The organism is Microbispora sp. NPDC004025 (assembly GCF_053604425.1).
This window is the reverse complement of sequence record NZ_JBSGHN010000016.1, coordinates 1-115,343: the sequence shown is the minus strand read 5'-3', so window position 1 is coordinate 115,343 and position 115,343 is coordinate 1. Positions and strand designations below refer to the sequence as shown.

Here is a 115,343-nt window from a genome sequence, read left to right as displayed (position 1 = left end):
TACGTGCGCAACGACGGCCGGCCGATCCCCGAGGCGGACCGCGAGCGAATCTTCGAGCGGTTCTACCGCACCGACGCGGCGCGCAGCCGCGCCCGGGGCGGCACGGGCCTGGGCCTGGCCATCGCCCGCGAGGTCGTGGAGGCCCACGGCGGGTCCATCCGCGTCGAGGACGTCACGGACGGCGAGCCCGGCGTGCGGTTCGTGATCACGCTGCCGCTGGCCCCGGCCGGGCCCGCCGCGGCGTGCGGCGACACCCAAAGTTAAGAACGGCGCCCCTGGTCGTTCAGCCGAGTAACCCCGAACGAAAGGACCTGCTGGCTAGTTTTCGGGACACCCCGGCCCCCTTGGGTCACACGGGTTCCCGATGTCGCAGGTAGAGGAGTCACTCGTGCGAGTGCTGGCCGTCGTCCCCGCCCGTGGAGGCTCGGTGGGCGTCCCACTGAAGAACCTGGAGAAGGTGGGCGGGGTCCCGCTCGTCGCCCGCGCCGTGGACGCCTGTCTGCGCGCCGAACTGGTGGACGAGGTGATCGTCAGCACCGACCACGACCGGATCGCCGAGGCGGCCTCGGCCGCCGGCGCCCGCGTCGTACGCCGGCCCGCGGAGCTCAGCGGCCCGACCGCCTCCAGCGAGAGCGCCGTGCTCCACGCCCTGTCCGAGCTGTCCGGGCCGTCCGGATTGTCCGGCGAGGAGCCGGAGATCGTCGTGCTCGTCCAGTGCACCAGCGCGTTCCTCGACCCCCGCGACCTCGACGCCGCCGTCGCCAAGGTGCTGGACGGCGAGGCCGACTCGGTCTTCGCCGCCACCGAGACCTACGAGTTCGTCTGGACCGGCGCCGGCGACGGGGTGAACCACGACCCGGCCGTGCGCCCGCGCCGCCAGGACCGCGAGCCCCACTACCGCGAGACCGGCGCCTTCTACGTCATGCGCACCGAGGGCCTGCGCGAGCGCGGCCACCGTTTCTCCGGCAGGGTCGCGGTCCAGCCGGTGCCCGCCCGGCACGCGGTCGAGATCGACACCCCCGAGGACCTGGAGATCGCCCGGGCGCTCGCGCCGTTCGTGGACGAGCCGCTGCCGATCGACGTGGACGCGGTCGTCACCGACTTCGACGGCGTGCACACCGACGACCGCGCGTTCGTCGACTCCGACGGCCGGGAGATGGTCGCGGTCAGCCGCTCCGACGGAATGGGGATCGCGCTGCTGCGCCGGGCGGGCGTGCGGGTGCTCGTGCTGTCGACCGAGCGCAACCCCGTCGTCGCCGCCCGCGCCGCCAAGCTCGGCGTCCCGGTGGTGCAGGGCCTCGCCGCCAAGGACGCCGCGCTGCGCGAATGGCTGGCCGCCGAGGGCGTTGCCCCCGAGCGCGTCGCGTACGTGGGCAACGACGTCAACGACCTGTCCTGCATGGCGATCGTCGGCTGGCCGGTCGCGGTGCCCGACGCCCACCCCCGGGTGCGTGCCGCGGCCCGCGTCGTGCTGTCGGCCCCCGGAGGCGCCGGGGCCGTGCGCGAGCTGTCCGACCGGGTGCTCGCGGCCCGCCCGGCCACCGCGCTGGAGACGGTGCCGGCCCCCGCGCCCGTCACCGTCGCCCGCCACCCCGGGCAGCCGCGGCCGGTGCGGATCGGCAGGTCGCTGGTCGGTCCCGGGCAGCCCGTCTACGTCATCGGCGAGATCGGCATCAACCACAACGGCGACGTCGACATCGCCCGCAGGCTGATCGACGTGGCCGCCGACGCCGGCTGCCAGGCGGTCAAGTTCCAGAAGCGCACCCCGGAGATCTGCGTGCCGCCGGAGCAGCGCGACCAGATCCGGCAGACGCCGTGGGGCGAGATGACCTACATGGAGTACAAGATCCGGACTGAGTTCGGCGCGGACGAGTACGCCCACATCGCCAAGTACTGCGAGGAGCGCGGCATCGACTGGTTCGCCTCGCCCTGGGACGTGCCGTCGGTGGAGTTCCTGGAGGACATGGACGTCGTCGCGCACAAGGTGGCCTCGGCCTCGGTGACCGACCACGAGCTGCTGCGGGCGCTGGCCGCCACCCGCAAGCCGGTCATCCTGTCCACCGGCATGTCGACGATCGAGGAGATCGACGCGGCGGTGGAGATCCTCGGCACCGAGCGCCTGGTGATGATGCACGCCACCTCCACCTATCCGCTCCCGCCCGAGGAGGCCAACCTCCGCATGATCACCACCCTCCGGCAGCGGTACGGCGTGCCGGTCGGCTACTCGGGGCACGAGCGCGGGCTGCAGATCTCGCTGGCCGCCGTGACGCTGGGCGCGGTGACCGTCGAGCGGCACATCACCCTCGACCGGGCGATGTGGGGCTCCGACCACGCCGCCTCGCTGGAGCCCACCGGTCTGGATCACCTGGTCCGCGACATCCGCACCATCGAGACCGCCCTGGGCGACGGCGTGAAGCGCGTCTACCCCGGCGAGGAGGCCCCGCGGGCCCGCCTGCGCCGCGTCACGGCATGATCACACTATCGGTGGTCGTGCCGGTCCGGGACGGCGAGGAGTACCTCGGCGACGCCCTCACCTCGCTCGTGCGCAACCGGACGCGCGCGTTCGAGACCGAGGTCGTCGTCGTGGACGACGGGTCCGCGGACGCCACGCCGGAGGTCGTCGAGGACTTCCGGCGCGACCTGCCGGGGCTCACCGTCGTCCGCAACCCGGTGCCGCTGGGGCTGGCCGGCGCCCGCAACGCCGGGCTGAAACTCGCCGCGGGCCGCTACGTCACCTTCCTCGACGCCGACGACTGGCTCGCACCCGGTTACCTGCCCCGGCTCGTCGCCGCCATCGACGGGCTCGGATGTGACTTCGTGCGGGTGGACCACGTGCAGGTCGAGGGCCGCAGGCGGGAGACGCACCGGGCGCCGCAGCCACGCCGCGGCGTCGTGCTGGACCCGCGCGACGGCATCCTGCCGGCGGACTACAAGACCATGGTCGACTACCCCTACGCGTGGGCCGGGATCTACCGGCGCGAGCTGGACGACCTGCTGACCTTCCCCACCGGGCTGCACACCGCCGAGGACCGCCCGTGGATCTGGCGGCTGCACCGCCTGGCCCGGTCGTACGCCGTGGTCTCCCTCGCCGGGGTGTTCTACCGGCGGGGGCTCTCGGCCTCGCTCACGCGGATCGGCGACGAGCGGCAGCTCCATTTCTTCGACGCCTACGACATCGTGCTCGACGAGACCGAGCCCCGGTATCTGCCCAAGGCCGCCCGCAACCTGTGCGCGCTGCTCGCCCACCACATCGAGCTGGCCGGCCGGTTCACCCCCGCCGTACGCGCCCGGTTCGACGAGCGGGCGCGGGCGGCGCTCGCCCGGCTGCCGCGTGAGACGCGCGCCGAGGCCGTCGGCGGCCTGGAACCCGAGCGGGCCGCCCTGCTCGGGCCCTACTTACCCGGAGGGCCGCGTGCCTGACTCCACGCTGTTCTACGCCTCCACGCTGTTCGGCGCGATGACTCTCGCGGCGGCGATCGACGAGGGGCGGTTCCGCGACGGCGGCCGGATCCTTCTCGTGTCCAACAACGCGGCGATCCCGGAGGTCACCCCGGCGCCGGACGAGGCGCCGGGGTTCGCCGCGCTGCGGGACAGGTTCGACCGCGTCCTGTCCTGGAACGAGATCATCGCGCCGCTGCACCCGTCGGACTGGAAGCCGCGCTCGATCGAGACGCCCATGCTCGGCCGCCTGCTGCGCGACCTGACCGGCGACCCGGGCGAGCTGGTGCTGGAGTCGGTCGCGGTGCCCCCGTCGCGTACGCTCGCGGGCCTGGTCAAGGACTGCCCGATCACGGTCTACTCCGACGGCCTCATGAGCTACGGGCCGACCCGCGACCCGCTCCCGCAGGAGATCGCCGGCCGGATCACCCGGCTGCTCCACCTCGACCTCGCCCCGGGCCTGGCGCCCCTGCTCCTGGCCGAGCACGGCGTGCCGGCCGAGGCCCTGGCGGACTCGTCGTTCACCTCGGTGACGGACCGGGTCGCGGAGGCGGCCGAGGCGGCGCCACGCGCCGAGGCGGTCATCCTCGGCCAGTACCTGTCCGCGCTCGGCCTGGTCACGGCGGCCGAGGAGGCCGCGCTCCACGCGCGCATGCTGCGCGGCGTGGCGGCGCGCGGCCACCGGACCGTGCTGTTCAAGCCGCACCCCGCCGCCGGGCGGCGGCACGCCCGCGAGCTGCGGCCGGTCGCCGCGGAGCTGGGCGTCGAGCTCCTCGTGGCCCCCGCGGCGACGCCCGCCGAGGCGTGTTTCGCCGCGCACCGCCCCGAACTGGTCGCCGGGTGCTTCTCCACGGCGCTGGTGACCGCGCGGCGGCTGTTCGGTCTGCCCGTCGCGGCCACCGGCACCGATCTGGTGCTCGAACGGCTCACGCCGTACGAGAACAGCAACCGGATCCCGGCGACGATCGTGGACGCGACGCTGCCCCGGCTGGAGGCCGACGGCACGATCACCGAGCCGCCCGCCGCCGACCTGCCCGCCCTGGTCGCGGCCGTGGGCTACTGCATGCAGAGCACGGCCCACCCAGGCCTGCGCGAGACCGCCGCGGCATACGTGCGCGCCCACGGGCCGGCGCGTCACTTCAAGAAGCGCAGGCTGGAGTCGCTGGGCCTGGTCGAGCCGCCCGTCCCCGCCCCGGCCGTCCCGCGGTCGCGGCTGCGCCGCCTGCTGTCCCGCTGAGCCCTCGCCCCGCGCGAGACAGAACGGGACACGATCTTTTAGGGTGTGCCCCGGGGTGATCTCGCGCGGCGATCAGCAGCACATGGCGACCACGGTCGGGCCGTCCGCCGCCGGGGGCTGCGGTGGTGACGCCGTCCGGCCACACCTCGGTACGCGGACGCCGCGGCCGGCCACGGGAGGCTCGGGGGCGATGAGCAGGCACGGAAGTGGCCGGGCTCCGGGTTCGGCGCAGGTCTGCGTCGGGCACGGCGCCCGTGGCTGCTGCCGAGGTTCGTGGGACAGGGCCGCCGGCGCCCGATGCGGGAGAGTGCTCTCGCGTGGGGTGGCCATAGGGCTTCCTCCGAGGCGTGTCGTGGGTCGTCGCGGCGCGGAACCGCTCTCTGGAGTCAGGGTGCCCGGGTCCGTCGCGGATATCTTGACGCCCTCTGCACGATTCATGGCGATTCGTGCACGCAGCGGATGCGATCACGCCGGAGCGGCAGCACGCTTCGCGCCGAGGCGGCAAGGCTGGACACCGAGCATCCCGCCCGTTTCCACGCGTCCGCGCGGGTGTTCGACCTCGGCACGGTGCAGCTTTCGCTGATGAGCCACCACACGCTGCGGGTGAACCGGACCACCAAGCTCATCCGGCAGTCGGATCCCGAGATCTTCCAGCTGCACCTCCTCCTCGGTGGCGCCGGCTGCCTGCGACAGGCCGGGCGTGACGCGACCTTCCGTGCCGGGCAGTTCCTCACCATCGATTCCTCCCGGCCGTACCAGGGATGGCGAGGGCCCGACGGCGATCCGGCCAAGTCACTGGTCGTCCAGTTCCCCCGGGCCGCGCTCGGCCTGCGGGCCGGCGTGGTCGGGCGGCTCGCCGCCGCGCCGTTTCCCATACGGCCCGGCATCACCGGCGTCCTGGCCGGACACCTCAGGCACCGGCCTGACCCCGGAGACCATCGCCGCGGCACACCAGATCTCCGTCCGGCACCTGTACACGCTCTTCGCGGAGCAGGGCCTCACGGTGGCGGCCTGGATCCGCCGATGCCGGCTGGAACAGTGCCACCGCGACCTCGCCGACCCCCGGCGGCGCTCCCTCCCCATCCAGTCCGTCGCCGCCCGCTGGGGCTTCACCGACGCCGCGACCTTCAGCCGCGCCTTCCGCGCCGCCTACGGCATGTCACCACGCGACCACCGCGATCTCGCGGCGGCCGGGCGAGCGCCGGGCTGAGGCCACCGTGCCGTCCCGGGCGGGGGCTACAGCGCCTTGAGGTAGCGGCGCATCCGGCGCTTGGCGCGGTAGCCGTACCGCAGCATCCGGGGCGGCACCTCCAGGCGCAGCCGGGCGCGGCGCCGGGCCGCCGCGTGCTCGGGGCCGTCGAGGAGCGAGCGCGCCGGCTCCAGCGTTCCCGCGCGGGCCGCGGCGACCAGCGCGGCGACCCGGCCGGTCCAGTCGCCGGCCGAGGGATCGTGGAAGTAGTTGGCCCGGCACCATTCCTCGGCCGGCACCCGGAAGTCCGCCTTCGCGAGGTCGTCCAGGGTGCCCAGGCAGCCGCTGCCCTCGAACACCAGGTTGATCATCTCCGCGCTGACCCCGAAGTCGGACAGCACGAGCAGCGGCACGTTCGCGGCGATCGCCTCCAGCGCCGCCGTGGAGCTGACCGTGACGAAGCCGGCGGCGTGGCTCAGGTGCTCGTGCATCGGGCCGGCGGCGAAGCGCACGGCGCCCGCGGGCACGCGGCCCTCGGCCTCCAGCGCGGTCCACAGCCGCTCGTAATGGTGACGTTCGTTGTGCGTCTGCCGTTCGTCGTCGCGGGCCCTCAGCTTGACCACCACGTCCAGGTCGGGCCTGGCCCGCCCGAGCTCGGCCAGGGCGAGCAGGATGCGCTCCCGCTCCTCGCGCCGGCGGGGCACCTTGGCCTGGGTGGCGAACACGACCCGGTCGCGTACGCCCCCGGTGCCGCCCGCGCCCGGTTCGCGGGACAGCAGGTCGAGGTAGGGCAGGCGGGCCAGCGCCACCTCCCCTCCCCCGCCGAGCCGCGCGCCGATCCCGGAGAACTCGGCGACCTCCCGGCCGCTGTGCACGACGAACAGGTCGCAGCCGCTGCGGAACAGCCACGCCTTCTCCGTCGCGGGCACCGAGATGCCGGGCAGGCCCGACACGAGCACCGGCCGGGGGCGCAGCCCGGCCGGCGTCTCCGCCGCCAGCGCGTCCACCACGGGACCGGTGCACGCCAGGAGCACGGCGTCCGGCCGGAACCGTTCGGCGGCCCGCCGCAACTGCCGGGCCGGCAGCACCGGGGGAAGCGCCCGCGTGCGGGTGCCGCTCACCGCGGCGGCGATCTGCGCCGCCGATGGGGCGATGGGCGTACGGACGACGGCCAGCTCCGTGACCCAGTCCCGCGGGGTCGCGTCGAGCAGGCCCGCGGCCCACTTCAGATAGGAGTCGGAGTCGGCCACGGCGAGCAGGCGGATCAAGGAGCGACCTTTCCGGGATCGTGCTGGTGAGGCAGGGGCTGGTGGGGCTGATGGGCGAACAGCTGGAGGTGGGAGCGCAGCGAGGGGGCGGCCGAGGCCGTCCACCAGTCCTCCGGCACGTCCACGGTCTCCACCGGCACGCCCCGCGCCGACAGCAGGACGCGCAGCGAGGTGACCGCGGTGGACGGCAGGCTCAGCACCCGCTGGTCCGGCCGCAGGTCGCGCAGCGTCATCTCGGCGGGCGCCCCGGCGTCGTACACGGTCAGCCCGGCGATCCGGCGCACCCGGTCGAGGTCGCGGGGGTCCTCCCGGCGGTGCGGGAAGTACGCGACGGGCTCGCCGATCCGCTCCAGCCAGCGCAGGTAGCGGTCGCGGTGGATGAGCCCGTTGCGTACGAGCGAGGTGCCGAGCACGACCGTGCCCTCCCGCGGCGGCGGGTCGGCCGGCTGGGCGCGCAGCCAGGCGAAGTCGTGCCGGACGAGCCGGACACCCGCGCCCTCCACATCCTCGGCGAGGCCGGCGGGCACCGGGAGCGCGGTGAACACCGTGGGCCCGCGGGTGCGCAGGCGGAACCCGGCGGCGGCGCCCAGGACCTTGCGGCCGGCGCCGGGCGTCCCCCGGGCGCGCAGCAGCGGGCGCCGCTCGACCAGCAGCTCCAGCAGGCGGATCGTGGCAAGTCCGTCGTCCACCAGCACCGTACGGCCGGGGACGGCCGTGAGGAGGGCGAGCTGGACGCGCCCGGAGAAGGCGTCGCCGACCGCCCACGTACGTCCCGGCCGGGGAGCCCGCGGGGACGGCTCGGCGAGCTCCAGCCCCTCGGGCGGCCCGAGCCGCTCGAGCTCGCGGCGGGTCAGCCGCAGCGCGGGCAGCCCGGCCCGCGGCACCACCCTGGTGGCGGGTCCGAGGAGCCCCGCGTGGTGCGCCTCGACGACGGACAGCAACTGCAGGGGGGACTCCACCCACGCGACGGCCTGCCCCTGCCCGGCGGCGTGGCGCCGTCCCTCGTTCTCCACGCCCCGTAATGAAACGTTCACGACGCGCTCACCCTAACCGTCCAACACGACGGCGGCGGGAACGCCCGGTGAACAGACCTGGAAGGGATCTTCGCGACGCGTTACGGCAGCATGGAAGGCATGAACGTCATCACTTTGAACAACAACGTGCGGATGCCCCAGCTCGGCTTCGGCGTGTGGCAGGTCGCCGACGACGAGGCCGAGAAGGCCGTGACGACGGCCCTGGAGTACGGGTACCGCAGCATCGACACCGCGAAGTTGTATCGCAACGAGAAGGGTGTCGGCCGCGCCCTGCGCGCCTCCGGCATCCCCCGCGAGGAGCTGTTCGTCACCACCAAGCTCTGGAACGACGATCACGGCTACGACAAGACGATGCGCGCCTTCGACGCCGGCATGCGGCGCCTCGGCCTGGAGACCCTCGACCTGTACCTGATCCACTGGCCGGCTCCCCGGCAGGGCAAGTACGTCGAGACGTGGAAGGCCCTGGAGATGCTGTACGTCGACAAGCGCGTGGCGGCGATCGGCGTGTCGAACTTCACCGTCGCCAACCTGGAGCTCCTGCTCGCCGAGACCGAGGTGATCCCGGCGGTGAACCAGATCGAGCTGCACCCGCAGCTCGCCCAGCGGGAGCTGCGCGGCTTCCACGCGCACCGCGGCATCGCCACCGAGGCGTGGAGCCCGCTCGGGCAGGGCAAGGGGCTGCTCGACCTGCCCGCCCTGGCCGAGATCGGCGCGAAGTATGACAAGACGCCCGCCCAGGTGGTGCTGCGCTGGCACATCCAGCTCGGCAACATCGCGATCCCGAAGTCGGTGACGCCGTCGCGCATCAAGGAGAACATCGAGGTCTTCGACTTCGAGCTGGGCCCCGAGGACATGGCGACGATCAACGGCCTCGACGAGGGCCGCCGCCTCGGGCCCGACCCGGTGGTCTTCGGCTGACCGGCGGCATTCGCCGCAGTTCCCCCCATAGCGGACGCCGAGCGGTCACGCGGTCACGCTGCGTACGTTTCCCCTGGCCGACGCGTGGCAATGATTGCTGCCGTGCCCCAACCACGACGATCGAGAAAGCTGTGGGCCGGGCTCGCCGCGGCACTCCTGCTGTGCCTCGGGCTCACCGGGGCCGCCCGCGTCGAGCCCGCCCCCGCGGCCCATCGGCCCAATATCGTGCTGATCCTCACCGACGACCTGGACGCCGGGGATCTGAGCCGGTTCCCCAACATCACCGACCTCCTGGTGCGCCAGGGCACCACACTGTCCCGCTTCTTCGTGACCAATCCCTGGTGCTGCCCCTCGCGCTCGTCCATCCTCCGATCGCAGTACATGCACAGCCACCAGGTGGAGAGCAACAGGTCGCCGACCGGCGGGTTCCCGAAGTTCCGGCCGCTGGAGGCGTCCACCCTCGGGACGTGGATGCACGACGCGGGCTACCGCACCGCGCTGATGGGCAAGTATCTCAACAACTATCCCGAGGGTGCGCCACGCACGTACGTGCCGCCGGGCTGGGACGAGTGGCACGTCCCCGTCACCCGCCTGTACCAGGAGTACGGCTACACGCTCAACGAGAACGGCGTGCTCCGGCGGTACGGCGACGCTCCGGAGGACTACCTGGAGGACGTGCTGAGCGCCAAGGCCGCCGCGTTCGCCACCGATTCCACCACCCGGGGGGACGCCCCGTTCTTCCTCTACCTCGCCCCGGTCGCGCCGCACCTGCCCGCGCACCACGCGCCGCGCCACTCCGGCGCCTTCGCCGACGAGCGGGCGCCGCGAACCCCCTCGTTCGACCAGGAGGACCTGTCCGCCGAGCCCCGCTGGCTCAGCGGGCGCACGCCGCTGTCGGCCGCCGACACACGCAGGATCGACCGCGTCCACCGCGACCGGCTGCGCGCGATGCTCGGGGTGGACGACATGGTCGGCGCGCTTGTCGACGCGCTGACCCGGGCCGGCGAACTGGACGACACCTACATCTTCTTCACCTCCGACAACGGCTTCCACCTCGGCCAGCACCGGTTGCGGCCGGGCAAGACGACGCCGTTCGAGGAGGACATCCGGGTGCCGATGGTGGTGCGCGGGCCGGGCGTGCCGGCCGGGGGCGTCGCCGACGCGCTCGCGTCGACGGTCGACCTCGCGCCCACGTTCGCCGAGCTGGGCGGGGCCGCGGTGCCGCCCACGGCCGAGGGCCGCTCGCTGGTACCGCTCCTGCGGGGGCACGACGTCGCCTGGCGCGACGCCGTGCTCGTGGAGTTCTACCACCCCTCCTACTCGCCGCACTCGCCTCCTACGTACGCCGTGCTGCGGACCGGACGGTACGCGTACGTGGAGTACGAGACCGGGGAGCGGCAGCTCTACGACCTGTGGGACGACCCGGCGGAGACGCGCAACCTCGCGGCCTCGGCCGGTCCCGGCCTGACCGCCGCTCTCTCGGCCCGGCTGACGCTGCTGCGCGCCTGCTCCGGACCCGGCTGCCGGCTGGCGGACAGCGCGGGCGCTGTGGGCGCCGGCGTGTCCGTTGGCGGCGGCGTGTCTCTGGGGACGGCTCCGAGCGGTGCCGGATGAGCTGACGGATGAGCTGGCGGATGAGCTGACGCAGGGCAATAGGACAGGGCACCCCGGCGGATTCGGGGTGCCCGCTAATCATTTCTGCCCATATCGGGATGGGAGCGCTCCCAAGCGTGGTATGTCCTACTATGTCCAGTTGAGCGGCTCTAACCACCCAGGGAGTAACAGTTAGGTTTCGGCATATTGACGCCCGCGTTGCTCATAGAGGACCCTTCGTGGGAGCGCTCCCAACGTGTTCACCAACACGGTGCTCACCACGAGCACAACCTCTGATCGCGGGCCGTGAGATCGGGGACCGGCCTGGGATGCACCTCCCATGAACGACTTCGGGATACCACCTGAGAGGGGTCCGGATGATTAGCAACTCGCGCCGCGGCAGGCTGCTCGCGGTCGCCGCGGTGGCGGCGCTGGCTCTCGGCGCCACCGCCTGCCAGTCCGACGACAAGGGGACGGACACCGCGTCCGGCGGCGGGGCCACGCAGGCGGCCGGCCCCGTCACCATCACGCTCCAGACGTTCGGCGGCGGCAAGAACTTCGGCTACAAGGAAGCCGTCGACAAGTGGAACGCCGAGCACAAGGACATCCAGATCAAGTACGACAACCTGACCGACCAGTTCGAGCAGGTCTACTGGCCCCAGATGATCCAGTGGCTGCAGTCCGGCGCGGGCGCCGGCGACGTCGTCGGCATCGACGAGGGCGGCATGGGTCTCGCCAAGGCGCACCCCGAGTGGTGGGCCGACCTGGGCGAGTTCGGTCTGCAGAACCGCAAGGCCGACTTCGCCGCCTGGAAGTGGGAGAACGGCGTCACCGCCGACGGCAAGCTGTTCGGCCTCGGCACCGACGTCGGCGGCATGAGCCTGTGCTACCGCCGTGACCTGTTCGAGAAGGCCGGCCTGCCCGGCGACCGCGAGGAGGTCAGCAAGCTCTGGCCCACCTGGGACGACTTCGTCGCCGTGGGCAAGAAGTTCCAGGACAAGGTCAAGGACACCAAGTTCGTCGACGGCACCAACACGCTCTACAACGTGGTCCTGGTGCAGGAGGCCGCCAAGAACGGCAACGTCTCCTACTTCGACAAGGACAACAACCTGATCGTCGACAAGAACCCGGCGGTCAAGACGGCCTACGACTTCGCCCAGAAGATCAGCCAGGAGGGCCTCACGGCCAAGCTGCGCAACTTCACGCCCGAGTGGAACACCGGCATGAAGAAGTCGCAGTTCGCCACCCTCGGCTGCCCGTCGTGGATGCTCGGCGCGGTCAGCGGCGACGGCGGCGCCGGACCGGACTTCAAGGGCAAGTGGGACGTCGCGGCGGTGCCCGGCGGCGGCGGCAACTGGGGCGGCTCCTGGCTCGCCGTGCCGAAGCAGTCGAAGCACCCCAAGGAGGCGGCGCAGGTCCTCGACTACCTGACCGGTAAGGAGGCCGAGGTCAGCGTCTTCAACTTCGCCGGCAACATGCCGAGCAACGTCCAGGCCCAGCAGGACCCGGCCGTCCAGGGCGCGAAGAACGAGTACTTCAACGACGCCCCGGTCGGTGAGATCTTCGCCAAGTCGGCCTCCGCGCTCCAGCCGGTCTTCCTCGGCGTGAAGCACGCGCAGGTCAAGAACGCGATCGAGTCGGTCGTCTCCGCCATCGACGACGGCTCCGTGCCGTACGCGAACGGCTGGAAGAAGCTCGTCGACGACGCCGTGAAGGCCGCGGGCTGACCCTGCCCGCCAGGTGAGCACCGGCCCGCCGCAGCGGCACCCCGCCGGCGGGCCGGTCGCCTGCTTTCACCCGAAAGGTAACTCATGAGCCTGCACGTCGACGCCGGGCAACCCACCCGGGCACCGATGCCGCCCAACCGGAGGCACGTCCGGCCGAGACCGGGCCGGTCCTTCCTGACCTGGCTGGACCTCAAGGCCGCGCCGTACCTCCTGGTCTCCCCGTACTACATCCTCTTCCTGATCTTCGGGCTCTTCCCGCTCGCCTTCACCCTCTACTACTCGTTCTTCGACTACGACCTCACCGGCACGGTCGAGTGGACGGGCCTCGGCAACTTCACCGCCCTGCTCGACGACGCCGCCTTCTGGAGGGCGGTCGTCAACACCCTCGCGATGTTCCTCATCGCGACGGTCCCGCAGATCCTGCTGGCGCTGCTGCTGGCCAACGCGCTGAACAAGCGGATGAAGTTCCAGCTGTTCGTCCGGCTGGGCGTCCTGCTCCCCCTCGTGACCTCGGTCGTCGCGGTGGCGGTCGTCTTCACCCAGCTGTACGGCCGCGACTGGGGCGTGGTCAACTGGGTGCTCGGCTGGTTCGGGGCCGACCCCATCGACTGGAAGGCCGAGCGTCTCCCCTCCTGGCTCGCCATCGCCACCATGGTCGACTGGCGCTGGACCGGCTACAACGCGATCATCTTCCTGGCCGGCATGCAGACGATCCCCAAGGACCTCTACGAGGCGGCCTCGATCGACGGCGCGTCCCGGCGGCGCCAGTTCTGGCAGATCACCGTTCCGATGCTCCGGCCGACGATGATCTTCGTCGTGCTCAACTCGACCATCGGCGGTCTCACGCTGTTCGCCGAGCCGACCACGTTCTACAACGGCAACGTCCACGGCGGCACGACGAGCCAGTTCCAGACCGTCTCGATGTTCATCTTCGAGCAGGGCTTCCGCGAGTTCGACTACGGCTACGCCTCCGCGGCCGCCTGGCTGCTGTTCCTGCTCATCCTCATCGGATCGGCCATCAACTTCCTGCTCATCCGCCGGATCGGGGGCAACAAGTGACCACGATCTCCGCACCCGCCGGCACGCGGCGCCGCGCCAAGGCGCCGAGTGGTGCCACCAGCCTCTGGACCGCCACGCCGATGACGAGGCTCGTCCTCGCTGTCACGATCATCATCTCGGCGTTCCCGCTGTATTACATGATCGTCATCGCCTCGCGGACCAACACCGAGGCGACCGACATGCCGCCGCCGTTCCTGCCCGGCGGCAAGCTCGGGGAGAACGTCCAGCGCGTGCTGTCCAACCCCGACGCGCACTACCTGACCGGTCTCACCAACTCGCTGATCATCGCCTGCACGGTGACGATCTCGGTGGTGCTGATCTCGACGTTCGCCGGCTTCGCGTTCGCCCGGCTGCAGTTCAAGGGCGGCAAGGTGCTGCTGCTGCTGGTGCTGCTGACGATGATGGTCCCGCTTCAGCAGATGGGCATCGTCCCCCTCTACCGCCTCATGGTCAGCCTCGAATGGGTCGGCTCGATCAAGGCCGTGATCCTGCCCTTCCTGCTCAACGGCTTCGGCGTCTTCCTCATGACGCAGTACACCCAGCAGGCGGTGCCCAACGAGCTGATCGAGGCCGCCCGCGTCGACGGCGCCTCCACCCTGCGGATCTGGTGGAACGTCGTCCTGCCCGCCGTACGGCCGGGCATGGGAGTGCTGGGCATCAACACGTTCATGCTGATCTGGAACGACTTCATGTGGCCGCTGATCGTGCTGACGCCGGACAACCCGACGGTCCAGGTCGCCATCAACTCGCTCAACGCGAAGTACGGGACGGACTACGTGCTGATCTTCAGCGGCACACTCATGTCGATCCTCCCGCTCATCGTCGTTTTCATCGCGTTCGGCCGACAGATCATCGGCGGACTCATGGAAGGTGCGGTCAAGGCGTGACAACGCAAGACACACGACCCGAGGCAGAAGCCCCCAGCCTGATGTTCCCCACCGGGTTCGTCTGGGGCGCCGCCACCTCCGCGTACCAGATCGAGGGCGCGCTCACCGCGGACGGGCGGGGCCGCTCCATCTGGGACACCTTCTGCAGCCAGGACGGGCGGATCGTGGGCGGCGACAACGCCGACACCGCGATCGACCACTTCAACCGGTACCGCGATGACGTCAAGCTCATGGCGGACCTCGGCCTCACCGCCTACCGGTTCTCCGTCTCCTGGCCGCGGATCCAGCCCGACGGCTCGGGCGCGTACAACGCCAAGGGCCTCGACTTCTACAAGAGGCTCGTGGACGAGCTGCTCAGCTACGGCATCGACCCGTGGCTGACGCTCTACCACTGGGACCTCCCCCAGGCCCTGGAAGACGCCGGCGGGTGGCCTTCGCGCGACACGTCGAAGCGCTTCGCCGACTTCGCCGCGACCGTGCACGCCGAGCTCGGCGACCGGGTCAGGCACTGGAGCACGGTGAACGAGCCCTGGTGCTCGGCGTTCCTCGGCTACGCCTCCGGCGAGCACGCCCCGGGCCGGCGCGAGCCTGCCGCCGCGCTGCGCGCCGCGCACCACCTCAACCTCGCGCACGGCCTGGCGGTCCAGGCGATGCGGGCGCAGAACGCCGACTCGCAGATCGGCGGATGCGTCAACGTCTACCCTGTCACGCCCGCCACGGGCAGCGAGGCCGACCAGGACGCCGCCCGCCGCATCGACGGGCTGCAGAACCGGTTCTTCCTGGACGCGCTGCTCAAGGGCGCCTACCCCGAGGACGTGCTGGCCGACCTCAGCCACCTGTCCGACATGGAGTTCATCCAGGACGGCGACCTGGCCACGATCTCCGCGCCGCTCGACATGCTGCTGATCAACTACTACAGCCGCTTCACCGTGTCGGGCGCGCCGGGCGGCGCCGCCTCGGCCGCCGCCGCGCCGACGGACTCCGGCTCGCCGTGGATCGGCAGCGAGCACGTCGGCTTCGTCAACGGCGGCCGCCCGGTCACCTCGATGGGCTGGGAGGTCGACGACAGCGGCCTGTACGAGATGCTGCGGCGCATCGCCGACGAGTACCCGCGCGTCCCGCTCTACATCTCGGAGAACGGCGCGGCCTACGACGACACGCTCGGCGAGGACGGCACCGTGCACGACCCCGAGCGGGTCGCCTACATCGACGCCCACCTGCGGATCTGCCACGCGGCCATCGAGTCGGGCATCCCGCTCCAGGGCTACTTCGCCTGGTCGCTCATGGACAACTTCGAGTGGGCGTGGGGGTACGGCAAGCGTTTCGGTCTCGTCTACGTCGACTACGAGACCCAGGCCCGCACCATGAAATCGAGCGCTTTGTGGTATGCCGACACCATCAGACACGGCGGACTGCTGAGTCGGGCACAATAAGCGCAGAACGCGATAAGGGGGCAGTATAAATGAACGGGGACCGCCGTTCCGGAGGCCGGCCGACTCTGGAAGCGGTCGCCGCGCGCGCCGGAGTCGGCCGCGGCACCGTGTCGCGGGTCATCAACGGCTCGCCCAAGGTGAGCGACCGGGCCCGCGACGCGGTGTTACTGGCGATCCAGGAGCTCGGTTACGTGCCCAACCGGGCGGCGCGCACCCTCGTGACCAACCGGACGGACACCATCGCGCTGGTGGTGTCGGAGTCGGAGCAGCGCGTCTTCGACGAGCCGTACTTCGCCGGGCTGATCCGCGGCATCGGCTCGGCGCTGTCGGAGACCGGCCTTCAGCTCATCCTCACGATGGCGCAGAACCGTGCCGAGCACGACCGGCTGGAGCACTACCTGACCGGACAGCACGTCGACGGCGTGCTGCTCACCTCGGTGCACGGCGCCGACCCGCTGCCGGGGCGGCTGGAGGAGATGGGCGTGCCGACCGTGCTCGGTGGCCGTCCGGTCGGACTCAACCCCTACAGCTTCGTCGACATGGACAACCGGGCCGGCGCCCGGCAGGCGGTCAAGTACCTGCTCTCCAAGGGCCGGACGAAGATCGCCACCATCGCCGGTCCGCAGGACATGGGCGTGGGTGTCGACCGTCTCGCCGGATACCGCGACGCGCTGCTCGCCACCGGCATGAGCGAGCGCGTGTCGTACGGCGACTTCTCCGAGGAGAGCGGATCGGCCGCCATGCGCGAACTGCTCGCCCGCCACCCCGATCTGGACGCCGTGTTCACGGCCTCCGATCCGATGGCGCTCGGGGCGCTGCGCGTGCTGAAGGAACAGGGCATGGTGGTGCCCGACGACGTCGCGGTGATCGGTTTCGAGGATTCCAAAGTCGCGCTGCACACCGATCCGCAGCTGACGAGCGTGCACCAGCCGACCGAGGCCATGGGCCGGCAGATGGTCCAGCTCCTGATCGCCCGGATAAACGGCGAGCCGCTGGAGCAGCCGGTCGTCATCCTCGACACCCACCTGGTGATCCGCGCCTCCGCCTGACGAGGCCACGCATACGCCGAGACCGCCGCGCACCCGAGGGTGCGCGGCGGTCTCACGGCATTCCGGCCAGGGGCGGTGTCAGTCTCCGGGCCGTGCCGGCGCCGGTGGGGCGGCCGCGGAGAGGGCGCGCAGGTCGTCGAAGGCTTCGAGGAGATGGGCGTCCAAGCTCTGTGAGGGGTCGTCGATCCAGGCCTGGACCGCCTGGTGAAAGGCGGCCCAGCCGGTCCGAGCGGCCAGGCCGGCCAGCCGGTCGCCGACACCACGCTGCCGCAGTGCCTCCGCCACGGCTTCGGTGAGCGACGCGGTCTTGGCCAGGTCGCGTTCACGCAGCGCCGGTGTCACCGCGATGACCTGTAGCCGTGGTTCGGCGAACGGGCGATTGCCCTCGAGGATGTGCTCGACCTTCCGGAAGGCGCGCAGCAGTGTTTCGAGCGGCCCGAGACCCTCGGGCGCTTCGGCCACCGCCCGCGTAAGCGCGGCGCGCAGGTCGGACTCGCCGTCGAAGAGCACCTCGCGCTTGTCCGGGAAGTGCCGGAAGAACGTGCGTTCGTTGACACCGGCGCGGGCGGCGATCTCGGCCGTGGTGGTCTGGTCGAACCCGCGATCCCGATACAGCTCCAGGGCCGCCTGCTGAAGGCGGCGGCGCGCTTCCGCTCCGCTTCGTGGCACCCGCCGAGAATACCGCGTACGCCAGTTGGTGGCGCTACTTGACGTCAGTGACTGGCACTACGTAAGGTCAGCGACTGGCATTACCTTAGTGCCAGTTACTGGCGTTATTCGGGAGAGTGTCACATGCACGTCTTTGTCACCGGTGGTTCCGGCCAGACCGGCCCCGCAGTCGTCGCCGAGCTCATCGCGGCCGGCCACACCGTCACCGGTCTCGCGCGCTCGGATGCCGCCGCCGCCCGGCTGGAGTCGCTGGGGGCCACGCCGCACCGCGGTTCCCTGGACGACCTCGACAGTCTGCGGACGGGCGCCGAAGCGGCCGACGGGGTCCTGCACATGGCCTACGGCGGCGACTTCTCCGACCTCGACGACATGATGAGACGCGACCGGACCGCGATCGAGACGCTCGGCCGGCCGCTGGAACACTCGGGCAAGCCGCTCGTCGTCACCTCCGGCACCCTGGTCATGCCCGCCGGCCGGGAGACCACCGAGAAGGACGAGCCCGACGCGGCCGGGATCGCCGCCTTCCGCATCGCGGGTGAACGAGCGTGTCTGGGTTTCGCCGCCCGGGGAGTGCGGGCGAGCGTGGTCCGTCTCGCTCCCACCGTCCACGGTCCCGACGACCACGGTTTCATCCCCATGCTCATCACCACCGCGCGGAAGACCGGCGTCTCGGCCTACGTCGGAGACGGCGCCAACCGGTGGCCCGCGGTGCACCGGCTCGACGCGGCGGTCCTGTTCCGTCTGGCACTGGAGAAGGCACCCGCCGGCAGCGTGCTGCACGGAGTGGCCGAAAGCGGCGTCACCCTGAAGAGCATCGCGGAGACGATCGCCCGCGGCCTGGATCTGCCCACGGTCTCGCTGACCCCCGAGGAGGCCGCGACGCACTTCGTGAGCCCGTTCATGGCCATCGCCTACGGCGTCGACGGGCCCGTCTCCAGCTCGTACACCCGGGAACTGCTCGGCTGGTCGCCCAGTCACCCGACACTGCTGGAGGATCTGGAGCACGGCGATTATCTGGTCACGCCGACCTCCTGACCCGCCGATGCCGCCTTGGTCGACGGCACGAGGCGGACGCCCCGGCAACACAGGGCGGACGCCCCGGCGACACAGGGCGCCCGCCTCGCGGTCAGTGGTCGGCGGACGAGAGCAGGCGCTCGGCCTCCTCCTCCGACATGTCCTCCAGCTCGGCCACCAGCAGATCCTCCAGCGCGACCGCCAGCTCGGCCACGGTGCGCCGCTCGAAGATCGTCCGCACCGGGACCTCCACCCCGGTCGCCCGGCGCAGCCTGGCCGCGATCCTCGTCGCGAGCAGCGAGTGCCCGCCCAGGGTGAAGAAGTCGTCGTGCACGCCGATGGAGGCGACGCCGAGCAGTTCCGCCCAGATCTCGGCCACCAGGAGCTCCGCGTCCGATTCCGGCGGGACGTGCCCGGCCGACGGCGCCCGGACCGGCGCGGGCAACGCCGCACGGTCCACCTTGCCGCGGCTGGTCAGCGGCAGGGAGTCGAGCACGACCCACGCGGTGGGGACGAGGTGGCGCGGCAGGGTCCGCGCGAGGTGCGCGGCGAGCTCCTCCCCCGTCGCGGTTCCGGTCACGTACGCGACCAGTTCCTCGGCGTGGACCGTCACGAACGCCTGGCCGACGCCCGGATGGTCGAGCAGCCGCGCCTCGACCTCGCCCGGCTCGATCCGGAAGCCGCGGACCTTGAGCTGCCCGTCGATCCGTCCGAGGAACTCCAGCGCGCCGTCGTGGTTCCAGCGTGCCCGGTCCCCGGTGCGGTACCTGCGCGATCCCGGCGGTCCCAGCGGGTCGGGGACGAAGGCCGCGGCCGTGAGCGCCGGGCGGCGCAGGTAGCCGCGTGCCACCCCGGCGCCGCCGATGACCAGCTCGCCGATCGCGCCCTTCGGCACCGGCGCCCCGGCGGCGTCGAGCAGGTGGACCGTCGTCGCGCCGATGGGCAGGCCGATGGGCGGCCTGCCGTACGGCGTCGCGCCGAGATCGGCCGCGGTCGCGATGACCGCGGCCTCGGTCGGGCCGTAGGTGTTCACCAGGCGGACACCGTCGCCGAACCGGCCGCGCCAGCGCGCCACCGCGCCGCCGGACGCCTGCTCGCCGCCGATGACGACCAGACGGAGCCCGGGCGGCCAGGCGATCTGGTCGATCTCCTCGACCAGGTGGTGCCAGTACGCGGTGGGCAGGTCGAGCACCGTGACCCGTTCCCCGCCAGGAGAGGCCAGCAGGTCGGGCAGCGTCGCCGCCCCGCCGGGCAGCAGCACCAGGGTCGCCCCCGCGGCGAGCGTGGGGAAGACCTCTTCGAGGTGGGTGTCGAAGCTCAGCGACGCGAACTGGACGACGTGATCGCCGGGCGCCAGGCCGTACTCCTCGCGCATCCACCGGATCCGGGACGCGATGGCGCGGTGCTCCACGGCGACGCCCTTGGGCCGCCCGGTGGAGCCGGAGGTGAAGATCACGTAGGCCACGTCGCCCGGGTGCGTCTCCTCCGGGCCGCCGGAGGCCGTCCCGTCCGCATCGGCCAGCGGGTCGACGGCGGTGAACCCGGCGGGCAGCGCCCGCTCCGTGATCACATGCGTCGCCCCGGCGTCCGCGAGCGCGAAGGTCAGCCTCTCCTCCGGCTCGTCCGGCTCGAACGGCAGATAGGCCGCGCCCGCCCGCCAGACCGCGAGCAGGGCGGTGATCGCCTCGACCGAACGGGGCAGGCAGACGCCGACCACGTCGCCGGGGCGCACGCCCCGCGCCCGCAGCGCCGCGGCGAGCCGTGCCGCACGCCGGTCCAGTTCCGCGTAGGTGACCTCGGTCTCCCCGCAGACCACCGCGACGGCGCCGGGCGTGCGCCGGACGGCCTCCGCGACCATCTCGGGGACCCCCGGTCCGGGGGTTTCGGCGCCGTCCCCGGCCATGGACCGGATGTCGGCCTCGTCGTCGGCGGTCCACACGCGCAGCTCGGAGATCCGGCGCTGCGGCTCGGCCACGACCGACTCGAGCAGGCGCAGGAAGCGGTCGGCGAGCCGGCGGACGGCCTCCGCCTCGTGCGGGGAGCCGCTGGACCCGTCGTGGCCGAACGATATGGCGATCTCGCCGTCCTCCAGCCACGCCTCGACGTACAGGCCGAGCTTGACCTGGCGATATCCGTGCGGGAAGGCGCCGACGGACAGGTCGCCGAAGGGCCGGGTGGGGCCGGAGACCTGCGTGTGCAGGATGAACATGGTCGGCATCAGCGCCTCGACGGGGTGCCCGACCCGCTCGAACGGCACCGAAGGCCGGCTCATCGCCGTCAGCGCCTCCTGCCTGGTACGCCCCAGCAGTTCGACGAACGACGGGTTCCCGTCCAGGTCGCCGCGCAGCACGACGGTCTGCGACAGGTAGCCGATCATCGCCTCCAGCTCGACCCGGTCACGTCCGGCGACGGCCGTCCCGACGAGGACGTCGGTGTGGCCGGTGTGCCGGTGCAGGAGCACCTGGTAGGCCGTCATGAGCACGGTGAACAGCGTGGTCCTGTGCTCGCGGGCGAGGCGGTCCAGCTCGTCGGCGACCTCCCGGCCGGTCCGGACGATCTGGTACGCCGCCCGATCCTCGTCGCCGGCGCCTCCGGAGCCCTCACCGCCGATGCCGCACGGCAGGTCGGGCGGCGGCGGATCGGCCAGCCGCTCCTGCCAGTACGGCACCGCGCGCTCGGCGCGGCGGCGCTGCCAGCGGGCGTAGTCGGACGGCCGCACCGGCAGCGGCGCCAGGTTCGGCGCGCGGTCCTGCAGGCGCGCGGTGTAGCACTCCGCCAGGTCGTCCAGCAGGATGCCCAGCGACCAGCCGTCGCCGATGATGTGGTGCATCGTGACGCACAGGACGTGGTCCAGCGGCCCGATCGCGATGACGGCGACGCGCAGTGGCACGCCGTGCGCGAGGTCGAACGGCGCGTTCACCCGCTCGGCGACGAGCCGCCGGGCGTGCTCCTCGTCGCCCGCCTGGATCCGTTCGACCGGCGGGAGGGTTCCCGGCGTCCCCGCCGGCTCGGCGACCGCCCAGGGGACGCCGTCCTCCTCCTCGAACCGGGTGCGCAGGCCCTCGTGCCGGGCCGCGAGGTCGGCGAACGCCCCGTCGAGGGCGTCCGGATCGAGGGGCCCGCGCAGCCGGTGGACGAGGTACATGGTGTACGAGGCGTCGCGGGGGTTCAGCCTCTGCAGGAGCCACAGCCGTTCCTGGCCGGGCGACAGGGGCGCCCTCATGATTCCGACGCCATCTCGTCGAGCACGGCCGCCAGGTCCTCGGCGCTGAGGCCGTCGAGCTCGTCGCGGAGCGCGGCGATGTCGGCGAGGTCCAGGTCGTCGTCGTCGAGCCGGTCCATCGCCGCCGCCAGGCCGGCCACCGTGGGGTTCTCGAACAGCACCACGATCGGCACGTTGATCGCGAAGCGCGCCTGGATCCTGGCGATGATCTGGGTGGCGGTCAACGAGTGCCCGCCCAGCTCGAAGAAGTCGTCGTCGACGCCCACCGGCTCCGCGATGCCCAGCACCTCGCCCCACATCGCCGCGAGGTCCTCCTCCAGCGGCGTGGCCGGAGGCCGGTACGGCCTGCTGCGGGCCCGGGTCCACTCGGGCACCGGCAGGGCCTTGCGGTCGAGCTTGCCGTTGGGGGTGAGCGGCAGGGCGTCCAGCACCACGAGATGCGCGGGCACCATGTACTCGGGCACGCTGATGCGCAGCCGGTCCCGCAGGGACGGCCACAGGTCGGCCCCTTCGGGCTCCCCGGCAGCGCTCACGACGTAGGCCACCAGGCGCGGCAGCCCGTCGGGGCCGTCGCAGACGCCGACGGCGGCGTCGGCCACCTCGGGCGCGGCGCGCAGCACGCTCTCGATCTCGCCGAGCTCGATGCGGAAGCCGCGCACCTTCACCTGCTGGTCGGCCCGGCCCAGGTAGCGGAGCCTGCCGTCCTCGATCATCGCCAGGTCGCCCGTGGCGTACAGGCGGGCCCCCGGCGTCCCGGAGAACGGGTCGGGCAGGAACCTGGCGGCCGTCTGGCCCGGCATGCCGCGGTAGCCCCTGGCCAGGCCGGCGCCGCCGATGTGCAGCTCGCCGGCCTCGCCGGCCGGCACCGGACGCCCGTCGGGGCCGAGGATGTGCACCGTCGTGTCGCCGATGGGCTCGCCCAGGTCGATCGGGGCAGGCGCCCCGTTCTCGTCCATCCGGGCCACCCGCCCGGCCGTCGACCAGACCGTCGTCTCGGTCGGGCCGTACACGTTCCAGAGCCGGGCGCCGTCGCCGAGGAGAGCGTCGGCGAGGTCGCGGGGCAGTGCCTCACCCCCGCACAGCCGGGTCGCGATGTTCTCGGGCACGCCGCCGGATTCGAGCAGGATGCGCCAGCTCGCCGGGGTCGCCTGCATGATCGTGACGGCCTCGGTCACGGCGCGCGTCCGCAGGGCGCGGCCGTCCGCGGTCTCGTGCCCGGAGGCGACCACGACCCGCGCCCCGCAGGCCGGCGGCAGGAGGAGTTCGAGCACCGAGATGTCGAACGACAGCGTGGTGACCGCCAGCCAGGCGTCGCGCGGGGTGAGCTCCAGCAGGGAGGCGAAGGACTCCAGCAGGTGGACCACCGCGCCGTGCGGCACGGCGACCCCCTTGGGCCTGCCGGTGGAGCCGGAGGTGTACATGAGGTAGGCCAGGTCCCCCACCGGGCCGTCGGCCGGCGCGTCGGCGGGCGCCCAGCCGGAGACGGGAACGCCGTCCCACGCCAGCTCGACGACGTCCTGCACACCGTCGAGCAGCCGGGACTCGACGCCCTGGCCGGCCAGGACCAGCCGGATGCCCGCGTCCTCCCGCATGTACCGGAGCCGGTCCTCCGGGAAGCCCGGGTCGAGCGGCACGTAGGCGCCGCCGGCCCGCCACACGGCGAGCAGGGCGACGACCATGCCGGGGCAGCGCTCCAGGCACAGCCCCACCGGCACCTCCGGGCCGACGCCGCGGGCGCGCAGCAGCGCCGCGAGCCGGTCGACCCTGTCGATCAGCTCCCGGTAGGTCAGCAGACCTCCGGCGCCGCTCACCGCGACCGCGTCGGGGCTCGTGTCACGCCACCGGCGGATCAGCGCGAGCGCCGTCGCGGCGTCCGTACCCGTCCCCGGCCGCCCGGCACCCGGAGGCGCCGTCGGGCCGCTCACCGCGTCACTCACTTCCATGCACCTTTCACTTCGAAAACACGCTCGCGAACGGGCCGTTCAGCGCGGACAGCCGGATGTCGGGGCCCGCCCCGGCCCTCCGTACGACCTCGGTGAAACCGCCGATGAGGCGGTGCGCGGTCGCGGGCGTGAACAGGTCGCCGCTGTAGTCGAGGACGCCGCCCAGCCCCTCCGGTCCCCGCCACAGGTCCATCGAGACCTCGGACTTCGTGTGGCTGGGCGGGACCACGTGGACCTCCCGGTCGAGGTCGGCGAACCGGGTCCCCAGCAGATCTTCCTTGGGCAGGTTGTGCAGGTTGAACATGACCTGGCACAGCGGCGGCCTGCTGATGTCGCGCGGGACGCGCAACGCGGCCAGGACGTGCTCGTACGGCACCTCCGCGTGCCGCATCCCGGCCAGCGTCGTCTCCCGCACGCGGTCCAGCAGCTCGTGGAACGACGGATCGCCGGACAGGTCGGCGCGCACCACCATCGTGTTGCCGAAGTAGCCGATCAGCGGCGCCAGTTCACTGCGGCTGCGGCCGGCCACCGGCACGCCGACGCAGAAGTCGGTCTGACCCGACGCCAGGGCGAGGGTCGCCTGGTAGGCGGCGATCAGGGCCATGAACGACGTGCAGCGCCGCTTCCTGGCCACCTTCTCCAGCGGCGTGATCACCTCCGGCGGCAGCAGCAGCTGCTCGCGTCCGCCGCGCCCGGACCACCGGGGCGGCCGGGGGTGGTCCGTCGGAAGGTCCAGCGCGGGGGCGCCGGCCAGGCGTCGCGCCCAGAACTCCACGCCCTCGGTGTGGTCCCGCTGTCTCTCCTGGACGGCGAAGCGGGGGTACTGCGTCGGCAGCTCCGGCAGGTCGGGGTCACGTCCCTCGCGTGCGGCGGCGTAGCACTCCGTGAGCTCGCGCAGGAGCACGTCGAGCGACCAGCCGTCCATCACGATGTGGTGCAGGACGATGCACACGACCGCGTCGTCCTCCCCCAGCCCGGCCAGGCCGGTTCGCAGGGGAGGCGCGTTCTCCAGGTCGAACGGGCGGTCGACGAACTCCTTCAACGCCCGTTCGAGGTCCGCCTCGCCGGAGAACGCGATCTTCTCCAGCGGCACCGGTCCCGGCGGCAGCACGACCTGCACGGGGGCGTCCCCGCGCAGCCGGAAACGGGTCCGCAGCACCTCGTGCCGCGCCACGATCCGGGTGAACGCGGCGGTCAGCGCGTCCACGTCGAGCGGCCCGCGCAGCCGCATGCACCAGGGCGTGTTGTAGGTGGTGTCGGCGGGGTCGAAGCGGCTGAGGAACCACAGGCGCTCCTGCCCGGGCGACAGCGGCCACTCCTGCCCGCCGGCGTCGCGGGGCTCGCCCCCGAGGGAGCGCAGCAGCGCCGCCCGGCGCTCGGGGGGCAGCCCGGCCAGCTTCTCGATCAGCGCGGCGCGGCGCTCGGCGGCGGTCATCTGCCCCGGTCGCGTGCGCTCGGCGTTTCCTGGTCGCGTACGCTTCGTGGCCGCATGTCGGTCCACACCGTCTCGATGTGGTCCAGGCATTCCTGGCGGGTGCCCGCGAAGCCGGTGGGCCGCCATCCGGCGGGCGGCTCGCGGTCGCTCCACCATACGGAGAACTGCTCCTCGTCGTTGACGACCACGAGCATCGGGGAATCGGTCATGTCATCTTTCCCAGGGGTTCGTTGAGGGGGACGGCTCCCGGCCCCCGCCCTCGGCCAGGCGGGGACAGCCGGGCCAGCCGGCCGGATCGGCCGGAGGCGCCGCGCACAGGACGTAGTGGTGAGGGGCGAGCACGTCGGTCCGGCCGGTCGCGGCGCGCATGAAGGCGGTGTGGACGGCCTCGGGCGTGTCCAGCCCGGGGCGCGCGAGGAGGTAGCCGGTCAGCCGGGGCGCCCCGTCGTCGCCGTCCTCCAGCGCGACCGCGGCCATGCCGGTCCCGCACGCCCGGCGCAGCAGCGCCTCGGTCTCCGGCAGGCTCACCCAGTCGTGGCCGATCGCCGTCCACCCGGCGGGGCGCGGCACCGGGTCCAGGCCCGCGATCTTCGCGACCTGGTCCAGCAGCACCTCCTCCGAGACGGCCCGGACCAGCAACTCCTCCAGGCCGGTGAGCATCCGCTCGGCGACGGCTCCGGGCAGGAACGCCGTGTCCACCAGCACGTAGAACTCGCAGGTGGACGGGGCGGGACCGGTGGCGAAGAAGATCCTCGCCTTGACCGCGGAGTAGGCGCCGACGAAGAACGTCCTGGTCCTGCCCCGGAGTGTGGCGAGCGCGGCGGCGTCGTCCGGATCGACCCGCGGCAGGCCCTGCCAGCGGCCGCCCTGCCTGACGTCGTTGAAGAAGGCGTCGAGGTCGATGTCGGCGCCGCGCCGCCACGCCTCGGCCTCCCACGCGGCCAGCACGAGCGCGGGGTCGTAGTGCCCGTTCCGGTACGTCGCCATGGTCCTGCGATGTCCGTGCCGCAGCGCGCCGGCGAACGTGCCGTCCCCGAGCTCGATCACGCACAGGCCGTCCTGGGCGGCGGGCCCGGCCATCGCCTCCATGCCCGGGTGGTGCCGGTTCGACACGATGAGCTGCAGCGCCGCCGTACGATGCCCGGTCACGGCGCCGAGCAGAGCGGCACTGGCGACCGTGAGCACGCTGGAGGTCGTCACGCCGTGCCGGGCGGCGAGCGCCTCGGCGGCGACGGCCGCCGCCGGGGAGTCCATCCCGTACCGGACGAAACGCGGCTCCTCGGGTTCCCTCGCGGGGAAGTCGAACATCGAACGAGGCGCGGACGTCAGGCCGGTCCGCCAGTGCCGCAGCGCCTGGCCGCCGGGCGGCGGGTCCGACCCCTCGAAGGCGGCCTGGTCGAGCGGCTGCCAGTCCGGGCCGGGCAGGTCCTCACCGGCGACCAGCCGCGGCCACTCCGCGGCCACCGTGTTCAGCGACCAGCCGTCCAGCGCGAGATGGGACAGCGCGAGGGCGAGCGCGCGTGGCCGGCCCCGCTGACAGACGACCGCGCACCGGATCGGCAGCTCGGCCGCGTAGTCGAACCCGGTCGCGGCCAGCTCGGCGGCCAGCGCCTTGGCCGCGCTCATCGGCTTGGCCGCCGCCTCGTACACGCCGACCGTGAGCCGGCCCTCCCGGCTCACCCGCTGGACCGTGTTTGCTTCGGCGCTCTCCCCGTCCCGGACGAACGCCGTGCGCAGCGTCTCGTGCCGCTCGACGAGACGGCCCACGGCGCGCAGCACCGCGTCCACGTCGGCCGCCCCGGTCACGGGCAGGGTCCAGGGCAGGTTGAAGTAGGGGTCGCCGTCGTCCAGCCACTGGGTGGAGCGCCAGATCCCCTGCTGGCCCCAGGTCAGCGCGGCCTGCCCGCCCCGGGCGCCGCGGAACTCCACGGCGCGCGGCGGCAGCGCCGTGAGACCGGGGGCCTCCACCGCCGGCGGACCCGCGGTCACTTCCGCTGCCCCGCGATGTGCTCGACCAGGCCGTCGAGCGTGTTGAGGTGGCCGCCGTCCAGGTCGACGTCGCAGTCGAACTCGGTCTCCAGCAGGTCGATCAGCCGGAGGTAGGCGATCGAGGTGAGGCCGAGCGCGGGCAGGCTGCAGTCCGCCGCCAGGATGTCGGCGACGGCCAGATCGCCGCCGCTCGCCTTCGACACCAGCTCGGCCACGCGCTCCCTCAGCATGCCTCCTCCCGCAGGCGGGCGACCTCCGCCGCGATCCCGGTGATCGTCGGCTCGTCGAAGAACACGTCGAAGGACAGCTCCACGTCCATCCGCTCGCGCACCTTCGCGATGATCTGGGTGATCGACAGCGAGTGCCCGCCGAGGTCGAACAGGTCCTCGTCCGGGCCGATCTCCGGCATGCCGAGCACCTCGCGCCAGATCTCCCCCACCTCGGCCAGGAACGGCCCCGCGTCCGCCGCGCCGGTCGCCGCGGCCGGCTCGACCGCGCCGTCGACCACGCCGTCGACCACGCCGTCGGCCACCGGGGACGGCAGCGGCAGGCCGGCCAGGTCGGCGTCGGGAGCGGCGGCCACCGCGCGCAGCAGGGAGAGCAGGTCCCCGGCGACGGTCTCGCAGCCGGAGCGGCTCAGGACGAGCGGGTTGAACTGCAGCCGGGCGGCGACGCCGTCCGGCGCGTCCACCACCTGGAGGTGCAGCGTGCCGCGCACCGCGCCGTTGAAGGACATCCAGTCCACCGACGCCTCCACGCCGGGGAACTCCGGCGCGCCTCCGTCACGCCTGCGGTAGCTGACCGACACCGGCGTCAGCGCGGTGCGGGGGCTCACGCCGCCGACGGCGCGCGCGAGCGGCACCTGCCGGAACCGGTAGACCGCCCGCAGCTCCTCGCGCAGGGACCGGGCGAAATCGGCGAACGTCACGGCCGGGGCCGGGGCGGGCACCGGCAGCTCGTTCACGAAGGGGCCGATGTGGTCCCGCGTCTCCTCGGTCCTGGTCGACAGGTCGACGGCCACCGCCGTGCCCTCGTTGCCGTACGCCGCGAGCAGGGTGTGCACCGCGGCGAGCACCAGCTCGAACCGGCTGACGCCCATCTTGTCCGCGGCGACCGCGAGGTCGGCGGGAAGCGCGAAGTCGACGGCCTCGCCGGCCGCGGCGCGGGTCGAGACCCCGGACAGCCCGGGGAGGCGCAGGTCCTGCCGGTCCCGCCAGCGGTCACGCCAGAACTCGGCGGCGTCGCCGAGCAACTCGGCCACCCGGGCGTTCTCCCGCTCGACGGCCTCGCCGTACGTCGTGGGAAGGGCCGGCGACGGCACCCCGGCGTAGGCGCCGGCCAAGCCGCGCACCAGGACGTCCTTCGACATGCCGTCGAAGACGGCGTGATGGGCGACGACGACGAGCAGGTGCCGCTCCGGCGCGAGCCGGAAGAGCGTGAACCGGGCCGTCGGCCCGGTCCGCAGGTCCAGGGCGAGGGACGCCTCGCGCTCGATCAGCTCGGCCGGCTCGCGCCCCGCGCCCCCGGAGGCGTCCTCGAACCCGATCGGCGGCGGCACGGCGGCCGGCACCGGGCGCAGCACGCCGTCCCGCTCGGCCAGTGCCGCGCCCAGCTGGGGATGCGCGCGGACCACGTCGTGGCAGGCGGCCAGCAGCCGGTCCACGTCCAGAGGGCCGTCGAACCGGATGGCCAGCGGCATGTGGTACACGCGGCCCCCGCAGCCCATCTGCTCCGTTATCCACATGCCGTGCTGAGCGAGGGACGCCTGCTCCCCCTCGTCCATGAGCGTCGGTGACATCTCAGTTGCCTTCCGTGCTGATCACGGAGTCGCCCAGCAGCGCGGGCAGCTCCTTCTTGATGACCTTTCCTGACTGGTTCCTGGGCAGGCTGTCGACCACGAGGACCCTTTCGGGAAGCTCGTGCCAGGCCAGCCGGTCCATCAGGAAGGCGCGCACCTCGTTCGCGACGAGCCCCGGCGACCTGGGCACGACCGCGGCGCCCAGCACGGAGCCCAGCACCGGGTGCGGGAGCCCGAACACGGCCGCCTCGGCGACCAGCGGGTGCTCGTGCAGCGCGGCCTCCACCTGCAGGGTGGACACCTTGAACGCCCCGGTCTTGACCACGTCGCTCTCCCGGTCGACCAGGTAGAGGTAGCCGTCGGCGTCCACGTAGCCGACGTCGCCCATGCGCACCCAGCCGTCGCGGAACGACCTGGCGCTGGCCTCGGCGTCGCCGTAGTAGGACCGGGTGGCGGTGGGCGAGCGCATCCACACCTCACCGGTCTCCCCGGCCGGGAGGGGGGTGCCCTCCTCGTCGGTGATGCGCAGCGAGCCGCCGAACGCGGGCCGCCCCAGCGCGGCCGGCCGCGTACGGTCGTAAATCATGATCGTCTGAGCGGGGGCGGCCTCGGTGGACGTGTAGTAGTTCGTCACGGTCGCGTTCGGGAAGGCCGCCGACAGACGTTCCGACACGGCGGGAGGGAGCGCGGCCGCCGCCGATCCCAGCAGCACCACGCTGGACATGTCGTGCCGCTCGTGCAGCCCGGCGTCGAGCAGCTCGATCGCCATGGAGGGCACCAGGAACACGGTGCCGGGGCGGTAGGTCTCGATCAGCCGGGCGAACCGGCCGGGCGTGAACCTCGCCGGGGTGAGCACGGCCGGCCGGGCGTCCAGCGCGTTGACCAGCATGGTCTGGCCGGCGTTGGTGCCGATCGGGAAGGCGTGCAGCAGGTGGCGCGAGTGGGCGAACCTGCGGTGCTTGGGCTGCGTGACGCACCCGTAGGCCAGGTTGGCGTGGCTCGCGCCGACCCCCTTGGGCCGCCCGGTCGTGCCGGAGGTGTAGAGGATCTGCGCCAGGTCGCCGGGCCGTACCCGCGGTCCTTCCGGCGCCGCCCCCGGCTCGAAGCCGGTTTCCAGCTCCGCCGGGGTCGCGGTCCACGGCGCCTCCGCCGGCGCCGCGAGGTCCCGGCCGAGCAGCACCGCCGTCGCCGAGCAGTGCTCGATCATGTAACGCAGCTCGGCCGGCGCCAGCCGGTCCGACATCGGCACGGCCACCGCGCCCGCCTTCAGTACCCCGAAGAACGCCACGGCGAAGTCGATCCAGTCACGGCTGCCGAAGTGCAGCGCCACCCGGTCGCCCGGGGTGACCCCCCGGCCCGCCAGCCCGGCGGCGAGCGCCGCCGACCTGTGCTCCCACTCCGCGAAGGTGAGCGTGCCGTGCCCCTCCACGATCATCGCCACGCCGTCCGGTTCCTGCCCCGCGCGCAGCCGCAGCAGCTCCGGCAGGGTGAGCGCGGGCACGCTCCGCGTCCTCGTCGCCCCCGTCATACGTGCTCCTTCTCGGGTTCGCGAGCCGCCCGTGTGCCCGCCCCTGTTCCTGCCCGTGCGTTCGTGCGGGCGGCCGCGACGCGTTCGGTCAGGGCCTGGTAGCCGACGACGTCGTCGGGCAGGGCGTCGGGCACGTCGGCGTCGAACCGGCGCAGCACCCCCACCCGCATGCCGACCAGAGCGATCACGGCGATCGCCAGCGCGAAGCAGGCGTACATGAAGCCGATCCCGCGGCCGGGGCCGGTGCCGAGCACCACGCCCACCGTGCCGGCGAGCGGCCCGCCCGGGGCGAGCAGCGGCTCGAAGACCTGCGCGCCGTACGGCGCGACCAGGCCGAACCCGATGGGCAGCGTGGACCAGGCGACCAGCGTGTTCAGCGCGATGACCCGGCCGTGGAACCGCTGCGGCACCTTGACCTGGATGATCGTGGCGTAGACGCCGTTCAGCAGGGTGAGGCACAGCGACATGCCGAACGCGCCGACGGCGATGAGGAACAGGTCCTGGTACAGCCCGGTCAGCAGGCAGAACACCGACAGGGCGAGCGTGGACAGCAGCACGCCGTACAACCGCCTGCGCCGCGGACCGCCCCAGGCCGCCATCGCCAGGCCGCCGAGGAAGGCGCCGAGCCCACCCGCGAACGACACCCGGCCGACCTCGGCCAGCGTCGCGAACGACAGCACCAGCGGCGAGATCATCATGAACAACGGGGACAGGAAGACGTTCAGCACCGCGAAGTAGAACAGCATCGCGCGGAAACCCCGGTTGCCCCAGGAGTGGCGGATGCCGCCCAGCATCTCGGCGAGCACGCTCTCCCGCCGCTTCCAGGCCATCGTCGCCGGGAAGCGGATCAGCACGATGGTGAGCGTGGCGACGACGTAGCTGGCCACGTCGATGATGAGGATGCCCTCCAGCCCGATCGTCGCCATCAGCCCGACCGCGATCAGCGGCACGATGAGCTGCGCGGTGCCGGTGGCCATCTGGACGACGCCGTTGGCGTGCCCGAGGAACCGTTTCGGCACGAGCTGCGGGATCGCCGAGGTGTACGCCAGCCGTTGGAAGGTGAGCGCGACGGACAGGCAGACCAGCAGCGGATAGATGTGCCAGACCTGCAGGTTGCCGGTCCACAGCAGCAGTCCCAGCGCGAGCTGGGTGCCGCCGGCGGCCGCGTCTCCGGCGATCATGACCTTGCGCCGGTCGAACCGGTCGACGATAGCGCCGGCCAGCGGGGCGACGAGCATGCCGGGCAGCAGCCCGAGCACGGAGAACAGCGCGAACCGGGCGAGCGAGCCCGTGGTGAGGTAGATCCACAGCGGGATGGCGAACTCGGTCAGCGCCGAGCCGGTGATCGAGACGAGCTGACCGGCCGCGACGAGGAGGAAACGCCGCATGCTGGGCGGCGGGCCGACGCGCACCTGTGCGTCCGCGGCGCCATCCCGGCCGTCCCGGCCGTCCCCGCCGTCCTGCGCCGTGTCCGCGCCGGATCCGGTTCCGGTCTCGGCGGACCGGCTCGAAACCCCCTGCAGCCACCAGGTGCGGGTGTCGTCCCGTTCCATCCCCTCCGTACGTCCGGAGGCGAGGGCGGCGTGGGTGCCGGTGACGATCTCGGCCAGTTCGTCGCTGCGATACCGCAGGAAGAAGTGCCCGGCCTCGTCGAGGACTACGCACGCCGTGTCATCCGACAGACAGTGCCACTCTTTGTAACGTTCCTGGTAAAACTCGGCCGCCGGGTCGCGTTCGCCGACCACGGCGATGACCGGCGCGCGCAGCGCCGGACCGCCGCCCTCCTCGAAGATCCGCGTGAAGTACCGCTCGGCGGCGCGGGTGCCCTCACGGCGGTTGCGCACGATGAGGTTGACCTGCTCCCGGCCGAGGTCCTCCACGTCGAGCCCGGCCGCGGTCAGGGCGTTGACCCGCTGCTGGTCGCTGGTGAGGCGGTCGAAGAAGGTCCCGAGCCAGTTCAGGCCGCGGCCCGGCCGGGCGAAGGGGAACACGCCGCCGAGGTACAGCGCGTCCACGGTGCGGCCGTCCGCCTCCAGCCTCCGGGCGATCTCCGCGGACAGCATGACGCCGAGGCCGCAGTGGCCGTACAGCACCAGCGAGCCGCCGTTCCTGTCCATGATCTCGGAGATCTCGGCCACACAGTCGACGACGACCTCGTCGAACGGCCGGGCCTGTTCGCCCAGCTCGTGGCCGGGCACGGCGACCGAGTAGAGCGCCCAGTCGCCCGGCAGCGCGTCCGCGAGCGGCTGGTAGACGACCGCGCTCCCCCCGCCGTACGGCACGCACACCAGGGTGGTGGTGGCGGGCCCGGCGGGGGTGAGCCGGTGCAGCAGCGAGCGCGGCACGTCCCCCTCGGCCGTGAGCAGCCGGGCCAGCTCGCGGACGGTACGGTGCTTGAAGACGTCGAGCACCGTGATCTGCCGGTCCGGATGCGCCTTGCGCAGCCGGGCGATGACCCGCATCGCCAGCAGCGAGTGGCCGCCCAGGGCGAAGAAGTCGTCGAGCGCCCCCACGCGCTCGACCTCCAGCACCTCCGCCCAGACGCGTGCCACGTCCTCCTCCGCGCCGGGCGCCGGGGAGACGTATTCGGCCGCCGCCACGTCGGCCTCCGGCTCGGGCAGCCGCGAGCGGTCCACCTTGCCGTGCGACTTGAGCGGCAGCTCGTCGAGCCAGGCGTACCGCGAGGGGACCATGTACGCGGGCAGCCGGTCGGCCAGCCACGCGCGGACCTCCGCGGTCTCCCCGGACTCCCCGCCGGCGGGAACGAGGTAGGCGACGAGTTGCTCGCCGCGCGGCTCGACCACGGCCTGGGCGACGTCCGGGTGGTCGGCCAGCACCGACTCGACCTCGCCGAGCTCGACCCGGTAGCCACGGATCTTCACCTGCAGGTCGCGGCGGCCGAGGAACTCCAGGTCGCCGGTGCCGGACCACCGGCCGAGGTCGCCGGTACGGTACATGCGCGACCCGGGCGGGCCGTACGGGTCGGGGACGAACCGGTCGGCGGTCAGGCCGGGACGGTTCAGGTAGCCGCGGGCCAGCCGGTCGCCGCCGAGGTAGATCTCCCCCGGCACCCCGGCGGGCACCGGCCGCAACCGCTCGTCCAGCACGTACGCCCGCGCCCCGGGCAGCGGCGAGCCGATCGGCAGGCTCACGCTCGCCTCGGCCGGGCCGTCGGGAGTGGGCAGCCTGGCGACGTCGTAGGTGGTCACGCCCACGGTGGCCTCGGTCGGCCCGTAGTGGTTGACGACCCGGCAGCGGCCCAGCGCCGCGAGCTCGGCGGCCCAGCCGCGCGGGGCCGCCTCCCCGCCCAGCAGCAGCAGCTTCCTGGGAAGCAGGTCGTCCGGTCCGGCGTCCGCGAGCAGAGCGGCGAGGTGCGACGGCGTGATCTTGAGGTAGTCGATCCCGGTGCGCCGGAAGATCTCCGCCAGCTCGGGACCGGCGGTGCGCGAGGGCACCAGGTGCAGGGTGCCGCCGGTCATCAGGCACAGGTAGAAGACCGTGACGCCGAAGTCGAAGGCGAGGGACTGCAGCAGGGCGAAGGACGAGCCCGGCTCCACCTCCAGCCGCTCGCGCACCCCGGCGAGGTAGACCATCACCTCGTGGTGCTGCACCGCGACGCCCTTGGGCCGCCCGGTGGTGCCCGAGGTGTAGATCACGTACGCGAGGTCGCCCGGCGCCGCGGGTTCCCAGGGGTCGCCGGGCTCGGGCGCGTCCTCGTATGTCTCGTCGTCGAGGTGCACGGCGGTGATCTCGTCCGGCAGCCGGTCGTGCAGGTCCGGGCTGGTCACGACGATCGACGCCCCCGCGTCGGCCAGCACGTACTCGAGCCGGCCGCGCGGGTGCTCCGGGTCGAGCGGCAGATAGGCCGCGCCCGCCTTGAGCACGCCGAGCACCGCGGCCGCGAGCCCGGCCGACTGCTCCAGGCAGATCGCCACACGGTCGTCGCGCCGCACGCCGAGCCCGCGCAACCGCCGGGCGAGCCGGTCGGCCGCGGCGTCCAGCTCGGCGTACGTGAGGGCGTCGCCGCCGCAGACGACGGCGGTCGCGGACGGGGTGCGGGCCGCCTGCGCGGCGATGGCCTCGTGCAGCGACGGCGCCCCGCCGAACGCGTCCGCGGCGGGCGTCTCGGCCTCGGGCGCCGCTCCCGCGAACCCGAGCACGCGGCCGCGCTCGGCCGCCGGGAGCAGCTCGAGGTCCGACACCCGCGCATGGGGGTCGGCGGCGATCGACCTGAGCAGGTTCTCGAAGCACTCCGCCAGGCGCGCGATCGTGGCCGGCCGGAACAGCTCGGTGCGGTAGGTGAGGGTGCCCACCAGGCCGTCGCCCTGGTCCATGAGGTACAGCGCGAGGTCGAACCGGCTGGCGGTCACGTCGAACGGGTAGGCCGTCATGGTCAGGCCCTGGGTCCGCAGCGCGGCCGACCGGTAGTTCTGCAGCGCGAACATCACCTGGAACACCGGCGACCTGCTCACGTCGCGCTCGACGCCGAGCTCGCCGACCAGCCGGTCGAAGGGCAGCTCCTGGTGCGTGTAGGCGTCCAGCGCCGTCTCGCGCACCCGGCCGAGCAGCTCGGTGAAGGTCGGATCGCCGGACAGGTCGGCCCGCATCGGCAGCGAGTTGATGAAGAGCCCGACCACCCGCTCCAGCTCCGGCAGGTCGCGCCCCGAGACGGGTGACCCGACGGCGAAGTCGTCCTGCCCGGAGTAGCGCCCGAGGAGCACCTGGAAGGCGGCGAGCAGGGTCATGTACAGCGTCGCGCCGTTCGCCCCGCCCAGCTCCGTGAGAGCGTCCACCAGCTCACGGTCCAGCACGACGTCGTGGGCGGCGCCCGCCGATCCCTGCTCGGGCGGGCGCGGCAGGTCGGTCGGCAGCTCCAGCGGCGGCAACCCGGCCAGCCGCTCCCGCCAGTAGCGGATGTCGTCCTCGTGGGTCCGCCCGCGCTCCCACAGCGCGTAGTCGCCGTACTGCACGGGCGGCGCGGCGAGACCGGCGTCGGTCCCGGTCCGGTACGCCTCGTGCAGGGCGAGCAGCTCCTCCATCACGATGTCGCACGACCAGCCGTCGGTGAGGGCGTGATGCATGGTCAGCAGCAGCACGTGCTCGCGGGTGCCGAGCCGGACCAGGAGCACCCGCAGCAGCGGGCCGGTCGCCAGGTCGAACGGCCGGGCCAATTCCTCCTGGACGACCTCCCGCGCGGTGGCGGCGTCGTCGGACCGCCGCGGCTCGACCAGCCGCAGCTCCACCAGGGGCTCGTCGTCCAGCACGATCTCCGGCGTCCCGTCGTCGGTGGTGACGAACCGGGTGCGCAGGCTCTCGTGGCGCCGGGCCACCTCGACGAGGGCGCGCTCCAGGGCCGCGTCGTCGATCTCGCCGCCGTCCAGCCGGACGGCGAAGGCGACGGTGTAGGCGGTGGTGCCCGGGGCGTACTGCTCCAGGAACCACAGGCGCTCCTGCGCGTGCGAAAGCGGCGGGTGAGTGCCGACCGGCCGCGGCGGCACGGTGACCCTCGCGGCTTTCCCGGCCCTGAGCCGCTGCGCCAGCAGCGCCTGTTTGGCCGGTGAGAGACCGGTCCGGGTCACGACGCCGGCACCTCGGTTGAAATTTGCATTAAGAACATGGCATTCCTTTGTGCGCTCTGCGCCCCGGTACGCCGGCGAATCGATGCGAAGACGCGGGCGGCCAACGACCCGGCGGCGGAATCACCGCCGGTGAGCTTCCTGCCTGGTGCCTGGCGCGGCACGGATGCAATGCCGCTCGCGCCGGTAACCCCCATTTCGGACGCATGAGTGGGAACGCTCCCACGGCAGTGGAGGCTAGGGATCTGGACTTTCATTCGTCAAGTGTCATGGAAGTTTCTGTCCGTTATTAGCCCCAAGGCGGGGAATGTGAGGTTATTGCCGCAGATCACGGACAATGTGGTCACACTCGCCCAAATCGTCCGTATAGCCAGGCATTGACAAGGTCTCTTACCGGACCTACGCTCCGTGGGAGCGCTCCCAATATGGGTGCTCCTGTCCCTGGCAGCGAAGCCCGGCGTCGAGCGCGCCCTCGACCAGAGACGCACCAGGAGCCGACCACTTGTGATCGTCACCGCTGCACCGGCACGGAGCCCGCGGCATGCCCTCGACGACGGGGATCTCCGCTCACTCCTCCTGATCCGGCACTTCGAACGCGCCCTGCTCCACCTGTTCGAGCAGGGCGTGCTGAGCGGCACCACCCACACCTGCCTCGGGCAGGAGTACATCCCGGTCGCGCTGTCGGCCCTGCTCCGCGACGACGACTTCGTGTTCAGCAACCACCGGGGGCACGGCCACTTCCTCGCCCGCCATCCCGACCCGCACGGACTGCTCGCCGAGATCATGGGGCGGGAGGGCGCGCTGTGCGGAGGCGTCGGCGGCAGCCAGCACATCTACCACCGGCGTTTCCTGTCCACGGGTGTGCAGGGCGAGAGCCTGCCCGTGGCGACCGGGGTGGCCCTGAAACTGGCCGGCACGGGAGCGCTGGCCTGCGCGTACATCGGCGACGGCACCTGGGGGGAGGGCGCCGTCTACGAGGCGCTGAACATGGCGTCCCTCTGGCGGGTGCCGCTGCTGGTCGTGGTGGAGCACAACGGCATCGCCCAGTCGACCCCCACGTCCGCGCAGATGGCGGGCACGATCGCCGCCCGGGCGGCGGCCTTCGGCGTCCGCCACCACCACGTCTCGTCCACCGACGCCGGTGAGATCAGGGAGGTCCTCGCCCCGCTGATCGACGCCGTGCGGGCCGAGCCCTCCCCGCTCGTGGTCGAGTTCGCCACGCACCGCCTCGGGCCCCACAGCAAGGGTGACGACACCCGGCCCCCGGAGGAGATCCGCCGGGCCGCGGAGTCCGACTGGTACGACCGGTACGCCGAGGCCGATCCCGAGCGGTTCGCGCGGATCGACCGGGAGCAGCGGGAGCTCGTCGAGCGGGTGGTCGCCGAGGTCTCCGCCCGGCCCCACGCACGGCCGGGAGGATCGGCGTGACCAGGGTCTCGGAGCATCTCAACCAGGCGCTGCACGACCTCATGGAGTCCGACCCCTCGGTCCACCTGCTCGGCGAGGACGTCAGCGACCCGTACGGCGGCGCGTTCAAGGTCACCCGGGGACTGTCCGGCCGGTTCGGCTCGCGGGTGAGGTCCACGCCGCTGAGCGAGGGAGCGATCGCCGGGGTCGGGGCCGGGCTGGCCCTGGCCGGCGACAAGGCCATCGTCGAGATCATGTTCGCCGACTTCGTGGCGCTGGCGTTCGACCAGATCACCAACTTCGCCGCCAAGTCCACCTCGATGTACGGCAGGCCCGTGCCGGTGCCGCTCGTGGTGCGCTGCCCCACGGGCGGCAACCGCGGCTACGGCCCGACCCACAGCCAGAACCCGCAGAAGCACTTCATCGGCGTGCCGGGGCTGTCCCTGTTCGAGATGACGCCGTTCCACGACGCGGGCGAGCTGTTCGCCCGGATGTTCGGCCTGGGGCGGCCCTGCCTGTTCTTCGAGGACAAGGTCCTGTACACGCGGCAGATGCACCGCGTCGACGACCTGTTCCGGTACGAGCTGGTGGACGACGTGGCGCGGGTGTACCTCGACGGCGCGGGCCGGCCCGACTGCACGCTGGTCACCCACGGCGGGCTCGTCCACCGGACGCTCGACGCCATGCGGACGCTGCTGCTGGAGGACGAGCTGGTCTGCGAACTGCTGGTGCCCGCCCAGCTCTACCCCGTGCCCCATCTGCCGGGGCTGGAGGACGCGCCGCACGTCTGCGTCGTCGACGATGGGACCGAGGGCGGCACCTGGGCGGCCGAGGTGGCCACGGCGCTCTACCCGCGCCTGTGGGACCGCCTGCGCCGCCCGATCACGCTAATAAACTCGGCGGACCGGGTGATCCCCGCCGCCCCCCATCTGGAACGCGAGGTGCTCGTGCAGGCCGACAGCATCCGGGCCGCGGTGAGAGAGGCGCTGTCGTGACCGAGTTCCGCGTGCCCAAGCTCAACAACAACGACACGTCGTACGTCCTGGTCGAATGGCTGGCCGAGGACGGGCGGACCGTGCGGGACGGCGAGCCGATCGTGCTGCTGGAGACGTCCAAGGCGACGGAGGAGGTCGAGGCCCCGGCGGACGGCGTCCTGCGGCGGCTGGTCGCCGAGGGGGCCGAGTGCGAGCCGGGGCAGGTGATCGCCCGCCTGCTCGGGAGCGCGGACGAGCCCGTCCGGGAGGCCGCGGGGCAGACCGCGGACGGGAATCCGCACGGGCCGGGCGCTCCCGCGCCGCCCGGCGAGGGCGTGGTCGTCACGGCGCCCGCGCGCGACCTGATCGAGGCGCACGGCATCGCCATGGAGCGGGTGTACGCCCTCGGCCGGAAGGTGATCAGGCGCAGCGACGTCGAGGAACTGCTCGGCGGACAGGAGCCCTCCCCCGCCGCCGTCGCGGACGACGCCGGCGCCCCGGCGGAAGACGACGAACAGTGGATCACGCTGTCGCGGGCGCAGCAGCGGACGGCCGAGGTCGTCGAGCGGTCCCGGCGCGAGATCCCCGCGGCCTTCACGGCGATGAACGTCGACGTGACCGAGGTCCTGTCGCTCGCCCGCGACCTCACCCGCCGGCTGCGCGCCCTGGTCGGCCTGCCCGAGATGATGGTGAAGGCGACCGGCGGGCTGCTCGACCGCTTCCCGATGTTCTTCGCGGAGCCCGGCTCGGACACGCGGGGCCCCGGCCTGCGGGCGAGAAGGGCCGTCACCGCGGACGTGGGCGTCACGGTCGACGTGGGCCAGGGGCTGTTCATCCCGGTCGTCCGCGACGCCGGCAACCGGACGCTCGCCGAGATCGCCGCCGACCTTGCCGGCTTCCGCACGACCGCGCTCTCCGGGTCGTTCCGGGAACGCGATCTGCGGGGCGGCGCCATCACGCTCACCCTGCACACGCACGACGGCATCGTGTTCGCCGTCCCCATCGTCTTCCCCGGCCAGACGTGCGCGCTGTCGCTGACCGCGCCGCGCTCGGAGGTCGTCCAAGACGGCTCAGGCTTCGCCGTACGCAAGACCGCCACACTGGGCCTCGCATACGACCACCGTTACATCAACGGTCGCGATGCCGCGGAGTTCCTGCGTGAGCTCCGCTCGGCGCTCGAATCACCCGCGCGTTTCCTCACCGAGAATGGATGAAGCCATGAACTCACCCGCACGGTTTCCGGCCGACTTCGTCTGGGGCGCGTCCACCGCGGCGTACCAGATCGAGGGCGCGACCACGGAGGACGGCCGCGGGCCCTCGGTATGGGACACCTTCTGCGCGGTCCCCGGCAACGTACGCGACGGCGACAGCGGCGAGCACGCCGCCGACCACTACCACCGTTACAACGAGGACCTGGACCTGATCGCCGATCTGGGCCTGGGCAGCTACCGCTTCTCCATCGCCTGGCCGCGGATCCAGCCGACCGGATCGGGCAAGCCCAACCAGAAGGGCCTCGACTTCTACCGCCGACTCGTCGACGGCCTGGCCGAGCGCGGCATCCGGCCGATGGCCACGCTCTTCCACTGGGACCTGCCGCAGGAGCTGCAGGACCGGGGCGGCTGGGAGAACCGGGACACGGCCGAGCGCTTCGCCGAGTACGCCGGGATCTGCTTCGACGCCCTGGAGATCAGGGACTGGCTGACGATCAACGAGCCCAAGACGGTGGTCGACTGCGGCTACCGGTTCGGCCAGCACGCGCCGGGCTTCAAGGACGACGCGCGCGCGTTCGTCGCCTGCCACCACCTGCTGCTCGCGCACGGCCTCGCCTCCCGCGTGCTGCACGAGCGGCACCCGGGCCGCCGGATCGGGCCCGCGCTCAACCTGCACCCCACCTACCCGGCCGACGACACCCCGGAGGCCCGCGAGGCGGCCCGCCACCAGGACGGGCTGGAGAACCGGCTCTACCTCGACCCCGTCTTCAAGGGGAGCTATCCCGAGGACACGCTGCGCTGGATCTCCGAGCGCGGCCCGATGGCGGACCACATCCTGGACGGGGACCTCGGGATCATCAGCGAGCCCATCGACGTCCTGGGTGTGCAGTACTACACCCCGGTCTTCGTCGACGGCAAGGGCGAGCGGGTGTTCCTGCACGAGCGGGCCCAGGCCGAGTGGCTGGAGATCTACCCCGAGGGCCTGCACGACATCCTCGTCCGGGTGCAGCGGGACTACCCCGGCGTGCCGATGGTCATCACCGAGAACGGCCTGGCCACCGTGGACGGGGTCGACGCCGACGGCCGCGTCCGCGACGATCGGCGGATCGCGTACCTGCGCGACCACCTGAGCGCCGTGCACCGCGCGATGGAGGCGGGCGCGCAGGTCGAGGGCTACCACGTGTGGTCGCTGCTCGACAACTTCGAGTGGGCCGAGGGATACAGCCAGCGGTTCGGCATCGTGCACGTCGACTACGCGACGCAGAAGCGTACCCCCAAGGACAGCGCGCTCTGGTACCGCGACGTCGTGAAGAGCGGCGAGCTGCGCTGACACCCGGCCCGGCCCCTGCCGGGTCCGGCCTGCTCTCCGCCGCCCCCGGCGGCTCCACCCGGCCTCCCGCACGCGTGCGGGAGGCCGGGTCTTCGCCATGCCACGGAGCGGCGTTTCCGCGCGTGTAAGTTTCAGCACGAACCGGTGGGCGGCCGCCCATGCACGTGCACGTGAGAGCCGGTCTGCGGCAAATCGGTGCCGTTATACCGATCTACGCGAAAATCCTGAGATTAAGTTGACGCGTCCGACGAAAAGACTTAGCTTTACCGGTTATGGGAGCGCTCCCACCATTGGTCCACCCCGCTTGGATCAAGGGCGATGAGCTGGGATAAGGTCCCTGCATACCGTCAGATGACCCACTTCTTGACGACGCGTCAGCGAGAGGACTCCCCCGTGCCCGATTACACCATTGCCGGCGGCGGTTACCAGGCCACGATCAGCGAGCGGGGCGGCGCGCTGCGGGCGTTGCGCCACGAGGGCCGCGATCTGGTGACGAGCTGGCCGGAGGGCGGGCCGGTGCCGTACTACAGCGGCACAATCCTCGCTCCCTGGCCGAACCGTGTGGTCGGCGGCACGTACGTCTTCGACGGGCAGCGCCGTCACCTGCCGATCAACGAGCCCGACCGCGGGCACGCCCTGCACGGTCTCGTCGCCGGCCTCGACTGGAAGTGCGCGGAGCTGCTGTCGGTGGAGGACCACCACGGCCACGTACGGCTGACGCACGTCGTGGAGCCCACCGAGGGCTACCCGCACAGGATCGCCCTGGAGGTGCGGCACTCGGTGTCCGAGGAGGGCCTGTCGACCACGCTGACGGCGCAGAACGTGGGCGAGACGGCGGCGCCGTACGGCTGCGGGCCGCACCCCTGGCTGCTGGCCGGGCCGGACGTCACCGCCTACGAGCTCGGCCTGCCGGCCGGGCGCGTGCTGCTCACCGACGACCTGCTCGCCCCCACCGACCTGGTGGAGGTCGAGGCGACGCCCTACGACTTCCGGACGCCGCGCGTGATCGGGGACACCGCCGTCGACCACGCCTTCGCCGGCGTGACGGAGGGGCGGGTGCGCGTGCTCGGGCCGGAGGGCGGGGTGGAGCTCACCTGGGACCCGTCGGTGATGCCGTGGGTCCAGATCTGCACGGGCACGGGGCTCGGCCACAGGGGACTGGCCGTGGAGCCCATGACCTGCCCGCCCGACGCGTTCAACTCGGGCACCGACCTGATCGTTTTGCAGCCGGGGGACAAGCACGAGGCCACGTGGACCATCGCGGTCACCACTCCTACCCGGGAAGACTGAGAAGACTTGATGGACAGCAGGACGAAGAGGCGGTTGTCCCCCGCACAGCTCGACGAGGTCGTCCGCGACGCGCTGGGCTGCGGGCTGACCTCGTCGGAAGAGCTCGCCGACGGCTTCGCGAACGCCGTCTGGCGGCTCGGCCTCGACGACGGACGTGAGGTGGTGCTCAAGCTCGGGCCGCCGCCCGACCTGCGGTTGCTGACCTACGAACGGCACCTGCTGCGCACCGAGGCGATGGTCTACCACCTCGCCCAGCCCGTGGGGCTGCCGATGCCCGCCCTGCTCCGGGCGTCGTTCGACGATCCGGTGCTGGGCGGCGACTACCTCATCCTGTCCGCGCTCGACGGAGTGCCGTGGAACCGGACGACGGTCAGCCCCGCGGAGGAGGGCGCGCTGCGGTTCGAGCTCGGCCGCCACCTCGCCCGCCTGCACGCCATCCCGGGCACGGGCGTCTTCGGCTACCCGTACGCCGGGCTGACCGGCCACACGTGGCGGGAGGCGTTCCTCGTCATGATCGGCGCCCTGCTCGACGACGCCGTCCACTACAACACCCGGCTCCCGGCGACCATCGTGGAGATCGTCGGGCTCGTCCACATGAACGCGCACGTCCTCGACCAGGTCACCACCCCGACGCTGGTGCACTTCGACCTGTGGCCGGGCAACGTGTTCCTGAACGGCGACAAGAGCGTCCAGGCGCTCATCGACCACGAGAGGGCGTTCTGGGGCGACCCGCTCGCCGACTTCGTCACTCCCACCATCTTCGGCGAACTGCGCGAGGACGATCCGATGCTCGCGGGCTACCGGCAGGAGGCCGGCCCGGTGCGGCTGGACCACGCCGCCCGCGTCCGCCTCGCCCTCTACCGGGTCTACCTCTACCTGATCATGCTGGTGGAGGACGGCCCGCGGCAGTATCCGGAGGAGGCCTACGCCCCCACCCGGGACCTCACCACGCGGTCACTGGCCGCCTGTCTGGACGTGCTGCGGGCGGGGTCCCGCAACCACGCCCACGTCTGAGGTCACGCCTCCAGCGTGAGGGACTGCGAGCCGCACCCGTTGCCGGTGTGCGGCTCGGAGTCGCCGGTCCCGGCGAGTGCCGCGGGCGCTCCGACGGTCAGCGACGCCACGAGGGACAGGACCATCGCCCCGGCCGCGACGCGCGGCAGATGGCTGACACGAGCAATCACAGCGGACTCCCGAAGGCCGATTTCATTGATCACAAAATAGCGGTCCCGCATGCGCTCCGGTAGGCCCACTTCGGCCCGGCCCTGGCGGCCCGGCCCTCCGCGTGAGATGATTTCAGCGGGTGATGAATTATGGAGACGACATGTGTGATCGCGGGCGGCGGGCCCGCGGGGGCCATGCTCGCGCTGCTCCTGGCCCGCGCGGGCGTCGACGTCACGTTGCTGGAGAAGCACGCGGACTTCCTGCGGGACTTCCGCGGCGACACCATCCATCCCTCGACCCTCCAGGTGCTGGACGAGATCGGGCTCGCCGAGGCGTTCCACCGGCTGCCGCATCGCAAGGCGTACGTCATGTCGATGCGGACCGACGACGGCGAGGTGCCCATCTCCGACCTGCGGCGCCTGCCGGGGAAGTTTCGGTACATCGCCTTCGTCCCGCAGTGGGACTTCCTCGACCTCCTCACCCGTGAGGCACGCGCCTACCCCGGCTTCCATCTCCTGATGAACGCCAGGGTCACCGACCTCGTACGGCACGACGGCGCGATCCGGGGCGTGCGCTACCGCGACGAGCGGGGCGAGGAGCACGAGATCAGGGCACTCCTCACGGTCGGCGCGGACGGCCGGCACTCCGACGTGCGGCGGGCGGCCGGTCTGGCGCCGAAGCGGTTCGGCGCGCCGATGGACGTCGTCTGGTTCCGGCTGCCGCGGGCGGCGGGCGACCCCGAACAGCCGTTCCTGCGGGCGTCGGCCGGGCGGCTCATGGTCGCGATCAACAGGGAGACGTACTGGCAGCTCGCCTACGTCATTCCGAAGGGCGGCTTCGCCGCACTGGAGGCGGAGGGCGTCGACGGGCTGCGCGGCGAGGTGGAGCGGCTGCTGCCCTTCCTCGACGGCAGGACGTCCGAGCTGCACGGCTTCGACGAGGCGGGCGTGCTGAGCGTCGAGCTGAACCGGCTCACGCGCTGGCACCTGCCCGGGCTGCTGCTGATCGGCGACGCGGCCCACGCGATGTCGCCGGTCTTCGGCGTCGGGATCAACCTCGCGGTGCAGGACGCCGTCGCGGCGGCCAACATCGTCGGGCCGGCCCTGCTGCGCGGCCGGGCCCCCGAGGGGCTGCTCGCGAAGGTGGAGCGGCGCAGGAAGGCGCCCACGGCCGTCGTCCAGGCCGCGCAGCGGGTGGTGCAGGACCGGCTCATCCGGCCGGCCCTCGCCGGTCCGGTGGCGCGGATCCCCGACCTCACCCGCGTGCCGGTGGTGCGCTCGCTGCTGCCCCGGTTCATCGGGCTCGGTGTGCTGCCCGAGCACGTGCGGCTTACTGAGCAAGAAAAAAGATCTCAGCAAGTGGACAGGGAGGGGGTCGCACGGGACGCGGTGCAATAACCTTGGTGACCGTGAGCGCATCAAACCCCGACACCTCGCGTGCCCTGGACACCTGGCGTGACCTGCCCGCGGCCCAGCAGCCGGACTGGCCCGACCGCGGCGAACTGGACAAGGTCGTCGCGGAGCTGGCGTCCCTGCCCCCGCTGGTGTTCGCCGGCGAATGCGACCAGCTCAAGGACGGCCTGGCCGCCGTGGCGCGCGGCGAGGCGTTCGTCCTGCAGGGCGGTGACTGCGCCGAGACCTTCGCGGGCGCGACGGCCGAGAACGTGCGCAACAAGCTCAAGACGCTGCTGCAGATGGCGATCGTGCTGACCTACGCGGGCCGTGTCCCGGTCGTCAAGATCGGCCGGCTCGCCGGGCAGTTCGCCAAGCCGCGGTCCAAGCCCATGGAGGTCCGCGACGGCGTCGAGCTGCCGGCCTACCGGGGCGACATGGTGAACGGGTTCGACTTCACCCCCGAGGCCCGCCGTCCCGACCCGAACCGGCTGCTGCGGGCCTACCACTCCTCGGCGAGCACGCTGAACCTCGCGCGGGCCTTCACCAAGGGCGGCTACGCCGACCTGCGCCAGGTCCACGCGTGGAACCAGGACTTCGTCGCGGAGTCCCCGGCGGGGCGGCGCTACGAGCAGCTGGCGCGGGAGATCGACCAGGCGCTGGCGTTCATGCGGGCCTGCGGGGCCGACCCCGAGGAGTTCCACACCGTCGAGTTCTACTCCTCCCACGAGGCCCTGATCCTCGACTACGACCGGGCGCTCACCCGGATCGACTCCCGTACGGGTCAGCCGTACGACGTGTCGGCGCACATGGTGTGGATCGGTGAGCGCACCCGGCAGCTCGACGGGGCCCACGTCGAGTTCTTCAGCCGCATCCGCAACCCGATCGGCGTGAAGCTCGGCCCGACCACCACGCCCGAAGAGGCCATCGCGCTGATCGACAAGCTCAACCCGGACAACGAGCCCGGGCGGCTCACCTTCATCACGCGGATGGGCGCGGGCAGGGTCCGCGACGCGCTGCCGACGCTGGTGGAGAAGGTCAACGCGAGCGGCGCCACCGTGGCCTGGGTGTGCGACCCGATGCACGGCAACACGTTCGAGGCGCCGAGCGGGCACAAGACCCGCCGCCTGGACGACGTGCTGGACGAGGTCGCGGGGTTCTTCGAGGTCCACCACGCGCTCGGCACCCACCCCGGCGGCATCCACATCGAGTTCACCGGCGACGACGTCACCGAGTGCGTGGGCGGCGGGCACGCGATCGTGGAGGAGGATCTGGCGCTGCGCTACGAGACCGCCTGCGACCCCCGCCTCAACCGCGGCCAGTCGCTCGATCTCGCCTTCCGCGTCGCGGAGCTATACCGCTCGAGCTGAGCGGCACCGTTCCGCACCTGCGGCTCACACCGTCTGATACCACCGTCTGATACCGCCGTCGCCCTCCGATCACTCGGACCGGGTGACGGCGGTTTCGTCCGCCGGGAGGCCCCTCAGCTGTTCTTGGCCTCCGCCTCGATCTGGGCGCGGATGGCGTCCATGTCGAGCGCGCGCAGCTGCCGGATCAGGTCCTCGAGCGCGGGCGCGGGCAGCGCGCCCGGCTGGGCGAACACCACAATGCCGTCACGGATCGCCATAATCGTCGGAATCGCGGTGATCTCGAAGCCCTCCGACAGGGCCGGCTGAGCCTCAGTGTCGATCTTGCCGAAGGTGATGTCCGCGTGCTCCTCGGACGCCTTCTCGAAGATCGGAGCGAAGGACCGGCAGGGGCCGCACCAGGATGCCCAGAAATCGAGCAGTACGATGCCGTTGTCGGCGATGTCGTTGAAGTTCTTCTCGGTTACCTCGATGGTCGCCATGGGCGACTCCTTTCGCTCGGTCTTCAGCGGGCATAACCAGCCGGACAATCCCAGCATTCCATTTCGCGATGCGTATCGCGTGATTGGGCAGGAGACCTTCTTGACGTAGAAGGAGCACCCGGATGACGACTCATGCCGTACGGCCTACCGACCTGACGGCCCCGAAGGGTCCCGGCGCCCGGATCGCCTCGTGGCTGTCGAGCACGGACCACAAGGTGATCGGCAACCTCTACATGATCACCGCGTTCTTCTTCTTCCTGGTCGGCGGCGTGCAGGCGCTGGTCATCCGGGCGGAGCTCTTCGAGCCCGGCATGCAGTTCGTCACGCTGCAGCAGTACAACATGATGTTCACGCTGCACGGCACGAACATGCTGCTGTTCTTCGCGACGCCCCTGTTCGCCGGCTTCGCCAACGCGGTCATGCCGCTGCAGATCGGCGCGCCCGACGTGGCGTTCCCCCGGCTCAACATGGCGAGCTACTGGCTGTTCCTCTTCGGCGGCCTGATGGTCCTGGGGTCCTCACTGGCCGGCGGGGCCCCGACGTTCGGCTGGACGGCCTACACACCGCTGTCGACCGCGCCGTACACCCCGCAGCTCGGCGGGGACCTGTGGGTGATGGGCCTGGCGCTGTCCGGTCTGGGGACGATCCTGGGCGCGGTCAACTTCATCACCACGGTCATGTGCATGCGCGCTCCCGGCATGACCATGTTCCGGATGCCGATCTTCACGTGGAACGTGTTCTTCACCTCGATCCTCGTGCTGCTGGCATTCCCGGTCCTCGCCGCCGCGCTGCTGGCCCTGGGAATCGACCGTAAGCTCGGCGCGCACATCTACGACCCGGCGACCGGCGGTCCGCTGCTGTGGCAGCACCTGTTCTGGTTCTTCGGCCACCCGGAGGTCTACATCATCGCGCTGCCGTTCTTCGGCATCGTCACCGAGGTGATCCCGGTGTTCAGCCGCAAGCCGCTGTTCGGGTACGTCGGCATGGTGGGCGCGACGATCGCGATCACCGCGCTGTCGGTCACCGTCTGGGCGCACCACATGTTCGCCACCGGGCGCGTGCTGCTGCCGTTCTTCTCGCTGATGACGTTCCTGATCGCGGTGCCCACCGGGGTGAAGTTCTTCAACTGGACCGGCACGATGTGGCGGGGCCATCTGACCTTCGAGACACCGATGCTGTGGTCGGTGGGATTCCTCGTGACGTTCCTGCTCGGCGGGCTGACCGGGGTGATCCTGGCGTCGCCGCCGCTGGACTTCCACGTGACCGACACCTACTTCGTGGTCGCCCACTTCCACTACGTGGTCTTCGGGACCGTCGTCTTCGCGATGTTCGCCGGCTTCTACTTCTGGTGGCCGAAGTTCACCGGGAGGATGTTGAACGAGCGCCTCGGGAAGATTCACTTCTGGATGCTCTTCATCGGCTTCCACATGACGTTCCTCATCCAGCACTGGCTCGGCGCGCAGGGCATGCCCCGGCGGTACGGCGACTACTCGCCCAACGACGGCTTCACCTGGATGCACGAGTTGTCGAGCGCGGGCGCCCTGCTGCTCGGGCTGTCCACTCTGCCCTTCCTCTACAACCTCTGGTGGACCCCCCGGCACGGGGAGAAGGTCACGGTGAACGACCCGTGGGGGACCGCCAACTCGCTGGAGTGGGCGACGTCGTGCCCGCCGCCGCGCCACAACTTCGTGTCGATCCCGCCCATCCGCTCCGAGCGGCCCGCCTTCGACCTGCGCTATCCGCGACTGGGCGGCAAGCCGGGCGAGCCGCCGGAGACCAAGCGGGACTTCGTCGATCCCGACGCGAAATAGGGAAGGGCCCCCGTCGCCGGGGGCCCTTCGCACGCGGATCGTCAGTGCTTGCCGCCTGGCAGGTCGAGCCCGATCAGAAGCGGGTCGTGGTCGGAGGAGCGGAACGCGTCGGGCCGGTACAGGCTCGGCGGGTTGAACTCCAGGTTGTAGTCGAGGATGCGCGGCTCGTCGGCGTTGACGTGCCAGATCGTCGCCCCGGTCACCCGCTTGACCAGCTGCTTGCCGGCCATGGCGTGGTCGAGCTCGCCGGACAGCCCGTCGAACAGGTAGCTGTAGCGCTGGGCCGCGGGGACGAACCGCTTGGACAGGCTGGTCAGGCCGCCCTTCTCCAGCGTGTCGATCGGGTCCTCCTCGCCGTACGCGTTGAGGTCGCCGATCACCAGCGGGTTCGGCAGGTCCATCGAGTCGATGAGGCCGAGCACCGCCTTGGCCTGCCGTACGCGCTCGTCGTTGTAGCAGCCCTGGCCGTCGCCCTGGTCGGTGTCGCCGCCGGTCGCCTCCTCGTCGCAGCCCTTCGACTTGAAGTGGTTGACGAGCAGCGTGAACGGCTGCCCGCCGCCGGTCCGGCGGAAGGTCTGGATCAGCGGCGGCCGCCGGAAGACGGGGTCGGTGGACGACAGCGTCTCGCCCACCGGGCGCACCCGCGCCGGCTTGTAGATCGCCGCGACGTGGATCAGGTCGGTGCCCGGGTAGGGGTGGGTCAGTGCGGCGTACGTGCCCGCGCCCACCTCGGCGTTCAGGGCGGCGACCAGCGCGTCGAGCGCGGTCTGCCCGTTGTTCTCGACCTCCATGAGCCCGACGACGTCGGCGTCGAGGCCCTTCAGCGTGGCGACGATCTTCTTGAGCTGCCGCTGCTGCTCCTCGGCCGTGTCGGCGCCGCGCGAGTCGAGCGTGGTGAACCAGTTGAGCGTGTTGAGGCTCGCCACGCGGACGTTGCCGCCCACCGGCGCGGGCGCCGGCTTCCTCGGGTTGGTGCGCGTGAACGTGATCGGCTTGGTCGGCTCCAGCCGGTAGGCCCCGAAGCCGTAGCTCAGCACGCCGGTGACGCCCTTCGCGGTGTCCCCGAGCCGGACGACCTCCGGACTCGTGTACGGGATCGTGGCCGGGTTCTCGGTGTTGGAGCCGTCGTCGATCAGCAGCGACCTGCGGGCGTCCAGCGCGGGGTCGACGCCGGGCCGGTCGGTCGGCTGGAAGCGCCTCCCGCCGGCGGCGACCGTCACCTCGCCGAACCGGCCGAGGTTGTAGTGGTCGGTCACGGTCAGCGGCTCGGGGAAGGTCACGAGCACACCCTCGTACGGCTCGAAGGTGGCGCCGGCGGCCCGCGGCAGGTCGTAGACCTCGGGCGTGATCGTGCCGGTGCCGCACACGTCCACCGCCGTGACCGGGGACAGCTCGGTGAGCCCGTTGAACTCGGTGACCCGGCCGGTGACGAGCACGCGGTCGCCTGCCTTGACGTCCTTCAGGGTCGCCCGGGCGAACGCGAACAGGCCGTCGGAGGTGGCCGGGTCGGCGTCGGGCGTCGCGTCCTGGAAGTAGAAGCCGCTCTGCTGACCGGACTCCTGGAAGTCGCCGGTCACGATGCCCTCGACCCGGACGGTCTGCCCCACGAGCGGGGAGACGTCTCCGCTGCCCTGGACCTCGGCGATCTGCCGGTTCGCCGGCACCTCGCAGGGGTCGGCGGTGGGCGTCGGCGACGGCGAGGGCGAGGGGGTCGCGGACGGCGACGGGGAGGCGGCGCCGCAGGCAGCCGGGGGCGTCGCCGTGTTGCGCGGCGCGGGCGGGCCCGCGGCGAAGTCGGCGGCGTTGTCGTCGGTGTCCGCGCAGCCGCCGCCGGCGCGCACCGCGGCGGTGGCGTTGCTCAGGCCCGGGGCCGCCGCCGTGCCCTCGAAGTAGTTGGCCGTGCCGTACCCGACGAGGTCGGCGATCTGCGCGGTCTGCTCCGGGGTGCAGGGTGAGGAGCCGCCGTTGCAGGCCAGGCCCGTGGCCGAGCGGACCAGGGCGACCTTGCCGGCCGTGCCGCTCAGGCTGAGGGTGCCGACGGTGTCGGGGGCCGGGAGCGCGCCGCTCGGCGTCGATCCGGCGGACAGCTGGACGAGGTGGTACTGACCGGGGGCGAGCGAGCCCGCCAGGTTCTGCTTCTGGGAGCCGAACAGGCCGGTCCCGGTGGCACTGGTGTACTGGAGGGACCAGCCGTCCAGCGAGATGGCGGCGCTGCCGCGGTTGAAGAGCTCGACGTAGTCGTTGGTGTACGGGGCGCCGGAGTTGCCGCCGCCTCCGTACACCTGGCTGATCACCACGTCGCCCGGCTCGGCAGAGGCGGGCGACGGCGACATGACCGCGACGCCGGCGGCCAGGAGACCGGCGGCCGCGAGCACGGCGACCGCGCGGGCGCCGGAGCGGTCATCGGGACAGGCCCGGGATAGAGCACGCATGCCCCGGACTTTAGGGGTAGACCACCGCGACGCCAGGACCAATAAGTGTCTTTATCGCAAACTTGTATGAATTTGCCGATTACCTGACGTCGCTACCGTACGCGCGCTGCCCTTGCGCGTCCCGCTTCGGCATGGATCGGTCCCGCCCTTGTCACCGCCCGATCAGGAACGGACGACGGCCACCGGACAGGTGACCGCGTCGATCAGCGGCCGGGTGACCGACCCGAGCCTGCCGAGCACGCCTCGGGCGCGGGTCGCGCCGACGACCAGCATGGTCGCGCCGGGAGAGGAGTCGGCCAGCACGTCGAGCACGGCGCCCTCGACCGGCTGGAGCAGGGTGTGCACGTCCGGGTGCCGCGCGCGCCAGGGCTCCACGGCGGCCTCCAGCGCCTCGACGGCCTCCCTGCCCGGGACGTCGGACATCACCATGGGCGCCATGCCCGCGGCCCACGCGGCCGCCGGGTAGCGCCAGGCGTGCACCGCGATCAGCGACAGGCCGCGCAGGGCGGCCTCGCGGTAGGCGAAGGCGAGGACGTGGTCGTCGCCGCCGCCGACTCCCACGACGACCGGACCGGGGTGCCTGCGGTGCGGGAGCGACCCCGCGCCCCGGACCACGATCACCGGGCAGAGCGCGTGCGTCGCCACGTGTCCCGCGACCGAACCCATCACACGGCGCGCCGCGCCGCTCAGACCGCGCGATCCCACGACCACGAGGCCGGCCGTCTCCGACAGCGCGACGAGCCGGTCGGAGGCCGGCCCCTCGAACAGGTCCTCCCGCACGCGGACGCCGCTCGTGCACTGCCGGGCGCACTCCGCGCCGTGCCACAGCACGTGCTCGGCCGCGTGGTGCAGCGACTTGCGCGCCTCCTCGTCGCCCGCGCCGTACGGCGTCTGCCACGCGTGGCAGACGGTGATGGGCGTGTTCCGGTACTCGGCCTCGTCCATCGCCCAGTCGAGCGCCTGCATGGCGAAATCGGAGCCGTCGTACCCGACGACGATGCCCGGGTTGGTGGCTGGGTCACCGGCCGGGCTGCTGGGTTCCATACCCTCATGCTCCGCCGCGGGCCGCACGGCCCGGCAGGGCGGAAAGTCCCGAGACCGGCGGGACGTCCGGCCCCGGGGGGATCAGGATCTGCTGCCGGCGAGCACCCCGGGACGGCGGTCGTGCTCCATGCCGGGCAGCACGACGACGACCGGGCACCTGGCCCGCAGCAGGCAGGCGGAGACGACCGGGTTGAGCACGGGGTAGGGCTCGGACTCGGCCTCGTGCGCCCCCAGCACCAGCAGGTCCGCGCCGTCGGTCGCACGCAGCAGGACCTGCGCCGGGGGCCCTTCGACGACCACCGGCTCGACGTGGCGGTCGCCGAGTTCGGCGACGGCCCGGTCGGCGACGTCGAGCGCTATCCCGCGCTCGTCCTCCCGTGAGGTGCGGCTCGCGATCGGCGCGTAGTGGGCGTGCAGCCCGCCCGTCCACTCCCAGGCGTACACCGCCTCGACCCGCGCGCCGCGCAGCGCACCCTCGGCGGCGGCCCACCGCAGTGCGGCCTGCGACGCCATCGACCCGTTGATGCCCACCACGATCTTCGGCTGGTTCACGTTCCGCCTCGCTCTCCGCTCTAAGTCTCGCCGACCAGGGTTAACAGGATGTTGCCGCGGCGAAACGGTCAGAAGACACCGCCCACGAGCATCCCTGTACCCAGGAAAACCGCCTGTACCTCCGGCCCCAGCAGGGACAGGCCGATGTTTTGGGGGGCTGGGTCACACCTGAGAACAGGGTATCCGCGAACCCCGACCGTGCCGGCACGCGGCTTTGCCGATCCGGGGACGACCACAGGCCCGTCCGTTGCCCTGCCACAAGGACACCGTACGACCCGGCCCCGGCTTTCCCGGTCCCGGCTCAGGGATCACCCTGATGCGCCCCGGACCTCCCGGCCGTACGCTTGCGGCGGAACGGGAGGGACAATGGGGAACGCGGGGCCGATCGACGAGTACGTCGCGTCGATGCGCCATGCGCTGCGGGGTCCGGGCGGGGCCAAGCGCGACCTGCTGACCGAGGCGCGCGACAGCCTGCTCGACGCGGCCGAGGCGTACGAGGACGAGGGTCTCCCCCGGGCCGAGGCCGAGCGGCTGGCGGTCGCCGACTTCGGCGCGGTGCCCGAGGTCGCGCCGGGCTTCCAGGGGGAGCTGGCGGTGAGCCAGGGCCGCCGCACCGCCGCGCTGCTGTTCCTCAGCGTGCCGCTCTCCGCGTTCCTGTGGGCGGTGATCTGGCGGATCTTCCCCCAGACTCCCGCGATGGAGCAGCTCAAACCGGAGTGGTTCGGGCTGCTGGCCAGGACGGTCGACCTCCTCCAGCTCGGCGTGGGTGTGGTGGGCGGAGTCGCGCTGATCGCGCTCGGCCGGGGGGTGCGCCACATCCGCCGGCCCGCTCTCCTCACCCGGTGGCTGGGGCTGTTCGTCTGGATCCAGACGCCGCTGGTCGGGGCGATGGGCCTGACGCTGGCGGCGGCCGCGCAGGGCCCGGCGGGGTTCAGCGGTTATCTTCCCGGGCTGGCCGTGTCCGCGGTGAGCGACGCGTTCTCCGTGTGGCAGCTGTACAGCGCGGCGCACTGCCTGCGCTGTACCAGGACGCTGTCCGCGCTCAGCTCATCGAACCTCAGCGCAGCGGATCCAGAACGCTCCCTATCGCGGTCGTGAACGACCGCCAGGCCGACCGCTCCCCCGCCAGCGCCTTGCGCCCGGCGTCGGTGAGGCGATAGGTCCGGCGTCTGCGCCCGCCGTCGGAGGCCCACTCGCCGGCGAGCAGCCCGGCCCGCTCCAGCCTGCGCAGCGCGGGGTAGACCGTGCCCGTCGGCACGTCCAGGGCGCCGCCGCTGCGCTCGCGCAGCGCCTCGATGATCGCGTAGCCGTGCAGCGGCTCCCGTTCCAGCACGGAGAGCAGCAGGGCGTCCATGTGGCCCCGGAGCGCGTCGGCGTTCACGCCCGCAGCCTATCCCGGTTACTCATGCGCCGAGTCTATATGTAGGCTGTCTATATGTAGACAGCCTACGCATGGAGAGATCTATGGACGTCGTCGGCCTCGCCCGGATGCAGTTCGCCGTGACCGGAAGCCTCCACTTCCTGTTCGTCGTGCTCACGCTCGGACTGGCCCCGCTGGTGGCGATCATGCACACCCGGTTCGCCCTCGGCGGGAATCCCCTGCACGAGCGGATGACCCGCTTCTGGGGACAGATCTACGTGATCAACTACGCGCTCGGGATCGTCACCGGGCTCGTGATGGAGTTCCAGTTCGGGCTGAGCTGGAGCGGGCTCTCGCACTACGCGGGCGACGTGTTCGGCGCGCCGCTGGCGCTGGAGACGCTGCTCGCCTTCTTCCTCGAGTCCACGTTCCTCGGCCTGTGGATCTTCGGCTGGCACCGGCTGCCGCGCGGCCTCCACGTGGCGTGCATCTGGCTGGTGACGCTGACGGCGTACGCCTCGGCGCTGTTCATCATGGTCGCCAACTCCTTCCTGCAGCATCCGGCGGGCGCGGCCGAGCAGGGCGGGCGGCTCGTGCTGCGCGACTTCGGCGCGCTGTTCACCAACCCCACCCTCGTCTTCGCGCTCCCCCACGTGCTGAGCGCCGGGCTGTGGACCGGCGGGTTCGTCGTCATGGGCGCCAGCGCCTACCACCTGTTCCGGCGCACGCCCGAGCGGGAGTTCTTCACGCGTTCCCTGCGCATCGGCGTGCTGACCGCCTTCATCGGGTCGCTGCTCACGGTCGGGTTCGGGTACGCCCAGTTCGGACCGGTCGGCGCCGTCCAGCCGGACAAGTTCCACGGGGCGGTCCCCGGCATCGCGCTCGGCCTGATGATCATGATCGGGCAGCTCGTCCAGTTCGCCGTGATGTTCGTGCTGGCGCCGCTGCTGATCCGCGACCTGCTGGCCCGCTGGCGCTGGCTGCACCCGCTCCTCATGGCCATGACCCCGCTGCCGTTCGTCGCGGCGATCGCCGGCTGGCTCGTCCGCGAGGTGGGCCGTCAGCCCTGGCTGGTGTACGGCAAGCTCTCCGTGGCCGACGCCCTCACTCCCGGGCTGACCAGGGCGGACATCACCGCCTCCTTCGTGGGCTTCGCGGGCGTGCTCGGGCTGCTCGCCCTCGTCGACTACGCCCTCATCGCCCGTGTCGTACGGCGCGGCCCGGGGCGGGTCGCGCTCGGCGCCGCCGATCTCCCCGTCGCCGCGCCGCCCGTCCCCGCCCACTCGTTGTAGAGGCAGGCCCCCATGGACATCTTCTGGTTCCTGACGTTCGCCGTCCTGCTGGCCGGTTATTTCGCCCTGGAGGGCTTCGACATCGGGCTCGGCGTCCTGCTGCCCGTGCTGGGCCGCTCCCCCGCCGCCCGGGACCGCCTCGTCGGCGCGATGGCGCCGTTCGTGCTCGCCAACGAGGTGTGGCTCGTGGCGCTCGCCGGCGTGCTGTTCGGCGCGTTCCCGGTGCTGGAGGGCCAGGCGCTGAGCCGCCTGTATCCCCTCGTCGTCGCCCTGCTGCTGGCGTGGATCGTGCGCGACGCGGGGCTGTGGTTCCGCCGCAGGGCCGGCGGCGCCGCCTGGCGGCTGGTGTGGGACGGCGCGCTGTGCGCGGGCTCGGCGGGGCTGGCCCTCGCCTGGGGCGCGATCCTGGTGGCCGTCGCGCGCGGCCTGCCCGCCTCGCCCCTGGACGTTCCGGGCGTCGCGGGAGGCGTCGCGCTACTCGCGCTGCTCGCCTGGCACGGGCGCACCTTCGCGGCGTGGCGCCTGCAGGACGGCCCGCGCACGGGCGGGCGCGCGCTGCTGCTGTCGGCGTGCGCCGCCGCCTCGCCCGCGGTCCTGGTCATGGCGGCCACGGCCGCGCACATGCTCGGCAACGCCGCCCCGGATCAGACACTGACCGTGCTCAGTGTCATGGTGGTCCCGATCGCCCCGATCCTCGTGGGCGCGCAAGTATGGGTGTGGCGCACCTTCTCCAGAGGCGCGCTGCCCACGTTCTTCTGATTGGGGACCGTTGCACAAGGATCTCCTCCGGCTGGCCCGCGCCGAGCGGAGCGTCCGCCTCCATCTCGCCTGCTGCCTGGCGGCGGCGGTGGCGGCCGGGCTGCTCGTGCTCGTGCAGGCGGAGCTGCTGGCCGGGGTGCTGTCCGGCCGCTTCGCCGTCGCCGCGCTGTTCCCCCTCGCACTCGTCGTCGCCTCCCGAGGGCTGCTCGGCTGGGCGCAGGGCGTGCTCGCGGGCCGCGCGGCCACCGCGCTGAAGTCGGCCCTGCGGCGGCTGCTCCTCGGGCGGGTGGAGGGCCTCGGGCCTGCGTACCGCTCGGGTGAGCTGGTGACGCTCGCGGGCCGGGGGCTCGACGCGCTCGACCCGTACCTGACCGGTTATCTCCCGTCGGTCGCCGTGGCCGGGGTCGTGCCGCTCGCGGTCGTCGTCCGGCTCTTCGTGGCCGATCTGGCCACCGCCGTGATCGTGGTGCTCACGCTGCCGCTGATCCCGATCTTCGGGGCGCTGGTCGGGTGGACCACCAGGGCGGTGACCGAGCGGCAGTGGCGGGCCCTGTCCCGCCTCGGCGGCCACTTCCTCGACGTGGTGCGCGGCCTGCCCACGCTGCGGGCCTTCGGCCGGGCCCGCTACCAGGCGTCGGTGATCCGCGAGGTGGCCGAGGCCCACCGCGCCGCGACCATGCGCACGCTGCGGGTGGCGTTCCTGTCGTCGCTGGTGCTCGAACTCGTGGCGTCGCTGTCGCTGGCGCTGGTGGCGGTGCCGGTGGGGCTGCGGCTGCTGTCGGGCTCGCTCGACCTCGGCACGGCGCTGCTCGTGCTGCTGCTGGCCCCGGAGGCGTACCTGCCGCTGCGTGCCATGGGCACGCGCTTCCACGCCGCCATGGAGGGCGTCGCCGCCGCCGACGAGGCGTTCGCGGTCATCGCGCCCCCCGAGGACTCACCGGAGCCGGAGGAGGCGCGCGAGTCCCGCCGACCGGCCCGGTCCGCCACGGCCGTGACGAGCGGGCCGCCGCGGATCCGGCTGGAGGACGTCACCGTGCGCTACCCGGGCCGGGAGGAGGCCGCGCTCGACCGGGTGTCGCTGGTCATCGAGCCGGGCGAGCGGGTGGCGATCGTGGGCCCGAGCGGCGCGGGGAAGAGCACGCTGCTGCACCTGCTGCTCGGGTTCGTGGCCCCGTCCGAGGGGCGGGTGCTGGCGGACGGGGCGGATCTGGCCGGCCTCGACCTCGACGAGTGGCGGCGGCGGCTGGCCTTCGTACCGCAGCGCCCGCACCTGTTCGCGACCTCGGTGGCCGACAACATCGCGCTCGGCTCGGCGGCCACGCCGGAGGAGATCAGGGCCGCCGCCGAGGCGGCGCAGGTGGCGGAGTTCGCCGGCGCCCTGCCGCGGGGGTACGACACCCCGCTGGGCGAGCGCGGGGCGAACCTGTCGGCGGGCCAGCGGCAGCGGGTCGCCCTGGCCAGGGCGTTCTGCCGCCCGACCGCCCAGGTGCTGCTGCTGGACGAGCCCACCGCGCGGCTCGACGGCAGGAGCGAGGGGGCGATCGTGGCGGCCACGCGCAGGCTGGCGGAGGGCCGTACGGCGATCATCGTGGCGCACCGGCCCGCGATGATCGACCTGGCCGACCGGGTCGTCCGCCTCGACGGCGGCGCCCTCGTCCCCGCGGTTCCGGCTCGGGGAGGTGAGGCCCGATGAGCCGCACGGGGACGGCCACGGCGTCGCCGCTGTCGGTGATCGCCGGGATGGGCCGGCGGCTCACACTCGCCGCGCTCGCCGGATCGGCGGCCGACCTCGCGGGGGTCGCGCTCATCGCGTCGGCCGCCTGGCTGATCACGCGCGCCGCCGAGCAGCCGCCCCTGGCGGCGCTGTCGGTCGCGATCGTGGCCGTGCGGGCGTTCGCCACCACCCGCGGCGTGTTCCGGTACGGCGAGCGCCTGGCCGGGCACGACGTCGCGCTGCGCGCCCAGGCGGGCACCCGCGAGCGCCTCTACCGGGCGTTGATCCCTGCCGGGCCGCTGCCGCAGCGCGGGGCCGACCTGCTCAGCCGGATGGTGGACGACACCGACGCCGTGCAGGACCTGCTCGTCCGCTGCCTGCTGCCGGCCGCCGCCGCCCTGGTCACCGGCGTCACGGCCGTCGTCATCGCGGGCTTCCTGCTGCCCGCCGCCGCGTTCGCGCTCGCCGCCGGCCTGCTCGCCGCCGGGGTGCTGCTGCCCGTGGGCACGGCCGCGGCCGCCCGGCGCTGGTCGGCGCGGATCGCCCCGGCCCGCGCCGACCTGGCCGCCCGGGTGGCCGACCTGGTCCACGGCGCGGCCGACCTCGCGGCGTACGGCGCGCGGGACCGGGCGCTGTCGGCTGCGATGGACGCCGACGGGCGGCTGTCCCGGCTGGAACGGGGGCAGGCGCGGATCAACGCCGCCGCGCTCGGCGTCGGCATGCTCACGCAGGGGCTGACCGTCGTCGCCGTGGTCCTGGTGGCCCAGGCCGCCGATCTCGGCCGGGTCGCGACGGCCGTGGCCGCCCTGACCTCGCTGGTCGCCTTCGAGCCCGTGCTGCCCCTGGCGGCGGCGGGCGAGCGGTTCGCCGGAGTGGTCGCGGCTCTGCGCAGGCTCAGGGAGACCGCCGCCACTCCCCCGGCCGTGCGGGAGCCCGCGGATCCGGCGCCCGCGCCCGAGCCGCCGCTGACGGTCGAGGTCGAGGACCTCGTGGTGCGTCACGGCGACCGCGAGCCCGCGCTGGACGGCGTGAGCCTGACGCTGACCCCGGGCAGGCGGGTCGCGGTGGTGGGCCCGAGCGGCGCGGGGAAGAGCACGCTGCTGTCGGCGCTGATGCGGACCGTGGAGTTCGAGTCGGGCGCGATCCGGCTGAACGGCGCCGACGTGCGGCGCCTGTCCTCCGACGACGTGCGGGCGCTCATGACGGGCCTCACCCAGGATCCGTACGTCTTCCAGGCCACGGTCGGGGACAACCTGCGCCTGGCCGGGCCGGAGGCGCCCGCCGAGGACGTCGAGGCGGCCGTACGGCGGGCGCGACTGGACACGTGGACCGAGCGCACCGGCTGGGACACGGTGCTCGGCGAGGACGGCCGGACGGTCTCCGGCGGCCAGCTCCAGCGGCTCGCGCTGGCCCGGGCCCTGCTGTACGACCCGCCCGTCCTGCTGCTGGACGAGCCGGCCGAGGCCCTCGACGAGGAGACGGCCGACCTGCTGATGGCCGACCTGCTGGACGCCACCCGGGGCCGCACGACGCTGCTGGTCACTCACCGGCTGCACGGCCTGGAGCAGGTCGACGAGATCGTCGTGCTGGAGGGGGGCAGGGTCACCCAGCGGGGCACCCATGCCGGCCTCGTCGCCGTGCCGGGGTACTACCGGGACCTGTGGGAGTCGGAGGAGCTCACCCGCCACCGCGTCTGAACACGCCCCCGGACGCGAATCGCCGGCGAGCCGTCCCCCCGGAGGCTCGCCGGCGACGATCGTGCGCCGTCAGCTCGTGGCCGACTGCTCCGCGAGCGCGGTGGTGATGGTGCTCTCCTTGCCCTCGCGGGTGAAGGTGACGGTCACCTTGTCGCCCGGACGGGCGCTGCGGATGGTGCCGACCAGCGTCTCCGCGCTGTCCACCAGCTTGTCGTTGATCCTGGTGATCAGGTCGCCCTCCTTGAGGCCGGCCTTCTCGGCCGGGCTGCCGGCCGTGATCGACCTGACCACCGCGCCGGACGCGCCGCCGACCGCGTCGGCCACGCTCACGCCGAAGAACGCGTGGGTCGCCTTGCCCGTCTTGATGAGCTGGTCGGCGACGAGCTTCGCGGTGTTGATGGGGATCGCGAAGCCGACGCCGATGTTGCCGGAGCCGGAGCCGGCGGTGGCGATCGCGGTGTTGATGCCGACGACCTGCCCGGAGGCGTTGACCAGCGCGCCGCCGGAGTTGCCGGGGTTGATCGCGGCGTCCGTCTGGATCACGCCCCCGATCGTGACGGCCTGGCTCTGCTGCGGCTGCTGCTGCTCCATCCCCCAGGGGAACTGGGGCTGCTGCTCTTCGGGGCCCTCGGTGAGCGTGCGGTCGAGGGCGCTCACGATGCCGGAGGTGACCGATCCCGCCAGGCCGAGCGGGCTGCCGATGGCGAGGACCGCGTCGCCGACCTGGAGCTTGTCGCTGTCACCGAGCGAGGCGGGGGTCAGGCCGGACACGCCCTGCGCCTGGATGACCGCCAGGTCCGTGGTGGGGTCGGTGCCCTTGACGACGGCACTGGCGGTCCTGCCGTCGCTGAACTTCACGGTGACCGTGCCGCCGCCCGCGCCGCCCATGCTCACCACGTGGTTGTTCGTCAGGATCAGACCGTCGGCCGACAGGATGACACCGGACCCCTCGCCGCCGGCCGTGGCGGACTTCACCTCGATCGACACCACCGACGGCATGATCGCCTTGGCCACCGCGGCGATCGTGGTGCCCGAGGAGTTGGACACCCCCCTGACCACCGGGCTCGCGATCACCGTCTGCCCGCCGTTCACGCTGTTCGCGACGAGGGCCCCGGTGACCCCGCCGCCAAGCGCCACGGCCACGAGGGCGAGGCCCGCGCCCGCCTTCTGGCGCGCGGTCAGCGTGCCCTTCCGCGCCGGAGGCGGCGGAAACTGCGCCGTGTCATAAGGACTGTTCCCATAGGCGCCGTACGACTGGTACGCACCCGTGTACTGCCCGTGCCTCGGCGGGGTGCTGCCGAACTGGCTCCAGCCGTGACCGGGGAGTACCTCGGTGTTCTCGTTGCCGGGAACGTGCTCAGGTGAGCTCATCGCCATCCCCCTCAATGGATTCGCCGGTGATCCCGGCTCTCCGCCGGTACAGGTAATACGATGGCGCATCGGCGATAAGGTCACGCTAAGCGATCAGCGGCGGGGTCCCCGGGCGCCCTACGCGTACTTTATGTCAGCCCGTCCGAGGCCAGTACTCGTCCCTGAGCAGGCGCTTGTACAGCTTTCCCGTGGGGTGGCGGGGCAGCTCGTCACGGAAGTCCACCGATCTCGGGCACTTGTAGTGGGCCAGGCGGTCCCGGCAGTAGGCGATCAGCTCGGCCTCCAGCGCGGGACCGGCGTCGGCCGGGTCGGCCGGCTGCACGACGGCCTTCACCTGCTCGCCCATTTCGGGGTCCGGCACCCCGAAGACGGCCACGTCGGCCACCTTGGGGTGCATCGCCAGCACGTTCTCGGCCTCCTGTGGGTAGATGTTCACCCCACCCGAGATGATCATGTAGGAGCGCCGGTCGGTGAGATAGAGGAATCCGTCCTCGTCCAGGTAGCCGATGTCCCCCAGCGTGGTCCAGCCGCGGCCCTTGGGGTCCTGCACCGACGCGGTCTTCAGCGGGTCGCCGTGATACTCGAACTTCGGCCCGTCGGAGAAGTAGACGGTGCCGTGCTCGCCGGGCGGCAGCTCGTCGCCCTCCTCGTCGCACACGTGGGCCACCCCCAGCAGCGGCCTGCCCACCGTGCCCTTGTGGGCGAGCCAGTCCTCCGGCCCGGCGTACAGGAAGCAGTTGCCCTCCGTGCCCGCGTAGTACTCGTGCACGATCGGCCCCCACCACGCCATCATCCGCTCCTTGACCTCCACGGGGCAGGGCGCGGCGGCGTGGATGGCGCAGCGCAGCGACGACAGGTCGTACCGCCCGCGCACCTCCTCGGGCAGCTTGAGCATCTTGACGAACATCGTCGGGACCCACTGCGCGTGGGTGACACGGTGCCGTTCGACGAGCGCCAGCGCCTCCTCGGGGTCGAACCGCTCCATCACCACCACGGTCGCGCCCAGGCGCTGGAAGGACATGCTGTAGCGCAGCGGAGCGGCGTGGTAGAGCGGCGCGGGCGACAGATACACGCTGTCGGCCGACGGCTCGAACAGGAACCGGATGAGCTGCACGAGGGCGCCGGGAGTCTCCAGCGGCGCCCGGCCGAGCGGCGGCTTGACCCCCTTGGGACGTCCCGTGGTGCCCGAGGAGTAGAGCATGTCGGCGCCCAGGCACTCGTCGTCGACCGGCGTCGCGGGCTGCCCCGCCACCGCCTCCTCGTACGACGTGAAACCCGGGGCGACGCCGTCGAGCATGAGCCGCAGCTCGACCCCGGGCGTGGCGTCGGTGACGGCGCTCGCCACGCCGGCGAGCTGGGCCGAGGAGATGAAGACGCGCGCCCCGCAGTTGTCCACGATGTAGGCCAGCTCGTCGGGCCGCAGACGGGAGCTGATCGCCGTGTAGTACAGGCCCGAGCGGTGGGCCGCCCACGCGATGACGAGGAAGAGCGGATGGTTCTCCAGCATGAAGGCGATGTGGTCGCCGGGCTTCAGACCCGCGGCCCGCAGCAGGTGGGCGAGCCGGTTGGACTCCTCGTCGAGCTCACGGAAGGTGACCACGCGGCCGGAGCCCGCCATGATCACCGCCGGCTTGTCCGGCGTCACCGCCGCGATCGCCCCAGGGTGCATGACCGAACGGTACTCGGTTTGCTTCCGATCTGGTAGAAGAAGATTCCGGATGCGCCCGCTCAGCTCTCCAGCGCCCGGTAAGGGTCGCGCAGCGGCCTGGCCCGCTCGGCGAACGCCGCCTTGATCTCCGTCATCTTCGGTCCCGGCGCGTAGAAGCGGCCCTTGGTCTCGCCGTACGGCTGGAGCCACCCGGTGGCCGCGAGCTCGCGCAGGTCTCGGGCGGCCTGCCCCTGGCTCAGGCCCTCGTCGGCCTGGTACATGCCCCGGCGCAGGCGGCGGGAGACGAACACCTGGTAGAGCGCGGAGACCGTGCGCGGGTGCAGGCCCTGCGCCTCGGTCCGTTCCTCCAGCAGCATCCACACCTCGCCCGCCTCGGCGAGCCTGCGCCCCACCCGCTGTGCCTGCATGTGGTGGCAGCGCAGGACGAACCGAACCCAGGAGAGCGTGTCCCCGTGCGGGCTCCACCGGCGGCGTCCCACCTCACCCAGGACGTCGTAGTAGTCATAGGTGGTGCGCCCCTCGCCCAGCCACTCCTCGATCGAGGCGAACTCCGGCGTGGTGATCTGATCGCGGCCGAGCACGAGCGTCTGCAGCGCCCGCGACATGCGCCCGTTCCCGTCGCGCCACGGGTGGATCTTGACGAGGTTGAGGTGCGCCATGGCGGCGCGGACATAGCTGGGCGCGTCGAGGTCGCCCTCGTTGAGCCACTCGACGAGTTCCGCCAGCAGGGCGGGGACCTGCTCGTGGTCCGGGCCCTCATAGACCACCTCACCGGTCGCGGAGTTGCGGACGTAGATCCCGCCGGGCCGCACCGTGCCCGGCGTCTTGTCCACGTGGTGGCCGATCATCATGAAGTTCAGCGCGTGCAGCAGCCCCGCGTCATATCGGAAGACCCGGGCCCGCGACAGGGCGCCGATGTAGGTGAGCGCCTGCCGGTAGCCGGCGATCTCCCGTGCGACGGCGGCCGACGTCTCCAGGGGGTCCTCACCCGACATGATCGACTCGATGTCCTCGACACTGGCGTGGTAACCCTCGATCGAGTTGGATCCCTGGATGGCCCGGGCCTGCAACTGCCGTCGCAGCAGGCCGTCCCAGCGGTGGGCCTCGGCCAGCCGGTATTTCAGGTCACGCCGCATCTCCTCGATCTCGGCGAGCACCTTCTCGTCCGCGGCCTCCAGTGCCGGTGTGCCGTACAGCATGGGGTCACAAAAGCATGGACGAATCATCCGGTCAAGCGACCGGATGATTCGTCCATATATGTACGCTCGGGAGGCGCGTCAGGAGGCGGGGATGACCGAGCCCTTGAACGTGTCCTCGATGTACTTCTTCACCTCGGGGCCGGTCAGCAGCTCGATGAGCGTCTTCACCCGCGGGTCGCTCTCGCGCCCCTGGGCGACCACCAGGCCGTTGGCGTACGGGTTGCCCTCGGCCTTCTCCAGCACCAGCGCGTCGGAGGCCGGGTTGAGGCTCGCCTCCAGCGCGTAGTTGCCGTTGATCACGGCGGCGTCCACGTCGTCGAGCGAGCGCGGCAGCTGCGCGGCCTCCAGCGGGCGGAAGGTCAGGTTCTTCGGATTGCCGGTCACGTCGCGCTCGGTCGCGGCGGTGCCCACGCCGTCCTTCAGCGTGACCACGCCGTTGTCGGCGAGCAGCTTGAGCGCCCGGCCGAGGTTGGTGGCGTCGTTGGGCACGGCGACCGTGCCGTCCTGCGGCAGCGACGCGAGGTCCTTGACCTTCTTGGAGTACAGGCCGAGCGGCTCGAGGTGCACCGGAGCGACGAAGCTCAGCTTGGTGCCCTTGGAGGCGTTGAAGTCGTCCAGGTAGGGCTTGTGCTGGAAGTAGTTGGCGTCGAGCTGACCGTCCTGGAGCTGCAGGTTGGGCTGCACGTAGTCGCTGAACTCGACGATCTCCAGCTTCAGCCCCTTCGCGGCGGCCAGGTTGTCGGCCACGTACTTGATGATCTGCGCGTGCGGCACCGGGCTCACGCCGACCTTGAGCGGGGCCTGCGCCGCCGCCGTGCCGGAGGTGGAGGTGGTCGCGGTGTCCGGGGACGAGGACCCGCAGGCGGACAACACGAGCGCGGCCACGGCGGCGATGACGAGGCCGAGCGTTCTACGCATGAGAAAGGACTCCTTATCGGTTAACGGTGGGAAAGTCGACGGGCGACGGCGTCGCCCACGGTCTGCGCGAGCTGCACCACGACGACCAGGACGACCACGGTGACGACCATGAGCGTGGTCTCGAAGCGCTGGTAGCCGTAGCGGACGGCGAGGTCGCCGAGGCCGCCGCCGCCGATCACCCCGGCCATCGCGGAGTAGGAGATGAGCGTGACCACGGTGACGGTCAGCCCGGCGACCAGGCCGGGCAGCGCCTCGGGCAGCAGGACGCGTGTCACGATCGTCACCCGGCCCGCCCCCATCGCCTCGGCCGCCTGCACGACGTCGCGGCCGACCTCGCGCAGCGCGGTCTCGACCAGCCGGGCGAAGAAGGGCACCGCGCCGATCGTGAGAGGGACCACCGCGGCGGCGGTGCCGATCGTGGTGCCGGTGAGCACGCGGGTCACCGGGATGACCGCGATCATGAGGACGATGAAGGGCAGTGACCGCCCGACGTTGACGACCAGCCCGAGCACGCGCCGCACGACGGGCGCCGGGAACAGCCCGCCCCGGTCCGTCCCGGCGAGGCAGACGCCGAGCGGGAGCCCGAAGAGCACGGTGAACAGCGTGGACCAGCCCACCATCACCGCGGTCTGCCCGGTGGCCTCCCACAGCAGGGGGCTCATCTCCGACCAGGTCATCGGTCCTCCTCCGGCAGCAGGCCGCGCTCGCGCAGGTGGGTGAGGGCGTCCGCCGCACCGGCCCCGGTGATCCGCAGCCGCAGCCGGCCCGCCGGGGCCCCCGCCACTTGCTCGACCGCGCCCCCCACCACGGCGACGTCCACGTCGTACGCGCGCGAAAGACGCGACAGCAGGGTCTCGTCCGCGGCCAGGGCGACCGTCACGGTGCCGGGTTCGGCGGGCGGCAGCGGGAACAGCTCGGCGGCCAGGCGTGATCCGGGCGTGGCGAGCAGGTCGGGGATGCGGCCCGCCTCGGCGATCCGCCCGTCACTCATGATCGCCGCCGAGTCGCATACGGCCTTGATGACGTCCATCTCGTGGGTTATGAGCAGGATGGTCAGCCCGAGCTCCCGGTTGAGCCGCCGGAGCAGGGCCAGGATCGACTGGGTCGTGGCGGGGTCGAGCGCGGAGGTGGCCTCGTCCGACAGCAGCACCGACGGCTCGGCGGCCAGGGCCCGCGCGATGCCGACCCGCTGCTTCTGGCCGCCGGACAGCTGCGCGGGATAGGCCCCGGCGCGGTCGGCCAGGCCCACGAGGTCGAGCATCTCCGCGACGCGCCGGGCCCGGGCGGCCCTGCCGACGCCCATGACCTCCAGCGGGAAGGCCACGTTGCCCGCCACCGTGCGCGACGACAGCAGCGCGAAGTGCTGGTGGATCATGCCGATGCGCTGCCGGGCGCGGCGCAGGTCGGCCGCGCCGAGGGCGGTCAGCTCGCGCCCGTCGACGGTCACCGTGCCCTCGTCCGGACGTTCGAGCAGGTTGACGCAGCGCAGCAGCGTGCTCTTGCCGGCGCCGCTGCGCCCGAGCACGCCGAAGACCTCGCCCTTGCCGACGTGGAGGTCGACGCCGTCGAGCGCGACGACGTCGCCGTAGGCCTTGCGCAGGCCGGCGACCGTGATCACTGGCTGTCCTTCGAAGACGTGATCCGGCGCAGGATCAGATCGGGCAGCGGGGAGAGCGTCATCGTCGAGTGCCTTCGTCGGGAGGGGGTGGGGAGAACGGGCTTCAGACCGCGGGACACCCTCGCCCAGGCGGGTTGACCAGGTTCGATACGCTCACGAAGGGCTGCAACGGGAGTGAGTCACCCCTTATTCCCTACCGGTAATGTGTCCTCGATCACAGAGGCCCGCGCCTCCGGGACGGAGACGCGGGCCGGGTGCGGGAAAGGGTCAGGCGACCGCCTGCCGGGCGACCGTCGCCGGGGTGAGGGCCAGGTCGAGGACCTCACGGACGTCGCTCACCGCGTGGACGGTGAGATCGGCCAGCACCTCGGCCGGGACGTCGTCCAGGTCGGGCTCGTTGCGGGCCGGGATGAGCACGGTCGTGACCCCCGCCCGGTGGGCGGCGAGCAGCTTCTGCTTCACCCCGCCGATCGGCAGCACCCGCCCGGTGAGGGAGACCTCCCCGGTCATCGCCACGTCGGCGCGCACCGGTCGGCCCGACAGCAGCGAGGCCAGGGCCGTGGTCATCGTGACACCGGCCGACGGCCCGTCCTTGGGCACGGCGCCCGCGGGGACGTGGATGTGCACCGACCTGTCCTTGAGCGAGCCGACCGGAAGCTCCAGCTCCGCGCCCCGCGACCGCAGGAAGGACAGCGCGATCTGGGCCGACTCCTTCATCACGTCGCCGAGCTGGCCGGTCAGGGTCACGCCGGTCGCCCCGGTCTCCGGGTCGGCCAGCGACGCCTCGACGTAGAGGACGTCACCGCCCGCGCCGGTCACCGCGAGGCCGGTCGCCACGCCCGGCACCGCCGTACGCTGGCGCGCCTCCGGCAGGGACGACTCGGGCACGTGACGCGGCCGGCCCAGGTAGGAGACGAGGTCGTCCGCCGTCACCGTCACCGGGAGCCCGGCCTCGCCGAGGGCGACGTTCGCTGTCACCTTGCGCAGGATCCGGGCGATCGAGCGCTCGAGGGAGCGGACGCCGGCCTCTCGGGTGTACTCGCCCGCCAGGCGGCGCAGCGCCGCCTCCTCCACCGTCACGTCGTCGGCGGTGAGACCGGCCTTCTCCAGGTTGCGCGGGAGGAGGTGGTCGCGGGCGATGGCGACCTTCTCGTCCTCGGTGTAGCCGTCGAGCGTGACGATCTCCATGCGGTCCAGCAGCGGCCCGGGCACCTGCTCGAGCACGTTGGCCGTGGCGAGGAACAGCACGTCGCTCAGGTCGAGCTCGACCTCCAGGTAGTGGTCGCGGAACGTGTGGTTCTGCGCCGGGTCGAGCACCTCGAGCAGCGCCGCCGTCGGGTCGCCCCGGTAGTCGGCGCCGACCTTGTCGATCTCGTCGAGCAGCACGACCGGGTTCATCGAGCCCGCCTCGCGGATCGCCCGGACGACGCGGCCGGGCAGCGCGCCCACGTAGGTGCGCCGGTGGCCGCGGATCTCCGCCTCGTCGCGGACGCCGCCGAGGGCGACCCGGACGAACTTCCGGCCCATGGCGCGGGCGACCGACTCGCCGAGCGAGGTCTTGCCGACCCCGGGAGGCCCGGCCAGCGCGAGCACGGCGCCGCTGCGGCGGCCGCCGACCACGCCGAGGCCCTGGTCGGCCCTGCGCTTGCGGACCGCGAGGTACTCCACGATGCGGTCCTTCACGTCGTCCAGGCCCGTGTGGTCGGCGTCGAGCACCGCGCGGGCCCCGGCGATGTCGTAGGAGTCGGTCGTGTGGACGTTCCACGGCATGTCGAGCACGGTGTCGAGCCAGGTGCGGATCCAGCCGCTCTCGGGCGACTGGTCCGAGGCCCGCTCCAGCTTTCCGACCTCCTTGAGCGCGGCCTCCCTGACCTTCTCCGGCAGGTCGGCGGCCTCGATGCGGGCGCGGTAGTCCTCCTCCTCGTCCGAGGGGTCGCCGTTGAGCTCGGAGAGCTCCTTGCGGACCGCCGCGAGCTGCTGGCGGAGCAGGAACTCGCGCTGCTGCTTCTCCATGCCCTCCTGAACGTCCTTGCGGATGGTCTCGGCGACGTCCATCTCCGCGAGGTGGTCACGGGCCCAGCCGACCAGCTTGTCGAGACGCTCGGCCGGGTCGTCGATCTCCAGCAGCAGCAGCTTCTGCTGGATGGTCAGCCAGGGCGCGTACCCCGAGCTGTCGGCGAGGTCCGCGGGGTCCTTGATCTGGTTGACGGCGTCGACGACCTGCCACGCGCCCCGCTTCTGCAGGATGGTGGTGGTCAGGGCCTTGTACTCCTTGGCGAGCTCCTCGGCCCTGGGCCCGGCGGCGACCGGCTCCAGGACGGTCGCCTCGACCCACAGGGCCGCGCCGGGGCCGGAGGTGCCGGTGCCGACGCGCATGCGGTCGACGCCCCGGACGACGGCGGCGGGCTCCCCGCCCGGCAGCCTGCCGACCTGTTCCACGACCGCGCTCACCCCCACGGGCCCGTAGCGGCCGTCTATGCGGGGCACCAGCAGGACCGTGCTCTCGCCATTGGCGCGGGCGGCGTCGATGGCCGCGCGGACCTCGGAGTCCGACAGATCGAGCGGCACGACCATGCCGGGCAGGACGACCTCGTCGTCGAGCGGGAGGACGGGAAGGATCTGGGACATCAGCACTCCAGTAGGTTGAGTTATGTCGGCTCAACTAACAGGAGTCCGATCCTGTTCCCTGTTCTGCGCCAGTTCGCTGTGAGCGATCGTAATTGTGTAATCCCCTGCCATGACGCGCTCGCCCTCCCCCTAACGCATGATGGCGTCCATGACATCCGGACATATTCGGCTTCGCTCGACCTCAGGTCGATGGGTGCTGCTGACCACCGTCCTCGGGTCGGGCATGGCCACGCTCGACGGCACCGTGGTCAACGTGGCCCTTCCCGCTCTCGGACGTGACCTGCACGCCGGGATGTCCGGCCTCCAGTGGACCGTGAACGCGTACACGCTCACCATGGCCGCGCTGATCCTGCTGGGCGGGTCGCTGGGCGACCGGCTCGGCAGGCGGAAGGTCTTCGTCGCCGGGGTGGTCTGGTTCGCCCTGGCCTCCGCCCTGTGCGGGGCCGCGCCGAACACGCTCGTGCTCGTGCTCGCCCGTGCGCTCCAGGGCGTCGGCGCGGCGCTGCTGATCCCCGGGTCCCTGGCGATCATCCAGGCGAGCTACGCACCGGACGACCGGTCCCGCGCCGTCGGCGCCTGGTCGGGGCTGGGCGGCGTGGCCGCCGCGCTCGGGCCGCTGCTCGGCGGCTGGCTCGTGGAGGCGGCCGGCTGGCGGTGGGTGTTCCTGCTCAACCTGCCGCTCGCGGCCGTCGTGGCCGGCGTCGCCGCCCGGCACGTGCCCGAGACCCGGGACGCCGGGCCGCACGGCCGCTTCGACGTGCTCGGGACCGTTCTCGCCGCCCCGGCGCTGGCCGGGCTGACGTACGGCCTGATCCTCGCGGGCGACGGCCTGGTGCCGCTGGCCGCCGGGCTCGTCCTGAGCGTCTGCTTCGTGGTGGTGGAGATCCGGCGCTCCCCCCGGGCCCTCGTCCCCGTGGGGGTCTTCGCCTCGCGGGAGTTCACCGCGGTCAACGTCGTCACGCTGGTCATGTACGCGGCGATGGGCCTGGTGTTCTTCCTGCTGGTCGTCCAGCTCCAGGTGTCCGGCGGCTTCTCTCCCATCGCCGCCGGGTCGGCGATGCTCCCGGTCACGGTCCTCATGCTGCTGCTGTCGCCCCGGGCCGGCGAGCTGGCGGGCAAGGTGGGACCGCGCCCGCTCATGACGGGCGGCATCCTGCTGTGCGCGGCCGGGTTGCTGCTGATGAGCCGCATCGCCCCGGGCTCGTCCTATCTCACCGACGTGATGCCCGCGGCGGTCGTGTTCGGGCTCGGCCTGTCCGCCGCCGTCGCCCCGCTCACCGCGACCGTGCTCGCCACGGCGGAGGAGCGGTACGCGGGCGTCGCGAGCGGGATCAACAACGCCCTTGCCAGGACGGGCGGCCTCCTGGCCGTCGCCGCCGTCCCGCCGCTGGTGGGGCTGACGGGGGACGCCTACGACTCCCCTGCGGCGTTCACCCGGGGGTTCCACACGTCGATGCTGGTCGGCGCGGCCATGATGGCCGCCGCCGCGGTCGTCACGTTCCTCACGATCAGGACGAACGTCCTCGCGGCCGCGCCCGAACCGCCCGCCCCCGGCTGCCCGGTCGACGCGCCACCCCTCGGACCCCGCCCTCCGGCGAGTTCGGGCGCCTGACGCGGGAGGTTCACGCGCCCGCGAGCTCAGCCCAGCAGCGTCTTGAGGTCCTCGCGCAGGGCGGCGGCGTCACGGAAGTGGACGGCGGCGAGCCCGGCCCGCTCGGCCGCCGCGACGTTCTCCAGCCGGTCGTCCACGAAGACGAGGTCTCCGGGTGCGACCCCGAGCCAGGCCACGGTCTCGTGGAAGATCTCCGGCTCCGGCTTCACCAGGCCCATCCTGCCGCTGTAGAAACGCGGGCCGATCGGCCGCATGAACGGCAGCCCGTCGATGCCCTCGGCGACGCAGACCGGCATGTTGGACAGCAGCGCCATGGGCACCCCGACCCCGGCCAGCTCGTCGATGATCGCCACGGTCTCCTCGTTGGGCCGCGACCAGCTCGCGACGTCGAGGGCGACGACCGCCTCCAGGTCCGAACCGGCCATCGGCCTGCCGTACACGTGGGACCAGTACGCGGCGGGGTCGAGCGAACCCCGGTCGAAGTCGAGCCGCACCTCCCAGTAGCGGTCCTCGAATCCCGGATCACCTCCCGCCATGCGTGCGACGTCCTCGGGGGCCTGGGGAAGCGACACGACGTTGCCGTAGTCGAAAAGCACAGTCTTCATGGTCGTACGATCATAGCTCGTGTTCGGAAGTCAGGACACGTAGGTCTTGAGGTATTCGTTGGCGCTCCCGCAGCGCAGGTAGTTGCGCACGGTGTGGAAGTCGAGCCAGTCGATGTCGCAGGAGACGTCGCGCTCGACGCCGTCGAAGCACGAGGCCAGGACGGCCGGGATGGCGGCGATGTCGTCCTTGTCGGCGATGTTGACCCAGCGTCGCACCCCCGGCGGACGCGCCCCCCTGCCCCGCACCGGGACCGGCGCGAGCCTCTCGAAGACGACATCGCGCATGCCGAGCGGGCTGCCCAGCGTCACGAGCAGGTCGACCGTGAGATCGGGATACGCCCACAGCGCCTCGTAGGCCACGACACTGCCGAGCGAATGGGCGACGACCACGCGGGGACGGCGCCTGCGCACGACGCCGGCCACCGCGTCGCGGGCCCGCACGCGCGGGTCGCCGCCGCCCAGGTAGGCGGCCACCTCCGGGCAGAAGTCCTGCGCGAAGCGCACCGCCTGCGGGCCCATCCTCGTCAGCAGCCACTCGGCCAGCCGGTGGGCGAGGCCCGTGAGCGACTCCCCCGCCACGTCCCGGAAGGGCCCGCCGAGCTGGGCCGCCCAGTCGGCGAGCACCAGCTTGGCCGGCGCCTCCATCTGCCGGGGCGGCTTCGGCGGCCCGCTGCGCAGGTGATGGGCGTAGTAGGCGATCTCGGCGAAGTACTCCCCCGCGCCGTCCTCGCGCCCGGTGAGGCCCTGGTGCAGATAGGCGTTCCACTTGGCCCGCATGGCCTCGGCGGCGCCGCCCGCCGACCGGCCCGCCTCCTCGTAGTAGTGGTACTTGCCGATGCCGTGGACGCCCACGATCGAGGTCATGCTCCCGCCATCCCTTCGCCGGAATACCGGGGGTCACTGTGCACGACGCGATGGACCGCGACAACCGCGAGCGACGTTCACGGTGATAAATGGCGAGCAGTGGTGATATTCACCGAGATAGGTTGGAAATCCCGATCGAGGAAGGAACGTCATGACAGGCCCGTTGCACGTGCGCGGCTCGGTCGTCGTGCCCGAGGCGGAGCTCGCCTGGCGTTTCTCCCGCTCCTCGGGCCCCGGCGGCCAGGGCGTCAACACCACCGACAGCCGGGTCGAGCTGAGTTTCGACCTCGCGCGCACGACCGCCCTCGGCCCGGCGCTGAAGGCCCGTGCCGCCGAACGGCTCGCCGCCCGCCTCGTGGACGGCGTGATCACGGTGACGGCCTCGGAGCACCGCTCGCAGCTGCGCAACCGGGAGGCGGCGCGGGAACGGCTCGCCGCCCTGCTCCGCGACGCGGTCGCGCCGCCTCCGAAGCGGCGGCGCCCCACCAAGCCGTCCAAGGGCTCGGTCGAGCGCCGCCTGTCGGCCAAGAAGCACCGGTCCGACCTCAAGCGCCTGCGCCGTACGGCGGAATGAACAGCCGGAACGCCTCGGCGGGCGGGAGCGCGACCCTGACTCTCCCGACGAGGCGGCGGCGCCGCGGTCCTGCGCTCACCTCTCCTCCAGCCGGTGCGCGTCGGCCGCGGTGAGAGTCAGACCGTAGACCTCCTTGAGCTGACCGATCTTCGCGAGGGTCTCCGGTCCGAACGGCGCCTTGCCCTCGAAGGCGTGCAGGACGATCCCCTCGACCAGATCACCGAGGGACATGTCCAGGTATTCGGCCAGGCCCTTGAGCACCTTCAACGTGTTGCGCTCGATGCGCAGACCGGTCTGCGCGCGCTCGACTGTTACCATGTTACCAAGGTAACAGAATCTACAGTCGCCGGTCCTCCATCTCCCAGATGTGGTCGGCCACGTGCCAGACGATGCGGCGGGCGGCGTACCGGACTGGCCATCCCTCGCCGCCGGGCGGGAAGGCCTCCGCAGGCTGCGAGAGCGCCCGAGCGATGTCCTCGCGCATGGCGACGAGGCCGGCCTCGTCCTTGAAGGGCCTGTGCCGCACGCCGATCTTCCGGGCGTACGCGCGCTCGGCCTCCACGACGTGGGCGACCATCTTGTCCCGGTCCCTGCCTCCGCCCCTAGGGCCCTTGCGCAGCTCCTCGGGGGACGCGGCGGCCACCTCGGCGAACACCGCCCACGCCGCGCGGGCGAGGGCGGCCGTACGGGCGGCCTCCGGCGCGTCCACCGGCTCCCGGTCGAAGCCGGGGATGGCGGAGATCGCGCCGAAGTCCGTCGTGCTGTCGCCCTTGACCCGTGCGACGACCTCCGGCTCCCCCGGCGCGAACTCCAGCCCGGCCCGCTCGGCGATCACCCGGTAGCGAGGTGCGTAGTCCACGAGCGTGCCGAGCGCGGCCTCCTCGGTCTTGCCGATGCGGCACCAGCCCGGCCAGTCGATCGAGCAGGCGAAGACCTTCTTGGGGCCGATTTCCAGGTAGACGCGATGGTTCATGCCGGCCAGCATCGCAGCCGTACCTGACAGGCTCCGGCAGGTTCTAGACCAGGTCGATGAGGTCGGCCACGGAGTTGACCACCTGGGTGGGCCGGAACGGGTACCGGTCGATCTGGTCCTTCTGGGTGACGCCGGTGAGCACGAGGATCGTGTGCAGGCCGGCCTCGATGCCGCACACCACGTCGGTGTCCATGCGGTCGCCGATCATGGCGGTGGTCTCGCTGTGCGCGTCGATCTGGTTGAGCGCGCTGCGCATCATCATCGGGTTCGGCTTCCCGACGAAGTACGGCTCCACCCCGGTCGCCTTGGTGATCATCGCCGCCACCGCGCCGCAGGCCGGCAGCGAGCCCTCCGTCGAGGGGCCGATGGGGTCGGGGTTGGTCGCGATGAACCGGGCGCCGTTGTCGATCAGCCGGATCGCCCGCGTTATCGACGTGAAGCTGTAGGTGCGGGTCTCGCCCAGCACGACGTAGTCCGGGTCGAGGTCGGTCAGCACGTAGCCGACCTCGTGCAGGGCCGTGGTCAGCCCCGCCTCGCCGATCACGTACGCCGAGCCCTCGGGCCGCTGGTCGGCGAGGAACTTGGCCGTGGCCAGCGCGGAGGTCCAGATCGACTCGGGCGGCACGTCCAGCCCGGCCGCGCGCAGCCGTACGGACAGGTCGCGGGCGGTGTAGATCGAGTTGTTGGTGAGGACGAGGAACCGCTTCCCCGACTCCTTCAGCCGCCTGATGAACTCGTCGGCACCCGGCACCGGCTGGCCCTCGTGGACCAGCACCCCGTCCATATCGGACAACCACGACTCAATGGGCTTACGCTCGCTCATGCGTCCAAGCATGGCAGGTGAGGGCGGAGTGAAGCACATCCGCGCCGCGTCCGGAAATATCCGGATGCGACCTCAGGTTGGGCCGAGCATGAGCGATGACAACATCCGTGGGGTGCCGCGCGGGACGGCCGAGGTGCCGCTGTCGATCCTGGAGCTCGCGACCGTCGGGGAGGGCTCGACGCCCGGCGAGGCGCTGCGCGACGCCACCGGGCTGGCCCGGCGGGCCGAGGAGTGGGGCTACCACCGCATCTGGGTCGCCGAGCACCACGGCATGCCCGGAGTGGCCAGCTCCTCCCCCGCGGTGCTCATCGCGCACCTCGCGGCGGCGACCCGGTCGATCCGGATCGGTTCCGGCGGCGTGATGCTGCCCAACCACGCCCCGCTGGTGATCGCCGAGCAGTTCGGCACGCTGCACGCCCTGCACCCCGGCCGGATCGACCTCGGCCTCGGCCGCGCCCCCGGCACCGATATGGCGACGGCGAACGCCCTGCGCCGCTCGGCCGAGGTGGACCCGGACGAGTTCCCCCAGCAGGTGGCCGAGCTGACCGGCTTCCTCGACGGCGCATTCCCGCCCGGCCACCCGTACGGAAAGATCCAGGCGGTGCCGCGTGGTGACGACCGGCCGCCGATCTGGCTGCTCGGCTCCAGCGGGTTCAGCGCCAGGCTGGCCGGGCTGCTCGGGCTGCCGTTCGCCTTCGCCCACCACTTCAGCGCCGCCAACACCGAGCCCGCGCTCGACCTCTACCGCTCCTCGTTCCGGCCCTCGGAGGTGCTCGACCGGCCGTACGCGCTGATCGGCGTGGCGGCCGTCGCCGCGGACACCGAGGAGGAGGCGCTGCGCCAGACCATGCCGGGCGCGCTGTCGTGGCTGCGCCTGCGGCAGGGCCGGCCCGGCCGCACCCCCACCCCGGAGGAGGCGGAGGCGTACCCGTACACCCCGATGGAGCGGGAGTTCGTTCGCGAACGGCTGTCGACCGTGGTGCACGGCGATCCGCAGACCGTGCGTGCCGGGCTGGAGGAGCTGCGCAAGCGCACCGGGGCCGACGAACTGATGATCACCACGCAGGTCCACGGCGGCGCTGCACGCCTGCGCTCCTACGAGCTGATCGCCCAGGCGTACGGCATGATCCCCTGATCCTTCAGAAATCACGCCTCCGGCCTGCGGAAGCGTCAGTATGATTCCGGGTATGAGCGGAGACAGGAAGGCGCGGATCACCATCACCGTGGACCCCGACGTCCTTGAATACGCTGAGCACCTGGTGGCGACCGGCAAGGCCACCAGCGTGGCTGCCGTCTTCAACGACGCCATCGCGGAAAAGCGCATCACCGACCAGCGTGCGCTTGCCCTGCTGCGCGAACGCGCCCGGCAGGCCGACCCCGCCCGGGTGGCCCGCATGATGCGGCACGTGAACCGCCAGCTCGCCGAACACGGGTTCCCGGCGGCGCCGGGTGAGTGACTTCACACCCACGCCGTACATCCTCGACACGAGCGTGCTGGCCGACGTCGCCCGCGGGGACGCCGACCTGATCGGCCTCCTGCAGGACTTCGACCGGGCAAGGCAACCGCTCATCGTTCCCGCACTGTCAGCCGCCGGGGCGCTCCTCGACGGCCGGGGCACGCCAGACGCCCAGGCCCTGCTCGCCGGGCTGGCCGCGTTCGAGCACGCCATCGTCGCCCCGCTGGACGGCATCGCCCAATCCGTCAAGCTCGTCGACACGATGGCCGTCACCGGCCTTGACATCTACGACGCTCACGCCGCCGCCATCGCGGATGTATCGGTCTGCCCGATCCTCACCCTGCGCGGCGGCAAATGGCAGCGGCCGTCCCGCGCCCTGGACAACCCGCTGCACGTCATCGAGGTCGCCGACCCCGACGAGTAGGCAGCCGGCAGGAAGCCGACCCGGCGGTCGCCGCCGGGTCGGCCGCCTCAATCGAGTCCCGCAGGCCTCTGATCGGACGACACGAGTCACCGGGGGGCGAGGGCCTCCAGGGCCTCTTCGGCGCGGCGCATGGAGTCGCGCGGGTCGGCCTCGGGGTTGCCGATCTCCGGGTCGAAGTTGAGGTCGTGGAAGACCTCGGTCACGCCCTTGGCCGCGAGGTCCTCCACGTCCCGCCGGATCTTGTCGTAGGACCCGGTCAGCGGGCCCTCGTCCCGCGCCCGGACGCGGGTGACGCCGCGTACGACGAACCGCAGCGCGTCCGGGTCGCGGCCCGCCTGCCGGGCCGCCTCCTTCACGATCGCGATCTGCTGGTCGATCGTGCCCAGGTCGGCGCGGCTGGAGCTGATCCAGCCGTCGGCGATCCGCCCGGCCCGTTCCAGCGCCACCCGGGCGGTGCCGCCCAGCATGACGCTCGGCGGCGTGGCCGGCCTGGGGTCCTGGTGGGAGGGCGGCACCTCGTAGAACTCGCCCTTGTGCTCGACGACGTCCTCGGTCCAGAGCCGCCGCAGCAGGCCGACATACTCCTCGCCGCGCCTGCCGCGCCGCTCCATCGGCACACCGGAGGCGGTGAACTCCTCGGGCAGCCAGCCGAGCCCCAGGCCCACGTCGAGCCTGCCGCCGGACACCTCCTGCAGGGAGGCGAGCTGCTTGGCCAGCAGGACCGGGGAGACGAACGGCAGGTTGAGCACGGCCACCCCGAGGCGTACCCGCTCGGTGACGGCCGCCACGTACGCCAGCGCGACGACGGGATCGTGCACGCTCCGGTAGACCGGCCCCATCGGGTTGCCGACGGGGTAGAGCAGCCGCTGGAACGCCCAGACGCCGTGATAGCCGAGTTCGTCGGCGCGGCGCGCGATCCGCTTCATGTTCTCCGGCGTCGCCCACGAACCCGACACCGGTACGGAAAACCCAATCCTCATAACGGCACCCTAGGGTTGTCCCCCGTGATCGAGGAACTGGCGCGGCTGGCGCGCCGCGACGGGCCGGTGACGGTGCTCAAGCAGGGCCGTGTGCTCGTGGTCAGGGCCGGGGACGTCGTCGTCAAGGCCCACCCCCCGGACACCGACGAGCAGGCCCTGCGCGCCCGCCTGGAGGCGGCGGGGAACCTGCCCGGCGTCATGCTGCCCCCTCTCGGCCTCGAACGGCTCGACGGCAGGCTCGTCACGATCTGGCCGGCGGGCGAGGCGCTGACCATCGCCGACGTGGACGCGGGGACCACCCCCTGGGAGGAGGGCGGGCGGCTGCTCGCCCTGTTGCACGCCCGGCCCGCGCCTGCCGGCCTCCCGCCCGCCGGCGGGCCGTCGCGGCTGCCGCGCGCCATGGCCGATCTGGCGGCGGCCGGGGTCCCGGACCACGTGGCCGCGCCCATCCTGGCGGCGTACGCGACGCTGCCGCCCGCCCGGGACGGCGGCACGCTGACGCACGGCGACTGGCACCTCGGCCAGATCGTCCGGCACGACGGCGCGTGGCTGCTGATCGACCCCGACGACCTGGGCGGCGGCGACCACGCCTGGGACCTGGCCCGCCCGGCCGCGTGGTACGCCGCCGGCCTGCTCGACCCCCGGGACTGGGAGCGGTTCCTGACCGCCTATCTCGCCGCGGGCGGGACGGCCGTGTCCGCCGCGGATCCGTGGCGGGAACTCGACGCGCCCGCCCGGGCGTTGACCGTCCAACTGGCCGCGACGGCGGTGGCCACGGCGGCGCGGGCGGGGGAACCGCCCGACGACGCCGCCATGGCCCTGGTGTCCGCCTGTGGGAGGATCGTCGCGGCCGCGGAGGCCGAGACCTGACGTAGGGAGAGTTGTCGGATGCAGTGCCCCAAGTGCCGTGGCAACATGCGGACGTTCGACCGCAACGGCGTCCACATCGAGCAGTGCGACAACTGCCGCGGCATCTTCCTCGACTACGGCGAGCTGGAGACGCTGACCCGGATGGAGTCCCAGTGGGCCCAGCAGCACTACGCTCCCCCGCCGCCCGCGCACGGAGGCCCCGCCTGGGGTGGCGGTCACCACGGCGGCGGCCACTACGGCCACCGCCGAAACAGCTGGGTCGGCATGCTGTTCTCCAGCTGAAGCCTTTCGCGGAGGCCGCGGCCCGGATCGGGCCGCGGCCTTCCGCGTGCTCAGCGCGCGGGCTCCAGCCCTTCCGGGCCCAGCGTGAGCCGGTGGGTGATCCCGATCGACTCCAGGAACGGCAGGTCGTGGGAGACCACCACGAGCGCTCCCCGGTAGGCCGACAGCGCCTGCGCGAGCTGGCGGACGCTGGCCAGGTCGAGGTTGTTGGTCGGCTCGTCCAGCAGCAGGAGGCGCGGCGCGGGCTCGGCCAGCAGCAGCGAGGCCAGCACGGCGCGGAACCGCTCGCCGCCCGACAGCGTCCCCGCCGGCCGCTCGGCCCGCCCGCCCCGGAACAGGAACCGGGCGAGCCCGGCCCTGACGGCGTTCACCGACGCGTCGGGCGCGACCGCCCGCACGTTGTCGACCAGGCTGAGCGCGTCGTCGAGCACGTCGAGCCGCTGCGGCAGGTACCGCACCGGAACGCCTCGCCGGACCGAGCCCTCCTCCGGCGCGATGTCCCCCAGGATCGTGCGCAGCAGCGTCGTCTTGCCCGAGCCGTTCGGCCCCAGCAGGGCGACGCGCTCCGGACCACGCACGACCAGGTCGCCGATCGGCCCGGCGGCCGTGCGCAGGCCGTCCAGTTCGAGCACGGTGCGCCCGGCCGGCACTTCGGTCGCGGGCAGTTCCACCCGGATCTCGGCGTCGTCTCGCACCGCCTCCTCCGCCTCGGACAGCCGCTCGCGGGCCGCGGCCACCCTGTCCTCGTGCATGAGCCGGTGCTTGCCCGCCGACACCTGGGCCTGGCGCTTGCGCTCCTGCATGATGATCTTCGGCTCGCGCTTCTGCTCGTACATCTTGTTGCCGTAGCGCACCCGCCGGGCCAGCTTGGTCTGCGCCTCGGCCAGCTCGCGCCGCTGGCGGCGCAGGTCGCCCTCGGCCACGCGGACCATCCGCTCGGCGGCCTCCCGCTCGACCGCGAGCACCTCCTCGTACTCGCTGAGCGTGCCGCCGAAGGTACGGCGGGCGGGCAGGTCGGCGATCTGGTCCACCAGGTCGAGCAGCGTGCGGTCGTGGCTGACGACGACCAGCGTCCTCGTCCACGAGGAGACGGCGTCGTACAGGCGCCGCCGCGCGTCGAGGTCGAGGTTGTTGGTCGGCTCGTCGAGCAGCAGCACGTCGGGCTCGGCGAGGAACCGCGCCGCGAGCCCGACCATCACGGTCTCGCCGCCCGAGAGCGTCGCGACGGTCCGGTCGAGGTCGACTCCCGCGAGCCCGAGACGGGCGAGCTCGGCCCGGGCGCGCTCCTCGACGTCCCAGACCACCGCGTCGTAGTTGGCCTCGCTCAGGTCGCCCCGCTCGATCGCGTGCAGCGCCTCGCGCGCCGGGGTGATCCCCAGCAGGTCGGACACCGTACGGCTCGCGCCCAGCGGGAGGTTCTGCGGCAGGTAGCCCAGCCGTCCGGTGACCGACACCGATCCGCTCGCCGGGGTCAGCTCCCCGGCGATCAGCTTGAGCAGGGTCGACTTGCCGCTGCCGTTGACGCCGACGAGCCCGGTCCGGCCGGCGCCGAACGTGAAGTCGAGCTCCTCGAAGACGGGCGTCCCGTCGGGCCAGGAAAACGACAGATCCGTACAAACGATGGAATAAGACATTAGGCGGCTCCGGGTATCCCAAGGCGAGATGAGAACGTACGCGTGGGACACCGCGGGCACGGGCCGCGAGAGGACACCGGAGAGAGCTCCGCTGAGGTCGCTGCGCCGGACCACCGAGGGCGGCCGTGGGCGCGGTGTCGAGACCTCAGAGCTCCAAGTGACCCTCCGGGGGTGCGGCGGCAGAACGTCCGTCACGATAACGGGAGGCGGGGGACGGACGCCACCGAATTAATCCGGCGGGGGCCCGGCCCGGGCCGTAGTCCCAGGCGTCCCCGAAGGTGACAAAGGACCTACCCCGCTCCACGTGTCGCGCGTCTTGTCGCTAAGGTGAACCTGTCCTAACTTAGGTAAGGCTTACCGTCCGCCCGGAGGGCGATGTGTTCGCAAGTTATCTCATCGGCCTTCGAGAGGGTCTGGAGGCGACCCTCGTCGTCTCCATCCTGGTGGCCTTTCTCGTCAAGAGCGACCGCCGCGAGCGGCTGCCCCTGGTCTGGGCCGGTGTCGGCGTCGCCGTCGCGCTCTCGGTCGGGTTCGGGGCGCTGCTGACCTTCACCGCGGCCCATCTCGGCTCTCAGCAGCAGGAGCTCTTCGACGCGATCACGTCCCTCGCCGCGACCGTCTTCGTCACCTTCATGGTCTTCTGGATGCGCACGGCCGCCCGGAAGATGTCGGGCGAGCTGCGGCAGAAGATGGGCGAGGCCCTGGAACTCGGCGCCACCGCCGTCGTCGTGGTGGCGTTCCTGTCGGTCGCGCGCGAGGGGCTGGAGACGGCGCTGCTCTGGTTCGCCGCCGTCCAGGGCGCGACCAGCAGCGCGAGCCCGCTGATCGGCATCACGCTCGGACTGCTCACCGCGGTGGCGCTGGGCTGGGGGCTGTACCGCAGCGCCCTGCGGATCAACCTCACGAAGTTCTTCACCTGGACGGGCCTGCTGCTGATCCTGGTCGCGGCCGGGATCTTCAAGTACGGCGTGCACGACCTGCAGGAGTCGGGCCTGGTGCCCGGCCTGAACACCCACGCCTTCGACATCAGCGGCGTGCTCGACCCCAGCGCCTGGTACTCCACGCTGCTGAGCGGAATGTTCAACATCACCCCGCAGCCCAGCGTCCTGGAAGCCGTCGCCTGGGTGGTCTACCTGGTGCCCGTCCTGATCCTGTTCCTGCGGCGGCCCTCGGCGAAGGCGCCCGCCAGCCCTGCCCCCCAATCCGCCCAGCCCGCTTCCTGACCGGAGTCGACCCAATGCGCACCCCCATCGTCCTGGCCACCGCGGCACTGGCCCTCGCCGGTCTCACCGCCTGCTCGTCCACGGAATCGGGCTCCGGCGGCACGACCGAGGCGACCGCCGCCGGCGACGGGAAGATCGCCGTGGCCGCCACCGACACCGAGTGCAAGGTGGCGAAGTCCGATCTGGCCGCCGGCACCTCGACCTTCTCGATCACCAACAACGGCTCGAAGGTGACCGAGTTCTACGTGTACGCGGCGGGCGACCGCATCATGGGCGAGGTCGAGAACATCGTCCCCGGGCTGACCCGCGATGTGGTGATGGAGCTGCCGGCGGGCATGTACGAGACCGCCTGCAAGCCCGGCATGACCGGCAAGGGCATCCGCGGCGCCCTCAAGGTCAGCGGCGAGAGCAAGCCGCTGACCAGCGACGCGAAGCTCGCCGAGGCCGTGGCCAGCTACAAGCGCTACATCAAGAGCCAGTCGGACACGCTGCTCGGCAAGACCAAGGAGTTCACCGAGGCGGTCAAGGCCGGCGAGGTGGACAAGGCCAAGGAGCTCTACCCGATCGCCCGTACGTACTGGGAGCGGATCGAGCCGGTGGCCGAGGTCTTCGGCGACCTGGACCCGGCCATCGACGCCCGCGAGAACGACGTGGCGGACGGCGAGGAGTGGACCGGCTACCACCGCCTCGAGAAGGACCTGTGGGTCAAGAAGGACGTCAAGGGCGACGGCCCGATCGCCGACAAGCTCATGACCGACGTGACCACGATCGTGGAGAAGTCCGCGGCGCTGGAGCTGTCTCCCGTGCAGCTCGCCAACGGCGCCAAGGGCCTGCTCGACGAGGTCGCCACCGGCAAGATCACCGGCGAGGAGGACCGCTACTCGCACACCGACCTGTGGGACTTCGACGCCAACCTGCAGGGCTCGAAGGCCGCCGTCCAGGCGCTGCGCCCGGTGCTCGAGGAGCGCGACCCCGACCTCGTGAAGACGCTCGACGCGAAGTTCGCCGACGCCGAGACCACGCTCGGCGCGCACCGCAGCGGCGACGGGTGGAAGCTCCACACCGAGCTGTCCAAGGACGACCTGAAGGCGCTGTCGGACGCGATCAACGCCCTGGCCGAGCCGATCAGCAAGGTGGCCTCGGTGGTGGCCCGGTGACCCGGAGAAGCACAGCGAGCGGAGGCATCAGCCGCAGACGCCTGTTCGGGCTCGGCGCGGCCGGTGTGGCCGCCGTCGGGGCCGGGGCGGTCGCCGGCCGGTCCGTGATCCAGGAGCCGGTCGCCCATGCCGCGTCCTCCTCCGACCCCGTGACCTTCTACGGCCCGCACCAGGCGGGCATCACCACTCCCGCCCAGGACCGGCTGCACTTCGTGGCGTTCGACGTCATCACGAAGAAGAAGGCCGAGCTGGTGGAGCTGCTCCAGGAGTGGACCGCCGCCGCGGCCCGGATGACCCAGGGCAAGGACGCCGGCACCTTCGGCGCCGTCGGCGGGTCGCCCGAGGCGCCGCCGGACGACACCGGCGAGGCGCTCGGCCTGCCCGCCTCCGGGCTGACGCTGACCATCGGCTTCGGCCCGTCGCTGTTCGACGAGCGGTTCGGCCTCGCCGACCGCAGGCCGCCCGCGCTGGCCGACCTGCCCGCCTTCCCCGGTGAGGACCTGCAGCCCGAGATCTCGGGCGGGGACATCTGCGTGCAGGCGTGCGCGCACGACCCTCAGGTGGCGGTGCACGCCATCCGCAACCTCGCCAGGATCGGCTTCGGCAAGGTCTCCGTCCGCTACTCGCAGCTCGGTTTCGGGCGCACCTCGTCCACCTCACGGTCGCAGGCGACACCGCGCAACCTCATGGGCTTCAAGGACGGCACCAACAACCTGAAGCTCGAGGACACGGCCATGCTGCGCGACCACCTGTGGGCCGCGCCCGGCGACGGCCCGGCCTGGATGGACGGCGGCACCTACCTGGTCACCCGCAAGATCCGGATGCACATCGAGACCTGGGACCGCGCCCCGCTGTCGGAGCAGGAGGCCATCTTCGGCCGCGACAAGGGCGAGGGCGCGCCGCTCACCGGGCACAAGGAGTTCGACGCGCCGGACTTCGCCAAGAAGGGCCCGGACGGGCAGCCCGTGATCGCCGGCAACGCCCACGTACGGCTCGCGCACCCCGACGCCCACGGCGGCGCGCGGCTGCTGCGGCGCGGCTACAACTTCGTGGACGGCTCCGACGGCCTCGGGCGGCTCGACGCCGGCCTGTTCTTCATCGCCTACCAGCGCGACCCGCGCAAGCAGTTCGTCCCCATCCAGCGGATGCTGTCGCAGAAGGACTCGCTGAACGAGTACATCAAGCACGTCTCCAGCGGCCTGTTCGCCTGCCCGCCCGGAGTGGTCGACGGCGGCGACTACTGGGGCCGCACGCTGTTCGCCTGACAAACGGGATGTGTATAGTCCCGGTTGTGCGGATGGGCGAGGGCGTCGAGTGGGGACTGCACTGCTGCGTGACCCTGGGCTGGCTCGACGACCAGGCCCCCGTGCCGATCCGCCGGCTGGCCGCCTGGTTCGACCTGCCGCAGGAGTACCTCAAGAAGCGGCTGCAACCGCTCGCCCGCGCCGGCATCCTCACCTCCAGCCCCGGCGTCCGGGGCGGCTGGTCACTCGCCCGCCCACCCGAACGGATCACGGTGATGGAGGTGGTCACCGCCGTGGAGGGGCCGCTCGAGGCGTTCCGCTGCACGGAGATCCGCAAGCGCGGAGTGAGCGGGCGTGACGCCGGCCCCGAATTCGACCGGCCCTGCGGTATCTCGAGCCTCATGCGCCAGGCCGAGCTGGCCTGGCGGCGCGAACTGGCCGGCCGTACGATCGCCGACCTGATGAACCAGGCCCCCGCGAGCGCGGCGCGCACCCGCCGCGACTACGGCCGCATGACGGACTGATTCCCCTGCCCCGGCACCCCCGCCCGGGGCCGCGCACGAAAGGAACCGGGATGTTGAATGTCCCGATTGAACGCGAAGCCGCGCCGCGCGGGCTCGGCTCGACCCTCGTCCTGGCCCTCGGGACGTTCGCCGTCGGGACCGACGCGTACGTGGTGGCGGGGTTCCTGCCCACGATGGCGCACTCGCTGCACGTGACGGAGAGCGCCGCGGGGCAGTCGGCGACGGCGTTCGCCATCGCCTACGCCGTGCTGTCGCCGGTCCTGGCCACCGCGCTGGCCCGGATGCCGCGCCGCGCCCTGCTGGTCGGCGCCCTGACCGTGCTCGCCCTCGCCAACCTCGCCTCGGCGCTGGCCCCGGACTTCGGCGCGCTGATCGTCACACGTGTGGTGGCCGCGTCCGGCGCCGCGGCGTTCACGCCGAACGCCGGCGCGGTGGCCGCGTCGCTGGTCGCGCCCGCGCAGCGTGGCCGGGCGCTGGCCGTCGTGGTCGGCGGCCTGACCGTCGCCACCGCCCTCGGCGTGCCCCTCGGCAACCTGGCCGGGAAGATGCTCGACTGGCGGGCGGCGCTCGGCCTGGTCGCGGTGCTGTGCGCGGTCTGCGCGGCCGGCGTGCGCGCCGCGATGCCGGCGTTGCCCGGAGGTCCGCGTGTCCCGCTGCGGGAACGGCTGGCGGCGCTGCGGCGGCCGGGAGTGGTCGCGGTGCTGCCGCTGACCACGCTCGGGCTCGCCGCCGGGTACGGGCTGTACGCCTTCGCCGTTCCCGTGATGCGCGCGCTCGGGGCCGGGGCGTCCGCGGAGACCTGGCTGCTGTTCCTGTACGGCGTCGGCGCGGTCGCGGGCACCCTCGTGTCGGGCGCCATGGTGGACCGGCACGGGCCCATTCCCGTGCAGGCCGTGGGGTTCGCCCTGCTCACCGTGACGCTGGCCGTCTCCGCCTGGGCGGCCGGGGCGGGCACGCACTGGCTGCCGCTGACCGCCGTGCTGATGGCGGCGTGGGGCGCGGCGACCTGGTTCCAGACCCCGGCCCAGCAGATCCGCCTGATCAACGCGGCACCCCGGCAGACCGCCGTGGTCGTCGGGCTGAACTCCTCGGCGTTGTACGCGGGCATCGGCCTCGGCACCGCGCTGGGCGGCGCCCTGCTCGCGGTCGGCCCCTCCGTGGCGCTCGCCGTCTGTGCGGGACTGGCCCTGATGTGCCTGCCCTACCTCGGCGTCACCCGCCGCCATCGCTGATCACAGCCGCGACTCGTACACGGCCCTGGCCTTCTCGATCAGGTCGAGGTGGTCGCGGAGCTGGGCCCGGGTCCGCAGGCGGGCCCTGGCCCTGACCAGCTCGTCGAGCAGATCCAGCCACCGCAGGCACCAGTGCACGTCCTCCTCCCTGGCCACGTGCCGTCCGCGCACGTCCAGGTAGACCGGGCTGGTGTGGGCGTACGCCCGCCCGCGCGGGGACCGCGGATGGGGGCCGCCGCGGACCACGGCGACCACGTAGTCGGCATCGCCCACGGGCAGCGACGCGCCGATCTCGGGGCCCGGCCCCTCGGCGAGCACGCCGGCGGCGGTCCTGATCTCGATGTGCTCCACCTCGGCCCCGACAGCCCGCGCCCGGACCGCCACCGTCTCGCCGCCGTCCAGGTCGAGCGTCTCCCCCGGCCCCAGGCCGTTCACCGTCAGTTCGAGCCAGGGGCCGGTGGTGGCGAACGTCCGGCCCCGCCGTACGGCCTCGGCGAACGACTCGGCGCTCAGCGGCCCGTCCACCCGGGCGTAGACACGCTCCCAGCCCGGCGGGCTGGAGACCGTGTCCTGGCGGGTGAACGACAGCATGGTGTCGGTCCCGGCGAGCGCGGCGAGCCGGTTGCCCGCGCCGACCAGCCTCCGGTAGACCTCGGCGGTGCCGGGCACGGGCGACAGGTCGCTGAAATGCAGCACCTCCACTCCGTCCACCAGGCCGAGCGCGGCGTCCACGACCAGGGCGCGGCCGGTGCAGTTCCTGGTTCCCTCGCCCACGACGTCCTCGGGGGAGGAGATCGGGCCGTGGAAGGGATGCGCGTACCCGAGCACGGCCCGCGGCTCCCGCAGGTCGCCGCAGATCGCGGCGTTGGGCGGCCAGTCGGCGTCGGCGCCGAAGCCCGTGTGGTAGACGGCGGGCGGTACGGCCACCCCGAAGACGTGGACGTGCCCGAACAGGTCGTTGCGATACTCCACGCCCATCCGGGCCACGTGCCCGGCGTCCGACCACGGCAGGTCGCGCCCGGCCCAGTGCTGGAGCGCCTCCCGGTCGTAGACGCGCTCTCCCGCGATGTTGCCCGCGACGAGGTTGAGCACGTGCAGGTCCTCGCCGAGCTGCGCGGCGGCCGCCGCCGCCGGGGCGGCGACCAGGTCACCCGCCCAGTTCATGTGGACGTGCAGGTCCGCGCCGTACCAGCCGAGGGCGGCCGCGTCGTACAGCCGCTGCGGCGCGAGCCCGACCAGGGTCTCCTCCCCCGTCCTGGGGACGACCGTCGTCTCGGCGACGCCGTACTCCATGCCGCGCGTGACCCGGATCGTCACCGGCTCGGCGGGCACGGCCAGCACGACGTCGTCGCCGTGGAAGAACGGCACGTCGTCGTTGTCACGCCGTTCCGGCACGCCCTCCGGATACCACCCGTGGCCGCCCGGCGAGGTGACGCTCCACCGGCACGGGAAGCCGGCGCGCAACCGCAGCCGCGCGGCCGGCGCGGGCCGGGCCAGCCCGGACAGGTCCACCGCCGCGCCGTCCACGGTGAGGATGGTCGCGGTCGTCACGTCGAGGAGCCTGGCCCCGCCCGCCGCGATGCCGTACGGCACGCCGTCGGCGGTCACCTCCACCGGGTACGGCAGCGCGGAGTCGACCAGCAGGGTCACGGTCACCGGCCCCGGCGACAGCAGCGGCCGGGCCGGGCCGTGCTCCAGGCTGTGTTCCAGGCTGTGGCCGTCCGTGGTCAGCCGCAGCGCGACCAGGCCCCGGGGGACCTCGCCGTCCAGGACGTCACGGAACTCCGCGTCGAGATCGGGCCGGACGCTCATCCGGTCGGCCTCCTCGGGAAACCGGAGGAACGGCATCATCCGGACGTATCCCAGCGGGGCCTCTCCCCAGGTCATGCCGTGCGCGGACAGCAGCGCCCGGTAGTCCCGCAGCGCGCGCTCCACCTGCGGCGGCATCATCGGATCGTGGTTCATCGCACCTCCCCGTAATCGAAAGCGGGCACATCGTGGCACGGTTTCGGCCGGGGAAAACGTGCAACAGTGCATTCCCGGTTACAGGGGTAGCGATCTTTCTCACTCGGGAGGAAAGGTGATCTCCCGAGTGTCAATCGCGCCCTCGGCGGGCAGGAAGGCCGCCAGGATCCGGTCGGCCGCCAGCGCCGGGGTGAGGGTGCCGTCCAGGACCTGCCGTTCGATCTCGGGGGCGATCCCCGCGGTCGTGTCGCGGAGCATGGCCAGCAGCCGGTCGCGCACCAGCGCCCACGTCCATTCGACCTGCTGGCGGCTGCGCCTGGCGGCGAGGTCGGCGCCCTCCTGGTGGCGCACGACGTGCCGCCACAGCTCCTCCAGCCCGGCGCCCGTGAGGCCGCTGCAGGTGAGCACGGGCGTGGCCGCGCGCAGCAGCCGCAGCGCCCCGGACAGCTCGCGCGCCGCCTTGCGCGCGGCCGTCTCGTGCTCGCCGTCGGCCTTGTTGACCGCGATGACGTCGGCCAGCTCCAGCACGCCCTTCTTGATCCCCTGGAGCTGGTCTCCGGTGCGGGCGAGGGTGAGCAGGAGGAACGTGTCGACCATGTCGGCGACCGCGGTCTCCGACTGGCCGACCCCGACCGTCTCGACGAGCACGATGTCGTAGCCCGCCGCCTCCACGACGACGATGGCCTCCCGGGTCGCCTTCGCCACGCCGCCGAGCGTCCCGGCTGTGGGGGACGGCCGGATGAAGGCGTTCGGATCGGCCGACAATCCGGCCATCCGGGTCTTGTCCCCCAGGATGCTGCCGCCCGAGCGCCGCGACGAGGGGTCCACGGCCAGCACGGCCACCCGGTGGCCCTGCCCGGTGAGATAAGTGCCGAGAGCCTCGATGAAGGTCGACTTGCCGACTCCGGGCACCCCGGACACGCCCACCCTGCGGGCCTTGCCGGAGTGCGGGGTGAGCTCGACCAGCAGCCGCTGCGCCATCTCCCGGTGATCGGCCCTGGTCGACTCCACCAGCGTGATCGCCCGGGCGGTCCACCGCCGGTCGCCGGACAGCACGCCCTCGGCGTAGTCCTCGACCGCCGGTGCGGTCACCGGTGACCCAGCCGGGCGGACAGCTCGCGCAGCAGCTCCAGGGCCGCGTCGGCGATCACCGTGCCGGGCAGGAAGATCGCCGAGGCGCCCGCGGCCCGCAGCTCCGCGACGTCGCCCGGCGGGATCACGCCGCCGACCACGATCATGATGTCCTCCGCGCCCAGGTCGGCGAGCGCCCGCCGCAGCGCGGGCACCAGCGTCAGGTGCCCGGCCGCCAGCGAGGAGACCCCCACCACGTGCACGTCGGCCTCGACGGCCTGCCGCGCGACCTCCTCGGGCGTCTGGAACAGCGGGCCGACGTCGACGTCGAAGCCGAGGTCGGCGAAGCCGCTCGCGATCACCTTCTGGCCCCGGTCGTGGCCGTCCTGGCCCATCTTCGCGACAAGGATCCGGGGCCGGCGGCCCTCGGCCTTGTCGAACTGCGCGCACGCCTCGCGGACCCGGTCCGCGGCGTCGCCCACCTCCGCGCGGTACACGCCCGATATCGTACGGATCTGCGCGGAGTGCCGGCCGAAGACCTTCTCCAGCGCGTCGGAGATCTCCCCGACCGTCGCCTTGGCCCGGGCGGCGTTCACGGCGAGGTCCAGCAGGTTCTCCCCGCCGGCCGCGCCCTTCGTCAGCGCCTCCAGCGCCCCGGCCACGGCATCGGCCGAACGCTCCTCGCGCAGCCTGCGGAGCTTGTCGATCTGCTGGTTGCGCACGGCGGTGTTGTCGACCTTGAGCACCTCGATCGGCTCGTCCGCCTCGGGGCGGTACTTGTTCACGCCGATCACCGGCTGCCTCCCGGAGTCGATGCGGGCCTGGGTGCGGGCCGCCGCCTCCTCGATGCGCATCTTGGGCAGCCCTTGGTCGATGGCCTGCGCCATGCCGCCGGCTCGCTCGACCTCCTGGATGTGACCCCAGGCCGCCCGCGCCAGCTCCCTGGTCAGCCGCTCGACGTAGTAGGAGCCGCCCCACGGGTCGATCACCCGCGTCGTTCCCGACTCCTGCTGGAGCAGCAGCTGGGTGTTGCGGGCGATCCGCGCCGAGAAGTCGGTCGGCAGCGCGAGCGCCTCGTCCAGGGCGTTGGTGTGCAGCGACTGCGTGTGGCCCTGCGTGGCCGCCATCGCCTCGACGCAGGTCCGTACGACGTTGTTGAACACGTCCTGCGCGGTCAGCGACCAGCCGGAGGTCTGGCTGTGCGTGCGCAGCGACAGCGACTTGGGGTTGGCCGGGCCGAAGCCCTTCACCAAACGGGCCCACAGCAGCCGGGCGGCGCGGAGCTTGGCGACCTCCATGAAGAAGTTCATGCCGATGCACCAGAAGAACGACAGGCGCGGCGCGAACTCGTCGATGCCCAGCCCCGCCTGGACGCCCGCGCGCAGGTACTCCACCCCGTCGGCCAGCGTGTAGGCGAGCTCCAGGTCGCAGGTCGCCCCGGCCTCCTGGATGTGGTAGCCGGAGATCGAGATGGAGTTGAACTTCGGCATCTTCTTGGAGGTGTACTCGAAGATGTCGGAGATGATCCGCATCGACGGGCCCGGCGGGTAGATGTAGGTGTTGCGGACCATGAACTCCTTGAGGATGTCGTTCTGGATGGTCCCCGCCAGTTTGTCGGGCGTGACGCCCTGCTCCTCGGCCGCGACGATGTAGAGCGCCAGGATCGGCAGCACCGCGCCGTTCATGGTCATCGACACGCTCATCCGGTCGAGCGGGATCCCGTCGAACAGCTGCCGCATGTCGTAGATCGAGTCGATTGCCACACCGGCCATGCCGACGTCGCCGGCGACGCGGGGATGGTCGGAGTCGTAGCCCCGGTGGGTCGCGAGGTCGAAGGCGACCGACAGGCCCTTCTGCCCGGCCGCGAGGTTCCGCCGGTAGAACGCGTTGGACTCCTCCGCCGTGGAGAACCCGGCGTACTGCCGGATGGTCCACGGCTGGGTGACGTACATCGTCGGGTAGGGGCCGCGCAGGAAGGGCGCGATGCCCGGGTAGGTCACGAGGGACGGACCGTCCGCGAGATCGGCCGCCGTGTAGAACGGCTTGACCGCGATGCCCTCGGGAGTCTCCCACACCGCGTCACCGGGGTGGACGTCCGGCGACGCGGCGCTCGACCCCAGGTCAATTTCCGAGAAATCCGGAATCATCGGTCCACTCCCAGGTCGTCGAACGTCGTGCGCAGCACCTCGAGCGCGTCGCATCCCGAGTACAAGGTGGCGTCCACCCCCTCATACTCCCCCTTTCCGGCCAGCCAGACCCTGCGCGCCCCGGCCTCCCGCAGCGCCGCCGCGACGGCCGCCGCGTGCTCGCCGTACAGCCGGTCGCTGGAGCACAGGCAGGCCACGGGGGTGCCGCAGTCGCGGAAGGCCGCGGCGATCGCGGCCGGGTCGGTGCCGGGGCCGCCGGCGACGGTCGCCACGCCGCCCGCCGCGAACAGGTTGGCGGCGAACGCCGCCCTCGCGGTGTGCGCGGCGACCGGCCCGATCGTGGCGAGGAACACCGTAGGCCGGCTCGGCTGGGCGTCGGCGAGATCGCGCAGCGCCTCGAACTCCTCGGCGTAGCGCACCACCGGCAGCCCCTCACCGGAGGCGACGGCGAGTCCGGGGCCGGGCCGCCTGAACACCGGCCTCTCCTTCAGGTCGGGGAACTCGCTGACCCCGGTGACCGGGTCGCGCCGGTGGGCGAGGTTGTCCGCGCGCCTGGCCCTGGTCGCCGCCAGCCGCTCGGGGATCAGCCGATCCAGCGCGGCCGCCATGCCGCCGGCCCGCTCGATCTCCTGGAACCACTCCCAGGCCCGGGCGGCGAGGTCGTCGGTGAGCCGCTCCACGTACCACGAGCCGCCGGCCGGGTCGGCCACCCGGGCGACGTTGGCCTCCTCCACCAGCAGCGACTGGGTGTTGCGCGCGATGCGCCGCGCGAACGCGTCGGGCAGCCCGAGGCAGGCGTCGAACGGCTGGACGGTCACCGCGTCCGCCCCGCCCACCCCGGCCGCGAAGCAGGCGAGGGTCGTGCGGAGCATGTTTACCCACGGGTCGCGGACGGTCATCATCGCCGAGGAGGTGACCGCGTGCTGGAACTGGGCGCCGGGTCCACCGGCCACCTCGGCGACCCGCGCCCACATCCGCCGGGCGGCCCGGAGCTTGGCGATGGTGAGGAACTGGTCGGCGGTCGCGGCGTACCGGAACTCGAGCTGCCCGAACGCCTGCTCGACCGTGAGGCCCGCGTCGGTCAGCGCCCGCAGGTAGGCGACGCCGGTCGCGATCGAACAGCCCAGCTCCTCGGCGTCGGCGCCGCCCGCGTCGTGGTACGGCAGGGCGTCGACGGTGATCGCCCGCAGGCCGGGGTGATCCGCGGCGCAGCGGCGGGCCAGTCCGGCGGCGGCACCGGTGTCCACGCCTGCACCGGTGCGGGCGGCCAGCCCTATCGGGTCGGCGCCCAGGTTGCCCCCGGGCAGCGGGACTCCGTCGGCCAGGCGCAGGAACGCCTCCGCCGCCTCCGCCGTACGCGGGCCGGCGTCGAGGACGACCGGGGCGAGGTCGAGCAGGACGCCGTCCAGCACGGCCGGCAGCGCGGCCGGGTCGATCGCGTTCAGGTCGAGCCACAGGGACGTGACGCCGTTCTCCAGATCGGCGTGGATCGCCTCCCGGGCCGCGGCCGGATCGGGGTCGGCGTGCCGCTGGCGCACGTCCCAGGGGCCGGGGCCGCGCACCACGCGGGGCGCCCGCGGCAGGTCGGCGGCGTCGTACAGCGGGGCCACGCTGACATCGTCGTAGGTCGTGGTGGCCAGGGCGTCCTCGACCGCGTCCGGCGGGCCGTCCCACCCGGATCTGCGCAGCACGCCGGCCGCGAGCGCTCGCCACTGCTCGCGCGTGGCCTGCGGGAACCCCGCTGCGGGATCGGCGAGATCGTCGAGTTCAACAGGCGGCACCGTCATGCACCGGATGCTAGATGCACCGGCACGGTTCAGGGGGCCCGGGGTCCCGGTCTGTGGACAACGCTGCCCGATCGGCTACTCGCGCGCGAAGGCGGCGTTCCAGGTGTCGGGGCCGACGACGCCGTCCACGTCGAGGTGCCGGTCCTTTTGGAACCTGCGGCACACCTCCTGGGAGTCCGGCCCGTACGCGCCGTCGACGGCGACGTCGTAGCCGAGCTCCTTCATCCGGGCCTGCCAGGCGCGCACGTCGTCGCCGCGCATCACGGGCGGATACCTGAGCAGACGGCCGGGCCACTCCTGCGACGGCTCCGGCTCGGGCTCCGGCTGGGTGGTGCCGGGGCGCGGCGCGCCCTTCCTGACCCAGGCGTACAGCGCGTCGCCCGGGCAGTCGGTGGAGTAGCCGTCGCGGTGACCCTTGATCTCCTTGCCCGCGCCGCCCTTGGCGCGCAGGTATCCGACCGCGTCCAGAATCGCGTGCAGGATGCCGTCGGTCGGCTGGACCAGCCCGGCGTTGCCGACGAGAGCGAGCACGGCGTAGTGGCCGGAGTTCAGGCCGGGGCCGTTGGCGGCCGGCAGGTGCCCCGGCCCACGACCGACGAAAACCTTCCGATGCGGACAGGCCACCATGGAGTAGCCGATATCGATCCAGCCGTTGCCGTCGATGTGGAAGTCCTGGATCGACTTCACCATGGCCACGCACTTGGCGTGGTCGCCGACGATGCCCGGGTCCACGCGGCCGCCGGTGTAGTGGACCTTCACGCCGCGCGTGGATGCCAGCGACGAGTACGAGCCCCTGGGAGGACGCGCGCCCCATTCAGCGCGGGACACGAGATCGATGGCCACAGTGCTCTCCGTTGCAAACCGTATGACTGGACACCGAGCGTAGCGGTAACGCCCCAGCAGGTACTGCCTTTTGCCCATATGAAACCGGTTAAACGGCAAGCAAAGTGAATAGCACATAAATCCATTCGACAGAGCGAGACTTTCGTCGAGATCATGGCTGTATGTCCGTTGTCAAGGAGGTCGATTTCACTCCTCACCCCACATCCCCTCAGCCGGTGCCGATGCGGATCTGGCTCGACGACTCCGACAGCCCGGCCGACGTGATCGACGCGATGGCCCTGTCGCCGTTCGTCACCGGGGAGCAGCCTTGGTCGCGCACGACCAGCCTCACGCGGATCCGCACCGGCGCCCCGCTGGCCCCCGAGGGCGGCCGCCTGCTGCGCGTCGCCCAGCACACCGACGGGTACGAGACGCGGCTCATCGCGGGTGAGGGATGGACCCTGCGGGTGGTCCGCAACTCCAACCGGTCGGCGACGCTGACCGCCACGGCCGTCAGCGAGGAGCTGGCCGGATCGGTCCTGGAGCAGGCGACCAGGGACGCGGAGGAGGCGGCGCCCGGCTCCGACCACGTGCGGATGGGCTTCTGGTGGCGGTCGAGCCACGGCCCTCACCGCTCCGCCAAGCCCATCACCACCTCGTCCTGGCAGGAGATCAGGCGGAACTACCCCCGGGCCGCCACCGGCCGCCTGGACGCCCTCATGGCGACCACCGCGGCAGACGTGACGGGCCGGCTGGTCCTCCTGCACGGCCCGCCCGGGACCGGCAAGACGACGCTGCTGCGCACGCTCGCCCGCGAGTGGGCGTCCTGGTGCCAGGTCGACTGCGTGCTCGACCCCGAGCTGCTGTTCAACAACCCCGGCTATCTCATGGACGTCGCCGTCGGCTGGGACGGCCCGGGCGAGGACGACGAGCCGCGCTGGCGGCTGCTGGTCCTGGAGGACTGCGACGAACTGATCCGCGCCGAGGCCAAGCAGTCCACGGGCCAGGGCCTGTCCCGCCTGCTCAACCTGACCGACGGTCTCCTCGGCCAGGGCAGGGACGTGCTCGTGGCGATCACGACGAACGAGGACCTCAGCCGGCTCCACCCGGCCGTCGTACGGCCCGGGCGGTGCCTGGCCCAGGTCGAGGTCGGCCGCTTCGAGGCGGACCAGGCGGCCCGGTGGCTGGACCGGGCGGACGGCGTGAGCCCCGGCGGGATGACGCTCGCCGAGCTGTTCGCCCTGCGCGACGGCCGCCCGGCCACCGCCGACGAACCGGCCCCCGCGATCGGCCTCTATCTCTGACCGGACCACGGCGGCCGATGCCGTACCGTCCATGTGTCGGATACGTAAACCATCCGATGTGCCAGGTCGGGGCGGTAACAACAATCGGCGAGGTGGTCACCCTGCTGTCGGCCGGACCGAGCCCCCAGGCGAGCCCCGTCGTCCTCCACCGCTGGTCCGTCGAGGCCCGGGAGACGGGGACGGCGAAATACCTGGACCCGTTCGCGCCCGGCGGCGAGCGGGAGTGGCCCTGCACGCGCTGGACGTCCCCGGAGCGGGAGATCGGCTTCCCGGCCACCGAGCTGGTGCCCTCCTGGACGGCCGCCGCGCCGCCCGGCGCCTGGCTGGAGATCGAGATCCAGGCGCGCACCGTCACCGGCACCCTGACCAAGTGGTACGTCATGGGCCGGTGGGCCGAGACCGACGCCGACATCCACCGCACGTCGCTGCCCGGTCAGGGGGACGCCGACGGGGACGTCGCCGTGGACACCTTCGTCGCCGCCCGCCCCGTCACGTCGTACCGCGTGCGCGCCACCCTGTACGGCACCGGCGGCGCCGTGCGCTCGCTGACCGTGATGGCCTCGGCCGTGGGACAGGCGGGCAGAGGCGGCCGGCCGGGGCCGCGGGCGGTCGAGCTCGACGTGCCGCGCCGTTCGCAGAAGGCCCACGCGGGGCACTATCCGCAGTGGGACGGCGGCGGGGAGTCCTGGTGCAGCCCCGCGTCGTTCACGATGGTGCTGGACTACTGGGGGCGCGGGCCCGCCCCGGCGGAGCTCGACTGGGTCACCCCCGGCGACCCGTGCCCGGCGGTCGACCACGCCGCGCGCGACATGTACGACCACAGCTACCAGGGGACCGGCAACTGGCCCTTCGGCGTCGCGTACGCCGGGCGGTACGGGCTGGACGGCTTCGTCACGCGGCTGCGCTCGCTGGCCGAGCTGGAGCGGTTCATCGCCGCCGGGATCCCGGTGATCACCTCGCAGGCGTTCCGCGATCACGAGCTGCCGGGTGCCGGATACTCCACCGGCGGGCACATCATGGTCGTCACGGGGTTCACGGCCGACGGCGACGTGATCGCGAACGACCCGGCCGCGCCGGACGACGACGGCGTGCGGCGGGTGTACCCGCGCGCGGCGTTCGAGAACGTCTGGCTGCGCGCCACGAGCAGCGGGGGGATCGCGCACATCGTGCATCCCCCCGGCACTCCGCTTCCAGACTCCGGGGGGAACTGGTGACCATTCGGGCCGTCGACGTCGCACGGGTGGACGACCGCCCGCTGTGGGTGGAGATCTCGGGAGACGAGGTCTGGTGGGACGAGCCGCGCCCGCGGGAGGGCGGCCGGCGTTGCGTGGTGCGGCGCAGGGCCGACGGCGTGATCGAGGACGTGCTCCCGCAGGGCTGGAACGCCAGGAACCGGGTCATGGAGTACGGCGGGCGGTCCTGGCGGGCGCACGAGGGCCGCCTGGTGTTCACCAACTGGGCGGACGGGCGGATCTACCTGTGCTCCCCCGGCGAGGAGCCGGTCCCGCTCACGCCCGGCGACTCCGCCCGCTACGCCGACCTGGTCGTCCACGGCGACGAGGTGTGGTGCGTGCGGGAGCGGGGCGAGGCCCGCAGCGGCGAGCGTGACATCGTCGCGGTGCCGCTGGACGGCTCTCCCCTGCGCAGCGTGGTGAAGAGTCACCACTTCCTGATGAACCCGCGCGTGTCGCCGGACGGGCGGACGCTCGCCTGGATCGGCTGGAACCATCCGGACATGCCCTGGGACGCCACCGAGCTCTGCGTCGGCCCGGTGGAGGGCGGTCCCCACCGCGCCCCTCACCGGGTCCTGCTGTCCGGCGCGTCAACCTGCCAGGCCGAGTGGCGCGACGACGACAGCCTGTACGCCGTCACCGACCCCACCGGCTGGTGGAACATCCACCTCGTGGGGCTGGACGGCACGGCGCGCGACCTGACCCCGGTGCCGCTGGAGTTCGGCGACGCCACCTGGAAGATCGGCGGGACGTTCTTCGCCGTCGCCGGCGGCCGCATCGCGGCCGTGTACGGCACGGCCGACGAGCGGCGGCTCGGAGTCCTCGACGACCCCGCCGCAGCGAGTTCCATCCGGGACGTGGGCGGCGACTACACCCACTGGGTGCCCGCCCTGTCGGCCCGCGGCTCCCACGTCGTGGGCGTGGCGGCATCGCCCCTCCGGCCGTACGAGGTGGTGCGGGCCGACCTGGACACCGGGGCCCACGAGGTGCTGTCCCCCGGCAAGCCGGTGCCCGGGGACGCCGAGCTGCCCACACCCGAGGCCGTGACCGTGGACGGAGTGCACGCGCACCTGTACGCCCCGGCCGGCGGCGAGCCCGCGCCGTACGTGGTGTTCGTGCACGGCGGGCCGACCAGTTCGGCCGCGCCGGTGCTCGACCTGGAGATCGCGTACTTCACCAGCAGGGGGATCGGCGTCGCCGAGGTCAACTACGGCGGCTCCACCGGCTACGGCCGGACCTACCGCGAGCGGCTGCGGCACAACTGGGGCGTGGTCGACGTCCGCGACTGCGAGACGGTGGCGCGGTGGCTGCTGGACACCGGGCGGGCGGAGAAGGTGGCGATCAGGGGCGGCAGCGCGGGCGGCTGGACGTCGATGGCCGCGCTCGTCCACAGCGACGTCTTCTGCGGCGCGGTGTCCCACTACGGCATCTCCGACCCCGAGCACTGGGCGGCCGAGACGCACGACTTCGAGTCACGCTACCTCGACGGGCTGATCGGCCCGCTGCCCGAGACCCGGCAGCGCTACCTGGACAGGTCGCCCGAACTGCACGCCGGACGGGCGTCCGGCCCGGCCCTGCTCCTGCACGGCCTGGAGGACAAGGTGGTCGATCCGGCGCAGTCGGCGCGCTTCGCCGCCGCGCTGGCCCGCCACGGGCACCGGTGGGCGTACCTCACCTTCGAGGGGGAACAGCACGGCTGGCGGCGCGAGGAGACCATCGTCCGGGTCCTGGAGGCCGAGCTGGCGTTCTACGGGATCGTCTTCGGCTTCCCGACGCCGGAGGTCGCGCCGCTGACGCTCCACAAGGGGGAGACACAGTGAGCGAGGTCGCGGCGATCTGCTCGGAACTGCTGCGGATCGACACCACCAACGACGGGTCCGGCGACGGGCCGGGCGAGCGGCGCGCCGCCGAATACGTGGCGTCCCTGCTCGCCGAGGTCGGCATCGAGCCGGTGGTGTTCGAGTCGGCGCCGCGCCGCACCAGCGTGGTGGCCCGCATCCCGGGTGACAGCTCCGACGCGCTGCTGCTGCACGGGCATCTCGACGTCGTGCCCGCCGACCCCGCCGAGTGGCGTACGCACCCGTTCTCGGGCGAGATCGCCGACGGCTGCGTGCACGGCCGGGGCGCGGTCGACATGAAGGGCACGCTCGCCATGACCCTCGCCTGGGCCCGCGAGAACGCCCGCAGGGGCGTGCGCCCCCGGCGCGACCTCGTGCTGGCGTTCCTCGCCGACGAGGAGTCCACCGGCGAGTACGGCGCGGGACACGCGGTCGAGCGGCACCGCGACCTGTTCGAGGGCTGCACCGAGGCGATCAGCGAATCCGGCGGCTTCTCCTGGTACGAGGGCGACGTCCGCATCTACCCGGTGGCCGTCGGGGAGCGCGGCACCGCCTGGATGCGCCTGACCGCCCGCGGCGTGCCCGGTCACGGGTCCAAGCCCGCCGTGGACAACCCCGTCGCCGAGCTCGCCCGGGCCCTCGCCCGTCTCGCCGACCACACCTGGCCGGTACGGCTGACGCCCCAGGTGGCAAGGCTGATCGAGGAGCTGTCGCGGGCGCTCGGCCGGCCGATCGACGCCGACCGGCTGGAGGAGGAGATCGAGCGGATCCCGCGCGCGGCCGCGCTGTTCAAGGGCGTGCTGCGCAACTCGGCGAACCCGACCATGCTCGACGCGGGATACAAGGTCAACATCATCCCCGGCACGGCCGAGGCCCACGTTGACGGCCGGTTCCTGCCCGGGCAGCGCGAGGAGTTCCTGGAGACCGTCGACCGGCTGCTCGGCCCGAAGGTCACCCGCGAGTTCGTCAGCTTCGAGGAGGCCGTCTCCTCCCCCGCCGAAGGGCTGTTCGACGAGCTCACCGCCGCCCTGCTCGCCGAGGACCCCGCCGGCAGGCCCGTGCCGTACGTCATGACCGGCGGAACCGACGCCAAGTGGTTCGCCAGGATCGGCATCAAGGGCTACGGCTTCGCGCCGCTGCTCCTGCCGCCGGACCTCGACTACTTCGGCATGTTCCACGGCCTCGACGAGCGGGTGCCCGTCGAGGGCCTGGAGTTCGGCGTGCGCGTCCTCGACCGGCTGCTCGCCAGGGCCTCGTAGGACCGCTCAGCCCTGGTAGAAGGTCATGTCCACGCCGGAGACGGCGTGCCGGACGAGGGTGAACCCGGTCAGGTCCGCGTGGGCGCCGACGCTCTCGCTCAGGCACACCTGCCCCGGCGCGGCGAGGTCCTGGGCCATCTTGGACGCCTGGTTCACCGGCGCGCCGGCCACGTCGCGGCCGCCGTCGGGCGTCCGGCCGGACAGCACCGGCCCGCTGTCCACTCCGACGCGGCAGGTCATGCCGGCCGCGGCCAGGGCGTTCCGCAGCTGCAGGGCGAACGACACGGCGGGGCCGGGCCGGTCGAACAGGTAGATGGCGAGCGGGCCGGCGACCTTGACCTCGACGGCGCCCTCCGCGGGCAGGAGGCGCAGACCCGTCTCCCGCATGCGGGCCGACAGCTCCAGGCCCCGCAGGAGCGCGACCTCGGCCGTCTCCCCGGCTTCCTGTCCGGCTCCCTCGCCGCGCTCGGCCAGCACCACCGTCCGCTCACGCAGGTGCCTTCCCGCGAGCGTCGCGGCGAGAGCGGCGTCCCGCGGGTCCAGGCGCAGCAGGTCCTCGTAGAAGGCGGCGGAGTAGGGGATGGGATACCACCGGCCGTCCACGGGCTCCGCGCCGCCGTCGCGCGGGCCGTCCAGGACCCGGTAGACCGCGCCCAGAGGCCCCTCCTGCCCGTCCTTGCGGCGCAGGACGAAGCCGTGGTTCACGGGCAGCCGTTCGGCGACGGCCTCCGTCACCGCTATCTCGCCGCCCTCGGTGTGGTTCTCCGCGAGGTGCTCGATGGCGTCGGCCTCCGCGCCGTACAGGCCGCCGTCCAGGTCGTAGTAGTCGCCGTGGTGGACGCCTATGCCGACGCGGATCCGGCAGGTGCGCCCGATCTCGTCCTGCGCCCGCAGCAGTGCCGACAGCAGCGCCCCCGCGTCGGTCGAGGCGGGGTGGAACATCTGCGCGTTGTCGGCCGCCCAGACGCCGACGGCCCGGCCGCCCGCGCCGGTCCCGTACGCGTGCAGGACGCGTTTCGGTCCGTCGATGAGCGCCAGCACCTCCAGCAGGCCATGGCTGCGGCTCAATTTGGTCAGCCCGGCGGAGTCGGAGACCACGCTGTAGCCGGTCGTGACGTGCGCGCCGAGCAGGCGCCGCGCGTCGGCGGCGGTGCGGCCGCTCGCGCGCCACTGCTCCACCAGCGTCAGCGGCAGGCCGGGAGCCGCGTCCCTGGCGAGGTCGAAGGAGCCCGGGTCGTGCCGGGCGGCGGGGAGATCGGTGGACATGGGCGCACGCTAGCTCACTCCGTGCGCTCATCCCGTCGCGTTGCGTGCCGAAGCTGGAGCCTCAGCGCAGGCGCGGATCGAGGGCGTCGCGGACCACGTCGCCGAGCATGAGGAAGCTCAGCACGGTCGCGGTGAGGAACAGCGCGGGGAAGGCCAGCAGGTGCGGGTGCTCGGCGAAGAACGTCTGGGCGATGTTCAGCTGCAGGCCCCACGACACGTCGGGGTACTGCAGGCCGACGCCGAGGTAGTCGAGGGTGGCCTCGCCCGCGATGACGTTCCCGACGTTCAGCATGGCCACCACGATGACCGGCGCGATCGCGTTGGGCAGGATGTGCCGGAACATCAGCCTGCGGTCGCTTGCGCCCAGCATGCGGGCGGCGGCGACGAAGTCCATGTCCTTGACGGCGATGACCTGGCCGCGCATCAGCCGGGTCATGGTCGTCCAGCCGAGCAGCACGAGGACCAGCGTCATCGCCCATATCCCGTGGTCGGGGAAGGCCACCAGCACGACGGTCGCGCCCAGCACGAACGGGATGCCGAAGAACACGTCGGTGATCCGGGAGATGACCGCGTCGGCGACACCCCCGTAATAGCCGCCGATCAACCCGAGCACGATGGAGATCAGCAGGGCGAAGACGGTGACCGCGACGCCGACCACGATGGACGCCCGGGTGCCGTGCACGACCTGCGACCAGTAGTCGCAGCCCTGCAGGTCGTACCCGAACAGCGCGCCGTCGGCGGGGCCGCGTTTGGACATGCGCAGGTCGCAGGACTCGTTGGGGCCGAGGCGGGCGAACAGCCCGGGGAAGGCCGCCATCGCCAGGGCCACCAGCAGGACGGCGGTGGAGAACCAGAAGACCACGCGGCCGCGCAGCTCCGCCCAGGCGTCACGCGCGAGCACGGCGGATCCTCGGGTCGAGCACGCCGTACAGCAGGTCGACGGCCAGATTGGCGAGAATGAAGATCATGACGAGCAGGGTGACGACGCCGACGACGACCGGACCCTCCTGAAGCTGGATGGACTGGAACACCTGCTGACCGATGCCGGGCAGGTTGAAGATGCCCTCGGTGACGACCGCCCCGGCCATGAGGTTGCCGAAGTCGACGCCGAGATAGGTCACGACCGGGATGAGCGAGTTGCGCAGCGCGTGCAGCCCGATGACCCGCCGCCGTGCGAGACCCTTCGCGGTCGCCGTACGGACGTAGTCGGCGCGCAGGTTCTCCACGAGGGAGGTGCGGGTGAGCCGGGCCACGTACGCCAGCCCGAACGAGCCGAGGACCATCCCGGGCAGCAGGTAGCTGCCGGGCCAGCCCTCGTCGGTCCCGGCGGTCGGGAACAGCCCCAGATTGAGGCCCAGCACGATCTGGGCCGTGTACCCGACCACGAACACCGGGACCGCGATGACGAACGTGGTGCCGGCGAGGACCGCCGTGTCGGCGGCCCCGCCGCGGCGCAGCCCGGCCAGGACGCCGAGCCCGACGCCGACGGCGAGCTCGAAGACCCAGGCGGTCAGCGCGAGTTGCGCGGTGACCGCCCAGCGGTCCTGGAGGAGCTCGCTCACCGGCTGGCCGGTGAAGGTCTCCCCCAGGTCGCCCTGGAACACCCCGAGCATGTAGCGGCCGTACTGCACGAGCAGCGGCTCGTCGAGGTGGTAACGCGCCCGCATCACGGCGAGCACCTGCTCGGGCACCGGCTTGTCGCCCGCGAGCGCCAGGATCGGGTCGCCCGGCAGCGCGAACACCATCGCGTAGATCAGGAAGGTGGTCGCGAAGAACACCGGGATCGCCTGGGCCAGGCGCTGCGCGGCGTACCTCACCCTCGTGTCACCCCTGCTTCACGCTGATCGCGTCGAGGTTGGCGCTGTACGGCGTGACGTTCACTCCGCTGAGCCGGTTGGAGTAGCCGATCTGGTCCTGCCAGTTCCACAGCGGGATCATCGGCATCTCGGCGAGCGCGATGTCCTCGGCCTTCTGGTAGAGCGGGAGGCTGTCGTCGAAGGTGGGGGCGGAGTTGGCCTGGCCGATGAGGTCGAGGAACTCCTTGTTCTCCCAGCCCATCCGGTTGCCCTCGCCCCACATGGACTCCAGGTAGTTCTGCGGGCTCGGGTAGTCCATGACCCAGTTGTTGCGGTACGGCCCGTCCTGCTTGTGGGCGCGCAGCGTCGACAGGTAGTCGGACGCCGGGATCTTGCGGAACTTGATGTCGGAGATGCCGAGGTTCTGCTTGAGCTGGTTGGCGACGGCCGTCATCCACTGCTCGTAGCTGGGGTCGGCGTTGGAGAACCACAGGTTCAGCGTGCCGCTGAAGCCGCCGGCCTGGTCGAATAGCGCCTTGGCCTTGGCGGGGTCGTAGGTGCACGCCTCGCCGCAGGCGTTCTCGCGGTAGCCGGGCACCAGCGGCGCCAGCAGCGACGACATCGGCTTGAACGTGCCGTTGTAGACCGCGTCCACGATGGCCTGCCGGTCGATCGCCATGGAGATGGCCTTGCGCAGGTCCGGGCTGGCGAACCGCTTGTCGAAGACCGGGACGCCGAGGTAGTCCATCGTGCCGCCGGCCGTCGCCACGAACCGGTCGCCGAGCAGCTTCTTGGCCTCGGGCGCGCTCGCCGGGGGGATCGTGAGCTGCAGGTCCACCCGGCCTGCCCGCAGGTCGGTGTACGCGGTGTCGCGGCTGGCGTAGATCTTGAAGGTCACCGCGTCGGCCTTGGCCGCGCGCTCGCCGGTGTAGGACGGCGACCGCTTGACCTTGATCTGCTTGTTGTGCTCCCAGGCGCCGTCCAGGACGAACGGCCCGTTGCCGATCGGCGCCTGGTCGTACGCCTTGAGGTCGCCGAACGCGGCCTTCGGCATCGGCGCGAACGCGATCCACGCCAGCGTGATCGGGAACTGGCTGAACGGCGCGGTGAGCGTGACCTCGAGGGTGGTGTCGTCGACGACCTTGAGACCGCTCAGTTTGTCGGTGGAGGGCTCCCCGCTCTCGGGGTTGAGCTTGTCGTAGCCCTCGATCTTGTCGAAGTAGTAGTTGTTGGTCCACGCGTTCGGCCCGTACGCGGCCGCGTTCCACGCGTCGGCGAAGCTCTGCGCGGTCACCGGCTCGCCGTTGCTGAACTTCCGCCCCGGCTTGATCTTGATCGTCCAGACCTTCTGGTCGGTGCTGGTGACCGACTCGGCCGCCCGCATCTGCGGCTTGCCCGTGGCGGGGTCGATGGCGACCGGTGTGTCGAACAGCGCGTCGAGCACGGTGAGCGAGTAGCTGCTCGAGGTGTTGCCCGGAGTGAGATGGTCGGGTTCGGTCAGCGCGACCGAGAACGCGTTCGCTCCCTTGCCGCCGCCGTCGCCGTCGGACGACGATCCTCCCCCGCATGCGCCGCTCAGCATGATGGCCGCCACAGCGAGGGCGGCCGCCCGGCTTCTCGTGACCCTCACTGGTCCTCCGCCTCTCCGTCGTGTTGCGGGTGAGGGTAGGTAACAGGGCCGCCGTCTGCATCGGAGACTTTACGTATTCCTTGCGGAACCTTTACCGGGCAGGCTGAGCATGGAGGATCCATGGACGCAATCAGCCTCAGCGCGCGGAGCCTGCACGCCGTCGCCGAACTCGGCTTCCAGGTGGCCCGGCAGGGGGCGCACGGGGCGATGACCGCATTGGGCGAGGTCATCCCCGTGGAGGCCTACGAGTTCGTCGCGTTCGACCCGGCGACCGGCCGCCACCGCTCGCTGGTCTCCGCCGGCTACACCCGGGTGGACGACGACGCCGCGGAGGAGTACGCCCGGCTCGACGCCTACCGCCGGGCCATGTCCCGGCGCACGCCCGTCGTCATGGGCTCCCCCGGCACCGAGCGCTACTTCCGCCGCCACCTGGAGCCGTACGGCTGGCGCGCCGGGATCACCACACCGCTGTTCCTGACCGGCGGGCGCTACACCGGGCTGCTGCACGTCGGCTCCCGCGCGGAGCTGCCGCCGGAGGCGCCCGCGGTGATCAGCGCGGTCTCCCCCGCCCTGGCCCACCTCACCGACGTGACCCGGTGCGTCGTCGACCCGCTCGGCCTGCCGCCCGGTTTCCACGCCGTCGCGTACGAACGGGGCGGGCGGCGCAGGGACGTGGCCGGATGGCCCACGTCGGAGGCGCTCGCGGCCGAACCCGTGATGGCCGAGCTGGCCAGGGCGTTCATCGACTCCCGCGAGCTGTCGCGGCGGGGGCTGTGGCTGGACGGCGCCGGCCAGTGGCGCGAGCTGCGCCTCCACCGGGCCGGCGTGGGCTTCCACGGTTCCATCCAGGGCGCCGTCATCGCCGAGCGTCCGTGCGCCCTGCCGTACGACCTGACCGCGCGGGAGATCGAGGTGCTCACCCGCGTCGCGCAGGGCGACTCCAACCCGCAGATCGCGGCCGCGCTCGTCCTGAGCGTGCGCACCGTGACCACTCACCTGGAGCACATCTTCGCCAAGCTGGGCTGCGACAGCCGGACGCGCCTGACCACGAAGGTTCTCGCCGAGGGGCTGTGCAGGCTCGACATCCCGTAATGATCGCCCTTGCGGGACGTGCCGAGGCCGGGTCCGACATTATTGGCGCATGTCGGTTCACGAGCGTCGGCGGCTCCCCCCGGGTCTGGAGCTGCTGTTCGGTGACGGCGGCGACGGGCGGGTGCTGTCCGTCGACCTGCCGTCCGGGTCCCTCGTGTGGCCAGACCCCGACTACGACAAACTGCGCACTCATCACCATCCCTCGTTCTGGCTGAGCGACGAGCCGGTGCCCGCCGGGCTGTGGGCCCGGCTGCGCGCCGAGCACCCCCGGTCGGGCCTGTGGCCGGTGCTGCTGGAGGACGGCGTGCAGCCCTGGTCGGCCGGGCAGATCGCGCCTGACTCGCCCCACCATGTCGACTACTACAGCGCCGCCGGGTTCATGGCCGAGGCGTGGCAGGACCTGCTGCTGGGCCACGAGGCGTACCTCGCCCCCTTCGGGGCCGAGTGCCCGGGGATCGCACCGCCCGCCGCGCTCGTGGCCGACCCCGACGTGGTCGCCGACTGGTACGCCGACGTGGTGGCCGAGCGGATGACGCCGCTCGGGCTCGCCGCGGTGAACCGCGGCGCCGACGCGATGGTCGCCATGGGCTGGCAGGGGGCGCTGCACCACAACGAGTGGACCGTGCCCCTGGCGGCCGTCGTGCGCAGCTGGGAGGAACGGTTCGGGGCGCGGGTGGTCGGCATGGGGTTCAACACCCTGGAGCTCAGCGTCGCCGCGCCGCCCGCCACGCCCGCGCACGCGCTGCACGTGGCGGCCGAGCACTGGACGTTCTGCCCCGACAGCGTCCTGCAGGGCCCGGGCACGCTGGCCGACTACGCCGAGCAGATCGTGGGTCAGAACGCCTGGTCGTTCTGGTGGGATTAGGACGATAATTACCGGCGGACGATTATGAGCGAGGGAGACGGCTTGGGCGGCACGGAGCTGAACGGGGGCGCGCGGCCCGCCAAGGTGGCGGGCCTCAGCACCGGCACCGCGAACATCGCCAGGATGAGCGACTACCTGCTCGGCGGCAAGGACAACTTCGCCGCCGACCGGGCGTTCGCCGAACGGCTGATGGCCATCGCGCCCGAGGTCAAGACGATGGCGGTGGACACCCGCGAGTTCCTCGAGCGGGTCGTGCGCTTCCTCGTCGAGCAGGGCGTGCGGCAGTTCCTCAATGTGGCGTCCGGGCTGCCGACCCGGCGCAACACGCACGAGGTCGCCCAGGAGCTCGCGCCCGACGCCCGGGTGGTGTACGTCGACGACGACCCGGTGGTGCTCACCCACGCGCGGGCCATGCTCGCCCGCGACCGCGGCACCGGCGTGGTGGACGGCTCCATCCTGCGCCCGGCGGAGATGCTGGCCCACCCCGAGATGCTCCGGCTCATCGACTTCGAACAGCCGGTGGGGGTGCTGATCCCGGCCCGGCTGCAGTATCTCCCCGACGCCGCCGAGCCGTACAAGTGCGTGGCCCAGGTGCGCGACCACCTCGCCCCGGGCAGTCACCTGGCCATCGGCCACGCCGTCTTCGACAGCCGTCCCGAGCTGGCCGCGCCGATCGTCGAGCTGTTCCGGCAGATCGTGCCGCAGGCCGACGACGTGCCGCGGAGCCGGGAGAAGGTGCTGCGCTTCTTCGACGGCACCGAGCTCGTCGACCCCGGTCTCGTCTACATCCGCCAGTGGCGGCCGGACGCCCCGCAGAGCACCGGCCAGGCGCAGCGCGTGTGGATCGTCGGGGGCGTCGGCCGGATCACCGGATGAGCACGCAGGAGGGAGTGCCCACCGCCAGCGCCTGTTCGGCGGGGCCGGGCAGCCCGTCCTTCAGCGTCAGCACCGCGATCGCGTCCGAGCGCTGGTTGGCGACGTAGAGGCGGTCTCCGTCGACGACGAAGTGGCGTGGCCAGCTTCCGCCCGCCGGCGCCTCGGCCGCCAGCGTGAGCCGGGGCCCGTCGACCTCGAACACGCTGATGGTGTCCGGCCCCCGGTTGGCGACGTACAGGTGGCGGCCGTCGGCGGACAGCGCGATATGGGAGGGCAGGTTGCCGCCGCCGCTTTCTCCCGCGGCCCCGCTCGCCCGCACCACGCCCGCCTCCCGCCACTCGCCGTCGTAGACGCGCACGGTCCCGTCCAGCTCGCCGGTGACGTACCAGTGCCCCTCGTGGTGCAGGAAGTGCCGGGGGCCGCTGCCGGAGGCCAGCCGTACGGGCCCGCCGGGGTGCGGGCGCATGCCGGGCAGGAAGCGGCGCACCTCGTCGGTGCCGAGGTCGGTCACGTACAGCACACCGTCGGGCCCGAAGACCGCCTGGTGCGCGTGCGGGCCCTCCTGCCGGTCGGGGTGGGGGCCGCGCCCCTCGTGGGGGAACGTCAGCGGGCCGGGCTCGGGCATCCCGTCCTCACCCAGCCGGTAGGCCGTGACGGTCCCGTCGCCGTAGTTGGCGATCGCCAGCCACCGCGCCTGCGCGTCGAGCGCCAGGTGGCACGGCAGCGACCCGCCGCTCGGGTGCTCGGCCAGCGGCCGGGGGGCGGGCTCGCCGGGCTCGTCGGCGAAGACCGCGAGGCCGCCGTCCCCGGCGCGTTCGAGCGCGGCGTACAGCAGCGGCAGCCGCGGGTGGGCGACCACGAACGACGGTCCTGAGGCGGCCGTCTCGGCCACCGTCTCCAGCCGCCCGTCCGCCTGCGCCCGGGCCACCGTCAGGCCGGGGCCCGATCCCTCCGTGTCCGGGGTGTATCCGCCGATCACCAGACCGGGACGGGGCATTGTCACTCCAAAGATCAGATCGTCGGGATACCGAATGGTATCGGCCAGCCGGGAGCCGGGTGGACGACCGCGACCGGGCAGGGGGCGCGCCACAGCAGGCCCTGCCCGACCGAGCCGAGCAGCCGGGTCCGGGCGCCGGCCCCGCGAGCCCCGACGACCAGCAGCGGGGCGTTCCCGGCGTACGCCAGCAGGGCGGGCAGCGGCGGCGCCTCGACGACCCTGGTCTCGATCGTGAGCCCCGCCCGGCAGCGCCGCCGCCACGGCTCGACGATCCTCGTCAGCGCCCGCTCGCCCTCCGGCCCGCCCCCTCGCGTGGCGTAGACCGCGGTCAGCGGCAGCGACCGGCCGCGCGCGACCTCCACGGCGAAGCGCAGGGCGCACTCCGTCTCCGGTCCGTCCGGCCGCGCCGCGTCGATCCCCACGACCACCCCGCCGGCGGGCGGTGCGGGCGCCGGCGCGCCGACCACGACCACCGGGCAGGCGGCGTGCGCCGCGGCGTACGCGCTGACCGAGCCGAACAGCAGCCCGGTCAGCCGCCCCCCATGCCCCCGATGCGCCCTGTGCCCCATCACCAGCATCGCGGCCTCCCGGCTGAGGGCGACCAGCGTGTCCTTGGGACTCCCCCGGACGAGCACGGGACGGACCTCCCGGCCGGGCAGCAGGCGTTCGGCCAGCCGTACCCCCTCGAACAGCCGCAGCGCCGCGAGGCGGCGTTCCTCGGCGGCGACGGCCTCGGCGCGCTCCGGGTAGGGACCGTCCCACACCTCGCAGACCGTGACGCCCGCGCGTCGCCGGACCCGGCACTCCGCCGCGGCCCACTCGACGGCGGCGCGGCTCTGCCGGGTGCCGTCGTAGGCGACCACGATCTCCTGCCTCATCTCACTCACGTCCCGGTGCGGCGCGGCGCAGCGCGTCGCACAGCGTCACGGTGAGCACGGCCGCGCCGAGAGCCATCGCCCAGCCGAGCGGCGGCAGCGGCACGAGGGCCAGCGGCGCGCCCAGGAAGGGCACGGCGGTGACGAGGGTCTGCAGGGCCAGCGTGGCCGTCACCGCCACGAGCACCGAGCGGCCACGCCACCAGCCGCGCTCGAAGGTCATCCGGCGCGCCCGGGTCACGTACGCCAGGGTCAGCCGGGCGAAGACCAGGGCGAGCACGGCCTGGGCGCGGACCTGTTCGTCGCTCCAGCCGAGCCGCCGCGCCGTCTCCACGGCCGCGAAGACGAGCACCGCGACGACCCCCGCACGCAGCCCGATGCGGGTCAGCGCCGTCCACGCCATCAGCCTCTCGCGCCGCCGCAGCGTGAGGGGGTCACCTGCCGGGCGGTCGACGCCGAGCGCGATCGCGGGGATCCCGTCCAGGGCCAGGTTGATCCAGAGCAGGTGCACCGGGAGCAGCGGCACGACGAGCTCCGGCCAGACGATCAGCCCCGCCAGGACGATGAGGATCTCCGCGAGGTTGCCGGCGAGCAGGTAGCCGATCATGGAGGCGACGTTGTGGCGCAGCCTCCGGCCCTCCCGCACGCCGGTCACGATCGTGCCGAGTTCGCCGTTCGTCACGACGACGGCGGCGGCCTCGCGGGCCACGTCGGTGCCCTCATCCCCGGCCATGGCGACGCCGACGTCCGCGTGCCGCAGGGCGGGGGCGTCGTTCACGCCGTCGCCGGTCATCGCGACCACCTCCCCGCGCTCCTTCAGCTCGCGTACGAGGCCGAGCTTGGTGGCGGGGTCCACCCGGGCCACCACGGCGCCGGCGTCGATGCCGACCTCCGCGGCGACCGAGCGCGCGGTCTCCGCGTGGTCGCCGGTCACCATCACGACCCGGATGCCCGCGGCCCGGCAGTCGGCGACGGCCCGGCGCGCGGAGGGCCGGATCTCGTCCTGCAGCGCGACCAGGCCGAGCGGGCGTAGGCCGGAGGCGTCCAGATCGCCGGTCTCCCCCTCGGCGAGCGCGAGCACCCGCAGCCCCCGCTGGGCCAGCCCGGACACGGCCTCGGCGAGCCGGTCGGTCCGTTCACCGGGCACGCAGCGGGCCAGCACCACCTCGGGGGCGCCCTTGAGCGTCAGCAGCGGGCTCGCCCCGTCCCCGGCGGTGACCACCGCCATCGAGCGGGTCTCGGCGTCGAAGGGACGGGTGGCGATCCGGCTCTCCCCGGCCGGCAGCCGTACGTCCTCGCGGGCGGCCGCGGCGGCCAGCGCGACGTCCACCGCGTCGCCCAGCCCGTCTTCGGCGTCGTTGCAGCGCAGCGCGGCCCGCCACAGCTCGGTGCCGGAGACGGCGAGGTGGTCGGCCACGGTGAGGTGGCCGGTGGTCAGCGTGCCGGTCTTGTCGGCCGCGATGACGGTCGTGGCGCCCAGGGCCTCGATGGCGGGCAGCCGGCGCACGATCACGCCGAGCCGGGCCATGCGCTGGGCGCACAGCGCCAGCGCGGTGGTGACGGCCGCGGCCATGCTCTCGGGCACCGCGGCGATGGCGAGCGCCACCCCCGCGAGGATGATGTCGACCAGCGACGCCTCGCCCCGGCTGACCCGGGTGAGGCCGATGAGGATCATCAGGGCGCCCGCCGCGACCGCGAGCAGGCCGACGCGCCGCGACACCTGGGCGAGCTCGGCCTCCAGCGGTCCCCTGCCGCCGCCGCGCAGGGCCGAGGCGATGCGGCCGACCTCGGTCGCGGCGCCGGTCCGCAGCACTTCGGCCGTTCCGCAGCCGTGCACGACGAGCGTGCCGGAGAAGACCTCCCCCGCGCGGTCGCCCAGCGGCACGTCCGGCCCGCCGGCGCCGCCCGCCCGTTTGGCCGCCGACAGCGACTCCCCCGTCAGCATCGCCTCGTCCACCGCCAGCGCCTCGGCCTCGACCAGCCGGGCGTCGGCGGGCACCCGGTCCCCGGCCGCGACGACGACGAGGTCGCCGGGGACCACCTCGGCCGCGGGCACCCGCCGGACGGCGTCGTCCCGCACGACCGTGGCCATCGGCGCGGTGAGCGCCCGCAGCGCGCGCACGGCCTTGTCGGCCCTGGCCTCCTGGCCGGTCCCGATCAGCACGTTCACCAGCAGGATGGCCAGGATCGCGATGCCCTCGGGCACCTCGGCGAGGACGACGAGCGTGACCAGGCCGGCCATCAGCAGCAGGACCGACAGCGGATCCGCCAGCTGACGCGCGGCCCGCACCGGCAGGGCCGGCGGCCGGGGCTGGGGGATCTCGTTGGGCCCCTGCTCGGCGAGCAGGCGCGCGGCCTCCTCCTCGGGCAGTCCGCGCAGCGTGCGCACAGCGGATGTCATGTCACCAGCAGATCATCCGGCCTCCGGCGGCGGCCCCGGGCGAAAGCCATCGGCCCGCGGGACCTTCGGCCCGCACCACGCAGGGTAACCATCCGTGCGATACGGGCATATGCCCTATGTCGCTTATATCCGCAGCTTAGTGGGCAGGTGATTGCCAGGTGTCTCGTCACTGCGCGGACGTTCCCGGAACCGGTCTCGTCACGACGGTGCGGCGGCTCGCGGTGGCCGCGCTCGTCGTCTCGCTGGCGGGCCTCGCCGTCCCGGAGGCGGCGGACGCGGCCTCCGCGCCGCTGCGCCGCAAGCCGCACGCGGCCGCGGCGGCCAAAGCGAAGGCCAGAGCGGCAAAAGCAGTCAAGGCCGCCAAGGCTGCCAAGGCGGCGAGGGCCAGAGCGCAGGCCGAGCCCAGGCCCGGACCGCAGGGTTACCAGATCGCCCGGGACTCACGGACCAGAGCCGCACAGCACAATTCAGGCAACGGCCGGAACATCCAGAACCTCAACGGCGTCAGCACGCCCTCGCTTCTGAGCGGCCCGCAGTCGACCACCGTCACCTCCGCCGGGAGCATCACCAGTCAGGGCGCGTACTGCGCCCCAGGCAGCCCCTCCTGCGACATCTCCCAGAGCATGAGGTGAGCGACCGCTGCGCGTTCATCAGATGTGATGGCGGCGCCACCTCCGGTCGGCCGCCGCCCAGGCCGCCTCCCACTCGCGGTAACGCCTGCGGTCCAGCCGATGACGCCCCAGAGCGAATCCGGCCCAGGCCAGGACGGCGGCCGCCGACACGACGCCGAAGGCCGCCAGCCACGCCCGGGTCACCGTCTCGGCCCGCTGCGGCGGCGCCGCGGCCGGCCTGCCCTCGGCGTCGACCCACAACCGCGCGTTCGCCGGGCCGTCCCGCAGGAGGAGTGCCACCGGGACCATGCCCTCCCGGACCTCGCCGCTCGGCAGCGTCCACCGCGCCGGACTCGTCAAAAGCAGCCCGCGGGCGTTGGCCTGGACGGCCGACGGGTCCTGGATCACGGTGGCCTCGACCAGCTGCCGCGCTCCCGGCCCCACCCGCTCGGCCCTGACGCCGCCGTCGTACATCGTACGAGCGATCATCGCGGCAGGCCACACCGCGAGCAGGACGGCGGCCAGCGCCGCCACCACGAGCGCCGCCTCGATCCGGTCGGAACGGCGGCGCAGCGGGTTGCGATCAGGCCGGTAGCGGCGTAGCCGCGACACGACCCAGCGGGCGATCGATCTCATGGGCACACCTCCTGACGACCACAGGAGGTCCCACTTCCCCCGGCACGCCCGTCCACGCGCGCCCGAGCGGCCCGAGATCGGCCTACCTCACTCCATGACCTCGGAGGGGGCGCGGCGGACGCTCTCGCTCTCGTCGATGACGAACCCCAGCCGCATGATCATCTGCGGTGACTCCCCCGAGCACAGATGCGTGCGGATGAACTCCCGCAACTCGGGCATCTCAAGTGCCTGTGTGTGGAAGGCGACGCTCACCCCGTACGCGGAGGCGTGCAGCAGCATCCGCTGCAGCGCCTCACCGGCGCGCAGCCAGTCCTCCCGGGCGTCGCCGCCGGTGCTGAGCAGCGCCACGAGACCCGTCGACGCGGACACCCGCTCGTCCGGCGCCAGCCCCCACTCGTGCCCCCGGGCGTAGTCCCGCTGCGCGAAGTGCTGGGGGTGCATACGCCGGGGATCGGTCGGATAGCCCGCCGCCGGCACCCCGTCGCGGCGCGAACTGCCCGGCGGCCGGGCCCAGCGCATGAGTTCCAGGACGAACAACCGGTCCTGTGACTGCACGTCCTGGGCCGCGCCGGTGAGCGCGGCGAGCACGCGGGCGGCGGCGTCCGACGTGATCGGCATCAGGTGGCCGCCTTCGGGCGCCGCCTCCGACATGAGCGCGTCGACCAGGCGATCCGGCACCGGCAGAGCCGTGAACCCGGACCGGTGGGTGCGGCGGCGCTCGATCTCGGCATGCAGCAGGCGGATGTGCTCGCCCGGCTCACGCCCGGGGCGCACCCGTATCCTGGCCAGCAGCAGCGGACGCTCCGGGTCCGGGAAACGGCGGACCTCGGGCTCGTAGCCGAGCGCCAGCAGGGTGATACGCACGTTGAACAGCGCGGCGCCGCAACTGATCGTCATCTGCCGGCCGGTCGGGTCGGAGATCCGCAGCTTCCTGTCGGGGTCGGCGCGCAGGCAGATCTCGTCGCCGGAGACGCCGAACGACCAGGGCTGGGTGTTGTGGATCGAGGGCGCCCACAGAGCCGCCTCCACCGCGGCCTGAGCGGCCTGCGCGATCCCCTCGGACGTACGAGTGTTCACGATCTCATCCCCTGGGCTCGGTTACAGCAACGGCGGGGCGATGAGCAGGTCGTCCACGAGGAAGGCGACGTCGGCGTCCACCTCGACGACCCCCTCGACGTGGCGTACGGCGCGCAGCAGCGGCTTGACGTCCGACCTGCGGGGCACCTGTCCGCTGATCCCGACCACGCCGCCGGAGACGGTGATCCGCAGGTCGTCGGGGCCGAGGTTCAGCCGGGCGGCGATCTCCTCGATCTCGGCCAGGATGTCCTCCGCCGGGCGGACGAACACGCGCAGCAGGTCTCCCTGGTGCACCGTGCCCATGATGCGGCCGGTCATGGCGTCGATGACGGGCAGCTGCTTGATGCGGTTGCGGTGCATCAGCCGGGCCGCGTCCCGCACCGACGTGCCGCCGGTCACCGTGATCGCGGGGCGCGACATGATCTGGCTGGCCTTCGTGCCCGCCGCCTTGCGATGCTCCTCACGCCTGCGGGGACCGTCGAACACGCTCTCGTCCAGGGCGAACTCCTTCAGGAGGATGTCGTCCTCCGAGACCACGCCGACCGGACGCCGGTCGGCGTCGATGACTGTGACCGCGCCCACCTTGAACCGCTGCATGGTGGCGACAAGATCCGCGAACGACGCGTCCATCGGCACCGCGATGGCGACCCTGCCCATGACATCCTTCACCTTCGCCGTCATGACGACGCCTCCCATCTCCTCATTGCCAGCGTGCCTCGCCGCGTCCCCCGGGGTCAGCGGTGAAGGTCCTGACCACCCGGGACCTTCGACCACCGGTCACGTCCTCCCCAGCCATGGCTAAGGACCCGGTCGACAGGGCCCTCAGTCCCTTCGCATGCGGCCCGATCGGCGGTGCGATGGAACTGGGAACGGCCACGGTCCGGGAAGGAGCCGATCATGCACATGAAGGTGCGGGACGTCATGACCAGCGAGGTCGCCTCCGTCAACGGCAGCACGCCGTTCAGGGACGTTGCCGAGGTGCTCATCGCGCACGAGGTCAGCGCGGTGCCCGTGGTCGACGGCGAGGGCCACGTCGTCGGCGTGGTCTCGGAGGCCGACCTGCTGCGCAAGGAGGAGTTCCGCGAGCAGTTCTACCGCGAGGGCTACCGGCCGCCGCTGCGGGCGCGCCTGCGTGAGGCCGTGGGGCACGGCGCCGCCAGGACCCAGGAGCGGGCCCGCGGCGTGACCGCCGCCGAACTCATGTCCGCCCCCGCGGTCACCACCCGGCCCTACACCAGCGTGGTCAGCGCCGCGCGCCAGATGAGCCGGCACGGGGTCAAACGCCTGCCCGTGGTGGACGACGAGGGCGTGCTCGTGGGCATCATCAGCCGCCACGACCTGCTCAAGGTCCTCGCCCGCGCGGACGCCGACATCGCCAGGGAGGTACGTGAGGACATCATCGGCAACTGCCTGTGGGCCGACCTGTCGGGCGTCGAGGTGTCGGTATCGGAAGGCGTCGTGACGCTCACCGGCGCGCTGGAGCGCCGCTCCCAGGCACGGGTGCTCACGCGAATGGTCGAGCGGACCAACGGCGTGATCGGAGTCGTCGACCGCCTGGAGTGGAAGGAGGACGACGCCGGTCCATGGGAGAGCGCCTGATCGCCGGAAGGGCCGGCCCCGCCTGCGGGTGATCACGTCTGCGATCGCCGGGCTCTGGCGGGGTGGTGGTAGGTGAAGGCCCAGCGGTCTTTGCCGGCCCTTCGGCGGGTGTAGCGGTCGGGGTGTTGGTAGCGGTCGCGGTTGTGGAACTGGCAGGCCGGGCCCAGCAGTTTGAGGTCGGTCAGGCCGCCGGTGCTCCAGTTGTCGGCGTGGTCGATCTGGCATTTGGTGGCGGGGAGGGGGCAGCCGTCGATCCAGCAGGTGGCGTAGCGGGCGAAGATCGCCCGCCGCTGGGCCGGGGTGGCCAAGCGGACCTTGCGGCCCATGTCGAGCACCTGTCCGTCGGCGTCCATGACCAGGCGCACGAGGGTGGAGGTGCGGGCCAGGCGGTGCACGCCGGCGATGGGCAGCACCTGCCCGGTCGCCAGCAGCAACCCCGGCACCGTCCCCAGCAGTGGACCCAACACCGCCCCCGGCAGCCCTCCGGCCGACGCTCCCGGTGGCCCTTCCGGCTCTGCCCCCGATGACGACCCCGGCGACGCCACCGGCTCTGCTCTCCGTGGCGACCCCGGTTCTGGTCCCGGTGACGCCACCGGCTTTGCTCCCCGCGTGCCGAAGGGCCTCTCCGCGTTTCCCGGCCCATGCCGGACCTCCCCCGCAGGCCGGGGTCCGGCGTGGGTGTGACGGACAGAGGCGTCGCCAGGTGGATCAGACGATCGCCACTCACCCCACCGTGACTCCCAGCGGTCCCGGCTGCCCCGGCTGTCCTCGGGCGTCTCGGCGCCCTGAGCGTTCCGGGCGCCTTCGGTGTGCCCGGTGCCGTGGCTGTCCTGCACGTCTTCGGTGGCCTGGGTGTCCTTGGGAGCCTCGAAGGTCTCGAAGGTCTCGGGGCGGTCGGCGCTGTTGGCAGCGCTCTGGTCGACGCTCGCGGAGTGGCCGGTGTCGGGGGTGGGGTCGGTGGGGAGGGATTCGGCGTTGACCAGGACCAGGAGCTCGGCGGCGATCTTCTCCTCCAGCAACGCCATGAACGCA

The 115,343-nt window shown here is 72.5% G+C and carries 96 protein-coding genes and 1 pseudogene (1 of these 97 running past the window's edge); 49 read left to right on the top strand and 48 right to left on the bottom strand.

What is annotated here, in order from left to right:
- From ACWEQG_RS32035 to ACWEQG_RS32010, 6 genes and pseudogenes are all read left to right on the top strand, one after another.
- Window positions 1-264 carry the 3' end of a sensor histidine kinase gene (locus ACWEQG_RS32035; RefSeq protein WP_452290447.1) on the top strand. The gene continues 1,122 nt to the left of window position 1, outside the view, so the window shows 264 of its 1,386 coding nt (coding positions 1,123-1,386); its start codon lies off the left edge, out of view; its stop codon occupies window positions 262-264.
- Window positions 265-388: 124 nt separating this feature from the next.
- On the top strand, window positions 389-2,473 hold the full coding sequence (locus ACWEQG_RS32030; RefSeq protein ID WP_452290445.1) for an N-acetylneuraminate synthase family protein: 2,085 nt from the start codon (window positions 389-391) through the stop codon (window positions 2,471-2,473).
- Window positions 2,470-3,420: a glycosyltransferase family 2 protein gene (locus ACWEQG_RS32025; protein WP_452290443.1), complete on the top strand. Its 951-nt coding sequence runs from the start codon at window positions 2,470-2,472 to the stop codon at window positions 3,418-3,420. Before ACWEQG_RS32030 ends, ACWEQG_RS32025 begins: the two co-directional genes overlap by 4 nt.
- On the top strand, window positions 3,413-4,675 hold the full coding sequence (locus tag ACWEQG_RS32020) for a polysialyltransferase family glycosyltransferase (RefSeq protein WP_452290441.1): 1,263 nt from the start codon (window positions 3,413-3,415) through the stop codon (window positions 4,673-4,675). The genes ACWEQG_RS32025 and ACWEQG_RS32020 overlap by 8 nt, the downstream gene beginning before the upstream one ends.
- Window positions 4,676-4,972: 297 nt before the next feature.
- Window positions 4,973-5,539, top strand: a pseudogene (locus ACWEQG_RS32015) (AraC-like ligand-binding domain-containing protein); the annotation flags it as partial.
- Entirely contained in the window at window positions 5,457-5,885 is a 429-nt protein-coding gene (locus ACWEQG_RS32010) for a helix-turn-helix domain-containing protein (RefSeq protein WP_452290618.1), read from the top strand. The pseudogene ACWEQG_RS32015 and the gene ACWEQG_RS32010, both read left to right, overlap by 83 nt.
- Before the next feature lie 26 nt (window positions 5,886-5,911).
- Here the strand turns inward: ACWEQG_RS32010 and ACWEQG_RS32005 are convergent, their stop codons facing one another.
- Window positions 5,912-7,132 carry a DUF6716 putative glycosyltransferase gene (locus ACWEQG_RS32005; RefSeq protein ID WP_452290439.1) on the bottom strand — a complete coding sequence of 407 codons (1,221 nt, stop codon included), beginning with the start codon at window positions 7,130-7,132 and terminating at the stop codon, window positions 5,912-5,914.
- Window positions 7,129-8,166 carry a hypothetical protein gene (locus tag ACWEQG_RS32000; protein ID WP_452290437.1) on the bottom strand — a complete coding sequence of 346 codons (1,038 nt, stop codon included), beginning with the start codon at window positions 8,164-8,166 and terminating at the stop codon, window positions 7,129-7,131. The genes ACWEQG_RS32005 and ACWEQG_RS32000 overlap by 4 nt, the downstream gene beginning before the upstream one ends.
- Window positions 8,167-8,265: 99 nt before the next feature.
- Here ACWEQG_RS32000 and ACWEQG_RS31995 point away from each other — a divergent pair, with 99 nt between their 5' ends.
- From ACWEQG_RS31995 to ACWEQG_RS31965, 7 genes are all read left to right on the top strand, one after another.
- Window positions 8,266-9,084 carry an aldo/keto reductase gene (locus ACWEQG_RS31995; protein ID WP_363467706.1) on the top strand — a complete coding sequence of 273 codons (819 nt, stop codon included), beginning with the start codon at window positions 8,266-8,268 and terminating at the stop codon, window positions 9,082-9,084.
- A gap of 102 nt (window positions 9,085-9,186) precedes the next feature.
- On the top strand, window positions 9,187-10,698 hold the full coding sequence (locus ACWEQG_RS31990; protein ID WP_452290435.1) for a sulfatase family protein: 1,512 nt from the start codon (window positions 9,187-9,189) through the stop codon (window positions 10,696-10,698).
- Window positions 10,699-11,054: 356 nt separating this feature from the next.
- The gene (locus ACWEQG_RS31985) at window positions 11,055-12,404 is read left to right on the top strand and encodes an ABC transporter substrate-binding protein (protein WP_452290433.1); all 1,350 of its coding nucleotides are present in this window, start codon (window positions 11,055-11,057) and stop codon (window positions 12,402-12,404) included.
- Between the two features lie 84 nt (window positions 12,405-12,488).
- Window positions 12,489-13,463 (top strand): carbohydrate ABC transporter permease, encoded by a 975-nt coding sequence (locus tag ACWEQG_RS31980; protein WP_169982394.1) that lies wholly within the window; start codon window positions 12,489-12,491, stop codon window positions 13,461-13,463.
- Window positions 13,460-14,350 carry a carbohydrate ABC transporter permease gene (locus tag ACWEQG_RS31975; protein ID WP_363467712.1) on the top strand — a complete coding sequence of 297 codons (891 nt, stop codon included), beginning with the start codon at window positions 13,460-13,462 and terminating at the stop codon, window positions 14,348-14,350. The genes ACWEQG_RS31980 and ACWEQG_RS31975 overlap by 4 nt, the downstream gene beginning before the upstream one ends.
- Window positions 14,351-14,391: 41 nt before the next feature.
- On the top strand, window positions 14,392-15,783 hold the full coding sequence (locus ACWEQG_RS31970; protein WP_452290616.1) for a GH1 family beta-glucosidase: 1,392 nt from the start codon (window positions 14,392-14,394) through the stop codon (window positions 15,781-15,783).
- A 29-nt stretch (window positions 15,784-15,812) separates the two neighbouring features.
- Window positions 15,813-16,832: a LacI family DNA-binding transcriptional regulator gene (locus tag ACWEQG_RS31965; RefSeq protein ID WP_346228811.1), complete on the top strand. Its 1,020-nt coding sequence runs from the start codon at window positions 15,813-15,815 to the stop codon at window positions 16,830-16,832.
- A 78-nt stretch (window positions 16,833-16,910) separates the two neighbouring features.
- On the opposite strand, the gene ACWEQG_RS31960 is transcribed toward ACWEQG_RS31965, so the two are convergent.
- Window positions 16,911-17,501, bottom strand: coding sequence for a TetR family transcriptional regulator (locus ACWEQG_RS31960; RefSeq protein WP_452290431.1), 591 nt, complete (start codon window positions 17,499-17,501; stop codon window positions 16,911-16,913).
- 123 nt (window positions 17,502-17,624) lie between these two features.
- Between ACWEQG_RS31960 and ACWEQG_RS31955 the strand changes: the two genes are divergently transcribed.
- A complete protein-coding gene (locus ACWEQG_RS31955; RefSeq protein ID WP_452290429.1) occupies window positions 17,625-18,536 on the top strand; it encodes an SDR family oxidoreductase in 912 nt (303 codons plus the stop codon).
- A gap of 91 nt (window positions 18,537-18,627) precedes the next feature.
- Here ACWEQG_RS31955 and ACWEQG_RS31950 read toward each other — a convergent pair whose 3' ends face one another.
- Genes ACWEQG_RS31950 through ACWEQG_RS31910 form a run of 9 tightly spaced genes read right to left on the bottom strand, consistent with a single transcriptional unit; the run spans window position 18,628 to window position 36,010 of the window.
- Complete coding sequence (locus tag ACWEQG_RS31950; protein ID WP_452290427.1) at window positions 18,628-21,738, bottom strand: amino acid adenylation domain-containing protein; 3,111 nt, start codon at window positions 21,736-21,738, stop codon at window positions 18,628-18,630.
- Complete coding sequence (locus tag ACWEQG_RS31945) at window positions 21,735-23,675, bottom strand: non-ribosomal peptide synthetase (protein WP_452290425.1); 1,941 nt, start codon at window positions 23,673-23,675, stop codon at window positions 21,735-21,737. The genes ACWEQG_RS31950 and ACWEQG_RS31945 overlap by 4 nt, the downstream gene beginning before the upstream one ends.
- 13 nt (window positions 23,676-23,688) lie before the next feature.
- A complete protein-coding gene (locus ACWEQG_RS31940; protein ID WP_452290423.1) occupies window positions 23,689-25,116 on the bottom strand; it encodes a condensation domain-containing protein in 1,428 nt (475 codons plus the stop codon).
- On the bottom strand, window positions 25,113-25,325 hold the full coding sequence (locus tag ACWEQG_RS31935) for an MbtH family protein (protein ID WP_452290421.1): 213 nt from the start codon (window positions 25,323-25,325) through the stop codon (window positions 25,113-25,115). The genes ACWEQG_RS31940 and ACWEQG_RS31935 overlap by 4 nt, the downstream gene beginning before the upstream one ends.
- A gap of 1 nt (window position 25,326) precedes the next feature.
- Complete coding sequence (locus ACWEQG_RS31930; protein ID WP_452290419.1) at window positions 25,327-27,105, bottom strand: condensation domain-containing protein; 1,779 nt, start codon at window positions 27,103-27,105, stop codon at window positions 25,327-25,329.
- Window positions 27,102-27,335: a phosphopantetheine-binding protein gene (locus tag ACWEQG_RS31925; RefSeq protein WP_363472981.1), complete on the bottom strand. Its 234-nt coding sequence runs from the start codon at window positions 27,333-27,335 to the stop codon at window positions 27,102-27,104. Before ACWEQG_RS31925 ends, ACWEQG_RS31930 begins: the two co-directional genes overlap by 4 nt.
- Window positions 27,329-28,903, bottom strand: a complete 1,575-nt coding sequence (locus tag ACWEQG_RS31920) for a condensation domain-containing protein (protein WP_452290417.1) — start codon at window positions 28,901-28,903, stop codon at window positions 27,329-27,331. The genes ACWEQG_RS31925 and ACWEQG_RS31920 overlap by 7 nt, the downstream gene beginning before the upstream one ends.
- 1 nt (window position 28,904) lies before the next feature.
- A complete protein-coding gene (locus ACWEQG_RS31915; protein WP_452290415.1) occupies window positions 28,905-30,431 on the bottom strand; it encodes a class I adenylate-forming enzyme family protein in 1,527 nt (508 codons plus the stop codon).
- Window positions 30,428-36,010: a non-ribosomal peptide synthetase/MFS transporter gene (locus ACWEQG_RS31910; RefSeq protein ID WP_452290413.1), complete on the bottom strand. Its 5,583-nt coding sequence runs from the start codon at window positions 36,008-36,010 to the stop codon at window positions 30,428-30,430. The genes ACWEQG_RS31915 and ACWEQG_RS31910 overlap by 4 nt, the downstream gene beginning before the upstream one ends.
- Before the next feature lie 501 nt (window positions 36,011-36,511).
- Here ACWEQG_RS31910 and ACWEQG_RS31905 point away from each other — a divergent pair.
- The 6 genes from ACWEQG_RS31905 (at window position 36,512) to ACWEQG_RS31880 (ending at window position 43,233) form a co-directional block, all read left to right on the top strand.
- Window positions 36,512-37,435, top strand: a complete 924-nt coding sequence (locus ACWEQG_RS31905) for a thiamine pyrophosphate-dependent dehydrogenase E1 component subunit alpha (protein WP_452290411.1) — start codon at window positions 36,512-36,514, stop codon at window positions 37,433-37,435.
- Window positions 37,432-38,409, top strand: coding sequence for an alpha-ketoacid dehydrogenase subunit beta (locus ACWEQG_RS31900; RefSeq protein WP_363462386.1), 978 nt, complete (start codon window positions 37,432-37,434; stop codon window positions 38,407-38,409). The genes ACWEQG_RS31905 and ACWEQG_RS31900 overlap by 4 nt, the downstream gene beginning before the upstream one ends.
- Window positions 38,406-39,602 carry a 2-oxo acid dehydrogenase subunit E2 gene (locus ACWEQG_RS31895; protein ID WP_452290409.1) on the top strand — a complete coding sequence of 399 codons (1,197 nt, stop codon included), beginning with the start codon at window positions 38,406-38,408 and terminating at the stop codon, window positions 39,600-39,602. Before ACWEQG_RS31900 ends, ACWEQG_RS31895 begins: the two co-directional genes overlap by 4 nt.
- 4 nt (window positions 39,603-39,606) lie before the next feature.
- Window positions 39,607-40,929: a GH1 family beta-glucosidase gene (locus ACWEQG_RS31890; RefSeq protein WP_452290407.1), complete on the top strand. Its 1,323-nt coding sequence runs from the start codon at window positions 39,607-39,609 to the stop codon at window positions 40,927-40,929.
- 393 nt (window positions 40,930-41,322) lie between these two features.
- Complete coding sequence (locus ACWEQG_RS31885; RefSeq protein ID WP_452290405.1) at window positions 41,323-42,219, top strand: aldose 1-epimerase family protein; 897 nt, start codon at window positions 41,323-41,325, stop codon at window positions 42,217-42,219.
- Window positions 42,220-42,228: 9 nt separating this feature from the next.
- On the top strand, window positions 42,229-43,233 hold the full coding sequence (locus ACWEQG_RS31880) for a phosphotransferase family protein (RefSeq protein WP_452290404.1): 1,005 nt from the start codon (window positions 42,229-42,231) through the stop codon (window positions 43,231-43,233).
- Window positions 43,234-43,235: 2 nt separating this feature from the next.
- Here the strand turns inward: ACWEQG_RS31880 and ACWEQG_RS31875 are convergent, their stop codons facing one another.
- Window positions 43,236-43,403, bottom strand: a complete 168-nt coding sequence (locus ACWEQG_RS31875) for a hypothetical protein (RefSeq protein WP_346228828.1) — start codon at window positions 43,401-43,403, stop codon at window positions 43,236-43,238.
- A gap of 129 nt (window positions 43,404-43,532) precedes the next feature.
- On the opposite strand from ACWEQG_RS31875, the gene ACWEQG_RS31870 reads away from it, so the two are divergent.
- Together ACWEQG_RS31870 and ACWEQG_RS31865 are read left to right on the top strand one after the other, a co-directional pair.
- Window positions 43,533-44,780, top strand: coding sequence for an FAD-dependent oxidoreductase (locus ACWEQG_RS31870; RefSeq protein ID WP_452290402.1), 1,248 nt, complete (start codon window positions 43,533-43,535; stop codon window positions 44,778-44,780).
- An 11-nt stretch (window positions 44,781-44,791) separates the two neighbouring features.
- The gene (locus ACWEQG_RS31865; protein WP_363462379.1) at window positions 44,792-46,144 is read left to right on the top strand and encodes a class II 3-deoxy-7-phosphoheptulonate synthase; all 1,353 of its coding nucleotides are present in this window, start codon (window positions 44,792-44,794) and stop codon (window positions 46,142-46,144) included.
- Between the two features lie 113 nt (window positions 46,145-46,257).
- Here ACWEQG_RS31865 and ACWEQG_RS31860 read toward each other — a convergent pair whose 3' ends face one another.
- On the bottom strand, window positions 46,258-46,623 hold the full coding sequence (locus tag ACWEQG_RS31860) for a thioredoxin family protein (protein WP_169982374.1): 366 nt from the start codon (window positions 46,621-46,623) through the stop codon (window positions 46,258-46,260).
- A gap of 122 nt (window positions 46,624-46,745) precedes the next feature.
- Between ACWEQG_RS31860 and ctaD the strand changes: the two genes are divergently transcribed.
- Window positions 46,746-48,434 (top strand): aa3-type cytochrome oxidase subunit I, encoded by a 1,689-nt coding sequence (ctaD, locus tag ACWEQG_RS31855; RefSeq protein ID WP_452290400.1) that lies wholly within the window; start codon window positions 46,746-46,748, stop codon window positions 48,432-48,434.
- A 41-nt stretch (window positions 48,435-48,475) separates the two neighbouring features.
- Here the strand turns inward: ctaD and ACWEQG_RS31850 are convergent, their stop codons facing one another.
- The 3 genes from ACWEQG_RS31850 to ACWEQG_RS31840 form a co-directional block, all read right to left on the bottom strand.
- Entirely contained in the window at window positions 48,476-50,866 is a 2,391-nt protein-coding gene (locus tag ACWEQG_RS31850; protein WP_452290398.1) for an ExeM/NucH family extracellular endonuclease, read from the bottom strand.
- Between the two features lie 162 nt (window positions 50,867-51,028).
- Window positions 51,029-51,910 (bottom strand): universal stress protein, encoded by an 882-nt coding sequence (locus ACWEQG_RS31845; RefSeq protein ID WP_452290396.1) that lies wholly within the window; start codon window positions 51,908-51,910, stop codon window positions 51,029-51,031.
- A gap of 81 nt (window positions 51,911-51,991) precedes the next feature.
- On the bottom strand, window positions 51,992-52,462 hold the full coding sequence (locus ACWEQG_RS31840) for a universal stress protein (RefSeq protein WP_452290394.1): 471 nt from the start codon (window positions 52,460-52,462) through the stop codon (window positions 51,992-51,994).
- Window positions 52,463-52,828: 366 nt separating this feature from the next.
- On the opposite strand from ACWEQG_RS31840, the gene ACWEQG_RS31835 reads away from it, so the two are divergent.
- Window positions 52,829-53,560, top strand: a complete 732-nt coding sequence (locus tag ACWEQG_RS31835) for a permease prefix domain 1-containing protein (protein WP_452290392.1) — start codon at window positions 52,829-52,831, stop codon at window positions 53,558-53,560.
- Here ACWEQG_RS31835 and ACWEQG_RS31830 read toward each other — a convergent pair.
- On the bottom strand, window positions 53,520-53,843 hold the full coding sequence (locus ACWEQG_RS31830) for a helix-turn-helix transcriptional regulator (protein WP_363462373.1): 324 nt from the start codon (window positions 53,841-53,843) through the stop codon (window positions 53,520-53,522). The genes ACWEQG_RS31835 and ACWEQG_RS31830 overlap by 41 nt on opposite strands.
- 83 nt (window positions 53,844-53,926) lie before the next feature.
- Between ACWEQG_RS31830 and ACWEQG_RS31825 the strand changes: the two genes are divergently transcribed.
- The 4 genes from ACWEQG_RS31825 to cydC are packed head-to-tail and all read left to right on the top strand — an operon-like array spanning window position 53,927 to window position 59,284.
- Window positions 53,927-55,114: a cytochrome ubiquinol oxidase subunit I gene (locus ACWEQG_RS31825; protein WP_452290390.1), complete on the top strand. Its 1,188-nt coding sequence runs from the start codon at window positions 53,927-53,929 to the stop codon at window positions 55,112-55,114.
- 12 nt (window positions 55,115-55,126) lie between these two features.
- On the top strand, window positions 55,127-55,873 hold the full coding sequence (locus ACWEQG_RS31820) for a cytochrome d ubiquinol oxidase subunit II (protein WP_452290388.1): 747 nt from the start codon (window positions 55,127-55,129) through the stop codon (window positions 55,871-55,873).
- A gap of 10 nt (window positions 55,874-55,883) precedes the next feature.
- Window positions 55,884-57,566 (top strand): thiol reductant ABC exporter subunit CydD, encoded by a 1,683-nt coding sequence (cydD, locus tag ACWEQG_RS31815; RefSeq protein WP_452290386.1) that lies wholly within the window; start codon window positions 55,884-55,886, stop codon window positions 57,564-57,566.
- The gene (gene cydC, locus ACWEQG_RS31810; protein WP_452290384.1) at window positions 57,563-59,284 is read left to right on the top strand and encodes a thiol reductant ABC exporter subunit CydC; all 1,722 of its coding nucleotides are present in this window, start codon (window positions 57,563-57,565) and stop codon (window positions 59,282-59,284) included. Before cydD ends, cydC begins: the two co-directional genes overlap by 4 nt.
- A gap of 69 nt (window positions 59,285-59,353) precedes the next feature.
- Here cydC and ACWEQG_RS31805 read toward each other — a convergent pair whose 3' ends face one another.
- From ACWEQG_RS31805 to lon, 7 genes are all read right to left on the bottom strand, one after another.
- Entirely contained in the window at window positions 59,354-60,655 is a 1,302-nt protein-coding gene (locus ACWEQG_RS31805) for a S1C family serine protease (protein ID WP_452290382.1), read from the bottom strand.
- Between the two features lie 133 nt (window positions 60,656-60,788).
- The gene (locus ACWEQG_RS31800; RefSeq protein WP_452290380.1) at window positions 60,789-62,324 is read right to left on the bottom strand and encodes an acyl-CoA synthetase; all 1,536 of its coding nucleotides are present in this window, start codon (window positions 62,322-62,324) and stop codon (window positions 60,789-60,791) included.
- A 59-nt stretch (window positions 62,325-62,383) separates the two neighbouring features.
- Window positions 62,384-63,523: a Fic family protein gene (locus ACWEQG_RS31795; protein WP_452290378.1), complete on the bottom strand. Its 1,140-nt coding sequence runs from the start codon at window positions 63,521-63,523 to the stop codon at window positions 62,384-62,386.
- A 78-nt stretch (window positions 63,524-63,601) separates the two neighbouring features.
- Window positions 63,602-64,441 carry a MetQ/NlpA family ABC transporter substrate-binding protein gene (locus tag ACWEQG_RS31790; protein ID WP_452290377.1) on the bottom strand — a complete coding sequence of 280 codons (840 nt, stop codon included), beginning with the start codon at window positions 64,439-64,441 and terminating at the stop codon, window positions 63,602-63,604.
- Between the two features lie 20 nt (window positions 64,442-64,461).
- Window positions 64,462-65,118 (bottom strand): methionine ABC transporter permease, encoded by a 657-nt coding sequence (locus tag ACWEQG_RS31785; protein WP_363462365.1) that lies wholly within the window; start codon window positions 65,116-65,118, stop codon window positions 64,462-64,464.
- Entirely contained in the window at window positions 65,115-66,059 is a 945-nt protein-coding gene (locus ACWEQG_RS31780; protein WP_452290375.1) for a methionine ABC transporter ATP-binding protein, read from the bottom strand. Before ACWEQG_RS31780 ends, ACWEQG_RS31785 begins: the two co-directional genes overlap by 4 nt.
- A gap of 267 nt (window positions 66,060-66,326) precedes the next feature.
- A complete protein-coding gene (lon, locus tag ACWEQG_RS31775) occupies window positions 66,327-68,687 on the bottom strand; it encodes an endopeptidase La (RefSeq protein ID WP_452290373.1) in 2,361 nt (786 codons plus the stop codon).
- A 193-nt stretch (window positions 68,688-68,880) separates the two neighbouring features.
- Between lon and ACWEQG_RS31770 the strand changes: the two genes are divergently transcribed.
- On the top strand, window positions 68,881-70,299 hold the full coding sequence (locus ACWEQG_RS31770; protein ID WP_452290371.1) for an MFS transporter: 1,419 nt from the start codon (window positions 68,881-68,883) through the stop codon (window positions 70,297-70,299).
- Between the two features lie 26 nt (window positions 70,300-70,325).
- Here ACWEQG_RS31770 and ACWEQG_RS31765 read toward each other — a convergent pair whose 3' ends face one another.
- Entirely contained in the window at window positions 70,326-70,904 is a 579-nt protein-coding gene (locus tag ACWEQG_RS31765) for an HAD-IA family hydrolase (RefSeq protein WP_452290369.1), read from the bottom strand.
- A gap of 30 nt (window positions 70,905-70,934) precedes the next feature.
- On the bottom strand, window positions 70,935-71,768 hold the full coding sequence (locus ACWEQG_RS31760) for a hypothetical protein (RefSeq protein ID WP_452290367.1): 834 nt from the start codon (window positions 71,766-71,768) through the stop codon (window positions 70,935-70,937).
- 151 nt (window positions 71,769-71,919) lie between these two features.
- Between ACWEQG_RS31760 and arfB the strand changes: the two genes are divergently transcribed.
- The gene (gene arfB, locus ACWEQG_RS31755; RefSeq protein WP_452290365.1) at window positions 71,920-72,342 is read left to right on the top strand and encodes an alternative ribosome rescue aminoacyl-tRNA hydrolase ArfB; all 423 of its coding nucleotides are present in this window, start codon (window positions 71,920-71,922) and stop codon (window positions 72,340-72,342) included.
- A 75-nt stretch (window positions 72,343-72,417) separates the two neighbouring features.
- Here arfB and ACWEQG_RS31750 read toward each other — a convergent pair whose 3' ends face one another.
- From ACWEQG_RS31750 to ACWEQG_RS31740, 3 genes are read right to left on the bottom strand one after another with little or no spacing between them, the layout of a single operon-like run.
- Window positions 72,418-72,660: a hypothetical protein gene (locus ACWEQG_RS31750; RefSeq protein ID WP_363462357.1), complete on the bottom strand. Its 243-nt coding sequence runs from the start codon at window positions 72,658-72,660 to the stop codon at window positions 72,418-72,420.
- A 19-nt stretch (window positions 72,661-72,679) separates the two neighbouring features.
- Complete coding sequence (locus ACWEQG_RS31745) at window positions 72,680-73,315, bottom strand: hypothetical protein (protein ID WP_452290363.1); 636 nt, start codon at window positions 73,313-73,315, stop codon at window positions 72,680-72,682.
- Between the two features lie 43 nt (window positions 73,316-73,358).
- A complete protein-coding gene (locus ACWEQG_RS31740) occupies window positions 73,359-74,138 on the bottom strand; it encodes an HAD-IIA family hydrolase (protein ID WP_169982340.1) in 780 nt (259 codons plus the stop codon).
- Window positions 74,139-74,226: 88 nt separating this feature from the next.
- Between ACWEQG_RS31740 and ACWEQG_RS31735 the strand changes: the two genes are divergently transcribed.
- Genes ACWEQG_RS31735 through ACWEQG_RS31725 form a run of 3 tightly spaced genes read left to right on the top strand, consistent with a single transcriptional unit; the run spans window position 74,227 to window position 76,019 of the window.
- On the top strand, window positions 74,227-75,273 hold the full coding sequence (locus ACWEQG_RS31735) for an LLM class flavin-dependent oxidoreductase (RefSeq protein ID WP_452290361.1): 1,047 nt from the start codon (window positions 74,227-74,229) through the stop codon (window positions 75,271-75,273).
- Between the two features lie 52 nt (window positions 75,274-75,325).
- Window positions 75,326-75,595, top strand: coding sequence for a hypothetical protein (locus tag ACWEQG_RS31730; protein WP_079314846.1), 270 nt, complete (start codon window positions 75,326-75,328; stop codon window positions 75,593-75,595).
- Complete coding sequence (locus ACWEQG_RS31725; protein ID WP_363462353.1) at window positions 75,588-76,019, top strand: PIN domain-containing protein; 432 nt, start codon at window positions 75,588-75,590, stop codon at window positions 76,017-76,019. The genes ACWEQG_RS31730 and ACWEQG_RS31725 overlap by 8 nt, the downstream gene beginning before the upstream one ends.
- A gap of 86 nt (window positions 76,020-76,105) precedes the next feature.
- Here the strand turns inward: ACWEQG_RS31725 and ACWEQG_RS31720 are convergent, their stop codons facing one another.
- Complete coding sequence (locus tag ACWEQG_RS31720; RefSeq protein ID WP_452290359.1) at window positions 76,106-76,999, bottom strand: TIGR03619 family F420-dependent LLM class oxidoreductase; 894 nt, start codon at window positions 76,997-76,999, stop codon at window positions 76,106-76,108.
- A gap of 24 nt (window positions 77,000-77,023) precedes the next feature.
- On the opposite strand from ACWEQG_RS31720, the gene ACWEQG_RS31715 reads away from it, so the two are divergent.
- Together ACWEQG_RS31715 and ACWEQG_RS31710 are read left to right on the top strand one after the other, a co-directional pair.
- Complete coding sequence (locus tag ACWEQG_RS31715; RefSeq protein WP_452290357.1) at window positions 77,024-77,869, top strand: phosphotransferase family protein; 846 nt, start codon at window positions 77,024-77,026, stop codon at window positions 77,867-77,869.
- Between the two features lie 18 nt (window positions 77,870-77,887).
- A complete protein-coding gene (locus ACWEQG_RS31710; protein ID WP_363462350.1) occupies window positions 77,888-78,151 on the top strand; it encodes a TFIIB-type zinc ribbon-containing protein in 264 nt (87 codons plus the stop codon).
- Between the two features lie 50 nt (window positions 78,152-78,201).
- On the opposite strand, the gene ACWEQG_RS31705 is transcribed toward ACWEQG_RS31710, so the two are convergent.
- Window positions 78,202-79,785, bottom strand: a complete 1,584-nt coding sequence (locus ACWEQG_RS31705) for an ABC-F family ATP-binding cassette domain-containing protein (RefSeq protein ID WP_452290355.1) — start codon at window positions 79,783-79,785, stop codon at window positions 78,202-78,204.
- A 377-nt stretch (window positions 79,786-80,162) separates the two neighbouring features.
- Here ACWEQG_RS31705 and efeU point away from each other — a divergent pair, with 377 nt between their 5' ends.
- From efeU to ACWEQG_RS31680, 5 genes are read left to right on the top strand one after another with little or no spacing between them, the layout of a single operon-like run.
- Entirely contained in the window at window positions 80,163-81,008 is an 846-nt protein-coding gene (gene efeU, locus ACWEQG_RS31700) for an iron uptake transporter permease EfeU (RefSeq protein ID WP_452290353.1), read from the top strand.
- Between the two features lie 14 nt (window positions 81,009-81,022).
- Window positions 81,023-82,165, top strand: coding sequence for an iron uptake system protein EfeO (gene efeO, locus ACWEQG_RS31695; RefSeq protein ID WP_452290351.1), 1,143 nt, complete (start codon window positions 81,023-81,025; stop codon window positions 82,163-82,165).
- Window positions 82,162-83,430 carry an iron uptake transporter deferrochelatase/peroxidase subunit gene (efeB, locus tag ACWEQG_RS31690; RefSeq protein ID WP_452290349.1) on the top strand — a complete coding sequence of 423 codons (1,269 nt, stop codon included), beginning with the start codon at window positions 82,162-82,164 and terminating at the stop codon, window positions 83,428-83,430. The genes efeO and efeB overlap by 4 nt, the downstream gene beginning before the upstream one ends.
- 32 nt (window positions 83,431-83,462) lie before the next feature.
- Window positions 83,463-83,933, top strand: a complete 471-nt coding sequence (locus ACWEQG_RS31685; protein WP_452290614.1) for an RrF2 family transcriptional regulator — start codon at window positions 83,463-83,465, stop codon at window positions 83,931-83,933.
- Window positions 83,934-83,983: 50 nt separating this feature from the next.
- On the top strand, window positions 83,984-85,165 hold the full coding sequence (locus ACWEQG_RS31680; RefSeq protein ID WP_452290347.1) for an MFS transporter: 1,182 nt from the start codon (window positions 83,984-83,986) through the stop codon (window positions 85,163-85,165).
- Here ACWEQG_RS31680 and ACWEQG_RS31675 read toward each other — a convergent pair whose 3' ends face one another.
- The 5 genes from ACWEQG_RS31675 to ACWEQG_RS31655 all read right to left on the bottom strand — a co-directional run bounded on the left by ACWEQG_RS31675 (window position 85,166) and on the right by ACWEQG_RS31655 (window position 92,978).
- Window positions 85,166-87,130: a CehA/McbA family metallohydrolase gene (locus tag ACWEQG_RS31675; RefSeq protein ID WP_452290345.1), complete on the bottom strand. Its 1,965-nt coding sequence runs from the start codon at window positions 87,128-87,130 to the stop codon at window positions 85,166-85,168.
- Between the two features lie 99 nt (window positions 87,131-87,229).
- Window positions 87,230-88,222: a methylmalonyl Co-A mutase-associated GTPase MeaB gene (gene meaB, locus ACWEQG_RS31670; RefSeq protein ID WP_452290343.1), complete on the bottom strand. Its 993-nt coding sequence runs from the start codon at window positions 88,220-88,222 to the stop codon at window positions 87,230-87,232.
- Window positions 88,219-90,348, bottom strand: coding sequence for a methylmalonyl-CoA mutase (scpA, locus tag ACWEQG_RS31665; RefSeq protein ID WP_452290341.1), 2,130 nt, complete (start codon window positions 90,346-90,348; stop codon window positions 88,219-88,221). Before scpA ends, meaB begins: the two co-directional genes overlap by 4 nt.
- On the bottom strand, window positions 90,345-92,135 hold the full coding sequence (locus ACWEQG_RS31660; protein WP_452290339.1) for a methylmalonyl-CoA mutase subunit beta: 1,791 nt from the start codon (window positions 92,133-92,135) through the stop codon (window positions 90,345-90,347). Before ACWEQG_RS31660 ends, scpA begins: the two co-directional genes overlap by 4 nt.
- Window positions 92,136-92,210: 75 nt before the next feature.
- Entirely contained in the window at window positions 92,211-92,978 is a 768-nt protein-coding gene (locus tag ACWEQG_RS31655; RefSeq protein WP_452290337.1) for a peptidoglycan recognition protein family protein, read from the bottom strand.
- 161 nt (window positions 92,979-93,139) lie between these two features.
- Here ACWEQG_RS31655 and ACWEQG_RS31650 point away from each other — a divergent pair, with 161 nt between their 5' ends.
- The 4 genes from ACWEQG_RS31650 to ACWEQG_RS31635 all read left to right on the top strand — a co-directional run bounded on the left by ACWEQG_RS31650 (window position 93,140) and on the right by ACWEQG_RS31635 (window position 98,590).
- On the top strand, window positions 93,140-94,261 hold the full coding sequence (locus ACWEQG_RS31650; RefSeq protein WP_452290335.1) for a DUF5925 domain-containing protein: 1,122 nt from the start codon (window positions 93,140-93,142) through the stop codon (window positions 94,259-94,261).
- A 92-nt stretch (window positions 94,262-94,353) separates the two neighbouring features.
- Entirely contained in the window at window positions 94,354-95,475 is a 1,122-nt protein-coding gene (locus ACWEQG_RS31645; RefSeq protein ID WP_452290333.1) for a C39 family peptidase, read from the top strand.
- Complete coding sequence (locus ACWEQG_RS31640) at window positions 95,472-97,313, top strand: S9 family peptidase (RefSeq protein ID WP_452290331.1); 1,842 nt, start codon at window positions 95,472-95,474, stop codon at window positions 97,311-97,313. Before ACWEQG_RS31645 ends, ACWEQG_RS31640 begins: the two co-directional genes overlap by 4 nt.
- Window positions 97,310-98,590, top strand: a complete 1,281-nt coding sequence (locus ACWEQG_RS31635) for a M20/M25/M40 family metallo-hydrolase (RefSeq protein WP_452290329.1) — start codon at window positions 97,310-97,312, stop codon at window positions 98,588-98,590. The genes ACWEQG_RS31640 and ACWEQG_RS31635 overlap by 4 nt, the downstream gene beginning before the upstream one ends.
- 6 nt (window positions 98,591-98,596) lie before the next feature.
- On the opposite strand, the gene ACWEQG_RS31630 is transcribed toward ACWEQG_RS31635, so the two are convergent.
- The 4 genes from ACWEQG_RS31630 to ACWEQG_RS31615 form a co-directional block, all read right to left on the bottom strand.
- Window positions 98,597-99,856, bottom strand: a complete 1,260-nt coding sequence (locus ACWEQG_RS31630) for a hypothetical protein (protein WP_452290327.1) — start codon at window positions 99,854-99,856, stop codon at window positions 98,597-98,599.
- Between the two features lie 61 nt (window positions 99,857-99,917).
- Window positions 99,918-100,757: an ABC transporter permease gene (locus ACWEQG_RS31625; protein ID WP_452290326.1), complete on the bottom strand. Its 840-nt coding sequence runs from the start codon at window positions 100,755-100,757 to the stop codon at window positions 99,918-99,920.
- Window positions 100,744-101,673 carry an ABC transporter permease gene (locus ACWEQG_RS31620; protein ID WP_346228876.1) on the bottom strand — a complete coding sequence of 310 codons (930 nt, stop codon included), beginning with the start codon at window positions 101,671-101,673 and terminating at the stop codon, window positions 100,744-100,746. The genes ACWEQG_RS31625 and ACWEQG_RS31620 overlap by 14 nt, the downstream gene beginning before the upstream one ends.
- A gap of 7 nt (window positions 101,674-101,680) precedes the next feature.
- Window positions 101,681-103,282 (bottom strand): peptide ABC transporter substrate-binding protein, encoded by a 1,602-nt coding sequence (locus tag ACWEQG_RS31615; protein WP_452290324.1) that lies wholly within the window; start codon window positions 103,280-103,282, stop codon window positions 101,681-101,683.
- 120 nt (window positions 103,283-103,402) lie between these two features.
- Here ACWEQG_RS31615 and ACWEQG_RS31610 point away from each other — a divergent pair, with 120 nt between their 5' ends.
- The 3 genes from ACWEQG_RS31610 to ACWEQG_RS31600 are packed head-to-tail and all read left to right on the top strand — an operon-like array spanning window position 103,403 to window position 106,115.
- A complete protein-coding gene (locus ACWEQG_RS31610; protein WP_452290322.1) occupies window positions 103,403-104,374 on the top strand; it encodes a response regulator transcription factor in 972 nt (323 codons plus the stop codon).
- A gap of 49 nt (window positions 104,375-104,423) precedes the next feature.
- A complete protein-coding gene (locus ACWEQG_RS31605) occupies window positions 104,424-105,239 on the top strand; it encodes a DUF4253 domain-containing protein (RefSeq protein WP_452290320.1) in 816 nt (271 codons plus the stop codon).
- A 42-nt stretch (window positions 105,240-105,281) separates the two neighbouring features.
- On the top strand, window positions 105,282-106,115 hold the full coding sequence (locus ACWEQG_RS31600; RefSeq protein ID WP_452290319.1) for an SAM-dependent methyltransferase: 834 nt from the start codon (window positions 105,282-105,284) through the stop codon (window positions 106,113-106,115).
- Here the strand turns inward: ACWEQG_RS31600 and ACWEQG_RS31595 are convergent.
- From ACWEQG_RS31595 to ACWEQG_RS31585, 3 genes are read right to left on the bottom strand one after another with little or no spacing between them, the layout of a single operon-like run.
- Complete coding sequence (locus tag ACWEQG_RS31595; RefSeq protein ID WP_452290317.1) at window positions 106,105-107,112, bottom strand: lactonase family protein; 1,008 nt, start codon at window positions 107,110-107,112, stop codon at window positions 106,105-106,107. The genes ACWEQG_RS31600 and ACWEQG_RS31595 overlap by 11 nt on opposite strands.
- Before the next feature lie 14 nt (window positions 107,113-107,126).
- Complete coding sequence (locus tag ACWEQG_RS31590) at window positions 107,127-107,990, bottom strand: universal stress protein (protein WP_452290315.1); 864 nt, start codon at window positions 107,988-107,990, stop codon at window positions 107,127-107,129.
- A 1-nt stretch (window position 107,991) separates the two neighbouring features.
- A complete protein-coding gene (locus ACWEQG_RS31585) occupies window positions 107,992-110,388 on the bottom strand; it encodes a cation-translocating P-type ATPase (protein WP_452290313.1) in 2,397 nt (798 codons plus the stop codon).
- Window positions 110,389-110,546: 158 nt separating this feature from the next.
- Here ACWEQG_RS31585 and ACWEQG_RS31580 point away from each other — a divergent pair, with 158 nt between their 5' ends.
- Complete coding sequence (locus ACWEQG_RS31580) at window positions 110,547-111,020, top strand: hypothetical protein (protein WP_452290311.1); 474 nt, start codon at window positions 110,547-110,549, stop codon at window positions 111,018-111,020.
- Between the two features lie 18 nt (window positions 111,021-111,038).
- Here ACWEQG_RS31580 and ACWEQG_RS31575 read toward each other — a convergent pair whose 3' ends face one another.
- The 3 genes from ACWEQG_RS31575 to ACWEQG_RS31565 form a co-directional block, all read right to left on the bottom strand.
- A complete protein-coding gene (locus tag ACWEQG_RS31575; protein WP_452290309.1) occupies window positions 111,039-111,635 on the bottom strand; it encodes an Rv1733c family protein in 597 nt (198 codons plus the stop codon).
- Between the two features lie 87 nt (window positions 111,636-111,722).
- Entirely contained in the window at window positions 111,723-112,712 is a 990-nt protein-coding gene (locus tag ACWEQG_RS31570) for an Acg family FMN-binding oxidoreductase (RefSeq protein ID WP_452290307.1), read from the bottom strand.
- A 21-nt stretch (window positions 112,713-112,733) separates the two neighbouring features.
- A complete protein-coding gene (locus ACWEQG_RS31565) occupies window positions 112,734-113,393 on the bottom strand; it encodes a CBS domain-containing protein (protein ID WP_452290305.1) in 660 nt (219 codons plus the stop codon).
- Between the two features lie 216 nt (window positions 113,394-113,609).
- Here ACWEQG_RS31565 and ACWEQG_RS31560 point away from each other — a divergent pair, with 216 nt between their 5' ends.
- Entirely contained in the window at window positions 113,610-114,311 is a 702-nt protein-coding gene (locus ACWEQG_RS31560; protein ID WP_363472465.1) for a CBS domain-containing protein, read from the top strand.
- A gap of 32 nt (window positions 114,312-114,343) precedes the next feature.
- Here the strand turns inward: ACWEQG_RS31560 and ACWEQG_RS31555 are convergent.
- On the bottom strand, window positions 114,344-115,343 hold a 1,000-nt coding region (locus ACWEQG_RS31555), incomplete at its 5' end, for a DUF222 domain-containing protein (protein ID WP_452290303.1).

Coding starts and splice junctions, on each gene's coding strand:
- ACWEQG_RS31730 (WP_079314846.1), top strand. CDS start 75,326: ATGAGCGGAGACAGGAAGGCGCGGATCACCATCACCGTGGACCCCGAC.
- ACWEQG_RS31850 (WP_452290398.1), bottom strand. CDS start 50,866: ATGCGTGCTCTATCCCGGGCCTGTCCCGATGACCGCTCCGGCGCCCGC.
- ACWEQG_RS31765 (WP_452290369.1), bottom strand. CDS start 70,904: ATGAAGACTGTGCTTTTCGACTACGGCAACGTCGTGTCGCTTCCCCAG.
- ACWEQG_RS31825 (WP_452290390.1), top strand. CDS start 53,927: ATGGACGTCGTCGGCCTCGCCCGGATGCAGTTCGCCGTGACCGGAAGC.
- ACWEQG_RS31680 (WP_452290347.1), top strand. CDS start 83,984: ATGTTGAATGTCCCGATTGAACGCGAAGCCGCGCCGCGCGGGCTCGGC.
- ACWEQG_RS31740 (WP_169982340.1), bottom strand. CDS start 74,138: ATGAGCGAGCGTAAGCCCATTGAGTCGTGGTTGTCCGATATGGACGGG.
- ACWEQG_RS31565 (WP_452290305.1), bottom strand. CDS start 113,393: ATGACGGCGAAGGTGAAGGATGTCATGGGCAGGGTCGCCATCGCGGTG.
- ACWEQG_RS31880 (WP_452290404.1), top strand. CDS start 42,229: ATGGACAGCAGGACGAAGAGGCGGTTGTCCCCCGCACAGCTCGACGAG.
- ACWEQG_RS31845 (WP_452290396.1), bottom strand. CDS start 51,910: ATGGAACCCAGCAGCCCGGCCGGTGACCCAGCCACCAACCCGGGCATC.
- ACWEQG_RS31630 (WP_452290327.1), bottom strand. CDS start 99,856: ATGTCCACCGATCTCCCCGCCGCCCGGCACGACCCGGGCTCCTTCGAC.
- ACWEQG_RS31925 (WP_363472981.1), bottom strand. CDS start 27,335: ATGCTGAGGGAGCGCGTGGCCGAGCTGGTGTCGAAGGCGAGCGGCGGC.
- ctaD (WP_452290400.1), top strand. CDS start 46,746: ATGACGACTCATGCCGTACGGCCTACCGACCTGACGGCCCCGAAGGGT.
- ACWEQG_RS31995 (WP_363467706.1), top strand. CDS start 8,266: ATGAACGTCATCACTTTGAACAACAACGTGCGGATGCCCCAGCTCGGC.
- ACWEQG_RS31985 (WP_452290433.1), top strand. CDS start 11,055: ATGATTAGCAACTCGCGCCGCGGCAGGCTGCTCGCGGTCGCCGCGGTG.
- ACWEQG_RS31610 (WP_452290322.1), top strand. CDS start 103,403: ATGGACGCAATCAGCCTCAGCGCGCGGAGCCTGCACGCCGTCGCCGAA.
- ACWEQG_RS31650 (WP_452290335.1), top strand. CDS start 93,140: ATGTCCGTTGTCAAGGAGGTCGATTTCACTCCTCACCCCACATCCCCT.
- ACWEQG_RS32025 (WP_452290443.1), top strand. CDS start 2,470: ATGATCACACTATCGGTGGTCGTGCCGGTCCGGGACGGCGAGGAGTAC.
- ACWEQG_RS31920 (WP_452290417.1), bottom strand. CDS start 28,903: ATGTCACCGACGCTCATGGACGAGGGGGAGCAGGCGTCCCTCGCTCAG.
- ACWEQG_RS31800 (WP_452290380.1), bottom strand. CDS start 62,324: ATGCACCCTGGGGCGATCGCGGCGGTGACGCCGGACAAGCCGGCGGTG.
- ACWEQG_RS31935 (WP_452290421.1), bottom strand. CDS start 25,325: ATGACCGATTCCCCGATGCTCGTGGTCGTCAACGACGAGGAGCAGTTC.
- ACWEQG_RS31970 (WP_452290616.1), top strand. CDS start 14,392: ATGTTCCCCACCGGGTTCGTCTGGGGCGCCGCCACCTCCGCGTACCAG.
- ACWEQG_RS31735 (WP_452290361.1), top strand. CDS start 74,227: ATGAGCGATGACAACATCCGTGGGGTGCCGCGCGGGACGGCCGAGGTG.
- ACWEQG_RS31955 (WP_452290429.1), top strand. CDS start 17,625: ATGCACGTCTTTGTCACCGGTGGTTCCGGCCAGACCGGCCCCGCAGTC.
- ACWEQG_RS31980 (WP_169982394.1), top strand. CDS start 12,489: ATGAGCCTGCACGTCGACGCCGGGCAACCCACCCGGGCACCGATGCCG.
- ACWEQG_RS31785 (WP_363462365.1), bottom strand. CDS start 65,118: ATGACCTGGTCGGAGATGAGCCCCCTGCTGTGGGAGGCCACCGGGCAG.
- ACWEQG_RS31870 (WP_452290402.1), top strand. CDS start 43,533: ATGGAGACGACATGTGTGATCGCGGGCGGCGGGCCCGCGGGGGCCATG.
- scpA (WP_452290341.1), bottom strand. CDS start 90,348: ATGATTCCGGATTTCTCGGAAATTGACCTGGGGTCGAGCGCCGCGTCG.
- ACWEQG_RS31860 (WP_169982374.1), bottom strand. CDS start 46,623: ATGGCGACCATCGAGGTAACCGAGAAGAACTTCAACGACATCGCCGAC.
- ACWEQG_RS31590 (WP_452290315.1), bottom strand. CDS start 107,990: ATGAGGCAGGAGATCGTGGTCGCCTACGACGGCACCCGGCAGAGCCGC.
- ACWEQG_RS31760 (WP_452290367.1), bottom strand. CDS start 71,768: ATGACCTCGATCGTGGGCGTCCACGGCATCGGCAAGTACCACTACTAC.
- ACWEQG_RS31745 (WP_452290363.1), bottom strand. CDS start 73,315: ATGAACCATCGCGTCTACCTGGAAATCGGCCCCAAGAAGGTCTTCGCC.
- ACWEQG_RS31605 (WP_452290320.1), top strand. CDS start 104,424: ATGTCGGTTCACGAGCGTCGGCGGCTCCCCCCGGGTCTGGAGCTGCTG.
- ACWEQG_RS31915 (WP_452290415.1), bottom strand. CDS start 30,431: ATGACGGGGGCGACGAGGACGCGGAGCGTGCCCGCGCTCACCCTGCCG.
- efeO (WP_452290351.1), top strand. CDS start 81,023: ATGCGCACCCCCATCGTCCTGGCCACCGCGGCACTGGCCCTCGCCGGT.
- cydC (WP_452290384.1), top strand. CDS start 57,563: ATGAGCCGCACGGGGACGGCCACGGCGTCGCCGCTGTCGGTGATCGCC.
- ACWEQG_RS31820 (WP_452290388.1), top strand. CDS start 55,127: ATGGACATCTTCTGGTTCCTGACGTTCGCCGTCCTGCTGGCCGGTTAT.
- ACWEQG_RS31720 (WP_452290359.1), bottom strand. CDS start 76,999: ATGAGGATTGGGTTTTCCGTACCGGTGTCGGGTTCGTGGGCGACGCCG.
- ACWEQG_RS31560 (WP_363472465.1), top strand. CDS start 113,610: ATGCACATGAAGGTGCGGGACGTCATGACCAGCGAGGTCGCCTCCGTC.
- ACWEQG_RS31890 (WP_452290407.1), top strand. CDS start 39,607: ATGAACTCACCCGCACGGTTTCCGGCCGACTTCGTCTGGGGCGCGTCC.
- ACWEQG_RS31805 (WP_452290382.1), bottom strand. CDS start 60,655: ATGAGCTCACCTGAGCACGTTCCCGGCAACGAGAACACCGAGGTACTC.
- ACWEQG_RS31585 (WP_452290313.1), bottom strand. CDS start 110,388: ATGACATCCGCTGTGCGCACGCTGCGCGGACTGCCCGAGGAGGAGGCC.
- ACWEQG_RS31595 (WP_452290317.1), bottom strand. CDS start 107,112: ATGCCCCGTCCCGGTCTGGTGATCGGCGGATACACCCCGGACACGGAG.
- ACWEQG_RS31950 (WP_452290427.1), bottom strand. CDS start 21,738: ATGAGGGCGCCCCTGTCGCCCGGCCAGGAACGGCTGTGGCTCCTGCAG.
- ACWEQG_RS31965 (WP_346228811.1), top strand. CDS start 15,813: ATGAACGGGGACCGCCGTTCCGGAGGCCGGCCGACTCTGGAAGCGGTC.
- ACWEQG_RS31660 (WP_452290339.1), bottom strand. CDS start 92,135: ATGACGGTGCCGCCTGTTGAACTCGACGATCTCGCCGATCCCGCAGCG.
- ACWEQG_RS31710 (WP_363462350.1), top strand. CDS start 77,888: ATGCAGTGCCCCAAGTGCCGTGGCAACATGCGGACGTTCGACCGCAAC.
- ACWEQG_RS31575 (WP_452290309.1), bottom strand. CDS start 111,635: ATGAGATCGATCGCCCGCTGGGTCGTGTCGCGGCTACGCCGCTACCGG.
- ACWEQG_RS31675 (WP_452290345.1), bottom strand. CDS start 87,130: ATGAACCACGATCCGATGATGCCGCCGCAGGTGGAGCGCGCGCTGCGG.
- lon (WP_452290373.1), bottom strand. CDS start 68,687: ATGTCCCAGATCCTTCCCGTCCTCCCGCTCGACGACGAGGTCGTCCTG.
- ACWEQG_RS31705 (WP_452290355.1), bottom strand. CDS start 79,785: ATGTCTTATTCCATCGTTTGTACGGATCTGTCGTTTTCCTGGCCCGAC.
- arfB (WP_452290365.1), top strand. CDS start 71,920: ATGACAGGCCCGTTGCACGTGCGCGGCTCGGTCGTCGTGCCCGAGGCG.
- ACWEQG_RS31750 (WP_363462357.1), bottom strand. CDS start 72,660: ATGGTAACAGTCGAGCGCGCGCAGACCGGTCTGCGCATCGAGCGCAAC.
- ACWEQG_RS31790 (WP_452290377.1), bottom strand. CDS start 64,441: ATGCGTAGAACGCTCGGCCTCGTCATCGCCGCCGTGGCCGCGCTCGTG.
- ACWEQG_RS31940 (WP_452290423.1), bottom strand. CDS start 25,116: ATGACCGCCGCCGAGCGCCGCGCCGCGCTGATCGAGAAGCTGGCCGGG.
- ACWEQG_RS31795 (WP_452290378.1), bottom strand. CDS start 63,523: ATGCTGTACGGCACACCGGCACTGGAGGCCGCGGACGAGAAGGTGCTC.
- ACWEQG_RS31685 (WP_452290614.1), top strand. CDS start 83,463: ATGGGCGAGGGCGTCGAGTGGGGACTGCACTGCTGCGTGACCCTGGGC.
- ACWEQG_RS31835 (WP_452290392.1), top strand. CDS start 52,829: ATGGGGAACGCGGGGCCGATCGACGAGTACGTCGCGTCGATGCGCCAT.